This window comes from Streptomyces sp. NPDC006335 (assembly GCF_040612795.1).
In the GTDB taxonomy this organism is placed as follows: Bacteria; Actinomycetota; Actinomycetes; order Streptomycetales; family Streptomycetaceae; genus Streptomyces.
The window spans coordinates 227,599-340,013 of sequence record NZ_JBEXQX010000005.1 but is presented as its reverse complement, the minus strand read 5'-3'; the positions used below and the strand labels follow the sequence as shown (position 1 = coordinate 340,013).

The following is a 112,415-nucleotide window of genomic DNA, read 5'->3' as shown; positions in this document are numbered from 1 at the left end:
CCCGGCAACTCGCCGCCGACGCCACCGGACTGCGCAAGGCGTTCCCCACCCAGGACTTCGATCCCGGCGACCTGCCGCTGCGCGCCCACGAGATCCTGGAGAACACCCTCCAGTTCGAACTGACCGGCGACGCCGACCAGGGCAGCGGCACCGAGCTCGCCACCGCCGACGCCAACCTCACCGGCACCCGCGAACTCCTCACCGTCCTGCGGCCGTTGCTGACCAGCCGCGCTCCACGTCTGCTGCCCACCGTCGACACGGACATCGCCCGGTTCCAGAAGCTCCTCGACTCCGCGCACCACGGCGGGACCTGGACCCCGGTCGACCGACTCGACACGACCGCGCGGGCCCGGCTGGACGGGGCCACCGGACAGCTCCTGGAGGACCTCGCGCCGGTGCCGGACCTGCTGGAGATCAGGAAGTCCGCGTGAAGAGCGACGACCACGAGCACACGCACGAGCATTCCGGAGGGAACCACCCCATGCCGTCGACCGAAGCATCAGGCTGTCCCGCGGGCGCCGGCCGCCGCTCCTTCGTGCGAACGGCCCTCGGCGCCTCGGCCGCGGGCGCCGCACTGGCCGGCGGCGCCTTCGCCCTGAGCGCGAGCGGCGGCACGGCCGAGGCGCGGGCCGCGGACGCCTCCGGTGCCACGAAGGTGCCCTTCCACGGCGTCCACCAGGCGGGCATCCTCACCCCCGCGCCGGCCGCGGCCACCTTCGTCTCCTTCGATGTCATCGCCGACGACCGCGCGCAACTGGCGGAACTTCTGCGGACGTTGACCGCGCGCGCCCGGTTCCTCACCACCGGCGGCGTCCCCACCGACCTCGGCGTCGGCGCCCCGCCCTCCGACAACGGCATCCTCGGCCCGGACGTCCCCGCCGACGCCCTCACCGTCACCGTGGGCGTCGGAGCCTCGCTCTTCGACGACCGCTACGGCCTCGCGAAGGCGAAGCCGCGCCGGCTCACCCCGATGCGGACCTTCCCCAACGACAACCTGGACCCGGCCGCCTGCCACGGCGATCTGTCCCTCCAGCTCTGCGCCGCCCGTCAGGACACCGTGCTGCACGCGCTGCGTGACATCGCCAAGCACACCCGGGGCGCCCTGCAGATCAAGTGGCGGATCGACGGCTTCCAGAACGCCCCCCGCCCCAGCGGCGCCCAGCGCAACCTGCTCGGTTTCAAGGACGGCATCGCCAATCCGGACGTGACGTCGGCCCGGGAGATGAACCGGCTGGTGTGGGTGGGCGACGGCCAGGGCGAGCCGGGCTGGGCACACGGCGGCAGCTACCAGGTCATCCGCGTCATCCGGATGCTCGTCGAGTTCTGGGACCGGGTCTCGCTGTCCGAGCAGGAGCTGATGTTCGGCCGTCGCAAGGACACCGGCGCCCCGCTCGACGGCTCCAGGGAGACCGACGTCCCGCACTACGCCAAGGACCCGCACGGCACCGCCATCCCCCTCGACGCGCACATCCGCCTCGCCAATCCGCGCACCACCGCGACCGACAACTCCCGTATCCTGCGCCGGGGTTACAACTACGACCGCGGCATCGACGCCGTCGGCAACCTGGACATGGGCCTGGTCTTCTGCTGCTACCAGCAGGACGTGAAGCGGCAGTTCGAGGCCACCCAGACCCGTCTGATCGACGAGCCCCTGGTCGACTACATCTCCCCGACCGGCGGCGGCTACTTCTTCGCCCTGCCCGGAGTCCGCGACTCCACCGACTGGCTGGGCCGGGCCCTGCTCACGGCGTGACGGCCCTGCGGTACTCACCGCACCCGTCCTCGGTGCGGGGGCGAGCAAGATCGTGCGGGGAGACACGGATCGAGCTGTAGGACGAGACCGGAGCCCTGACGCCGCCACGAACGGACGCCTGCCCGTCCGCGAGGCACTGCGTGCACCGCGCCACCCTGCTCGTGCGCCCGGAGATCCCCAGGGGCCGCCCGGGAGCGGCTCCCGGCACGGTCGACGCGACCCTCGGACCGTCGACGCGCCACCTGCGGCTTCGGCGGTCCGAGGGCCGGGCACGCCCAGGTACCCCCCGCGCACGTGACCTTCACTGCCGCAAGGTCGATACTGCCGACAGGGGCGCTTCCGCTTCCGGCCGCCGCGGACCGCCAAGATCGCCTACTGGCCACACAAGGCCTGAACTGTTAGAACGCAGAGCACGAGCCCACCCGTCGTCCCACCCGGAGGTACCCATGAAGATGTTGATCAACGTTCCGGAAACCGTGGTCGCGGACGCCCTGCGCGGCATGGCGGCCGCCCATCCTGAATTGACCGTGGACGTCGAGAACCGGGTGATCGTACGGCGGGACGCCCCCGTCGCCGGGAAGGTCGCCCTGATCTCCGGCGGTGGCTCCGGGCACGAGCCGCTGCACGGCGGCTTCGTCGGACCCGGCATGCTCTCGGCGGCCTGCCCGGGCGAGGTGTTCACCTCCCCGGTGCCCGATCAGATGGTGCGGGCGGCGGCCGCCGTGGACAGCGGGGCCGGTGTGCTGTTCATCGTGAAGAACTACACCGGTGACGTGCTCAACTTCGACATGGCGGCCGAACTCGCCGAGGACGAGGGCATCCAGGTCGCGAAGGTCCTGGTCAACGATGACGTGGCGGTGACCGACAGCCTCTACACGGCCGGCCGGCGGGGCACCGGCGCCACGCTGTTCGTGGAGAAGATCGCGGGCGCCGCGGCGGAGGAGGGGCAGCCGCTGGAGCGGGTGGAGGCGATCGCCCGGCAGGTGAATGAGAACTCCCGGAGTTTCGGCGTCGCGCTGAGCGCGTGCAGCACGCCGGCCAAGGGCAGCCCGACCTTCGATCTGCCGGCCGGAGAGCTGGAACTGGGCGTCGGCATCCACGGCGAGCCCGGCCGGGAGCGGCGGGCGATGATGACCTCACGGGAGATCGCCGACTTCTCGGTGCACGCGATCCTGGACGACATGAGCCCGCGCAACCCCGTGCTCGTCCTGGTCAACGGCATGGGCGCCACCCCGCTGCTGGAGCTGTACGGCTTCAACGCCGAGGTGCACCGGGTGCTCGCCGACCGCGGGGTCGCCGTCGCCCGCACCCTGGTCGGCAACTACGTCACCTCGCTCGACATGGCCGGCGCCTCGGTCACCCTGTGCCAGGTGGACGAGGACCTGCTGCGCCTGTGGGACGCGCCGGTGCGGACGCCGGGGCTGCGCTGGGGAGTGTGAGCAAGCGATCAACGTACCGACCACGCAAGGAGATCCAGTGCTCGACGCCGACTTCTTCCGCCGTTGGATGACGGCGACCGCCGCCTTGGTCGACCGTGAGGCGGAACGCCTCACCGCCCTCGACTCCCCCATCGGGGACGCCGACCACGGCAGCAACCTCCAGCGCGGGTTCACCGCGGTGGCCGCGGCCCTGGAGAAGGAGGCCCCGGACAGCCCGGGAGCGGTCCTCGTCCTCGCCGGCCGCACGCTCATCTCGACGGTGGGCGGCGCTTCGGGGCCCCTGTACGGGACTCTGCTGCGGCGGACCGGCAAGGCGCTCGGGGACGCCGGCGAGGTCGGTGCCGAACAGCTCACCGAGGCGCTGCGGGCGGGCGTGGAGGCGGTGATGACGCTGGGCGGGGCCGCCCCGGGCGACAAGACCATGATCGACACCCTGGTGCCGGCCGTCGACGCGCTCGGTGCCGGCTTCGCCGCGGCCCGCACGGCAGCCGAGCAAGGGGCCCTGGCCACCACGCCGTTGCAGGCCCGCAAGGGCAGGGCGAGTTATCTCGGCGAGCGCAGCGTCGGGCACCAGGATCCGGGCGCGACCTCGGCCGCCCTGCTGATCGCCGCACTCGCGGAGGCCGCGGGTGAGTGACGGGAGGCTGGTCGGAATCGTGCTGGTGTCGCACAGCGCGGCGGTCGCCGCGTCCGTGGCGGAACTGGCGAAGGGGCTCGCGGGCGGTGGCACGGAAGTGCCCGTCGCCGCGGCCGGGGGCACGGAGGGCGGCGAGCTCGGTACGAGCGCGGAACTGATCGCCGGCGCGGCCGCCGCCGTGGACCGGGGCGCCGGGGTCGCCGTCCTGACCGACCTCGGCAGTGCGGTGCTCACCGTCAAGGCGCTGCTGGCGGAGGGCGACGAGCTCCCTGAGGGCACACGGCTGGTGGACGCCCCGTTCGTCGAGGGAGCGGTGGCCGCGGTCGTCACCGCCGCGACCGGGGCGGACCTCGCGGCGGTGGAGGCGGCGGCAGCGGAGGCGTACGACTACCGGAAGGTGTGACCCCGCCCGGCACGACGGCCGGGCTGCGGCGGGCTCATTTCCCCTGGACGAACAGTGCGGCCAGTCGCTCCCCCGTGGCGACGGCGGCGGCATGGTCCTCGATCGGCTGCACCTGCGTGTTCCTGAAGACGATGTAGGTGACGCCGGAGGGCGTGCCGCCCCCGCGCGGGTCGGGACGGATCCCGAGGGCCTTCGCGGTGGCGTAGGACGCCTCGCCGATGATGTGGCCCGGCCCCACGTCCCCGACCACGGCGTACTGCACCCGGTCCCCGTACACGACGGCCGCGACCGCGCCGCCGCGCACGCCGTGGGCGCGGTGGTCCCAGATCCGGCTCGGGGCCGGCACCACGATGTAGGGCAGGGTTTCGGCGCTCAGGTAGCGGCCGTCGGACTGCTGGAAGGCGGTGGCGTCGGAGAACAGCGGGTCGGTGCGGCGGTTGCAGCGGCTGCCCGGCCGGCCGTCGCAGTCGATGTCCATGTCGGCCTTCCAGAAGACGGCCTCCCGGGTGCCGCAGACCGGGATGGTCGCGGCCCTGCCGTCGTCACTGCGGTAGCGGCCGCGTGAGACGGACTCGCACTCGCGCACCCTGGCCAGCAGGTCGGCGGCCGCGACCCGCCCCTCGCGCCGCACCGCCGACTCCGTCCGGGCGACGGCGTGTTCAGTGGCGGGGGGCGCCGTGGGGGCGAGCAGAGCGGCGCTTGCCGCGGCCAGCGTCAGCGACTGGACACGCACGATGAGGGACCCTCTCCTCGGGGGCATTGACGGACACTCAGCCCAATCTGATGCCGCTTCAGCCGAGCGGCCACCGCAGAGGGCCGGACGGGGCAGGGGCCGGGGGCCCGAGCCCTCGACGAACCCCGGCCACCCGGCCACCCGTACGGCGCGGGGACAGCGACGACAGCGGTCCGCGCCACCGGCACGAACTCCGTTTCCCTCGTGGAGAGTTCGGCCGTGAGGGTCCTCAGCATACGTAACCCTCCCGGGCGCGCCCCACACGGTCCGCCCTCTTGCCGCGGGCAGGCGACCGGCGCCATATTGGTCCGGACCATTGCCGTGGCGTTGTCCCGGGAGGGGGAGACGTGCGAGGTGTGCCCGCGTCCCTGTGCCTCTGCGCCGCGCTCGTCCTCGTCGGTTCGTGCGGGTGGGCCGGGCCGGACGACACCGAGAGCGGCGGGCTGCCCGCCGCCCCGGTGGGCGTCACCGCCGCCGCGGGCAGCGCGACCAGTGTGCACGTCATGTGGAACGCCGTCGGCGCGGGGATCGAGCGCTACGAGGTATATCACGGCCCCACAAAGGTGCAGGACGTGCCGGGTTCACAGCACATGGTGGATGTCACCAGGCTCAAGCCCGCCACCCCGTATGTCTTCACCGTGCGGGCCCGGGACACCGAGGGGCGCCTCGGCCCGCCCAGCCGTGAGGTGCGGGCGACGACTCCGGCGGCCACGGCGGCGGACCGCTCGGCCCCGACCCGCCCCGGCGAACTGCGGGGCCGAGCGGTGGGCAGCCGGGCCGTCCAGTTGAGCTGGGCCGCCTCGACGGACGACCGGGACGTGGTGTCGTACGACATCCATCAAGGGAGCACGAAGATCCACAGTGTGGGTGGCGCACAGACGGCGGCCGTGGTCACCGGGCTGCGTCCGGGCACCCGTTACTCCTTCACCGTCCGGGCCCGGGACGCGGCCGACAACCTCTCGCCGGCCGGGAACGCCGTCCGCCTGACGACACCGGGCGGCGACGACGGCCGGGACACGGCACCGACGGAGTTCCGTGCGACCACCCGGCGGGAGGCCGACGGCACGTACCACCTCGACCTGTCCTGGATGCCGCCCCGGACGGACGGGGTCGTCACGGAGTACCAGGTCCACCTCGACGGCAGGGCTGCCACCTCGCTCGTGTTCGGCGGGACGCCTCCGCGCGGGAGGACGACGTACAGCTTCTATCTGGGACGCGAGGCCGGGGAGAGGCACCGGGTGCGGATCCGGGCGCGGCTGTCCGACGGCACCTGGGGTGGGCTGTCGGCGGAGCGGTCGGTGACGACGGGCGCCGCGGCTCGCCCCTGACGGCCGTTCGCGTCCGCACCGTCGGACGGGCAGTCAGTCACCTGTCCGGCGCAGCCCCGCGTGCGGGCCGGGCACGGGGCACGTTGGCTGTCCCTGAGGCAGCACGGGCTTCCCCCACCTCGGCGGTGCCACGGATGTACCGCCAACCGTGCCGCCGGAGGGCAGTCCATGCGCACTGAACAGCTACTTCTCCGCTCCGGCCTGACCGTCGCGGCCGTCGCCGCGCTGCCGCTCGCCCTGACCGCCGGGCCGGCCGCCGCGGGGCCCGGGATCTCCGTGAGCACCTCCGGATCCACGGTCTCCGTGACGACCACGGCCTGCTCCCGCACCGCCACCACCGGCGGTTGGGGCACCGCCTCGCTCCTGACCAGCAGTCAGGCGAACTTCAGCCAGGGCCGTCAGGTGGCCCTGTCGGGCACCACCTCGCTGCAGTCCGCGGCCTGGTCGAACGTGAGCCCCGGGACGTACACCGTCATCGTGATGTGCGCCTACAACAACAGCACGGCGGGCACCCAGTCGATCATCGTCTCGGGGTCCGCCACGCCCACCATCTCGGCGACGGCCACGGCTTCCCCGTCCCGCGGTGTCATGGGCGGCCTGGGTGGCGCCAGCGAGGACTACGGCACCCTGACACTGGTGGCCGGCGGCGGGCTGGTGGCGGTCGGCGCGGTGGCCGCGGCGTGGTTCCTGCGTCGCCGTTCGCGCCCGTACCGCCTCTGAAAGCCTTCAGCGGTCCGGGAGTTCGGCGAACTCCTCCAGCGCCTCCGTGAGCCACTGCGTCCAGAAGGTCTCCAGTTCGATGCCCGCGCGCAGGACCAGGTGCTGGAGCCGGGCCTGCGCGCTGTCGACGCCGGGTGGGAAGTCGCGCTTCTCGATCTCCTCGTACTCGGCCAACTGCCGCCGGTGCAGGTCGAGATGGCGGCGCAGGTCGGCTTCCAGGCCCGCCGTGCCGACGACGGCCGCCGCGCGCAGCCGCAGCAGGAGTGTGTCCCGGTGCGGCTTGGGGTCCTGCGCGGCGGCCGTCCAGCGTTCGAGTTCGGCGCGGCCCGCGGGCAGGACCTCGTAGCTCTTCTTCTGCCCGCGGGTCGGCTGGGCGGCCGGAATGGCCCGGATGTGGCCCTCGGCCTCCAGTTTTCCCAGCTCGCGATAGATCTGCTGGTGCGAGGCCGACCAGAAGTAGCCGATCGACTTGTCGAACCGGCGGGTCAGGTCCAGCCCCGCCGACGGCCTTTCGAGCAGTGCGGTGAGGATCGCGTGCGGGAGTGACATGTGGTCATCCTAGGGACGGCGCCTGTTCGTCTAGAGAGCCGCCGCGACCTCGGTGCCCTGCTTGATGGCGCGCTTGGCGTCCAGCTCGGCGGCCACGTCGGCTCCGCCGATCAGGTGCGCGCTGCGGCCCGCGGCGACGAGCTCCTCGTACAGGTCCCGGCGCGGTTCCTGCCCGGTGCACAGCACGACGGTGTCGACCTGAAGGACGGTGCTCTCCTCGCCGACGGTGATGTGCAGTCCGGCGTCGTCGACACGGTCGTAGCGCACGCCCGGGACCATGGTGACGCCCCGGTGCTTGAGCTCGGTGCGGTGGATCCAGCCGGTGGTCTTGCCGAGCCCGGCGCCGACCTTGCTGCTCTTGCGCTGGAGGAGGTGCACGGTGCGCGGCGGGGCGGGGCGTTCGGGGGCCGCGAGTCCGCCGGGGGCCATGTAGTCCATGTCGACGCCCCACTGGCGGAAGTACGTGGCCGGGTCCTCGCTCGCCTTGTCGCCGCCGTCGGTGAGGAACTCGGCGACGTCGAAGCCGATGCCCCCGGCGCCGAGGATCGCGACCCGGTCACCGACGGGGGCGCCGTCGCGCAGCACGTCGAGGTAGCCGACCACGCTCGGGTGGTCGACGCCGGGGATGTCGGGGGTGCGCGGGGTGACACCGGTGGCGACGACGACCTCGTCGTAGGCGTCCAAGTCGGCTGCGGACACAGGGGTGTTGAGCCGTACGTCCACGCCGTGGGCGTCGAGCTGGTGGCGGAAGTAGCGGATCGTCTCGTCGAACTCCTGCTTGCCGGGGACCCGGCGGGCGACGTTGAGCTGGCCGCCGATGTCGCTCGCGGCGTCGAACAGGGTGACGTCGTGGCCGCGTTCGGCGGCGGAGACCGCGCAGGCGAGACCCGCGGGACCGGCTCCGACGACCGCGACGCGCTTCTTCAGCCGGGTCGGGGAGAGCACCAGCTCGGTCTCGTGGCAGGCGCGCGGGTTGACCAGGCAGGAGGTGATCTTCCCGCTGAAGGTGTGGTCGAGGCAGGCCTGGTTGCAGCCGATGCAGGTGTTGATGGCCTCGGGACGCCCCTCGGCCGCCTTGTTCACGAACTCCGGGTCGGCGAGCATCGGGCGGGCCATCGACACCATGTCCGCGTACCCGTCGGCGAGCAACTCCTCGGCCAGTTCGGGGGTGTTGATGCGGTTGGTGGTCACGAGCGGGACCGACACCTGGCCCATGAGCCGCTTGGTCACCCAGGTGTAGGCGCCGCGCGGGACGGAGGTCGCGATGGTGGGGATGCGGGCCTCGTGCCAGCCGATGCCGGTGTTGATGATGGTGGCCCCGGCGGCCTCGACGGCTTTGGCGAGGGTGATCACCTCGTCGAGCGTGGAGCCGCCCGGGACGAGGTCCAGCATGGACAGCCGGTAGACGATGATGAAGTCCTCGCCGACGGCCTCGCGCACCCGGCGCACGATCTCCACGGGGAAGCGCGTGCGGTTCTCGTACGAGCCGCCCCAGCGGTCGGTGCGCCGGTTGGTCTGAGCGGCGATGAACTCGTTGATGAGGTAGCCCTCGGAGCCCATGATCTCGACGCCGTCGTAGCCGGCCTGCCGGGCGAGGCGGGCGGTGCGGGCGTAGTCGTCGATGGTCCGCTCGACCTCGGCGTCGGTGAGTTCGCGGGGCACGAAGGGGCTGATCGGCGCCTGGAGGGGGCTCGGGGCGACGAGGTCGCGGTGGTAGGCGTACCGGCCGAAGTGCAGGATCTGCATCGCGATCCGGCCGCCCTCGCGGTGCACGGCCTCGGTGATGGTCCGGTGCTGGTCGGCCTCCGCGTCGGTGGTGAGCTTGGCGCCGCCCTCATAGGGCCGCCCCTCGTCGTTGGGCGCGATGCCGCCGGTGACGATCAGGCCCACTCCCCCGCGCGCCCGCTCCGCGTAGAAGGCGGCCATGCGCTCGAAGCCGCGCTCGGCCTCTTCCAGGCCGACGTGCATGGATCCCATCAGCACGCGGTTGGGCAGGGTGGTGAAGCCCAGGTCGAGCGGGTTCAGCAGGTGCGGGTAACGGCTCATCGGGCCCCTCCGTCGCGGTCTCGTGCCTCTCTGTTGTAGAGGACCGCGACGCGTTTGTGCAACTAGTTGCACAACAGGGGAAGGGTGATCCGAGCCACGTCGGCGGCCCAGGTGATGGCCGACGTCAAGGTCGCCCAGACAGCGGTGGTGCCGGTGCGGCAGGGCTGATCACGCAGTGGTGGCCGGTCGCATCCCTCGGGGCGCGACCGGCCACCACGGCCTCGTAAGAACCCGGCAATCCGTCAGCGGCTCTCCAGCCGCACATGCAGCTCCCGCTCCTGATCCCCCGACGCGGACGAAAGGTCCCGCACCGTGAACATCGAGTCCAATGTCGTCCGCAGCTTCTCGATGGCCCAGTAACCGCCCTGCGCATCCGCCTCGACGGAGGAGGACAGCGGCGCGGGCGGCGGGCAGGAGCGCGCCTCGGTCACTTCGAACGTCCCCATCCACACCATCGGCCGCGTCTCGTGCAACTGCTGCGGCACGTCGTCCGCACCCCGGTCGGACTCGAAGCACGCGGACAGCGTGTCGAAGACGATCCGCGCGTCCTCCGCGCTGCATCCGCTGATCTCCAGGGAGACGGACTCCTCGTGTGCCTGCTCACGATCCATCGTGGTCGCTCCTCTCGTGGCGATGACCGGACCGCCGGGTTCCCCGCGAGCCGCGCCACACCCCCAGAAAAGCACCACCTTTCCCGGAGCACTACCGGCGGCGGTGTCAGCGCGGCGGGCGGTCCCGGTGCGGGTCGAACAGGGGGACGGCGATTCCGGCGAGCACCAGGCCCGCGGCCACGAGGATCCCCGCGGGCAGAGCCGTGCCCGCGGCCAGGAGGGACAGGGCGAGGGTGAGGGTCCCCCAGGCTCCGGTGCGCCGGTACTCGCGGGGCCGGGCGGGGCGGCCCGACCCCAGCGCGCGGACGAACCGTGGGTCGTCACGCTCCAGCCGTGCCGCGAGTTCGACCAGGTGTTCGTCGTCGGGCTGGCGCATGACTCCTCCTTCACACGGCCCCTACCGTTCGGCGTCCGCCCCCACGGCGACGGGGACCGGCGCCGGTGCGGTGTCGTCCTTCCGCTCCCGGGCACGACGTGAACCCAGCACCCGGGCCAGCAGATGGGCCCGCCCCGCGGCCACGGGGCCGAGAACGGCCAGGACAAGGACATACCCGGCGATGAACGGCGCCAGTCGCGCGTCGAGCCCCGCGCCGGCCGCCATCGCGCCGAGGATCAGGGCGAATTCGCCGCGGGCCACGAGGGTCGTGGCGATGTCGGCGGCGGGCTGGGCGCCGTAGCCGTAGAGGCGGGCGACGAGCAGGCCGGCGACGACGTTCATCACGACGGTCACGGCGGCCGCCGCGGCGACGGGTCCGGCGACGGACGTGACGACTCCGGGGTCGATGGACAGCCCGAAGGCGAAGAAGAAGATCGCGGCGAAGGCGTCGCGCAGCGGGTGCACCAGTCGGCGGATGCGGGGTCCTGAGGGTGTGCCGGCCAGGATCAGGCCCACCATGAACGCGCCGATGGCGTCCGCGACACCGAGCACCTCGGAGACTCCGGCGACGAGCACGGCGGCGCCGAGGAAGCTGATGACCAGGAGTTCGTCGTCCCGGACCTGGACCAGTCGGCCGATCCAGCGGGTCCCGTACCGGGCGGCGGCGGCCAGCACCAGCAGGAACCCGAAGGCCTTGCCCGCCTGGAGGAGCACCTCCAGCGGTCCGCTCGCGCCGCCGATGACCGGCTGGAGGGCCGCGAGGTAGAGCGCGAGGAAGATGTCCTCCACCACGATCACGCCGAGGATCAGCCGGGTCTCGGGACGGCCGATCCGCCCCAGGTCGATGAGGATCTTGGTGACGATCGCGGACGAGGAGATGCCGAGGACCCCGGCGAGCACCAGCGCCTCCCGGCTCCCCCAGCCCAGCGCGAACCCGAAGCCGAGTCCGGCGCCGACGTTCGCCGCGAGGTAGATGCCGCCCGCCGCGAGCAGGCGCCTGCCGCCGGTGCGCAGGTCGTCGACGTGGAACTCCAGGCCCAGGTAGAACAGCAGCAGCACCAGGCCGAGCGCGGAGAGCATCTCGAAGTCGTGCGGGTCCTCGACCAGGACCAGGCCGGGGGTGTGCGGACCGAGCAGGATGCCGGCGAGCATGAACAGCGGGATGGTCGGCAGTCCGATGCGGCCGCCGAGGCGGGCGAGGAACGCGGCCGCCAGGAAGGCGCCGCCCATGGCGAGCAGGGTGTCAGCGTGCCCCACGGGTCACCTCCCCCGGCGGCGCGGAAGGACGTGCGTGCTGTGTCTCAGGGGGTTGTGTCTCACGGGGATGGATGCGGGGTCTCCCTTGCTGTGGTGGGTGTTCGTGCCACCGTCGCATCCGGCCCCCGGGCCCCGCCATCGGTGCCGACCCCCATTTCTTCGGGGGCCGGCACCTGCCCGTCAGGGGCTCAACTCCTGGTGAAGCGGTAGGTCTTGCTGTCCGTCAGCACACAGAAGCCGGGGGAGACGACGATCACGCGCAGGGTCCCGGTACGGCGGTCGTAGTCGATGCCCTCCGCCTCGAACGAGCCGGAACAGGAGCTGCGCAGGGGCAGTTGGCGCAGTGCCGTGACATGCCCGGTGACGTTCGCCGAGCCGGTCGGGGCGGCGGACAGGCCGACCTGGAGAAGCGGCTTGGTGTAGCCGAAGAGCGTGCCCGCCGGGTCGTCGGAGGAGCACAGCAGCTGGGTGGCGCTCAGGAAGTCGCAGCCCTGTACGTCCCGGACGGCGTGGTCGAGGGTGACGGTGGCCGCCTGCGGGAGGTTCGCCGAGGGAGAGGTGCTCGTGTTGACGCCGGGCGTGGGGAAGACCAGGAAGCGGGTCATGGTGCCCCACTCACCGGAGAGCATCCACTGCCCGTCGGGCGAGACCGCGACCCAGGAGTTGTTGAGCGCCTCGCCCGGGCCGAGCGTGTGGACGTACTCGGACCAGGTCCCGTTCGGCGCCTGCACGCGGTACATCTTCGCGGTGCCGGAGTCGGCCTGGTAGGGCTCGATGTAGTGACCGTCGTAGGAGGCGTCGGGGTCGCCCACGTGGTTCCAGCCGCGGACGGAGACGCCGAACGGGATGGTGCCGATGCCGGTGTACCGGTTGGCGGATCCGGCCGGGACCTCGACCGAGGTGAGGCCCTGGCTCTCGGTGAGCGGGTCGGCGCGGTCGGAACCGGCCTCGGTCCAGGTGTCCGCGGCGGAGGCCGGCGCGGCGGCCAGGAGGGCCGTCGCGGTGAGGGTGACGAGGGCGGCGAGGAGCGCGTGACAACGCTGTCTGGCGCGCAGGGGCATGGATGACTCCTGAGGCTCCTGGAGCGGGGGTGAGATGGGTCGGCGCACAGTCTGGCGCCCCCACGGCAGTCATGTACAGGCCAATCGAATGAACAAGCGGCCTTCGTCACCCCGGCGCACTTCACCGGACGCGCCCCCTCGTGTTGAGGGATGGTGGAAGAACACGACCGCGTGGTCACGGAGACGGTTGAACGCGGTAGAACAAGGGGAGTCGGCACGGGGGTACGGCGTGCCGCGAGGACGGTCTAAGGCGGTTCGTGCAATGGGTGCAGCCGGAATACCCGCGTCCGAGGGCGGAGAGCCAGTGCGCGGGGCCGTACGGCCGAGCGGGCTGCTCGACGAGTTGGGCATGGCCTCGGTGGTGCTGGACGCCGGGGGACGCATCGTGCTGTGGAGCCCGCAGGCGGAGGAACTGTTCGGCTACAGCGCGCAGGAGGCGCTGGGGCAGTACGCCGCCCATCTGATGATCCACGAGCAGCACGCCGACCTGGTCGTCAAGCTGTTCGCGGACGTCATGGAGACCGGCCAGAGCTGGGCCGGCGCGTTCCCCGTCCGGCGCAAGGACGGCGGCACCAGGCTGGTGGAGTTCCGCAACATGCGGCTGCTGGACGACCACGGCGACGTCTACGCGCTCGGGCTGTGCGCGGACCAGTCGACCGTGCGCCGCCTGGAGCGGGACGTGGCACTGTCGACCCGGATGGTCTCCCAGTCCCCGATCGGGCTGGCGGTCCTGGACACCGAGCTGCGGTACGTCTCGGTGAACCCGGCGCTGGAGCTGCTGAACGGCGTGCCGGCCGAGGAACACGTCGGGCGGAAGATCGGCGAGGTGCTGCCGCATCTCGACGTGGCCGCCTTCGAGGCCGCCGCCCGGGAGGTGTTGCGGACCGGCAAGCCGCTGGTCGACCAGCACACGGTCGGCCGTACGCCCGCGGATCCCGACTCGGACCACGCCTGGTCGGTCTCGCTGTACCGCCTGGAGGACGCGCTGGGGACCGTCCTCGGGGTGGCGGGCTCGGTCCTGGACGTCACCGAGCAGCATCTGGCGACCGTGGAGGCCGAGACGGCCCGGCGCCGCCTCGCGCTCGTCGCCGACGCCTCCGCCCGTATCGGCACCACGCTCGATCTGGACCGCACCGCGCGTGAGCTGGCCGACGTGGCCGTGCCCGAGCTCGCGGACGTCGCGGCCGTGGACCTGCTGGAGGCGGTGGTCCAGGGCAGACCGAGCACCCTGCGGCCCACCGAGCCCGCCGTGATGCGCCCGCTGGCCGTCGACGCGGCCGGCGCCCCGGAAGCGCTGGGCGCCGCCGATCCGCCCGGGCAGGTCGCCCGGTACGCCCCCGAACGCCTGGTCACCGAGTGCGTGCGCACGGGCAGCCCGGTCCTGGTGGCGCAGGTCGGGCCGGAGGACCTCGCCCGCATCGCCCGCTCACCGGAGGCGGCCGCCCTGCTGGCCAGGGCCGGAGTGCACTCGTATCTGGCGGTGCCGCTGATCGCGCGCGGCGAGGTGCTCGGCGCCCTCGACCTCAAGCGCGTCCACAATCCGGAGCCGTTCGGCGAGGACGACCTGCTGCTGGCGCGGGAGCTGGCGGCCCGGGCGGCGGTGCAGATCGACAACGCCCGCTGGTACCAGGACGCCCGCAACACCGCCCTCACCCTCCAGCGCAGCCTGCTGCCCAGCCACCCCTCCGTGACCGGCGGCCTGGAGGTCGCCTCCCGCTACCAGCCCGCGGGCGCCACCGCGGAGGTCGGCGGCGACTGGTTCGACGTGATCCCGCTGGACGGGGGCAAGACCGCGCTGGTCGTGGGCGATGTGATGGGCAGCGGCATCAACGCCGCCGCGACCATGGGCCGGCTGCGCACCGCGACGAACACCCTGGCCTCCCTCGACCTCGACCCGGCCCGGCTCCTCGAACACCTCGACCGGATCACCGAGGACCTGGACCACTCCATCGCCACCTGCGTGTACGCCGTGCACGATCCGCGGCTCGGACAGTGCCGGATCGCCAACGCAGGCCATCTGCCCCCGGTACGGCTGCGCCCCGGCCGTCCGCCCGAACTGCTCGAACTGCCCACGGGGGCGCCGCTGGGCGTGGGCGGTGTCGCCTTCTCCACGACCACCGTCGACCTGGCACCCGGCGACCGGCTCGTGCTGTACACGGACGGTCTAGTCGAGACCCGACAGCATCCGCTCGACGAACGTCTGGACGCGCTCCTCGACCTCCTCGACAGCCCCGACGGACCGCTGGAGGAGGTCTGCGACCTGCTGCTGCGCACCCTGCACCAGCCGGACAACTCCGATGACGTGGCGCTGCTGATCGCACGGGTGCAGACACCGGTGACGTGAGGGACGTACGCCCTCGATTCAGCTGGGCCTAAGAGCTCGGTCCGGCAAGGAGGATCTCGACAGTGATCGCCGTCGCCAGCACGACATAGACGGTGCACGCGGCATAATTCAGCACGGCCGTCGCTTTCATGGAGCCGGTGAGTCGTGTCTGGAAAAACCCCGACAACACTCCGACACATCCGTAAAGAATCACCTCCATAAGGACGTTGATCAAACCGAGAACAGCCATCTGCAATTCGGGATTCCCGGCACTCCCCAGGAATTGGGGGAGCACTGCGAGGTAAAAGAGGATAATTTTCGGATTCGTCAGACTGACCAACACCCCCCGCAGATACCACCCACCTTTCACGATGGTTCCGTGCCCGTTGATCGCACGGCGCGCGTTTCGCATCGTCACGTACGCCAACCACAGCAGATAAACGGCACCCAGTATCCTCACCGCGTCAAGCACCGACGGGTGCGATCGGGCGACCTCCCCCATCCCGGCAACGACGGCGGCGGCATAGAAGCTCATGCCCGTCCCGATACCGAGGATGGCTTTCAGCGCGGACAGTCGACCACCTTCAAGACCCACCGCGAGCATGTAGGCCATATCAGGTCCGGGCGGAGCGAGAAAGAGCAGGATCACCGCGATGTAGCCCGGCAGTACCGCTAAATCCACCATCGTCAAACAACCTCCGGCTTTGGCGGGGCGCCCCAGGATCCCTCGCCACCCGACAGCGATCGATCCGCGCCGAGTAGCCCCGGTCGGCGGCCGGAAACCTGCTGCTGGAGGTCCGAGGGCAGCCGGAAATGGCGGCCGCGCTTCCTTCGGTGGGAAATGAACACGTGTGGTAAATCGCGAGAAGAAGGCACGCTTCCTCGCCCACGCGCAATGGCTGAGCTACCCCCTGGTGCCGGTGACGACGTGGGCGTACAGCTCCTCCGAGACCGCCAGGCGGGACGTCAGACCACTGCGGCTGAAGGCGTCGAGGGCGGCGGCGGCCTGGCGTTCGCTGGTCTCGACGAGGAGGCAGCCGCCGGGGGCGAGCCACCGAGGGGCCTCGGCGGCGACCCGGCGCAGGACGTCCAGGCCGTCCGTGCCGCCGTCGAGGGCGACGAGGGGTTCGTGATCGCGGGCCTCGGTGGGGAGGAGGGCGACCTCTTCGGTGGGGACGTAGGGGACGTTGGCCGCGAGGATGTCGACGCGGCCGCGCAGGTCGGCGGGGAGTGCCTCGAAGAGGTCGCCGGTGTGGACCCGGCCGCCCGCGTCGGCGGTGTTGCGGCGGGCGCAGTCCACCGCGGCCGGGTCGATGTCGGCGGCGTGCAGCTCGACCGGCCCCAGGGCGGCGGCGAGCGCGGCGCCGACCGCACCCGAGCCGCAGCACAGGTCCACGACGACGGAGGCGTCCGGCACCAGGGCGAGGGCCTGGTCGACGAGGAACTCGGTGCGGCGGCGCGGCACGAAGACGCCGGGGGCCACGGTGACCCGCAGTCCCCGGAACTCGGCCCAGCCGACGACGAGTTCGAGGGGGTGGCCGACGACCCTGCGGTCGACCATGTCGGCCAGTTCGTCCGGGGTACGGGCGGCGGCGAGGATCAGCCGGGCCTCGTCCTCGGCGAAGACACAGCCCGCGGCGCGCAGGGCGGCGACGACGGCGTCAGGGGAAGCGAAGCGGGGTGAGAGTGAGGGCATGGAAGCCGGGAGCCTTTCGAGAACCGAAGGGCGCTCCCGCGGTCACCTGGGCCTCAAAGGCGGTGATCCGCGCCGATACGGGGAGAGAGCACCCGATCCGACACAGCGTTGATGGGTCTCACCTCCTCGGTACCTCACGGCCGGGACCTCTCTCGGCCGGACGGCCACCCTACCCCAGGGCGCCCCGAGTTGTACTCTGCAACCAGTACGTGAGGGAGGTCCGATGGATACGGCAACGGCCGTGGAGACGATCCAGCGCGAGATGACGGTCTTCGCACGACGGGCCCGCGCCTCGGCGGGCCGCCTGCATCCCGAGCTGTCGCTGGTGTCGTACACGCTCCTCGGGCATCTGGAGGAGCGCGACGGCTGCCGCGCCACCGACCTGGCCGCCCACTACGCCCTGGACAAGTCCACGGTGAGCCGCCAGGTCGGCGCTCTGGAGCGGGCCGGTCTCATCGAGCGGCGCCAGGACCCGGAGGACCACCGGGTCCAGGTGCTGCATCTGACCGGGGCCGGCCGGCGCATCCTGGGCCAGGTCACCGTCAGCCGCCGTGCGGCCGTCGGCGAGCGGCTCGCTCAGTGGTCGCCGGAGGACCTGGAGCGGTTCGCCGGGTACCTCGTGCGCTACAACGCCTGGCCCGGTCCGGTCGACGGCGCCTAGGACACCGCCTCCGGCAGCCGCTCGGGAACCCGTGCGGCGAGGAACGCGGTGGTGCGCCGGAGCCGGAAGCCGAGGGACTCGTAGAGCCCGATGGCCCGGGTGTTGCCGGCACCGGTGTGCAGGAAGGGCGTCTCACCGCGCTGCCGTATGCCGTGCGCGACCGCGAGGATCAGCCGGGTCGCCAGGCCCTGGCCGCGGACGGCGGGGTCGGTGCAGACCGCGCTGATCTCGGTCCAGCCCGGTGGGTGCAGCCGCTCCCCCGCCATCGCGACGAGAGCGCCGTCCCGGCGTATGCCCAGGTAGGTGCCCATCTCGATGGTGCGGGGCAGGAAGGGTCCTGGCCGGGTGCGGGCGATCAGGTCGAGCATCTCGGGCACGTCGGCGGGGCCGAGCCGGACCGCCTCCGGGTCGGGTGCGGCGGCCAGACCGTCGTCCACGAACTGCACGCCCTCGATGTGGAAGGTGACGTCCCAGCCCTCGGGCACCCGGCCCGCGTATCCCGACAGCGGGACCTCCTCGCCGGCGCCGACCAGGGCCGCGAGGTCGGCCCAGTCGCCGGCGTCGGGCTCGTCGGGCAGGGCCAGCCACGGCGAGACGTCGACCGGGTAGCGCAGGACCCGGCCGCGTTTCTCCGCGAAGTGCGCGTGCGGGCCGGTCAGGGAGGCGAGGGCCGGATTGTCGAGGACGTGCGGTGCTCGGTCGGTCATCGGGCGACCTCGATGACCGTCTTGCCGCTCGCGTGGCCTGCCTCGACCGTGCGCAGCGCGTCGCCCGCCCTGTCGAAGGGAAACGTCCCGGTGATGTGCGGGTCCAGGTCGCCCTTGAGCACGAGCCGCGCGACCTCCTCCAGTACGGCCGCGTTGCGGCCCCGCCGCACACGCGCCCCGCCCAGCCGCCGCACGTCCTCCTCCGGGGCGCCGGCGGTGATCAGCTTCGTCCGGTCGGTGAGCAACTCGGCCGCCTCGGCGAGCACCTGACCCCCCACGAGGTCGTAGACGGCGTCCGGTGCCGTAGCCCGGGCCCGCTCCGCCCAGTCCGGTCCGGAGGGCACGTGGACGGCGCCGAGCGACTCGACGAAGTCCTTCTTGCCCTCGCTCGCCACGCCGACCACGCCCAGACCGAAGGCGCGGGCGATCTGTACGGCCGCCGCGCCGACTCCCCCGCCCGCGCCGGTCACCAGCAGCGTGGCGCCCGGGGGCAGGTCGAGCTGGCGGACGCCGTCGTAGGCGGTCGCGGCGGCGACGGGCAGGGTGGCGGCCACCGTGTGGGGCAGCTCCGCGGGCTTGTGCGCGGCGATGGCGGCGGGCACGAGCGTGTACTCGGTGTAGCCCCCGGCCACCGCGGTACCGAAGACCTCGTCGCCGACGGTGAATCCGGCCACGCCCTCCCCGACCTCCTCGACGACACCGGAGACCTCGTTGCCGAACACGACGGGGAAGACGCGCTCGTCGCTCTCTCCGGGGCGCCGGAAGCCCGCGCGCTGCTTCCAGTCCACGGGGTTCACGCCCGCCGCGCGGACGGCCACGACAAGGTGGCCCGGTGCGGGACTCGGCCGGTCCACGTCCACGAACGCCTCGGTCTCCGGTCCGCCGTACCGCGTGAAGACGTACGCCTTGGGCATCTGCTTCCTCGCTCTCCTCGCACTGTCACCGGGACACCGGCCCGGCACTCCAGCGCCAAGGAGCAGCACGGGACGGCTATTCCCGAACCGGCGCGGTGTTCATACGGCCGCAACGATCGGGGCACTGACCTGGGACGGGGCACGTGGGACGACAGCGTACGGTGGAAGCATGAAGGTCACCCGAGGCTTCACCGGACGCACCCGCGTCCCCAACGCCGGGCTGCCACCCGGCCAGTACGACGCGGGCGACGACTGGCCCGTCCTCTCCGCGGAGGTCACGCCGGACCTGTCGCCGGCCGACTGGACGTTCCGGGTGGACGGACTGGTCGAACAACCGCGCACCTGGGACTGGGACGAGGCGCACGCGCTGCCCCCGTCGGCCTACGAGGGTGACATCCACTGCGTGACGAGCTGGTCGAAGTTCGGGGTGCGCTTCGCGGGTGTGTCGCTGGACGCGTTCCTGGCTGTGGCGCGTCCCCAGGGGTCGGCCACCCATGCCGTCGCCCACTCGCACACCGGGTACACCACGAACCTGCCGCTCGCGGACCTGACCGGGGGCCGGGCCTGGATCGTGTGGGAGTACGACGGGAAGCCACTGCCCGCCGAACACGGCGGCCCGGCGCGGCTGTTGGTGCCGCACCTGTACTTCTGGAAGAGCGCCAAATGGGTCGCGGGGCTGACGCTGCTCGACCACGACGAGCCGGGTTTCTGGGAGCGGAACGGCTATCACGCGCGGGGGAACCCGTGGGAGGAACAGAGGTACTCCGGTGACTGAGGCGCTCTCCTCCCCCGCCTTCGCTCCTGCCACGCGGTTCGCGGTGCCGGGGCGTATCGCCGTCAGCAACCGCGTCGCCGCCGTGTGGCAGACCGCCACGCTGACCGAGATTCGCCGCGAGACGCCGTACGCCTCCACGTTCCGCTTCGCGGTGCCCGCCTGGCCGGGGCATCTGCCCGGCCAGCATCTGATGCTGCGGCTGACCGCCGGGGACGGCTACACCGCCCAGCGCCACTACTCGATCGCGTCGCCACCGGAGGACGTCGGACACGTCGAGCTGACCCTGGATCACGTCGAGGGCGGTGAGGTGTCGGGCTGGTTCCACCAGGTGGCCGAGATCGGTGACGAGGTCGAGGTGCGGGGGCCGCTGAGCGGTTTCTTCGCCTGGCCCGGCGACCGGCCCGCGCTGCTGATCGGGGCCGGGTCCGGGGTCGTACCGCTGATGTCGATGGTGCGCCACCACCGGGCGCGCGGGCTGTCCGTGCCGCTGCGGCTGCTGGTGTCGGCGCGTGGCCCCGAGGAGCTCATCTACGCGCGGGAGCTCGGCACCGAGACGACCACCGTGTTCACGCGGAGCGCCCCGGCCGGGGTGCCCGTGGGACGTATGTCGGCCGCACATGTGGCGCCGCTCCTGGCCGAGCAGCCCGAGGGTGGGTGGGAAGCCTATGTGTGCGGCTCCAACGCGTTCGCCGAGCACGCCTCTCGACTGCTGGTGCGGGCCGGTCAGCCGGTGGACCGTATCCGGATCGAACGCTTCGGCTGACGGTGGTGCTCCTGCGCACGGTGTGCGGATGTGCGCGCCCCCACACGTGAACGAGGCGGATGGAGGGGTACTACGTCTGTGTGACCACTCGCAGGGGTGCGCGGTGCGGAGGTCGACATGCGAACCCGGGTGCGCGGCTGGCGCTGGCGGCGCAATCCGCTCCGGCGGCGGTCGGACGTCGTCGAGGCGTGGACGGTGCTGGCCGTCGCCGTACTGGTGCTGCTCGGCGCCCCGCTGGTCGGCGCGGTCGTCGGCCGGTGGGCGCATGACGACGCCCGTGCGGTGGCGGCCGAGCAGCGCTCCGAACGCCACCGGGTCCGTGCGGAGGTCGTCGGCAGGGTCCCGGACTCGACGCCGACGGTCCAGGGCAGCCGGGAGCGCTCCTACCGGGTGACCGTGCGCTGGACGGAGGCCGGGGGCGCCGCCAGGACCGCCACGGCCCGGGTCCCGGCCGGGACCGACGAGGGCGAGAAGGTCGACGTGTGGTTCGACTCCCGGGGGCGCAGCGTGACCCCGCCGCCGGACGGGACCGCGATCTGGCAGCACACCCTGGTGATGGGCGCCTGCGGCGCGGGCGCCACGATGGCCGTGATCCTCCTCGGCCACTCGCTCGTCCGCGGGGTGGCGGCCCGGCACCGCCTCGCCGAGTGGGAGCGGGACTGGGCGCTCACCGAACCGCAGTGGACTCGCCGCCGGGCCTGACCACGTCTGCTCCCGGGGCGGCGGTGGTGACCCGACCATTCGCGACGGCCGGTCGGCCGACGACGATCTCCCGCCCGGCGTCCACGCCCGGCAGCCCCACGCCCTTGACCAGCAGGTCCACAACTGTCGAGGGGGCCGTGCCCGACCAGCCAGGTTCCGCAAATGCCTGGCGATTCGTCCGACCACACCCGTACGGTGTGATCATCCGGCATTTCCCATCGCTAAGGCGGTCCTACATGGCCCTGTTCGACCTCCCCATCGACGAGTTGCGCGACTACCGCAGCGAGTCCACCGAGCCCGAGGACTTCGACGCGTTCTGGTCCAAGACCCTCCAGGAGGCCCGCGAGCACGATCTGGACGCCCGCTTCGAGCTCGTCGACACGGGCCTGTCCACCGTGAAGGTGTACGACGTGACCTTCGCCGGCTTCGGTGGCCACCCGGTCAAGGGCTGGTTCACGATCCCGGCCGAGGTCTCCGCCCCGATACCGGTGGTCGTGGAGTTCATCGGATACGGCGGCGGGCGGGGCCTGCCGCACGAGCACCTGCTGTGGGCGTCGACGGGCCGCGCGCACTTCGTGATGGACACCCGCGGGCAGGGCAGCGCCTGGGGCGGCGGTGGTGGCACCGCCGACCCGGTGGCCGGCGCGCCCGCCTACCCGGGGTTCATGACCCGGGGCGTCGACGCTCCCGAGAACTACTACTACCGCCGGGTGTTCACCGACGCCGTGCGGGCGGTGGAGGCGGCCCGATCGCACCCGCTGACCGACCCGGCGCGCACGGTCGTCCTCGGCGGGAGCCAGGGCGGGGGCATCTCGATCGCGGTCGGCGGTCTGGTGCCGGACCTGGCGGCGGTCGCCCCCGACGTGCCGTTCCTGTGCGACTTCCCGCGCGCGGCGACCTTGACGGACCGTCACCCGTACCGGGAGATCGGCCTCTACCTCAAGACGCACCGCGGCCGCTCCGAGGACGTCCTCGGCACCCTCGCCTACTTCGACGGCGTGCACTTCGCGAGCCGCGGCCGCGCCCCGGCGCTCTTCTCGGCGGCCCTGGAGGACCAGACCTGCCCGCCCTCCACCGTCTTCGCGGCCTTCAACGCGTGGGGCCACGACGACAAGGCGATCGAGGTCTACGACTTCAACGACCACGAGGGCGGCGGCCCCTACCAGGAGGCGGCGAAGCTGCGCTGGCTGCGCTCGTACGCCTGAGTCCCGTCGGTAACCTTCCCTCCAGCCCGACCAGTCGGTATGTTCACGGGACCCGGATCGCGGTGTCGCGGTCCGGGTTTCCCGCGACGACGGAGGGCCCATGTCCGAGCACCGGCCGACTGTCCACGGCCACTGCGACGAGCGGTTCGCGGCCGTGCGGACGGCGTTCGAGGAGAACTTCCGGGACCGTGCCGAGCTGGGCGCCGCGGTGAGCGTCACGGTCGGCGGCGAGACCGTCGTGGACCTGTGGGGCGGCTGGGCCGACGCTGCCCGCACCCGCCCCTGGGAGCGCGACACGCTGGTCAACGTGTGGTCGACGACGAAGGGCCCGACAGCCCTGTGCGCCCACATCCTCGCCGACCGGGGTCTGCTCGACCTCGACGCCCCGGTGGCCGCGTACTGGCCGGAGTTCGCCGCGGCGGGCAAGGAGAAGGTGCTGGTACGGCACCTGCTGTCACACCGGGCCGGGCTCTCCGGGCTGCGCGAGCCCCACACCCTCGCCGAGCTCCTCGACTGGGAGCTGACGACACGGCGGCTCGCGGCGACGGAGCCCTGGTGGGAGCCGGGCACGGTGTCCGGGTATCACGCGTTCACGTACGGCTTCCTGGTCGGGGAGGTCGTCCGGCGGGTCTCGGGGCTGCTGCCGGGCGCCTTCCTGGAACGGGAGGTGACGGGGCCGCTCGGCATCGACTTCACGATCGGACTGCCGGAGAAGGAGGCCGGGCGGGCCGCCGAGCTGGTGCATCCGCCAGCCCCGTCGACGAGTGAACAGGCGGCGATCTTCGCCCAGATGACTCCCGCGGCGGTCGCCGCCGTGGCCAACCCCGCGGCGGGGGCCGCGGAGGCGAACACGCCCGAGTGGCGGGCCGCCGAGATCCCCGCCGCGAACGGCCACGGCACCGCGAGGGCCGTCACGGCGCTCTACGGGATCTTCGCCGGCCGCGGCTGCCTCCACGGGCACCGCGTCCTGTCCCCCGAGGCCGCCGAGCGGGTCCGCGAGAGCCAGGGCAGATGCCGTGACCTGGTGCTGGGCGCGGGGCTCGACAGCGAGACGGAGCTCGGGCTCGGCCTGTGGCTCAGCGGGCCGAACGGCTCGTACGGGCCCAATCCGCGAGCCTTCGGACACGACGGTTTCGGTGGGTCGTGCGGCCTGGCCGATCCGGAGGCGGGCATCGCACTGGGCTATGTGATGAACCGGATGGGGCCGCACATCGCCGACGATCCACGGAAGATGGCGCTGATCGAGGCCCTGTACGGCGCTCTGTGAGAGAGCACCCAGACGACCCGGCAGCCGGACGATCCGACTAGGCCGGGCGCCTCGCCACGACCATCCGGACCCGTGGGCTCCCGTCCCGGCGCACCCCGAACTCGGGCAGGGCGTGCAACTCCACGTCGAGGCCCGCCCCTTCCAGTTCCCGTCGCACGTCCCCGAGCCCGAAGGCTCGGTAGTACATGACGAACGGCGGTCGCCACAGGGCGTTGCGCACCCGCATCACGGCGTCGAAACCGTGGAGCATCCAGTAGGCGGGGGACGACGGACGGGGTGGGGCCACGATCGGGAAGGCGAAGCAGCCGCCCGGCCTCAGCACCTCACGGGCCTTGGCGAACAGGCCGGGCAGTTCGCGGGGCAGGAAGTGGCCGAAGGCCCCGAAGCTCACGACGAGGTCGAAGGAGGCCGGGGCGAACGGCAGGGCGCGCGCGTCTCCCCGCACCCAGGACAGGCGCGGCCCCCCGGACTCGGTCCGCTCGCGGGCCACTTGGAGCATTCCGGCGCTGAAGTCGACCCCGGTCACGCTCTCCCGGCAGACCCGCGTCAGCATCCGGGCCCCGGCGCCGGTGCCGCAGCACAGGTCGAGCCCCGCGTCGAAGGGGCCCGTCCGGTGCAGCGCGGACGCGACGGCGTCCAGCACCGAGTCGGGCGTACGGAAGGGGGTGTGGTCGAACTTGGGGGCGAGCAGGTCGTAGCCGCGCTCGACGGACGACAGCGCCTGGACGGCGAGTTCGCGGAGGCTGGGGCCTTCTGGGCTGAACATCCGCGTCAGCTTAGGGGAGCGCGGCGCTTCAGGACGGCAAGCGCCCGTTCGCACCAGCGGACGGTCTCCGCCTCCAGGGCGATTCCTCCCAGGAGCGTGAGGTACGGGCCGATCCGGTCCGCGTCCGCGAGGTACTCCTCCTCGGTTCGGCCGTCGAGGAACCGGTCGCGGACGCGCTCGTAGCGGGCGAGTTTCCCGCGCGCCCAGGACAGGCGCTCCTCGAACAGCGCCCGGGTGGCCTCGGGGTCGACGCCGTCCATGGCCTGGATCTTGATGAGGAACTCGTCGCGGAGTGCGGCCGGCCTGCGGGGCGGTTCGGCGGCGAACTCGGTGAGCTCGCGCCGGCCGGTCTCGGTGAGGGTGAACAGCCGCTTGTTGGGCCTGCGTTCCTGCTGCACCACCCGCGCCTCGATCAGCCCGTCCCGCGCGAGGCGCTCCAGCTCGCGGTAGAGCTGCTGAGGTGTGGCGGGCCAGAAGTTCGCCAGCGAGACGTCGAAGACCTTGGACAGTTCGTAGCCCGAGGCCTCGCCCTCCAGCAGGGCGGCCAGCACCGCGTACTTGAGCGACATGTGGACACGCTAACAGCAGACGATTACCCTACTCCACACCTACTCAACAAATTTACTATTGGGAGTCTCGATGCGAGCGTTCCGAGAAGCGGTCGAAGCGGGTGACCTCGGTGCTGTGGAGGCGTTGCTGGCCGAGAACGTGGTCTTCACGAGCCCGGTGGTCTTCAAGCCGTACACGGGCAAGGCCATCACGGCGGCGATACTCGGCGCGGTCGTCAAGGTCTTCGAGGACTTCCGCTACGTGAGCGAGCTGAGCAGCGAGGACGGCCGTGACCACGCTCTGGTGTTCGCGACCCGGGTCGGCGAACGGGCCCTGGACGGCTGCGACTTCATCCATCTCGACGAGGACGGCCTGATCGACCGGCTGATGGTGATGGTCCGTCCGCTGTCGGGCGCGCAGGCCCTCGCGACGGCGATGGGCGCGCGGTTCGAGGAGATCGCGAAGGAGGCGGAGGCCAGGACCGCGTCCGCCTCCTGAGGGGCTCGGAGGCGCCCCCGGTCAGCCGCCGAGGCGGAGGCCGGCCAGCCACGCGTCCGGTGTCGGGGCGGTACGGGAGCCGCGCAGCAGTGCGGCGAGGGCGCGACGGAGCCGGCCGACGGGGCGGGGGTGCGGGTGAGCGGTCATCAGTGCCTCCGGTGTCGTGGGGTTGCCTTCACCCCACCGACGTACGGCCGGGGAGCGGATCGACACTCCGCGAGGCGTTTTTCGAGGAAGTTCCGCTCGGCGCCGTTCTCCACCAGCTCCAGCGCCCGTGCGTACGCCCCGGCCGCCTCCGCCGTACGGCCGCTGCGGCGCAGCAGGTCGGCGCGCGTGGCCGGCAGCAGGTGGTAGCCGCTCAGCTCGCCCTCCCGCTCCAGTTCCGCGACGAGTGCGAGCCCCGCGTCGGGGCCCTCGGACATACCGACGGCGACCGCGCGGTTCAGCCGCACCACGGCGGAGGGCACGAACCGCGCCAACTCGCCGTAGAGGGCGGCGATGTCGGCCCAGTCGGTGTCCTCGGCGGTGGGCGCGGTGGTGTGGCAGGCGGCGATGGCGGCCTGGATCTGGTACGGCCCGGGTCGGCCCCGGCGCAGCGCCCTCTCCAGCAGGGCGGCGCCCTCGTCGACCTCGGCGTGGTCCCAGGCTGTGCGGTCCTGGTCCTCCAGGGTCACCAGCTCTCCGGCACCGTCCACGCGGGTCTCGCGGCGGGCGTCGTGCAGGAGCAGCAGCGCGAGCAGGCCGAGTGCCTCAGGCTCGTCGGGCATGAGCCCGGCCAGCACACGGGCCAGCCGGATCGCCTCCGCGCACAGGTTCCGCCGTACGAGGTCGGCGCCCGAGCCGGCCGCGTACCCCTCGTTGAACAGCAGGTAGAGCACGCCGAGCACGCCCGTGGTGCGCTCGGGCAGCAGATGCGCGGGCGGTACCCGGTAAGGGATGCCGGCGTTGCGGATCTTCTTCTTGGCGCGCACCAGGCGCTGCGCCATGGTCGCCTCGGGGACGAGGAAGGCGCGGGCGATCTCCGGTGTGGTCAGTCCGGCGACGGTGCGCAGGGTCAGGGCGACGCGGGCCTCGATGTGCAGCGCCGGGTGGCAGCACGTGAAGATCAGACGCAGCCGGTCGTCCTGGACACCGCTGTCGTCGTACGGCTCCCCGGGTGCCGTGAGCATGGCCGCCTCCCGTAGTTTCCGCTCTCCGACCGCCTGGCGCCGCAGTACGTCCATGGCCCGGTGGCGGGCGGTCGTGGTGAGCCAGGCGCCGGGGCGGTCCGGGACGCCGTCGCGCCGCCACCGGTCGAGGGCCTGGGCGAAGGCGTCCTGCGCGCACTCCTCGGCGAGGTCCCAGTCGCCGGTCACCCTGATCAGGGTGGCGACGACCTGGCCCCACTCGTCCCGGAAGGCGGCGGCGACGGCCTCCTCGGGAGTCACTCCCACACCGGCCGCACTTCCACCGAGCCGCCCCCGAGCGCCGCCGGATGCTGGGACGCCAGGGAGATCGCCTCGTCCAGGTCGGCGACCTCGATGATGTCGATGCCGGCGAGGTACTCCTTGGACTCGACGAACGGCCCGTCGGTGAGCAGGACCTCGTCGCCCCGGACGCGCACGGTGGTGGCGTCCGAGGCGGGGCGCAGCCGGGCTCCGCCCTTCATGAGGTCACGGCCGCGGACCTCCTCGACGTAGGAGGTGAAGCGGGGGTCGTCGGCGATCTCGGCGGGGCTGAGTTCCTCGCCGCCGACGGGGGTGCAGATCAGCAGGGCGTACTTCATGACGAGACCTCCGTGGCGTGCTCGTGGGCGATCAGCCAGCGCGGGCCGGTGTCGCGGTACCCGGTGGTGACGCGCAGCAGCCTGCCGTCGGTACGGACGAGGGCGTGTCCGAAGGCGACGCTCTCGTCGACGTGGATCCGGGACTCCAGCACCTCGCGGGTGACGGGCTCGACGGAGGTCTCGGCGAGGGCCTTGCGGAGCGCCTCGGCGCCCCTGTGGTGCCGGCCCCCGGCCACGACCTCCGCGTCCTGCGCGTAGCAGGCGATCCTCCGCTCCACGTCCCCCGTGCGCGCCGCCTCCGTCAGTTCGGCGTCGAGGCGGCGGATCTGCCCCTGGGCGTCCTCGTCCTCCCAGAACGGCCGTACCTCCATGGCGCCGATCGTCGCCACGGGATGCTTCGCGGCCGCCTCGACGGCCTCCTCCAGGGTGTCGCACTCCAGGATGTCGAAGCCGGCCACGTACTCCTTGGTCTCCGCGAACGGCCCGTCGGTGCGCAGCACCTCCCCGCCGCGCACCCGTACGGTGACCGCGTCGGCGGGCAGGGCGAGCCGGTGCCCGTGCCGTCGTACGCCACGGTCCCCGAGTTCCTCGACCCAGGGCTCGACGGGGGCCATGCCCGAGGCGTCGTTGGTGTCGTCGCCGCAGACGAGCAGCATGTACTTCATGGTTCCTCCCGGTCCTCATGAGCTTCCTACACCCGGCCGACGAACGGGGCCGGGCCGAATCGACACCCGCGCGAAAAAAGAGCGACCGGATCCCCGCCCCTGACGAAGGCGTGTTGGATGGCGTCATGACGTCCGACGAGAACGCGCGGCTGATGCGGGTCAACCAGGCCAACTGGGACGCCCGCACCCCCGTCCACCTCGCCAGCCGGTTCTACGGCCTCGACCAGGACCTCGATCCGGAGCGCTGGTTCGCCGCCTTCGAGTGGGAGGACCTCGGCGAACTCGTCGGCCGTGATGTGCTCCACCTCCAGTGCCACCTCGGCACGGAGACGATCGCGTTCGCCCGCCGTGGGGCCCGGGCGGTGGGCCTGGACTTCTCGGAGGCCTCCGTCGCGGCCGCTCAGGGGATCGCGGCGCGCGCGGGCGCGGACGTCGAGTACGTCCGGGCGAACGTGTACGACGCCGTCGAGGCGCTGGACGGGCGGCAGTTCGACGTCGTGTACACCGGGAAGGGCGCGCTGTGCTACCTGCCCGACCTGGCACGGTGGGCGGACGTGGTCGCGCAACTGCTGCGTCCTGGCGGCCGGTTGTACGTGGTGGAGTTCCATCCGCTGCTCAACTCGCTGGGCCCGAAGCCCGCTCCGGACGAGGGACCGGAGTTGCTGCTGCGCCACGACTACCTGGGCGGCGACGGCCCCGTGCGCCGGGACGCCACCCGCACCTACACCGACGGCCCGGCCGTCGAGGGCGCCACGGAGAGCTTCGAGTGGATGCACGGAATAGGCGAGGTCGTCAACGCGTTGACGGAGGCGGGGCTCGGGGTCCGGCGGCTGCGCGAGAGCGATGAGCTGCCCTGGCCCCGCTGGGCGCGGATGACCCGCACGGCGTCCGGCTGGTGGCGGCTTCCCGAGCCGCGGATCCCCCTGCTGTACGGAGTCCTCGCCACGCGCTGAGTCTCCGTGGTACCGTCCCGCTAGCACTTGTGTACGCCCGTTTCCGGGCGCCGGTGCCAGTTCTCTCTCCTCTCGCCGGTCTTTGTACCGGCTTCTGCCCAGTACCTCGCAGGTCTTGCGGGTGCTGTCTTCCGCCGCCCGAAGGCGTTGTCCGCCTCCCTGTCGCGGCTTCCCCCCTTCCTTCCGCACGTCTCATGCCTTCCGTCCTCGAAAGGACCGACCACATGACCATCACTCTCGAAACCCCTCCGGTGCAGCAGTCCCCGGTCCGCGCCGTCACCGGCGTCCTCGACATCGACGCCGCCGGGAAGGGTCACCTCCGCGCCGCGAGCCTGCTGCCCTCACCCGCGGACCTCCAGGTCTCCCCCGCCCTGATCCGCAGGTACGGCCTGCGCAAGGGGGACGTCGTCGACGGGGTGCGGGGCACCCAGCGCGCCCTCACCGAGATCGCCCGTGTCAACGGTCAGGGGCCCGGCCGCAACCGCCGGAACTTCCACGACCTCACGCCGCTGCACCCGCGCGAGCGGATCCGGCTCGAACACCCGGCGTCCGGCCTGACCGGGCGGGTCGCCGATCTGATCGCCCCCGTCGGCAAGGGGCAGCGCGGGCTGATCGTGGCCCCGCCCAAGACCGGCAAGACGGTCCTGCTCCAGCAGATCGCCGCGGCCGTCGCCGGCAACCACCCCGAGTCCCGGCTGATGGTGGTGCTGCTCGACGAACGCCCCGAGGAGGTCACCGACATGCGGCGCTCCGTGCGCGGCGAGGTGTACGCCTCCACCTTCGACCGCACGCCCAAGCAGCACATCGCGCTCGCCGAGCTGGTGATCGAGCGGGCCAAGCGGCTCGTCGAGGCCGGCGAGGACGTCGTGATCCTGCTCGACTCCCTGACCCGGCTGTGCCGGGCCCACAACAACGCGGCCCCCGGCAACGGCCGCACCCTCAGCGGCGGTGTCGACGCGACCGCGCTGGTCGGGCCGAAGAAGTTCTTCGGCGCCGCCCGGCTCGCCGAGGAGGGCGGCTCGCTCACCATCCTCGCCACCGCCCTGGTGGAGACCGGCTCACGCGCCGACGACTTCTACTTCGAGGAGCTCAAGAGCACCGGCAACATGGAGCTGCGCCTGGACCGCGAACTCGCCTCCCGCCGCGTCTTCCCGGCCGTCGCCGTGACCCCCTCCGGCACCCGCCGCGAGGAACTCCTGCTGACCCCGGCCGAGTTGACCGCCGTACGCGGACTGCGGCGGGCACTGCGGAGCGGAGACGGCCAGGGCAACCTGGAGACGCTCCTCCAGCGCATGCGGGAGACCCCGGACAACGCGACGTTCCTCCGGCGCGTCCAGCCGACCCTGCCCACCGGCTGACGGGCGCCATCCCCCGTCCGGGTGCTCACGCGCCCCGCACGGCCCGGGCAGCACGGTGTACGGCCGGTCCGTTCCTAGCTTTGCGGTATGACTATCGGATATCCCTCCCGGGTTGCCGTCTCGGCCTGCGCCCTGTGCCTGGCGGGACTGCTGGTGTCCGCCCCCGCGACGGCGGCCGCGCACACGGGCCCCGACCCCGGCGCGCCCGGCGGACCACCGGCCGCGGCCGCGTCGCCCGCCCTCCTGTACCGCTCCGGTGTCCAGGTCCGGCCGCACCGGGGCGTGCCCCGGGTCCCGGCCGTGTCCGCGCTGTCGTGGGTGGTGGCCGACGCCGACAGCGGTGAGGTCCTCGCGGCGCACGAGGCCCACCGCCGGCTGCCGCCCGCCAGCACGCTCAAGACCCTCTTCGCCCTCACCGTCCTGCCGGTGCTGCCCGGCGGTCTCAGACACACGGTCGGCGAGCGGGAACTCGCGGGCATCGGGGCCGGCAGCAGTCTCGTCGGGGTCGCCGAGGGACAGACCTACCGGGTGGCCGACCTGTGGCGCGGGGTCTTCCTCAACTCCGGCAACGACGCCGTGCACGTCCTGGCCGGGCTCAGCGGCGGCTGGCGTACGACGGCCGCCCGGATGCAGGCCAAGGCGCGCGCCCTGGGCGCCCTGGACACCCACGTCCGCTCCCCCGACGGCTACGACGCCCCGGGTCAGGTCTCCTCGGCGTACGACCTCGCGGTCTTCGGCCGGGCCGGGCTGCGCAACGCGGACTTCGCGCGGTACTGCGGGACGGCCGAGGCGACGTTCCCGAGCCGGGGCGGATGGCGGTACGGGATCCGCAACACCAACCGGCTGCTGACCGGTGCCGACGGCGTCGAGCCCTACGAGGGGCTGATCGGGATCAAGAACGGCTACACGAGCCACGCCGGCAACACGCTCGTCGCCGCCGCCCGCCGGGGCGACCGGACGCTGGTCGTGACCGTGATGAACCCGCGGTCGGGCGGCGGCTTCGCGGTCTACGAGGAGGCGCGCGCACTGCTCGACTGGGGGTTCGGCGCGGCAGGGCGGGTGGAGCCGGTGGGCTCGCTGGACGCGCTCCGGGCCAGGCCGCAGCCCGGGCCCGAGGCCGCGCCGGTCGCGGCGGCGGCAGCGCCGGCGGCGGCGGTGTCCCCGGAGCCCGCGGGGCCCGGCTGGCTGGAGACCTGGGCCGTCCTGGGCGCCGCCGGACTCGGCGCGGGCTCGATGGCGTTGGCGCTGCGGGCCCGGTTCGGGCGGGCGGCGCGCGGCTGAGCCACCGGCAGCCACAGCAGCAGTCCGAGCGTGATCCAGGTGTACGTGTTGCCGCCGAGGAAGCCGTCGACGCCGGACGCGTCGTCGAACCACAGCCACACCACGCTGGTGCACAGCACGGCGTACAGGGCGCCCGCGATCCGCGGGTGCCCTGTACGCACGAGCACGGCGAAGGAGGGCAGCAGCCACACCAGGTGGTGCACCCAGGTGATCGGGCTGACCAGGCAGGCGGTCAGCCCGGTCAGCGCGAACGCGGCCGCCCAGTCCCCCGCCGCCGCGGCCCGCCGGGCCCGTACGGCCCACACGCCCAGGGTCAGCAGCACGGCCACCGCCCACACCGCGCGGTCCGTCTCCCCGAGCCGGGCCAGGACGCCCTGCAACGACTGGTTCGACACGTAGTCCAGGCGGCCCACCCTGGTCGTGTCCCACATCGCGTCGGTCCAGTAGAAACGTGAGGCGTCCGGCGCCACGACGGCCGCGAAACCCGTCGCCGCCAGGGCCACCACCGTGGCGACCGCCGCGGCGCGCCCGCGCCGGGCGACCAGGAGCAGGCCGATGAAGAGGGCCGGCGTGAGCTTCACCGCGGCGGCCAGCCCGATCCCGGCACCGGCCCAGCGCTCCCGGCCCGTGGCGAGCAGCCACGCGTCGACCAGGACGAGGGCCAGCAGCAGGACGTTGACCTGCCCGAAGCTGAAGGTGTCGCGCAGCGGCTCGAACAGCGCGAGCGCGCAAGCACCCAGGACGCAGCCGTACCAGCCGTACCGCCGCCAGGTCCGGCCGGTGAGCAGGCGCACGACGACGGCCAGCGCCGCCAGGTTGAGGAGCAGGCCCACCGCGATCGCGGCACGCAGGTCGAGCAGGGCCATCGGCAGCATGGCGACGGCCGCGAACGGCGGATAGGTGAAGCCGTACGCCGTCCCCGGCACCCGGTAGTCGTAGAGCCGTCCGCCGTGGTGGACCCAGATGTCGACGGCTCCGTGGTAGACGCGCAGGTCGAACCAGTCGCGCAGGAGCGGCACGGTCGCCGTGAAGACGGTGACGGCGGTGACGGCGGTGACGGCGGCGAGGGCCGACAGCAGCCGGCCGCGGTCCGTGGCCGGCGCCCTCATGCCGTACGTCCCGTCACGGGGATCCGGGCCGACTGGTGCGCCTGGACGAGCACGACCAGGGCGAGCACTCCCCCGGAGACGGCGAGGACGAGTTGCCCGGCGTCGGCCGGGCCGCCGCTCGGGAGGGTGGCCAGCGCGAGCACTCCCGTCACCGCGGCCACCCGGTGCCGTACCGAGGCGCTGGGCGCGGCGGCCGCTATGAGGAACAGTCCCCACAGGGCGTACCAGGACCGGATCGCCGGGCCGAGGGCGGCGACGGTGGCCAGGCTCAGGCCGAGGGCGTAGACGGGTCGCGGGCGCAGCCGCAGCCATATGTGGCCGATGACGGCGAGGGCGGTCACGACCCCGAGGGCGTGCCAGACGGGGACGGCGAGCGGGGCCAGGTCGCTGCCGAGGTGTTCCAGCAGGGCTGCGGTGGCCCGGCCGAGGAGGCTGGTGAGGGCCCAGTTCCCGGACGACACGGGGGTGTTGAGGGCGCCGATCCAGCCGTAGCCGGTGCCCGTGACGGCTGTCGCGGTGACGGTGGTGACGGTGGCGGAGACGGCGGCCGTCAGGGTGGTCTTAGCCGGACGGTCTCCGGCCCGGACGCGGAGCACGACGATCGCGGCGAGGCCCAGGGCGGCGGGCGCCTTGACGAGGGCGGCGAGCGTCACGAGCACGGCGCCCAGGACGGGCCACCGTCCGAGGGCGGCGACCAGGCCGAGGCCGAGCAGCCCGAGCATGACGGCGTCGTTGTGGGCGCCCGCGACCAGGTGGAGCAGCACGAGCGGGTTGAGGGCGCCGAGCCAGAGCGCGGCGGCCGGGTCGGCGCCGCTGTGGCGGGCCAGGCGGGGCAGGGCGGCCGCCATCAGGGCCACGCCGAGCAGGGCGACGAGCCGCATCCCGAGCAGACCGGCGGGGAGTTCACCGCGGGACGCCTTGGCCAGGGCGGCGGCCACGCCGAGGAACACGGGGCCGTACGGGGCGGCCGTGTCGCGCCACATGGGGGCGACCTCGTCCGCGAGGGGGCCGCCGAGCAGGGCGGGGCCGTGGGCGTAGACGTCCACGTGTGCGTCGGCCATGGCGCCTTGGGCGAGGTAGCTGTAGACGTCCCGGCTGAACAGGGGCGGGGCGAGCAGCAGCGGGATCGACCAGATGACGAGGACGCCCATGAGCTCGCGCGTGCTGGGCCGCTCGCCGCAACCGCGCAGCAGGCGGCCGAGCAGGAGCCAGGCCGCGATCAGCAGGACGACGCCGAAGTAGGCGCCGACCAGGCCCAGTGCGGCCTGGGGCGAGGCGGGGGTGAGGAGTTCGCGGACGGGGAGGGCTCCCGCGGTCTCACCGCCCGCGGCGAGGAAGGCGGTGCCGACCAGACCGAGGATCTGGCAGCGACGGAGATCGACGGGGGCGTTGACCGACACGTCGGCAGCGTGGCAGTCGTGGGTGGCTGGAAGGCGACGCGGTGGCGACCGGGGTGTGACCGGTGCGTGGTCGGGCTCGGGACGCGCTCCCCGCCTCAGAACACGGAGAGCCCCGTGAGCGTCGTGAACCTGTCCAGCGCCGCCACTCCCGCCACCGAGTTGCCGCGTTCGTCCAGGCCCGGGCTCCAGACGCACAGGGTGCAGCGGCCCGGTACCACCGCGATGATCCCGCCGCCCACTCCGCTCTTGCCGGGCAGACCCACCCGGTAGGCGAAGTCACCGGCCGCGTCGTACGTGCCGCAGGTCAGCATGATCGCGTTGATCTGCTTGGCCTGGCTGAGGGTGAGCAGGCGGGTGCCGTCGGCGCGGATGCCGTGGCGGGCCAGGAAGGTGGTGGCCAGGGCCAGGTCGGCGCAGGACGCCCTGATCGAGCACTGACGGAAGTACTGGTCGAGCAGGACCGGGACGTCGTTGTCGATATTGTCGTAGGCGGCCATGAAGTGGGCCAAGGCGGCGTTGCGATCGCCGTGCGCGGACTCGGAGGCGGCGACCTCCTCGTCGAAGTCCAGGCCCGGATTGCCGCTCTCCTCGCGCAGGAACGACAACAGCTCGCCCGCCGCGTCGCCGGTACGGGTCTGGAGGCGGTCGGTGACGACCAGGGCGCCCGCGTTGATGAAGGGGTTGCGCGGGATGCCGTTCTCGTACTCCAGCTGCACCAGGGAGTTGAAGGGGTTGCCGGAGGGCTCACGGCCCACGTGCTCCCAGAGTGCGTCGCCCTCCAGGGCCAGGTCGAGGGCGAGGGTGAAGACCTTGGTGATCGACTGCGTGGAGAACGGCTCGCGCCAGTCCCCGACGCCGTACACCGTGCCGTCCAGCTCCGCGACGGCCATGCCGAAGCTGCGCGGGTCGCGGGAGGCGAGCGCGGGGATGTAGTCGGCGGGGCGGCCGCGGCCCGGGGTGCCGTCGATCTCCGAGAGGATGCGGTCGAGAACCGGCTGGAACTGCGAGGACATGATCGGCATCATGCCGCACGCCCGACGCACGGCTGCCCCCGGGCCACGGGTGCCCGAGGGCCCGCCGTGCCGTCCAATCAGGCATGTCTGGGGCCGAACTGCGCGTGCTGGCCCGTCGATCACGCACCCGCACGTCAGGGTGAGGGTTCGCGGCCCCCGTGAGGCGGGGCCCGTTCGGTCAGCGAGCAGACAGGAGCGATGTTGCGCCAGCGGAACGAACGCACCCAAGTCACCGACTCGGTGCGGCGAGACGACAGGAGCAGGGCCCGGGCGGTCGCCGGTCTGTGCGCCGCGGCGGTGCTGCTGGCCGGATGCGGCATGCCCACCCCCCACGTGCCCCTGCGCGAGAACGCGCGGGGCGGACGGGACTTCTACCTCAGCCCGCGGGGCGACGACAGCGACGACGGCCGGACCCCGCAGTCCGCGTGGCGCACCCTCCGCCGCGCCGACACCGTGCGGTTCAAGCCGGCCGACCGACTGCGGCTCCAGGGCGGCGCCCGGTTCGAGGGCACCCTGAGCATCGGCCAGGGAGACGCCGGCGACCCCCGCAAGCCGGTGGTGATCGAGTCCTACGGCAAGGGCCGCGCGGTCGTCCTGGCGAGCGGCACGCGCGGCATCGAGGTGCACAACACGAGCGGTGTCACCCTGCGTGACCTGGTCGTCGCGGGCGACGCGGAGGCTTACCGGACGCAGGACGGCATCGCCTTCGTCAACGATCTGCCCGGCGACCGAAAGCTGCCGTACGTGCGGGTCTCGGGCGTCGAGGTGAAGGGCTTCCGCAACGGCCTGCGGCTGCACGGCGGCCCGGAGGCGTCGGGCTTCAGGGACGTGCTGATCAGCGACAGCACGCTGCACACCAACCAGGACGCGGGGCTCGTGGCCGACGGCCCGGCCTTCGACGCGGCCGCGCCCGCCTACGCGCACGAGGACCTGACCGTGTCGGGGGTGACGGCGTACGACAACGTCGGCGATCCGCAGGCGGCCGACCACAACACGGGCAGCGGCATCGTCCTGGGCAGCGTCCGGCGCGGCCGGGTCGAGCGCTCCGTCGCCCACGGCAACGGGGAGCTCTCGTCGCCGGGCGCGTTGGAGGGCCCCGAGGGCATCTGGACGTACGACTCGACGCGGATGACGTTCCAGAAGAACGTCTCCTACGGCAATCACACCGGCTCCCGGGTGGACGGCGGCGGCTTCGGCCTGGACAACAACGTGTCCCACTCGGTGATGCAGTACAACCTGGCCTACGGCAACGACGGGGCCGGCTTCCTGGTCTATTCCGCCGCCCCGAACACCGCTCAGACGGGCAACACGGTCCGGTACAACATCAGTCACGACGACGGCCGCAAGCTCCAGGAGTACGGCGGGATCGTCGCGCTCGGATCGCGGGTGACGAACCTCGCGATCTACCACAACACGGTGCTGATGACGGCCAACGGCCTCGTCCGCGCACCCGCGCTGCGGCTCCAGCCCAGCCTGGGCTCCGTCACCGTACGCAACAACGTGTTCGTGACGGACGGCCCCCCGGTCGTGGCGTCCCGGAGCGCCTTCCTGTCGTCGGACGTGTTGTTGCAGGGGAACGACTACTACAGTCCACAAGGCCTGAACGTGCAGTGGGGGGACCGCTGGTTCGACGATCTCGCCGCCTGGCGCCGGGCGACGGGTCAGGAGACCCTGGGCCCGCGAGCCACCGGCACCGACGCCGACCCCTGCCTCACCCGGATCCCGCTGCCCGCGGCCGGTCCGGACCTGCACGGCACCGGTCCGACGCGCGGCGCGCTGGCCTCCCAGTGCGCCGCCACGCTGACCGGTGGAGCCGTGAACCTGCGGAGCCTGGGCGTGAACCCGGGGCCCGTGGACTACTTGGGGGCGCCGCTGACCGGGTCGCCCGGAGTGGGGGCCGTGCAGTGGGGGCCGGGGGCCTGAGGGATCGTCACCCGCAGGTCGTCGCCCGAGCCGGGCTGCGGTACGTGCGCGGGACGGCCCAGGGCACGCAGGTGCCAGCCGGCCGCCCGCCAGGTCGCCGGGTCCAGGGCGTTGCGCGCGTCGAGCAGGCGCGGCGCCCTCACCACCTCGGACAGCTTCGCCGGGTCGAGGTCGCGGTAGTGGCGCCATTCGGTCAGGTGCAGCACGATGTCGGCCTCCCGGCAGGCCTCCATGACGTCCGGGCAGTACGTCGGCCCGGCCAGGGCGGCCCGCGCGTTGTCGAGGCCCTCGGGATCGTGGACGAGGACGTCGGCGCCCTCGGCGACGATCTCCGCGGTGACCGCGAGCGCCGGTGAGTCGCGCACGTCGTCGCTGTCGGGCTTGAAGGTGGCGCCCAGCACCGCGACCCGTCGTCCGGCGAAGCAACCGCCCACGAGGTGACGGGCGAGGTCGACGGTCCGCCGTCGCTGGCGGTCGTTGACGCGGTCGACCTGGCGCAGGAAGGACACCGCCTCTCCGACCTGGAGTTCCTCGGCGCGGGCGAGGAAGGCGCGGATGTCCTTGGGCAGGCAGCCGCCGCCGAACCCGAGCCCCGCGGACAGGAACCGGCGCCCGATGCGCACGTCGTGGCCGAGGGCGTCGGCGAGTGTCACCACGTCGGCTCCGGAGGCGTCGCAGACCTCCGCCATGGCGTTGATGAAGGAGATCTTCGTCGCCAGGAAGGAGTTGGCGGCGACCTTCACGAGCTCCGCGGTGGCCGGATCGGTGCTGACGTAGGGGACACCGGCGCGCAGCATCGAGTCGTAGACACCGCGCAGCAGCTGGTCGGCGCGGGGCGAGGTGACACCCACGACGAGCCGGTCGGGGTGCAGGGTGTCCTCGACGGCGTAGCCCTCGCGCAGGAACTCGGGGTTCCAGGCGATCTCGGCGTCGACACCGGGGCGCAGTCGCGCCGCGACCCTGCGGCTCAGCGCGCGGGTGGTGCCCACCGGCACGGTCGACTTGCCGACGAGGAGGGTGTCGCGCGTCAGGAGGGGTGCCAGGCCGTCGACGACGGCCTCGACGTGGCGCAGGTCGGCGGCGAGGGAGTCGGGGCGCTGCGGGGTGCCGACGCACACGAAGTGCAGGTCGGCGAAGTCGGCCGCCTCCTGGAGGGAGGTGGTGAAGCGCAGCCGCCCGTCGCGGGTGTTCCTGGTGAGGATCTCGGGCAGGCCCGGTTCGTAGAAGGGCGCCCGGCCTGCCGCGAGTGCCTCGATCTTCCTGGTGTCGGTGTCCACACCGAGGACGTCGTGTCCGATGTCGGCCATGCACGCGGCGTGCACGGCCCCGAGGTAGCCCGTACCGATGACGGTCAACCGCATGAGCCTTCTCCTGTCCGAGGGTCGTCGGCGTCGACGGGATCAGTGGGCGTAGCCGTGGGGGTTGAGTTCCTGGAACCGCCAGGCGTCTCGGCACATGGCGGTGAGGTCGCGTGTGGTGGTCCAGTTCCAGGCGGCGGCCACCGCGCTCGCGTCGGCGACGAGTTCGGCGACGTCGCCGGGTCTGCGGTCGACGACCTGGTAGGGGATGTCCCGGCCGCTCGCCTCGGCGAACGCGGCGACCAGCGCGAGCACCGAGGTGCCGATGCCCGTGCCGAGGTTGAACACCCGCATGCCCGCCTCGTCGTCCAGGTGCTCGACGGCCACCCGGTGTCCCTCGGCGACGTCCATGACGTGGATGTAGTCCCGGATGCCGGTGCCGTCGGGCGTGGGGTAGTCGTCGCCGAAGACGCTGAGCCGCTCGCGTCGGCCGACGGCGACCTGGGCGACGTACGGCATGACGTTGTTCGGGACGCCCCGCGGGTCCTCGCCGAGGAGGCCGTCGGGGTGGGCTCCTACGGGGTTGAAGTAGCGCAGGGCGAGGACCTTCATGTCCGTCAGGTGGGCGCAGACGTCCGCGAGGATCCGTTCGCACATCAGCTTGGTGTGCGCGTAGGGATTGGTGGGTGCGACCGGGCTCAGCTCGGTCAGGGGCACGGTCCGCGCGTCGCCGTAGACGGAACAGGACGAGGAGAAGACCAGCCGGTGCACGCCGTGCTCGCGCATGACGGACAGCAGGGCGCAGGTGCCGCCGACGTTGGTGTCGTAGTACTCGACGGGCCGCGCCACCGACTCTCCGACCGCCTTGTGGGCCGCGAAGTGGATGACGGCGTCCACCTGGTGGGCGGCGAACACCTCGGTGAGGGCCTGCCGGTCGCGTACGTCCACCTGGTAGGCGGCGGTGAGCGTGCGTCCGGCGGTCTTGGCGATGCGGTCCAGGGCGTGGGGAGAGCTGTTGACGTGGTTGTCGACCACGACGACTTCGTAGCCGTGGGTGAGCAGTTCGACGCAGGTGTGGCTGCCGATGAAGCCGGCGCCACCGGTCACCAGGACGGTTTCGGGCATGAGGTGCCTCGTTCTTTCGTGCGGCCGGATACGCCGGTGAGGGTTCGGGGCCCGGTGGGGACGCGGCGTCAGCCCGCGAGGAACCCGCGTACGTAGGTGGGGAACAGCAGCAGGGCCCAGGCCAGCGGTACGAGGGCGACGAGGCCCGCGGCCAGCGGCAGGGCGGCGGTCCGCAGGGCCCGGTGCACGCGGACGCCCGCCGACTTCGCGGCCTCCCGGATGTGCAGGACGCCGATGGCGAGGGTGACCAGGGCGTAGGAGAGGGAGCCGAGCAGGCACAGGAACACATAGCCGATCGCGGGACCGGTGAGCTCGCCGACGAAGGCGGCGCCGGACAGCACGACGGTGATCAGGAGGTAGGGCAGCATCAGGCGCAGCGGCAGGGGCTCCATGCCGTCGCGGACCTTGGGCGTCACTTTGAAGACGACCTTCCTCGGCCGCACCCGCTGCACCAGTGCGGCGGCTGCTCCCCAGGCCACGTACGGCCAGCGGGTCAGTCCGAACAGCCAGCCCTCCCAGCTCAGCAGTGGCGCGTCGACGGGTCTCAGCAGGCCGCGTCGCCGCAGCATCCAGGTGAGCACGACCAGGAAGAAGGACATGGCCCAGAAGTGCAGCAGGAAGGCGACGTAGTCGACGTTGATCCAGGGGTGGCCGGTGACCGCTGCGATCGGGGGCAGCAGCAGGCCGGCGGTCGTGGTCAGCGCGAGCAGCGGATAGTAGGAGAGGGCGAACGCGAACCGGATCCGCAGTCTGCCGGGCATGCGGCGCAGGTGTCTGGGGAGCATGCCCAGCAGCATGGACACCAGGCTGCGTGACCACTGGAACTCCTGCGTCACCATGGCGGCGAAGGTGATCGGGCCGTCGCCGTGGGCCTCCGCGTCGATGGCGAACGCCCCCTGCCAGCCCGCCGAGTTCAGCAGGAACGTCGTCGAGAAGTCCTCGGCGAGTTCGGGCCCGAGGCCGCCGATGTCCTGGAGGGCCCGGGTCCGCACGGCCTAGTGGGATCCGATGCACAGCGGTGCCAGGCCGTCGGAGTGGCCGAGCTGCATGGGTCCGTGGAAGGTGGCCTCACGGTGCAGTCGTCCGCGTGCCGACCACGAGGTGCGGGCGTTGGCGTCGCACACGCTGGGGGCGGCGACGTAGCCGACGGCCGGGTCGGCGAACGGCCGGACCATCTCGCCGAGGTAGTGGGGGTGGGGCACGTGGTCGACGTCGAGCTGGGCGACCACGTCGTAGTCGCTATAGCCCCAGTGGTCGTAGAAGTGCGCGAGGTTGCCCTCCTTGCACCGGGTGCGCCGGGGCCAGGTGTCGCGGTGGTACGCCGGACTGCCGCGCCGACAGGAGACGCGTACCGCGTTGGTCGCGCACCAGTCCAGGATCTCCTGGGTGGGTTCCTCGTCGCACAGCCACACGTCGTAGGGGTGCAGGAAGTCCTGGCGCAGCATCGCCGTGAGCGTGGTGCGCGCGACGGCCCAGGGTTCGGACGGGGCCCGGGTCACCACGAAGGCGGTGCGCAGCCCGGGCACCTCGACGGCCGGGTCGAAGGTGCGCAGCCGCACCATCACGACGACGAAGTACAGCGGCAGCACCGACAGGTACAGCAGGAGCGCGCTGTTCACCACGAAGCCCGCCCAGCCGACCCGGTGTTCGGGGCGCAGCCACCACTCCCAGAAGACGACGAGGGCGGTCCACCAGCACACCGCGAGCGACGACACCATCATCTGGTCGAGGCGTCCCAGACGGGGGACCCAGGAGGTGGGGCGGGGCGTGCGCTCTTTGCGCGGCCTGCCGAAGACCGGTCCGTCGGCCGGGATGTCGACGACGTTGCCCGCCGAGAGGCTCCACAGGTGGGTCTTCAGCGTCGCCTCGTCGGCCCGCGGCGGCTGTCGGCCGGTGTCGAGGGCGATGTCGCGTCCGCGGCCGTGATCCGTCTGGGTCACGACGCGACGGGGGTCGCGCCGACCGGGCGGGGCTCGGCGGCGGTGACGACGCCGTCCTGTTGTCCACCCCGGATGGCGCGGAGCGCGGCGGCCACGTCGTCGGGACGGGCGGCGAACCACTCCACGGTGCGGCGCAGCCCGTCCTCGATGTCGACCTCGGGATTCCATCCCAGGCGTTCCGCGGCCCGGGTGATCACGGGCCGGCGGCGGGTGGGGTCGTCGACGGGCAGCGAGTGGAACTGCACCTCGGCTCGGGACCCCGTCAGGTCCAAAACCATTTCGGCCAGTTGCAGAACCGTCAGTTCCACGGGATTTCCGAGGTTCACCGGTCCGGGCTCGTCGTGGTCGAGCATGGCGACGATTCCACGCACCAGGTCGTCGACGTAGCAGAAACTGCGGGTCTGCTTTCCGTCGCCGTAGACGGTCAGTGGTTCTCCCGCGAGTGCCTGGACGACGAAACTGGAGACGACCCGGCCGTCGTGCGGACGCATACGGGGACCGTAGGTGTTGAAGATCCGCATGATTCCGGTGTTCGTTCCGCGGCTCGTCCGGTAGGCCTGGGTCAGTGACTCGGAGAACCTCTTCGCCTCGTCGTAGACGGAGCGCGGGCCGACGGGGTTCACATGGCCCCAGTAGGTCTCGTCCTGGGGGTGAACTTGGGGATCTCCGTACACCTCGCTGGTGGAGGCGAGGACGAAGCGGGCGTCGTGACGTGCCGCGAGGCGCAGCGCGTTCTCCGTGCCGCGACTGCCCACGGCCAGTGTTTCCAGTGGACGCGCGAGGTAGTCGGGGGGTGAGGCGGGGCTGGCCAGGTGGGCCACCGCGTCGACCGTGCCCGACACCTCGACCGACCGGCTGACGTCACCGCGGACGAGTTCGAAGGCGGGATTTCCCAGAAAGGGAGCGATGTTGGCGGGATCGCCGGTCGAGAAATCGTCGACGCAGACGACTTCGTCACCGCGCCGCAGAAGCGCTTCGCACAGATGCGAGCCGAGAAAACCGCCGCCACCTGTCACGGCCACACGCATGAATTCTCCTGTATTCACCGAGGATTCCATCGCTCCGCCCGGCGCAGGGGTGTAAGGGGAGACGTTCACCAGGACAGGAGACGGAGACGGTCTGTTACCGAGGACCGCGAATTCAGCATATGAGCGTTGATAGCATTTTTTGGAGAACGGCGAGGCGGCCTGCGCCGATCAGCCGGTACCCCCGGAGGGACACCGCAGCGCGCGATCCCGGGCTCGCTGGGGTCTGACGGCCGCGTCGCGCCGGTGAACGCTTCATCCCTGGGTGTGACGGCACCCCGCGTGTCGGCCCGGCGCGAGGCGTCGGATCACCTGATGACGCGGGGCGCCGCCGGTCAGACGGCCCGCGTCGGATCGCCCGCCTCGTGGCCGCCGCCCGCGAGTACCTCGGGACGCAGCAGGTCCGCGAGGCGCTCGGCGGGCAGCAGGCCCTTCTCCAGCACGAGTTCGGCCACGCCCCGGCCCGTGGCGAGGGCCTCCTTGGCGATGTCCGTGGCGGCCGTGTAGCCGATGTGCGGGTTGAGGGCGGTGATCAGGCCGATGGAGTTCTCGACGGTCAGGCGCAGTGCCTCGGTGTTGGCGGTGATGCCGTCCACGCAGCGCTCGGCCAGGGTCAGGCAGGCGGCGCGCAGGTGGGTGATCGACTCCGACAGGGAGTGCAGGATGACCGGCTCGAAGGCGTTGAGCTGGAGCTGTCCGGCCTCGGCGGCCATGGTGATGGTGACGTCGTTGCCGATCACCTCGAAGGCGACCTGGTTGACGACCTCGGGGATCACCGGGTTGACCTTGCCGGGCATGATCGACGAACCGGCCTGGACCGGCGGCAGGTTGATCTCCCCCAGACCCGCGCGCGGCCCCGATGACAGCAGCCGCAGGTCGTTGCAGCTCTTGCTGAGCTTGACGGCGATCCGCTTGAGCACGCCGGACATCTGGACGAAGGCACCGCAGTCCTGGGTCGCCTCGACCAGGTTCGCCGCGGTGACCAGCGGGAGCCCGGTGATCTCGGCGAGGTGGCGGCGGGCCGACTCGGCGTAACCGGCGGGAGCATTGAGTCCGGTACCGATGGCCGTGGCCCCCAGGTTGATCTCATGGATCAACTCGACGGCCTCGTCAAGACGGGACCGGTCCTCGCCCATCATGACCGCATACGCGGAGAACTCTTGACCGAGCGTCATGGGCACCGCGTCCTGCAACTGTGTACGGCCCATCTTGAGCACATCGCGGAACTCGACGGCCTTGCGGGCGAAGGAGTCCTGGAGTACAGCCATCGCGTCGAGCAGTCCACGTACCGCGAAGACCGTCGCCACCTTGACGGCGGTCGGGTAGACGTCGTTGGTCGACTGGCCCAGGTTGACGTCCTCGTTGGGGTGCAGGAACGAGTACTGCCCCTTCCGGTGCCCCAGCAGCTCCAACGCCCGGTTGGCGATGACCTCGTTGGCGTTCATGTTCGTGGAGGTGCCGGCCCCGCCCTGGATCACGTCGACCACGAACTGGTCGTGCAGCTTCCCGTCCCGGATCTCACGGCAGGCCTCGACGATCGCGGCGGCCTTCCTGGACTCCAGCAGCCCGAGCTCCTCGTTGGCGAGCGCGGCGGCCTCCTTGACGGCGGCCAGGGCGTCGATCAGGTGGGGGTAGGCGGAGATCCGGGTCCCGGTGATGGGGAAGTTCTCGGTGGCCCGCAGGGTGTGCACACCCCAGTAGGCGTCGACGGGTACGTCCCGGTCGCCCAGCAGGTCGTGCTCACGGCGGCTGACGGCGGCGGTCATGAGGGTATGGGTCCTTCTTCCGAGGAGGGTTCAGGTGAGCTTTTAAGGGCGCGGGGAACTGCGCGACCAGCCACGTACGGGCCGCGGCCGCCGGACGAGAGGAAGGGGCAGATTCTTAGGCACACGCCGCCTCGGCGATGGGCTCCAGCGAACGAACCGGCCGCACATGCCCGACTTCACGGCCGCCGCCCAGAAGCGCCTCACCCTGGAACTCCGTCAGCAGGTCCGGCGAAACCCCGGCACGGGCGAGCGCCGCCGCGGCGACCGGCACCCGCGCCCGGTTCGCCCCGTCGGAGATCTTCACGGCGACCGCCCGCCCGTCGGGAAGCGCGGCCACCTGAACTCCCTCGAAGCCGTCCTTGGTGAGCAGCCCGGGCACGGCCTTCATCAGCGCGGCCACATCGCGCCCCGCCCCGGAGGCCATCTCCGGATGCTCCCGCATGGCGTCGGCGACCCGGGCCTCCGGCGTACCGGGGGCGGCCGAGGTGATCCGTGCGGCGGCGCGGGCGAGGCCGTGCAGGGAGACGGAGAACAGGGGGGCACCGCAGCCGTCGACGGTCACGCGCGCGATCCGCTGTCCGGTCAGGTCCTCGACGATCTCGGCGATCGCCTGCTGGAGCGGATGCGCGGGGTCGAGGTAGCCCTCCAGCGGCCAGTCGTTGAGCACACACGTGTACAGCATCGCCGCGTGCTTGCCGGAGCAGTTCTGTGCGAGCCGGGACGGTCCGCGCCGGTCCCGGATCCAGGTGTCCCGTACGGCCGGGCCGAACGGCATGTCGGGGACATTGCGCAGGGCGTCCTCCGAAACGCCCGCCAGCTCCAGGATCCGCCGGGCCCCGGCGAGGTGGCGTTCCTCGCCGGAGTGGCTGGCGGCGGCGAGCGAGAGGAGCTCTCCGTCGAGGGGCAGCCCGGCCCGGACCATGGCGACGGCCTGGACCGGTTTGAGCGCGGACCGCGGATAGAACGCGGCCTCGATGTCGCCGAGTTGGAAGCGGACGTCTCCGTCGCCGTCGAGGACGACGACGGAACCGTAGTGGGTGCCCTCGATCAGCCCGCCGCGGATGAGGTGGGCGACGGGGGCGTGGAGGGGTTCACGGACCAGGGGTGCGGCCGCGACGGCACTGATGTACATCACTTCCTGCTTCTCCGGGAACGCCACGCGGATCACGCGTGCGTGCCGGTCGTTTCGGGTTCGGAAGGCGCGCGAGAGATCACGCGCCGGTGGATTCGGTCCCGGTGGCCGCGCGGGTCACCCGGCCGCGGACGGCGAACCATCCGGCGACCAGGGCTCCGGCGATCAGCGGGAGACACAGCACGGTGGTGCGGCCGGCGCCGCCGTCGGCGTACATGAGGACCAGGACGGAGGCGAGGAAGGCCAGCGTCACGAGTTCGGTCCAGGGGGAGCCCGGCAGTCGGTAGCCGGGGCGGGTCAGGTCGCCCCTCTCGGTCTTCTGCCAGAAGAGCAGGTGACAGACCATGATCATGCCCCAGGTGGCGAGGATGCCGATGGCGGCGAAGTTCAGCACGATCTCGAACGCGTCGGCGGGGACGACGTAGTTGAGGCCGACACCGAGGACGCAGACGCCGCTGGTGAGCAGGATGCCGCCATAGGGGACCTGGCTGCGGCTCATCACGCCGGTGAACCTGGGCGCCGAGCCGGACATGGCCATGGAGCGCAGGATGCGGCCGGTGGAGTACAGGCCGGAGTTGAGCGAGGACATGGCCGCGGTGAGGACGACGAGGTTCATCACGCCGCCGGCGGCCGGGATGCCGATGTTGGACAGGACGGTCACGAAGGGGCTCTCGCCGCCGGTGTACTTGTTCCAGGGCAGCAGCATCGACAGCAGGAGTACCGAGCCGACGTAGAAGAGGCCGACGCGCCACATGATCGAGTTGATCGCCTTGGGCATGATCTTCTCGGGGTTCTCGGTCTCGCCCGCGGCGACGCCGACGAGTTCGACGGAGGCGTAGGCGAAGACGACGCCCTGGATGATCAGCAGCATCGGCAGCAGGCCGTTGGGGAAGACACCGCCGTTGTCGGTGATCAGGGACGGGCCGGGGTGGTGGCCGTCGATCGGGTGCTGGGTGGCCAGCAGGAAGACTCCGATCAGCATGAACGCCACGAGCGCGCCCACCTTGATGATGGCGAACCAGAACTCCAGCTCACCGAACATCTTCACCGAGATGAGGTTGACGGTGAGGACGACCGCGAGCGCGACGAGGGCGATCACCCACTGCGGGATGTCGGAGAACATGCCCCAGTAGTGGGTGTAGAGCGCGACGGCGGTGATGTCGGCGATTCCGGTGGTGGCCCAGTTCAGGAAGTACATCCAACCGGCGACGTAGGCGCCCTTCTCGCCGAGGAACTCCCGGGCGTACGACACGAAGGCGCCGGAGGAGGGCCGGTACAGGACGAGTTCGCCGAGGGCGCGCACGACGAGGAAGGCGAACACGCCGCAGACCGCGTAGGCGATGAACAGGGAGGGTCCGGCGTCGGCGAGGCGGCCGCCGGCGCCGAGGAAGAGGCCGGTGCCGATGGCTCCGCCGATGGCGATCATGTTGACGTGCCGTGATTTGAGGGACTTGCTGTAGCCCTCGTCTCCGGCGTCGACATGGCCGGAACGTTTCTGCACGCCGTCGTGCAGGGACTGCTCGCTCACGCCTGGGGCTCGCCTTCCATGGGGGTGTCCGTGCTGTCCGTGCCCGTGTTCGGGGAACGCACGATGTCGGTGAGGGTGGTCTCGACGCGGTCGAGGTGGTGGGACATGGCCTCCACCGCGTCGTGCTCGGAACCGTCGATCAGCGCCTCGACGATCGCGCGGTGCTCGCGGTTGGACTGCTCCCGGCGGCCGCCCAGCTCGTTGAGGAAGGCCGACTGACGCGCCAGTGCGTCGCGGATCTCCTCGATGACCCGGCGGAAGACCGGGTTCTGGGCGGCCTCAGCCACGGCGAGGTGGAAGAGGGTGTCCATCGCGACCCAGGCCGTGGTGTCGGTCTCCCGTTCCATCCGGTCCAGGAGGTGGGCCAGGTGGTCCAGGTTCTCCGGGGTACGGCGCTGTGCCGCGTACCCCGCGACCGGGATCTCGACGTGGCGGCGGACTTCCAGCAGGTCGCTGGCCGCGTAGTCGCCGAAGGTGGGGTCCTCCACGGCGTTGGCCACGACGAAGGTGCCCTTGCCGGTCTTGGAGACGGTCAGGCCCATGGTCTGCAGGGCCCTGAGGGCCTCGCGCAGCACGGGCCGACTGATCTCCAGCGTGCGGCAGAGCTCCGCCTCGGAGGGGAGCTTGTCGCCGATGGCGTACTCCCCCCGCTCGATGGCGCCACGCAGATGCGCCAACACCGCCTCCATGGCGCTGACGCGCCGCGGAGGCTGACTGGCTGTCCGGCTGTCTGACAGGTTCACGGGAGCGATACTCCGGGCGGCGGGAGGGTGCTGTCAAGGGGGTGAGTGCGCGAAGGGTGAGGAGCGGGGGTCGCCTCACGAGCACGTGCTGGTCAGCGGGGTCGCGGGGCGATGAGGGGCGGGAGTGTCAATGGCGGTCGGGGGGCGCATCTCCGTGGCGGTCGGCGGAACCAGGCCTTGGCCTTGGTGTCAGTCCGCTGCCCCGAGCCGCCGGGTGCGCGAAGGCGAGAAGCGGGGGTCCTCTCATGTGCCGGTGCTGGTCAGCGGGCGTGCCTCCGTGTCGGTTGGAAGGGCGCATCTCCGTGGCGGTCAGCGGACCGGCGCCACGGTGGCAGTCCGCTGCCCCGGGCCGCCGAGTGCGCGAAGGCGAGAAGCGGGGGTCCTCTCATGTGCCCGTGCTGGTCAGCGGGCGTGCCACCGTGTCGACTGGAAGGGCGCACGCCCATGTCGGCCAGAGGGCGCACCACCGTGGCGGTCAGCGGACCGGCGCCCGGTGGCAGTCCGCTGCCCCGGACCGCCGAGTGCACGAAGGCGAGAAGCAGGGGTCCTCTCATGTGCCCGTGCTGGTCAGCGGGCGTGCCTCCATGTCGACTGGAAGGGCGCACGTCCATGTCGGCCAGAGGGCGCACCTCCGTGGCGGTCAACGGCCCGGCGCCCCGGTCGCAGCCCGCCGCCCTGGCCCGCCGGGTACGCGAAGGCGAGAAGCAGGGGCCCTCTCATGTGCCCGTGCTGGTCAGCGGGCGTGCCACCGTGTCGACTGGAAGGGCGCACTCGCAGCCCGCTGCCCAGGACCGCCGCTGCGGTCAGCGGCTCGAACCTCCGCGCACGTGGGCGCGGACTCGCACCCCCATGGCGGCCGGCCGCCCGCGCCCCCCGCACAGGTCAGCTCGACAGCGTCCCGCACAGGTCAGCTCGACAGTGTCCCCGTCGTCAGCAGGCCGAAGAGGAGCAGGCCGACGACGATCCGGTAGATCACGAAGGCGTTGAAGGAGTGCTTGGCGACGAACTTCAGCAGCCAGGCGATGGAGGCGTAGGCGACGACGAAGGAGACTGCCGTGCCCACGGCGAGCGGGGCCGCGCCCACGCCCGCCCCCAGGGCGTCCTTGAGCTCGTAGATGCCGGCGCCGGTGAGGGCGGGGATGCCGAGGAAGAAGGAGAGGCGGGTGGCGGCCACACGGTCGAGGTCCAGGATCAGCGCCGTGGACATGGTGGCGCCGGAGCGGGAGAAGCCGGGGAAGAGCAGGGCGAGGATCTGCGAGCAGCCGACCAGCATGGCGTCCTTGAAGGAGGTGTCGTCCTCACCGCGCTTGTGCCGGCCCATCTGGTCCGCCGCCCACATCACACCGCTGCCGACGATCAGGGAACCCGCGACCACCCACAGGGAGGCGAGCGGCCCCTCGATGAGCGGCTTGGCGGCGAGACCGACGACGACGATCGGGACGGTCGCGGCGATCACCCACCAGGCGAACTTGTAGTCGTGGTGGTGGCGCTCCTCCTTGTCGACCAGGCCCCTCCCCCACGCGGAGACGATCCGCACGATGTCCTTGAAGAAGTACACGAGCACGGCGGCGATCGCGCCGACCTGGATGACGGCCGAGAACCCGACGACGGCGTCGTCGTCGACGGGGATGTTCATCAGCCCCTCGACGATCTTCAGATGGCCGGTGGAGGACACGGGCAGGAACTCGGTCACCCCCTCGACGGCTCCGAGGACGACGGCCTGACCGACGCTGATGACGCTCATGGGATCCAGTTCTTCTCAGGGGAAGGCAGGTGCGGAGGGCACAGTCTTACTACACGCGGACAAGCGTCGAACGCCTACGCCCACACGGCCTGCGCCAGCTCCACTCCCGCGAAGGCCGCCCCGAGACCGGCCACCACACTCGCGACCACGTTGGCCACGGCGTAGAAGCGTGCCCCGGTCTCGGTGAGCCGGAGGGTCTCGTAGGAGAAGGTCGAGTACGTCGTCAGGGCCCCGCACAGGCCGGTGCCCAGGAGGAGCTGGAGGTGGGATCCGGCCGCCCCCGCGGCCACGGCGCCGGTGAGCAGGCCGAGGATCAGGCAGCCCGTGACGTTGACGGCGAACGTGCCCCAGGGGAAGACCGAGTCGTGCCGGGACTGCACCGCGCGGTCGGTGAGATAACGGAGCGGGGCGCCGACCATGGCACCCGTGACGACCAGCAGCCAGTTCACAACTACTTCTTACCCTTCACGCCCGCTATGTCCTGGTTCTCTTCGCGGCCGACGTACCGGATGACCTCGCACTCGTCGAGGGTCACCAGACCTTCGGTGACGAGTTCGTCGAGCTGCGGCAGGAACTCCCGCACCCGGGTCTCGGTGTCGACGATGACGACGGCCACCGGCAGGTCCTCGCTGAGGGACAGCAGCCGGGAGGTGTGGATCAGGGAGGAGGCGCCGAAGCCCTCGATACCGCGGAAGACGCTGGCCCCGGCGAGACCGGCGGCGTGGGCGCGGTGCACGATCTCGGCGTAGAGGGGCTTGTGGTGCCAGGTGTCGTTCTCGCCGATGTGGACGGTGAGGCGCAGGGCGTTGCCGGTCAGTCTCGTCATGGTTGCCTCCACTTCAGGACACGGCGGGCGGCCGCCGACGCGAGCCACACCGCGGTGAGGGCCGCGAGCAGGGTCGCGGCGAGGTAGGCCAGGCCCGTGCCGGGTCGGCCGTGGTCGACGAGTTTCTGGATGTCGACGGCGTAGGTCGAGAAAGTGGTGAAACCGCCGAGGACGCCGGTGCCGAAGAAGGGGCGGACCAGGCGGTGGGCGGCCCGGACGTCGGTGATGACGACCATGAACACGCCGATGACGGCACAGCCGATGACGTTGGTCCAGAAGGTCGCCCAGGGGAATCCGCCGGGCGGGGTGGGCCAGTGGAGGGAGAGCGCGTACCGTGCCGTCGCGCCCAGGGCGCCGCCGAGCGCGACCACCGCGACCACGGGTGCCTGGCCGTGCCGGAGGGACCGGCGTGCGGGTCCGGCGGGGGCACGCACGCTCTGGGGGGCTGTCATGGTCGTGTCTCTCCTACTCGCCGGGGCCCGGCACACGGGCGCGCTCCATCGCAAGTAGGGACCGTTGGCGGCGCCTTCGCCGCGGTTCGGGTACGGCGGGCCCCACCGCCGTACCGCGAGGGTGATCGCGACCGAGGACCAGGGTAACGCCGGGGCACCGCCGGGGTCACTTGGCGGCCGGCGGCCCGGACAGAACGATGCCGCGCTCCCTTGGGCCTGGGCGACGACCAGGTGGCCGACCGCCTCACCGACGCCGGCGCCGTACGGAAGCGGACCGGTGGTGGGCGAGGCCGGTAGGACGGAGGGGGCGTGTACGGCGACACGGGCGGCAGCTCGGAGGGTGCGGCCATCCGCGCGCACCGACCGCGGGCGTCGGTGACGATGCCCTCGGCGCCATGGCCGCCGATCGCGAGGTGCGGCAGGCGTCAGTTCGCTGGGACGGTCGGTCCAGTGGGCGCCCACCCTGCCGTGTCGCTACCAGCCCTTCTCGAACATGCGCGCCACCTCGGCGATGCGCATCTCGTCGCGACGGTAGTAGGTGCGCCACCGGATCCTCCTGGTGCGCACCAGGCCGATCTCCACGAGGAGACCGAGATGGGTCTCCGCGACCGAGCGGGGCACTCCGAGCTTGCCCGCGACCGCGTCTGCGGTGACTCCGTCCTGGGCGGGGTCGCCGTGCCGCTGCGGCGGGAAGTGCGCGGCCGGGTCCTTCAGCCACTCCAGGATGTCCAGGCGCCTCTGGTTGGCCGGAGTCCTCAGCATCTCGTCCCCTCCGCCCCTCCTTCTGCGTGTGTCCACTGTCCCGCAGTCGAAGCCGCCCTGTCCCGCAGTCGCCGAGCTTGTCCGAGATGGAACTCCTCTGTGGCACAGGGCCGTTCGGCGCGGAGGCGGCCGGTGAGGAAGGAGACGCCGACCCGACGGACCCCGCCCGACGGACCCCGCCGGACGCCGTGGGGCCCCTCCGCCCGCGGCTCGTGGTCGCGCGGGCGGAGGGGAGTCGGTTCAGCCGTCGAGCCGTACGACCCGGACGGCACCCGCAGGGACGGCGAGGCGGCCCACGGCGCGTTCGCCGGTCAGCAGTTCGGTGCCCGACGTGTCCAGGGGCACCTTCGCCTCCGACGCGGTGTGGTTGACCACGAAGACGTAGGAACCGGCCTCGCCGTCGCGCCGGACCACCTCGACGTCGTGGGGCAGATCGGCGCGCGAGGGGAGCTGGGCGTCCTCGGCGGCCCAGCCGAGCAGCGCGTCGAGGCCCTGGGCGGCCAGGCGGGTGGAGACATACCAGGCGGTGCCCGCGCCGTGCCGGTGCCGGGTGACGGCCGGGTGGTCGGCGGCCAGGCCGTCGGCGTACGTCCACACGGTCTCGGCACCGCGCGGCACCACGAACTCGGTCCACACGTCGCCGGTGAGCTCGGAGCCGTCGGGGCCGGTGATACGGACCGACTGGTCCGGCAGCAGCGGCGAGAACTCCTCGACGGTCAGGCCCAGGACGTCCCTGAGCGCGCCCGGGTACGCGCCCGCGTGGACGGCGTCGTGCTCGTCGACGATGCCGGAGAAGTACGACACGACGAGGGTGCCGCCGTTCTCGACGTACTCCGTGAGGTTGCGCCCCGCGGCCTCCGTCATCAGGTACAGGGCGGGGACGACGACAAGGGGATAAGCCGACAAGTCGGCTTCCGGGTGGGCGAAGTCGACCGTGAGGTGGCGGTCGTAGAGGGCCGCGTAGAAGGCGTCGGCGCGCTCGCGCGCGTCATGGTCCTCGCTGGGGCGCCAGTCGAGGTTCTGCGCCCACCAGGAGTGCCAGTCCCACAGCACCGCCACGTCCGCCCGGGTGCGGGTGCCGCGGATCTCGCTCAACGAGTCGAGAGCGGCGCCCAGTTCGACGACCTCGCGCCACACGCGCGTGTCGGTGCCGCCGTGCGGGACCATCGCCGAGTGGAACTTCTCGGCGCCGCGCCGGGACTGGCGCCACTGGAAGAACATGGCGCCCTCGGAGCCGCGGGCCACGTGCGCCAGGGAGTTGCGGGCCATCTGGCCGGGGGCCTTGGCGGGGTTGCGGGGCTGCCAGTTGATGCCCGAGGTGGAGTGCTCCAGCAGGATCCAGGGGGCGCCGCCCGCGACCGAGCGGGTGAGGTCGGCGGCCATCGCGAGGTTGACGTGGGTGCGGCGGCCGTCGGTGATGAGGTAGTGGTCGTTGGTGACGATGTCCACCTCGCGGCCCCAGGCCCAGTAGTCGACCGAGTCGCACTGGCTGAGCGCGGTCATGAAGTTGGTGGTGACCGGGACGCCCGGGGAGAGCCGGTGCAGGATGTCCCGCTCCATGACGAAGTTCTCGCGCATGGTGGCGTCGGCGAACCTCTTGTAGTCCAGCGCCTGGCCGGGGTTGCCCACGGTGGCCGCGGTGCGCGGCGGGTCGATCTGCTCGACGCTCGTGTAGTGCTGGCCCCAGAAGGCGGTTCCCCAGGCCTCGTTGACGCCGTCGACACCGCCGTACGTCGTGGTGAGCCAGCGCCGGAAGTGGGCGGCGCAGGAGTCGCAGTAGCAGGCGGAGACGGGGACGCCGTACTCGTTGTGCACGTGCCACATGGCGAGGGCCGGGTGGTCGGCGTAGCGCTCGGCGAGCCGGGTGGTGATGTTCGCCGCGGCCTCGCGGTAGGCGCCGTTGCTGTGGCAGATGGCGCCGCGGGAGCCGAACGCGAGCCGGGTGCCGTCTGCCGTCATGGGCAGGGCGTCGGGGTGGGCGCGGTAGAACCAGGCGGGCGGGACGACCGTGGGCGTGCCGAGGTCGACGCGGACGCCGTTCTCGTGCAGCAGGCCGATGATCCGGTCCAGCCAGCCGAAGTCGTACACGCCCGGTTCCGGCTCCAGGAGCGCCCAGGAGAAGATCCCCAGGCTGACCATGGTGACCCCGGCCTCGCGCATCAGCCGGACGTCCTCGTCCCAGACGCTCTCGGGCCACTGCTCCGGGTTGTAGTCCCCGCCGAAGGCAAGCCTCGTGAGGCCCCTGGGGGTGGTCTCCGGCATGGTCTCTCCCGTTTCGACTGGTTGGGAACGTGCACACACCGATCCAGATGCGTGCGGCCCAAGATAACCGTACAGAGGTGAGCCTTGCCAAGGTCTGACGGGAGACTTTTCTGTGCACGATCCCAGCCGACGCGCATCCCCCTGGTGCCGTCCCGCCGTTCGACCACCCCCTTCCCGCCCTCACGGGCCTTAGAGTCTTGACCATGAACAATGCGGGGGGCCGGCGCAGACCGCCGACGATCCACGACGTGGCCCGCGAGGCCGGGGTCTCGCGGGGCACCGTCTCGCGCGTGCTCAACGGCGGACACTACGTCAGCCCGCCCGCCCTGGAGGCGGTCAACGCCGCGATCCGCAAGACGGGGTACGTCGTCAACCGGCACGCCCGCTCCCTGATCACCGGCCGCTCCGACTCGGTCGGGTTCCTGCTCACGGAGCCCCAGGAGCGGTTCTTCGAGGACCCCAACTTCAACGTCCTGCTGCGCGGCTGCACGCAGGCGCTGGCCGCCCACGACATCCCGCTGCTGCTGATGCTGGCGGGGACCGAGGACGAGCGCCGCCGGATCAAGCGGTTCATCACGGCGGGCCACCTCGACGGCGTCCTGCTGGTGACCAGCCATTCCGCCGACCCGGTGGCCGAGGAGCTGCACAAGGCGGGCGTGCCCGTCGTGCAGTGCGGCAAGCCCATGCGGCCGGGCTCGAAGGTCAGTTACGTGGCCGCGGACGACCGCGATGGCGCCCGTGACATGGTGCGGCATCTGCTGTCGCTGGGCCGCCGCCGGATCGGCATCGTGACCGGCCCGCCGGACTCGCCCGGCGGGGTGGACCGCCTCGCGGGCTACAAGGAGGTGCTCACCGAGGCGGGCATCGAGATCGACGAGCGGCTCGTCGTCGCTGGCGACTACAGCCGGGCCGCCGGGCAGGCTGGCACCGAACGGCTGCTGGCCCAGGCCCCGGACCTGGACGCCGTGTTCGTCGCCTCCGACCTCATGGCGCTGGGCGCTCTGGCGGCGCTGCGCCAGGCGGGCCGCCGGATCCCCGAGGATGTGGCGGTGGGCGGCTTCGACGACTCCATCGCGGCGACGGAGGCCACCCCCGCCCTCACCACGATCCGCCAGCCCTACGACCGCATCAGCGCCGAGATGGTGCGGGTGCTGCTGGCTCAACTGGGCGGCGAGGATCCGGCGGCGGTCATCCTGCCGACGGAGCTGGTGCGGCGCGAATCGACCTGAGCCGGGTTCGGAGCGGCCCGGTGGCCGGCGGTCCATGGCCCGTGCGCGCGGCGACGGCCGCGCTGCTCAGGCCGCCGCGTTCCACGAGCCGACGCGACTGGCTCGCGAACTCCACCACGAACATCGGCGGCGGGTGGGCGGACAGTCGGCCCCACTCACCGTCGGCGCGTCCGGCGCGTCCGCGCGGCTCGGCCATCCGGTCGGCGGCGAGGCGCGGCAGGCGTGAAGCGACCACAGCGGGGCGCCACACGATCGACGGCCATCGCGCGGACAGCCCGCCCCACCCACCGTCAGCACGTTCACGCGACTCGGCCATCCGGTCAGCGGCGAGGCGCGGCAGGCCTGAAGCGACCACAGCGGGGCGCCACACGATCGACGGCCATCGCGCGGACAGCCGCCCCACCCACCGTCAGCACGTCCGCGCGACTCGGCCACCCGGTCAGCGGCGAGACGCAGCAGACGAGAAGCGACCACAGCGGGGCGCCACACGATCGACGGCCATCGCGCGGACAGCCGCCCCACCCACCGTCAGCGCGTTCACGCGACTCGGCCACCCGGTCGGCGGCGAGGCGCGGCAGACGAGAAGCGACCACAGCGGGGCGCCATGGGATCGGCGCGGGTGGACGTTCGCATGGGTCGGGCCGGGTCGATCGGTTCGCCGACCAGCGTGCACTCTTCCTGACGGTGACCTTCGGAGCACGCCCCTGCCGGTCCGCCGGCCCCGCACCGAGCCGGCGCGTCCGCTTCCGCGCAGGGCCTCGTTGCTCAGCTCGGATCGGGGCGGTGCCGTGCGGGGACCGATCAGGATCGGAGAAGCGCTCCTCCCCTCCCCCGGCCTAGCGTGAAACCACCGACACGGACCGTCGGGGACACCACACGAAGGAGCACACCATGACTGCCGGCCTCAAGACGATCATCTACCCCGTCAAGGACCTGGCGGCGGCGAAGGCCCTGTTCGGCGCGCTGCTGGGCGTGGAGCCGTACGCGGACGAGCCGTACTACGTCGGCTTCAAGGACGCCGGCCAGGACGTCGGCCTCGACCCGAACGGACACGCCCGCGGCATGACCGGCCCGGTGCCCTACTGGCACGTCGACGACATCCGCGCCACGCTCGCGGCGCTGGTGGCGGCCGGGGCTGAGACGCTCCAGGACGTCCAGGACGTCGGCGGCGGCAAACTGATCGCCTTCGTCAAGGACGCGGACGGCAACCTGGTGGGGATCACTCAGGATCCGCAGGCCTGAGTTTCTTGCACGCGCACTAGTTGCACAGACAACAATGGCTCGATCGGTGTTACCGTGCATGTATGGCGGTGAACACGGTCGGGACCGGCCTTGAGGAGCGGTGGCGGGACATCCTGTCGGTGCATGCGCGCACGATGTGCGAGATCGACCGCGTGCTGCATCCGCACGGGTTGGGCGCGAGCGATTTCGAGGTGCTCGACATCCTCGCCACCGAGTCGCCCCGGGAGGGCGACCAGTGCCGCGTGCAGAACCTCGTCGGCCGGGTGCATCTGAGCCAGAGCGCGCTGTCCCGCCTGATCGGCCGTCTGGAGAAGGACGGCTTGGTGGAGCGGTCCATGTGCGTGGAGGACCGGCGGGGCGTGTGGGTGTCCCTCACCCGCAAGGGCCGTGACCTGCACGCCGAAGCACTGCCGCTCCAGCGCGAGGTGCTGGCGAGGATGCTCGACGGCTAGGACCGACCGCGTGGCCCGGTTCGGTACCCGGTCGGTGCCCGGGACGCCGACCTGATGTCAGAGCCTGGTGTGAGGCTCTGCGCATGACGGAAGCGAACGACCCCGGCCTTCGCCAGGTCACCGACGTCCGCGAGACCACTCCCTGGCTCCGTCGAGACCACGCCCGAGCTCCGGCGCCGGCTGATCGACTGCTGGATCGCGGTCACCAACGCGGGGGGGTGCCGCCGATTTCCCCTTCCCACCCGTCCGGTACGACAAGGTCGCCCCGGTCACGGACAAGCTCCTCGGCCGCCTCCACCCGCAGGGCAGCCGGCTCGTCACCGCCTGGTTCGACGGTGTCCTGGCCGGGCGGGTGGTGCTGAACCGTGATCCCCAGTGGCTCGTCGGGCACCTGGGCCTCTCATGCGGGAGCTGCTGCGGCCGGCGGCCCGGGGAGGAGAGGGACTGAGGATCGGTGTTCACCGCGGCCCGGTGCGGGACAGCCTCCCCTCATGATCGGAGAGGCGGGCCCCGCGCATGCGTGAGGAAGAGATCGTGTCGGAGATCGTCGAGCACGAGGTGACGGATCCCTGGGAAGGGGCCCTGTTCGAGCCTGTCGCGGGCAGCGCCGCCGGGGTCGTGGTGCTGGCGGGGTCCAGCGGTCGTGTGGAGCGGCGGCGAGCGCGACTTCTGGCTCAGCAGGGTCTTGTCGCCCTCGCCATACGCTGGTTCGGGGGGCCGGACGGGCCCGCCGGGATCTGCGAGATCCCCCTGGAGACCTTCGTCGCCGCGGTGGACCTGCTGCGGTCCCGCGGAGTGGAGCGCGTCGGCGTCCTGGGGCTGTCCAAGGGCGCCGAAGCCGCACTGCTCACGGCGGTACGCGAACCGCGCGTGGACGTCGTGGTCGCCGTGTCGCCGACCGCGCTGGTCTGGTGCAACGTCGGGCCCGGCCTGGACGGCCGCCGGCATCCGTACCGTTCCTCCTGGACCTGGCGGGGGCGGCCGCTGCCCTTCATGCCCCTGGACGACTCCTGGCGACCGGCGGAGGAGGACGGCGGGCCGGTGTCCGTCCGCGGGTGGTACGACCTCAGCGAACGGACCTTCGCCGGCCACCTGGAGGCCGCCGCGATCCCGGTGGAACGGGCGCGGGCCGACGTGTTGCTCGTGGCCGGTGGTGACGACGCCATGTGGTCCTCCCTGCGGTACGCCGAGCAGCTGGCCGCACGACGTCGCGCAGCCGGAGCCCCGGTCCGACTGGTCACCCACGCCGAGGCGGGCCACCGTCCGCGGTTCCCCGGCGAGGATCCCGCCGAGTCCTCCGGGACGTTCCGCCACGGGGGCACACCGCAAGCCGACGCCCTGCTCGGGGAGTTGGCCTGGGAACCTGTCCTCGACGCGCTCCACCCCCCTCGGGGCGACCGGTCGGTGGCCGGTCAACAGTCACGGTGAAGCAGTGGGCGTCCCGTCGCCCTTCGCGTGAGCCCGGACCATCCACCACACCGGACCACCCGCCGCCGGCCCCGTGGTTCACCGGGCAACTCGGCCCCGCCGCGCCCCCCCCTTGCGGCACCACCCTGAGGAGATTGCCGACGCTGTGAAATCCGCGTCGGCCACCGCCCGGCATGACCGGCCGTCCGCGGGTCATGCTGAACAGCAGACGCCGAGCGGGGAAGGGGCTGACGCGCCTTGGCCGTGGAAGAGGAGCGGGTCGCCGATTTCAACAGCTACGCGACGAACTCGCTGGAGGAGGCGCACGACGCGATCGCGGCCCACTACTACGATCTGCGTCTCGAAGTCGCGGGCCAGGCAGCGGAGTTCGCGACCGCCCTCAACGTCGTCGATCTCGGCGCGCTCGTCGTGGGCGACATCCGCTTCGGCACCGAGATGCGGATGAGCTTCGGCGAACCGGGCGTGTACCACGTCGCCGTTCCCTTCGGCGGCTGCTTCAGCGTCCAGCAGGGGCACGGGAGCGTGGAGTTCGCGACCGAGCGGCGGGCGCTGGTCTTCGATCCGGCCCGGGACATCCACATCGACACCTGGTCCGCGGACTGCCAGGCGCTCACCGTCAAGATCGACAAGGCAGCCGTGCTGCGGCAGTTGGAGGTGCTGCTGGGCCGGTCGGTGCGGCGCCCCCCGTGCTTCGAGCCGTACATGGACGTCTCGCGGGGACCGGGTCTGAGCTGGATGCGCCTCGCGATGTGGAACCTGCTGGAGCGGGACGTGCCGCTCGGGCTGCTGAGCCATCCGATGATCCGCGGCCGTCTCGAGCAGACGCTCCTGGAGGGGATGCTGCTGGCCACCGACCACACGTTCCGCGCAGCGCTGGACGCCCCTCCCCCACCGATGCGTCCGGCGTCGGTGAAGCGGGTGATGGACGCCGTACAGGAGCTGCCCGCCGAGCCGTACGACGCGAACCGGCTCGCGGGCATCGCCCAGGTCAGTCTGCGCACCCTGCAGGAAGCTTTCCGCAGGCATGTCGGCATGTCGCCGATGGCGTACGTGCAGGAGGTGCGGCTCCAGCGGGTCCACCGGCAGCTGCGGGCGGCGGCCCCGGGGACGACCACGGTGACGGACGTGGCTCACGCGTGGGGGTTCGTCCATCTGGGCCGGTTCGCGCGGCGGTACCGGGAGCGCTTCGGGGAGTCGCCCTCGCAGACGCTGCGCGCCGCGTGAGCCGTCGCGACCGCCGATCCGCCGCGTTTTGCGGACATGCGCCACGTTTTCCGGAGCGACGGCCCGCCGGATCGGTCCTATGGTCGGGTCACGGCGATCGCACGGCGCGCCGGGGATGAGCAGGGTCGGCGCCGCTCATCCCTGTCTTCGCAGGCGAGAACCCGGGTGCGGCAGCGGGAGCAGGTCGCGCCCCTCTGCGGGCCCGGCCGCTCCCCCTCCGTCGCAATGTGGTGGCCGGGCCCCACCGCGTGAGGCCGGCGTACGGCTCAGCCCTGGGGGCGCGCCAGCAGCGTGCGCACTCCCTCGGACGTGAGCGTCAGCGGGTGCGTGGAGCTGGCGTCGATCGAGAGCGACAGGTCGCCGTCCGGCCACTGCGCGGCGAGCGCGCCCAGCGGCACCAGGCGGTAGCGGGAGACGAACGGCAGCAGTTCGGCCATCTCCGTCTCCGAGGTGAACACAGGCACCACGGGAGCGCCGTCCTGCTGCTCCAGCACGGGCAGCGCCACGGTCGTGTCCTCGTCCGCGGCGTCGTCGGGCACCGGAATGAGCACGTCACTGGTCGCGAGCGTGTCCAGCGCCGTCACGTCCTCGGTGTTCTGCGTCAGCGCGTCCAGCGCCCGCTGAGCCGGTGTGGCGTTGTGGTCGTTTGCGGGTGTGTCCATGGCAGATCCCCTGGTAGCGGCGGTCGTGCGGCCCGCCCGCGGGCATGATCGCCCGGGGCGCGGTCCTGCTCGCGTACCCGAGGGTGCCGAGAGCATGCGTTCGGGACGTCAGGGAATCAGCGCGATGTGCTCCGAGGGCAGACCGAGGGTGTCGCAGCCGACCCGGCGCACGAGCGGCTCGTACATGCCGGGTCCGACGTGGGTCCAGTACGTGGCCGCGTCGCGGAAGTAGCGCTGCATCCGTTCGCCGTCGCGCGCGTGGCGGGAGCCGCCCGTGCGGAACAGGATGCTCTGGAGGACGTCCCAGGCCATGCGTCCGGCGTTGAGGAAGGTCAGGGCGAGCCGGTTGTCCTCTGCCATGGTGAAGGGTGCCTCGCCGCTCACGTTGCGTCGGCAGGCTTCCATCCAGTCCTCGGCGGTCTGCCTGAGGCAGGCCTCGGCCATGTGGATCACGCCGAGGGCCTCGCCGAGGTGGCGTTGGTAGTCGGGCAGGTCGGCGCGGGTGCGGTCGGGCTCCAGGAGCAGCGGGCGGGCGGCGACGATCCGGGCGTACTCGTCGGCGGCGGCGTACGCGGTGCCGATCATGACGGCGGCGAGTTCGCCGTGGAAGAAGCTGGGCGCGCGGCCCGCGTACATCGGGTTGCCGTGCAGCTCGGAGCCGACGCTGCCACCTTCCACGGGCAGGTCCAGCAGGCTCGTCTCGCGGGTGAAGTACGCGGGGACGCGGGCCTGTTCCATGCGGATGCTGTTGGATCCGGTGCCGCGCAGGCCGAGGGCGCCGCGCCAGTCGTCGAGGACCGTCCACACCGAACGCGGGGCGACGAACAGGACGGGCGGGCCGGGCGGGTCGCCCGCGCGCAGGGTCTGGCCGACGTAGTGGGTGGAGTAGGGGGCGCCCGAGGAGTACGGCCAGGTGCCGTCGAGGACGACGTGGTCGGGGCCGTCGGGGCGCGCGACGCCGACGGGGGCGACCGTGGAGGCGGCTCTGAAGTCGCCGTCGCTGCAGAAGAGTTCGTCCTGGGCCTGCTCGTCGAAGACCGTGCAGACCTGGAGCACATGGGCGGCGGTGAGGCACAGGGCCCAGCCGGTGGAGGGGCAGCCGCGGGCGATCTCGACGACGACGCGGTAGAAGACGGGCAGGCCGAACTCGTGGCCGCCGTAGCGGCGCGGCTGGAGGATCCGGTAGAGACCGGCTTTCAGGAAGTCGTCGTGGGTGGCCTCGGGGTAGTGCGTGAGCCGCTCGGTCTCGGCCTGGCGGGCGAGCAGCGCGGGCCTGAGGGCCACGGCCCGTTCGATGATCTCCCGCTCGGTGGGGCCGGGTCGGGGAACGACTGTCACGGTGCCTCCTGACGTGTGGGGGCCGTCCTTCCGGGAAGCGCTACCGGCGATTCAACACGGCCGGGCGCCGCCCGGTACCGACCGGATATCGCCAAGTGGCCTCAGGATCCGATCAGTTGGTCCACGGTGACGATCCGGATCAGGGGCCCGTACGTCTCCATCACGTCCAGCGCCCTGGCGTGCGAGGTGTCGTCGGCCCCGGCGCAGGCGTCGGACACCACCAGGGTCTCCACGCCCGCGTCCGCTGCGGCGAGCGCGGTGGACAGGACGCAGCAGTCGGTGCTGACACCCGCCAGGACCAGGCGGCCCTCGGGGCGGACACGGGCGGCGAGTGCGTGGGTCCACTTGCCGAAGGTGGTCGCGTCCATGAGGTGCGGCGCCCGGTCGGCGAAGTCGTCGGTGAGGCGCCACAGCGGGGCGTCGGACGGCTGGAGGGCGAAGGGCCACCGCGCGTAGTAGGGCTGCCAGGCTCCGGTGGGCTGGCCGGGGGCGACGAAGCGGGTGAACGTGACCCGTTCGGCGAAGGCCGGCAGCAGCCGCCGTACGCCTGCCGCCGCCTCGGCGTAACGAGGGGCGGCCCAGGGGCTGTCGGGCTCGGCGAAGACACGCTGCATGTCGATGACGGCGAGCCACCCGGTCGTCATACGACGTCCTCCTGCGCGCGGACCCGTCGGCGGCCGAAGGCCAGGGTGCCGAGGAAACCGAGCGCGAGCGCGGCCAGCACGCCGAGGTTGGCGTACGCCCAGGAGCCGGACGGGCCGCCGAGGCCGAACGGGCCGAGGAGGTAGCCCTGCCAGTCCAGCCAGCTCGCGGCCGAGTTGGTGACCAGGCCCCAGCCGAGGGCGGTGGCGAGGACCGTGAGGATCAGCGGGGTGGGCGGTGCGTCACCGTAGCGGCCGCTCGGGCGGTAGAGGTCGGCCTCGGCGTAGTCACGGCGGCGCAGGAGGAGGTCGCCGAGCATGATGCCGCACCAGGCGGCGATGGGGACGCCGAGCGTGGTGAGGAAGCCCATGAACTGGCCGAGGAAGTCGTCGGCGAAGAACACGATGTAGACGGAGCCCGCGATCATCAGGACGCCGTCGACGAGCGCCGCCAGCGGGCGCGGGATCCTGACGCCCGCGGACAGCAGGGCGAGTCCCGAGGAGTAGATGTCGAGGACCGCGCCGCCGACCAGGCCGAGGACCGCGACGACGGCGAAGGGCACCAGGAACCAGGTGGGCAGGAGGGTGGTGAGCGCGCCGATCGGGTCGGCGGCGACGGCTGAGTTCAGGGTGGTGGACGAGCCCGCCAGCAGCAGTCCGAACACCAGCAGGAGCAGCGGGGCCACGCAGGCGCCGAAGGTGGTCCAGCCGACCACGCCCCGGCTCGACGAAGTCCGGGGCAGATAGCGGGAGTAGTCGGCGGCGGCGTTGACCCAGCCGAGGCCGAAGCCGGTCATCATGAAGACGGTCGCGCCGATGAACTCCTGGGCGGAGCCCGCCGGGAGGGCGCTGACGGCGCTCCAGTGGATGTGGTCGGCGACCAGCCCGACGTACACGACGGTCAGTACGCCCGTCACCACGGTGATCACGGTCTGAAGCCGCATGATCAGGTCGAAGCCCATCACCCCGCCGACGACGGTGAGCCCCGCGACCACGATCAGGGCGATGACCTGGGTCCCCGTGCCGCCGCCCCAGCCGAGCCGTCCGAAGACGGTCGCCGTGGCGAGGGTCGCGAGGGCGCACAGCACGGTCTCCCAGCCGACGGTGAGCATCCACGAGACGACCGACGGGAGGCGGTTGCCGCGCACCCCGTAGGCGGCGCGGCTGAGCACCATCGTCGGCGCGGAGCCCCGCTTTCCGGCGACCGCGACGAAGCCGCACAGCAGGAACGAGAAGACGATCCCGAGCACGCCGGCCACCAGCGCCTGCCGGAAGGAGATCCCGAAGCCGAGCACGAACGAGCCGTAACTCAGGCCGAGGACCGAGACGTTGGCGCCGAACCAGGGCCAGAACAGGGTGCGCGGGGTGCCCTTGCGTTCGGCGTCACCGATCACGTCCAGCCCGTGCGTCTCCACCTGGAGCTGCCGGGCGGTGGATCTGTTGCCGAGGGCTCTGGTGTCGGGGGATCCCGAGGTGTCTGTCATCGTCGGCCTGCCTGTTCAGACGTGTTGGGGCGACGGTAGGCAGGGGGCGCGGAGGCGTCAATCAGGCAACGTCCGCGTCACCCGGCATCCGACCGGCGGCGGTGGCGTCGGCAGGGGCGTCCTGACCGCCCCGGAGGTCACCGACCGGGTCCGGGCGGCCCTGCCGACCTGCGACGGGAGCTCCGCAACGATCAGCACCGGCCTGGGTGAACCCCCGGGCGAGCAGGGCAAGGATTCCGGCTCGCGTCCTTATGGACTCGTTGCTGCGGGTCGGCGCGTTCGTCCCGACGCTCACCCTGCTGACCGACCGCACAGGCGACGACGAGAGGGAGGTCGCCGCGGTGGCGGGCGACTTCCTCGCACACCGGACCGGCCGATTCCTCGGTGCCCGACTGCGCGCGGGACGCGTCGGCGGTCGCGCTCCGGGTGACGTCCGGGACCGGACCGGGGCGCTGATGGCACGTCACGGCGGACGGGCGGTCCTCCTGGCCCGCTTGCCGCCGGTGGTCGGCGCCCTCGCCCCGCACCTCGCGGACGCCACCCGCCTGCCCTTCCGACGCGTCGCTCCTCGCCAGCATCGTCGCGGCCTGCGTGTGGGCGACGGCGGAGGCGGGGCCGGGGTACGCCGCGTCGGCCTCTCTCCGACTCTTCTTCGCACTGGACCCCACGACAGGGCTGCCGGCGCTCGGGGTGGTTCGGGGATGATCTGCGGATGCGCCCGTTGAAGCACGGTTACACCAACCACATCCTGAGCGACGGTGCCGTCGTGAAGAAGACGTACGAGGGGCCCGACGCGGACCTCCGGCTCCGGCGCGAACACGAACTGCTCACCCGGCTCCGGGGCCGGCTGCCCGTGCCGCCGGTGGTGGCGGCGGACGACACCACCCTCACGCTCGGCTTCGTGCGGGGCACGCCCGGCCAGGAACTCCTCGACTCGGGCTGTGCGGAGGCGGTCCTGGTGTGCTGCGGGGAGGTGCTGCGCCGCCTCCACGAGACCGCGCCGAACGCGTTGGAGGCGGACGCGCATCAGGCGGACGCGCATCAGACGGACGCGCCCGAGGGGGCCGCGTTCGAGGCGGGCAAGGTGCTCGTGCACGGTGACTTCGGTCCCCACAACGTGCTGCTGGATCCCGCCACCCGCGCGGTCACAGCCGTCGTCGACTGGGAGTTCGCCCACGTCGGAGACCCGCTGGAGGACCTGGCCTGGTGCGAGTGGATCGTACGGATGCATCACCCCGCCGAGCGCGAGGCACTTCCGCACTTCTTCCGGGCCTACGGCGGCGAGGTGCCCCCATGGCCGGTCCGCAAGGGCGCCATGCTGGCCCGTTGCGAGGCGCTGAGGGAGTTCTGCCACCGCTGGGACCCGCACGGCTCGGGTGTGCGGCAGTGGCGGGAGCGTTCGGCCGCCACCGCCGCGTGGGCGGAGTAGCCCGGGAACCCGTCGTCAGGGCGGCCCGGCGTACGGGGTCAGCGGTGCTTGACGCCGGCCTGGGCGCCGGGCGCGAGAGTGGGTTCGGTGACGGGGACGTCGCCGAGGGCCTGGTCGACGGCGGTGAGCAGGTCGTCGGACAGTTCGACGCCGGATGCGGCGGCGTTGGCGTGGACCTGTTCGGGCCGGGAGGCGCCGGTGATGGCCGAGGCGACCTCGCCGCGGCGCAGGACCCAGGCGAGCGCGAGGGTGGGCATGCTGATGCCCGCCTCCTCGGCGATCGGAACGAGACGCTGGACCGCTTCCAGGATGGCGTCGCTGTAGACGAGGTCCTGCGAGACCGCCATGTCCGCGGACGCGAACCGGCTTCCTTCCGGCACGGGCTGCCCCGGCTTGTACTTGCCGGTGAGCACGCCCTGGGCCAGCGGCGACCACACGATCTGCGAGATGCCGTTGGCGGCGCACAGGCCGAACACCTCGGCCTCGGGGGCCTGCCAGAGCATGGAGTACTGCGGCTGGGAGGAGACGAACAGCTCGGGCCCGGCGAGGTCGATGGCCGCCTGGATCTGCTCCGGCGTCCACTCGCTGAAGCCGATGTAGCGGGCCTTGCCCTGTTCGACGACCTTCTGGAACGCCTCGACGGTGTCCTCGATCGGCACGGTCGTGTCGAAGCGGTGCGCCTGGTAGAGGTCGACGTGGTCGGTCCGCAGGCGGGTGAGGGAGGCGTCGATCTGCCGGCCGATGTGGGCCGGGGACAGCCCCCGGTCGGCCGGGTCGTCCGACATCGGGAAGTAGACCTTGGTGGCCAGGACGTAGGAGTCGCGGGGGTGGGCGGACAGGATCTCGCCCCAGGCGGTCTCGGCGGCACCCCGGCCGTAGGCGTTGGCGGTGTCGAAGAAGTTGATGCCCGCGTCGAAGGCCGCCTCGGTGCAGGCGCGGGTCGCGTCCGCCTCGACGCCGCCGGAGTAGGTGAGCCAGGATCCGAGCGAGATCTCCGAGACGTTCAGGTCCGAGCTGCCGAGTGTGCGGTACCGCATGGTTGTCGCTCCTTGTTTCGGGCCGTCCACCGGCTCCGGGGCGGGTGGGCGAGGCTGCTGTCCACGCTGCTGTCCACGGGATCGCCGACCATGCCCGTCGCACCGGCTCGGTCGGCTCCTCTCACTCGGCGTCGAGCTGGTGATCGGCCCACACGTAGCTCTCGGGCAGCAGGTCGGTGATGGTCACCGTCCGGGTACGGGCACCGGTGCCGACGATGACCTTGAGGTCGGGGAAGTAGTCCAGCAGGACCTGCCGGCAGCGGCCGCAGGGAGGAACGACCCCGCGGTCGCGGTCCCCCACGGCGACGATCGTGTCCAGGTCGTAGGCGCCCTGGGCGGCCGCCGTACCGATGAGGACCAGTTCGGCGCACGGGCCGCCCGTGAAGTGGTAGGCGTTCACGGCGGTGACGATCCGGCCGTCCCGGGCTCGGGCCGCGGCCGCCATGGTGTGGTTGTCGCCTCGGCACCGGGTGCGGGCGACCTGCGCCGCGGCCTGGACGAGTTCGTGGTCGACGGGGTGGCTCCGTGTGGTCAACTTCTCTGCCTTCGTCGTCGGTCGGGTGAGGTCGTCCCGCGTGCGGGCGCGGGCAAGCGAAGTATCCGAGGGTGGGTCGATTCCGGCGGCGGGGCGTGGCGCTGGGGCACCCAGACGGCCGGTGGCTTCCGGGGCCGTCGAGCGCGCTCCGGAGGGCCGGGGTTCTCAGCCTTCCCGCAGCGCCTTGTGGATCTCCCCCAGCGCACGGGTGAGCCGCGTGTAGTCGTCACCGGCCAGCGGTACGACGAAGTACCGCTCCACGACCTGCGAGTGCACGGCCACGGCCTGGAGGAACACGGTGCGACCGTGGTCGGTCGGCTCCACCAGGACGCTTCTGCGGTCCTCGGGCGAGGGGGCGCGGCCCACGAGGTCGGCCTCTTCCATGCGGTCGATCAGCCGGGTGATGCCGCTGCTGGTCAGCGTGAGGTCGTCGGCGAGTTCGCGCTGCGAGACCTCTTCTCCCGGCTGCCGGCAGAGCCGGATGAGGACCTCGAACATGGTGTGCCCGATACCGCACTCGCGCCGTAGGGCGGTGTCGATCCGCTGCTCCAGCCGGGTCGCGGCCTTGATCAGCAGCCCGAAGTCGTGCACACGGGGGCTGTTCGCCGCTCGGGCGGCCTCATCGCCCCGCCGGGTCGTGGCATCCACTGTCTGCGCCCTCTCGTGCCGTCGGCCGGACCGTCTGTCCGTCCGCAGTTTACTGCTTCCTCACCTACCGACGTCTCAATTACTGAGCAATCAATTGCTGAGTAGTCAACGAAGTCCTATGCTCGGCTTCCCGGCGGAGAGTCGTAGAAAGGGAAGTCCCATGGACCTGCAGCACTGGCTGGGCCGAGCCACCGAGGCGATACAGCAGTGGGCCGACGGCTTCGGCCCCTTCGAGCCGCACGCGGCACTCCATGTCGACGACGAGCGCTTCGCGGCCGCCTTCCAGGAGTTCACGGGGCGGCTGGGCGACAACTACCCCTTCTTCCACCCGCACTACGCGGGTCAGATGCTCAAGCCCCCGCATCCCGCGGCCGTCGTCGGCTATCTCACCGCCATGCTGATCAACCCCAACAACCACGCCCTGGACGGCGGTCCCGCCACCGCACGGATGGAGCGGGAGGTCGTGGCGCAGCTCGCCACGATGTTCGGGTACGACACCCACCTCGGCCATCTCACGACCAGCGGCACGATCGCCAACCTGGAGGCCCTGTTCGTCGCCCGGGAGCTGCATCCGGGCCAGGGGATCGCGTACAGCGCCGACGCCCACTACACCCACGGCCGGATGTGCCACGTCCTCGGCATGAAGGGCTACCCGGTGCCCACCGACGACCGCGGCCGGATGGACCTCGACGCCCTGGAGGACATCCTGCGCGGGGGCGAGGTCGGCACGGTGGTGCTCACCGCCGGCACCACCGGGCTCGGCGCCGTCGACCCCGTCCACCGGGCCCTGGACCTGCGGGAGCGCTACGGCGTCCGACTCCACGTCGACGCCGCGTACGGCGGCTTCTTCACCCTGCTCGCCGGCGCCGACGGCCCCGAGGGGCTTCCCGCCGAACCCTGGCGGGCCATCGCCCGGTGCGACTCCGTGGTCATCGACCCGCACAAGCACGGCCTCCAGCCCTACGGCTGCGGCGCCGTCCTCTTCCGCGACCCCGAGGTGGGCCGCTTCTACCTGCACGACTCGCCCTACACCTACTTCACCTCCAGCGAGCTCCACCTCGGCGAGATCAGCCTGGAGTGCTCCAGAGCTGGTGCCTCGGCAGCCGCCCTGTGGCTCACCTTCCAGCTCCTGCCACCCGCCCCCGCGGGCCTCGGCCGGGTCCTGGCCGCCGGCCGACGCGCCGCCCTGCGCTGGTCGGACCTGATCACCGCGTCCGACGTGCTGGAGCTGTACCAGCAGCCCGAGCTGGACATCGTCAGCTACTTCCCGCTGGTCGAACCGGCCACGCTGAGCGGGATCGACGGGGCCTCGGCCCGGGTCCTGGCGGACGGCATGGCCGGCGCCGATCCGGTGTTCCTGAGCACCCTCAGGGCCGACCGCGAGGCGTTCACGGCCCGCCATCCGAAGATCAGCGCGGATGCCGACGGGGCGCGCGTGCTGCGCAGCGTGCTGATGAAACCGGAGTCCGAGCATCACGTGGAGCACGTCCACGGCCGGGTCGAACAGCTCGTACGAGCCGTCCCCGGCGGCTCCCCGGTCGGCTCGTCGCCCGCTCCTGTACTGCGAGCGCAGTAGAGGCAAGTGTCTGCGGACGGCCAACGACGAGAGAGCGCGGGACTGCGAGCGTGAGGGTGGGCCGAGAATCGCCGGCCCGATCACGTGGTGCACCCCCTCGAAAGGCTCGTCGATGTCCCCTCTCGCCCGCTGGTGCCACCGGCACCGGCTCGCCGTCGTCCTGGCCTGGGTGGGCCTGTTGCTCGCCCTGGGAGCCGGGGTCGGCGCGGCCGGCAGCGCCTTCGGCAACAGCCCGACCTCGCAGGACACCGACTCGGCCAAAGCGACGGCCCTGCTCCAGCAGGCCTCCGACAGCGCGGCGGGCAAGAGCGGCAGGGTCGTCTGGCAGGCCGACGGCGGCAAGGTCACCGAGCCGGGCACCGAGCGGACGATGAACGGGGCCCTGGGGCGCATCTCCGCGGCCCCCGGTGTCGCCTCCGTGACCAGTCCCTACACCGCGGCCGGCGCGGCCCAGGTCAGCGAGGACGGCAGGACGGCCTACGCCACGGTCGCGTTCGACCAGGACGTGAGCGACGCCCAGATCGAGCACGTCAAGGAACTCGCGACCGCTCCCGGGTCGGACCGTCTGCACATCGCGCTGAACGGACAGGCGTTCACCGTCAATCCCGCGCCGAACGCGGTCGCCGACGCCATGGGCATCGCCCTCGCCTTCGTCGTGCTGCTGTTCGTCTTCCGCGCGGTCTGGGTGGCGGTGCTGCCGATCGTCACGGCCGTCGTCGGCGTCGGCACCTCCGCGGTCGCGGTGATGCTGCTCAGCCACCTCATCACCCTGTCCGACACCACGCTGACCCTCGGTTCGCTGATCGGCCTCGGGGTGGGCATCGACTACGCCCTGTTCATCGTCAACCGGCACCGCGCCAACCTGAAGGCGGGCATGGGCGTCCCCGAGTCCGTCGCCAAGGCGCTCAACACCTCCGGCCGGGCCGTGGTGTTCGCCGGGCTGACCGTCGTCGTCGCACTGCTCGGCATGCTCACCCTGAACGTCGGCATCATCAACGGCATGGCCATCGGCGCCGCCGTCACCGTCGTGCTGACCGTGCTGGCCGCCATCACCCTGCTGCCCGCGCTGCTCGGCATGATCGGACCCCGGGTCCTCAGCCGCGGCGAGCGCCGCGCACTCGCCGCGGGCGAGAGCGGCCCGGAGAGCGTGACCGGTCCGTGGGCCCGGTGGGCGCGGCGGGTGCAGGAGCGGCCCAAGGCCCTCGGGCTGCTCGCCCTGGCGGTGCTGGCGGCGCTCGCCTTCCCGACGCTGTCGCTGCGCCTGGGCGCGTCCGACGACGGCAATCTGCCCACGACATCCACGAACCGCCAGGCCTACGACATGATCGCGGACGGCTTCGGACCCGGTTTCAACGGCCCTCTCGTCCTTGCCGTGAAGGCCCCCACGGCGGCCGACCGGGCGGCCGAGGCGAAGCTCGTCACCACGCTCGGACAGGTCGACGGCGTCGCCAGTGCCACCGCCGCCCCGCTGCGGGAGGGCCGGACGGTCGGGGTGATCTCCGTCGTCCCCACGACCTCACCCCAGTCGGCGGCCACCTCCGAACTGATCGGCCACCTGCGCGAGGACGTCATCCCGCGGGCCGAGCAGGGCACCTCCCTGAAGGTCTACGTCGGCGGGACCACCGCGAGCAACGACGACTTCGCGTCCGTCCTGATGTCCAAGCTCCCGGTGTTCGTGCTGGTGATCGCGGCGCTCGGATTCCTGCTGCTGACCGTCGCCTTCCGCAGCCTGCTCATCCCCGCCGTGGGCGCCGTGCTGAACATCCTCAGCATCGGAGTGGCCTTCGGCGCGATCGTGGTCGTCTTCCAGTACGGCTTCGGCGCCTCGCTCCTCGGACTCGGCGCCGCCGGACCGATCGAGTCGTTCGTGCCGATCCTGGTCGTCGGCATCATGTTCGGCCTGTCCATGGACTACCAGGTCTTCCTGGTCAGCCGGATGCGCGAGGAGTGGGCCCACACCGGCGACAGCCACCGGGCGGTGCGGGTCGGCCAGGCCGAGACCGGCAAGGTGATCGCCGTCGCCGCCGCCATCATGTTCTGTGTCTTCGGCTCCTTCGTGTTCGGCGGGATGCGGGTGATCTCCGAGTTCGGCGTGAGCCTCGCCGTGGCCGTCGCCCTCGACGCGCTGCTGATCCGGATGGTCGTCGTCCCCGCGCTCATGCACCTGTGCGGGCGCGCGAACTGGTGGCTGCCGCGAGGGCTGGACAAGGCGCTCCCGAACGTGTCCGTGGAGGGGCCGTCGGACGAGCCGGCACCGGCGCGCCACCCGGCCCGGGAACCGCAGCCGGCCGGGCTGACCGACTGACACCGACCGTCACGTCGTAGCGACGACGCACACGCGGGCCGGCACGGGTCGGGCGGACCGGCCGCGCCGGCCCGCGCCCCTTCCCGTGCTCGCGCTCCTTACAGTGAGGAAATGCAGGTGACAGCGATGAGGCGGTGGGCGGCCCGTCATGAGCGGATCAGGGACGCGTTGCCCGCGGTGGCGCTGATGGTCGTCGCCGTGGGCGCGGCGGCCGCGGGGGATCACGGCTGGCACGCGCCCCGGGGGTCGGGGGTGGCCTGGACGGCGCTGTCCTGCGTGCCCCTCGTGTTCCGGAGCCGCTGGCCGCTGCCCGTCGTCGGGCTCACCCTGGCGGTCGATCTCACCGCCATGGCGGTGGTCCCCGACCGTGTGTCGACACCGGCGGCGGGCCTCGTGGCCCTCTACACCCTCGCCACCCGCAGCGATCGGCGTACCGCCTGGACCGTCGGCGCCCTCGCCGCCGTCGCCGTCACCGGTGTCTACGCGGCCACCCACGAGGAACCGCTCCTCGTGGGGACCAGTCTGCTGCGGCTCGACTTCGTGATCGTGGCCACCGCCCTGGGCGACGCCGTCCGCAGCCGTCGGCTGCATCTGGCGCGGGTCGAGGCGCGCGCGGAACGCGCCGAGCGCACCAGGGAGGCGGAGGCCCGGCGCCGCGTCACCGAGGAACGGGTCCGCATCGCGCGCGAGCTCCACGACGTGGTGGCCCACCACATCACTCTCGTCAACGCCCAGGCGGGAGTGGCCCATCACCTCATGCGCACCGACCCCGACCGGGCCTACGAGGCGCTGGCCCACATCAAGGAGACGAGCCGCGCCGCACTGGACGAACTGCGGGCCACCGTCGGCCTGTTGCGCCAGCCCGACGACGCACCCGACTCCCGGGCACCCCTTCCCGGGCTCGCGGACCTCGACGTCCTGATCGGCGGGATCCGGGCCGGCGGCCTGTCCGTGACGGTGACCCGCACCGGTCCGGTCCGGCCCGTCGCCCCGGCGACCGATCTGACGGCCTACCGCATCGTCCAGGAGTCCCTCACCAACACCCACAAGCACGCCCGCGCGGCGCACGCCGACGTGATCCTGGACTACGGTGCCTCGACGCTGCGCGTGACCGTCAGCGACGACGGCCGCACTGACGCCCCCCAGGGTCCCGGCACCGGTCACGGACTGATCGGCATGCGCGAGCGGGCCACCGCCATCGGCGGCTCCCTCACCGCAGGCCGGGACCCTGACGGCGGCTTCAAAGTCGTCGCCGAACTACCGCTGTCCCTTGCTCCCGCAACCACCTGACCAGCCATGAGGAAGCGCCGCCCATGACGATTCGCGTACTGCTCGCCGACGACCAGGCCCTGCTGCGCGGCACCTTCCGCCTGCTCATCGACGCCCAGCCGGACATGGAGGTGGTCGCGGAGGCCGCCAACGGCCGCGAGGCGGTGCGACTGGCCCGCTCCGAACGGGCCGACGTGGTGGTCATGGACATCCGCATGCCCGAGGTCGACGGCATCGAGGCCACCCGGCTGATCGACCAGGACGAGGACCTGGCCGGAGTGAAGGTCCTCGTCCTGACCACCTTCGAGGTGGACGAGTTCGTCATCGAGGCGCTCCGGGCGGGCGCCAGCGGCTTCCTCGGCAAAGGGGTGGAACCGGCCCAACTGCTCGACGCCATCCGCCTCGTCGAGGCCGACGAGGCGCTGCTGTCCCCCGCGGCCACCAAGAGCCTCATCGCCCGCGTCATGGCCCAGCCCGCGGCCGGCGACCTCGCCGACCCCGCCCGTCTGGCCACGCTCACCCCCCGGGAACGCGAGGTGATGTCCCTGGTCGCGACGGGCTTGTCCAACGACGAGATCGCCGAACGCCTCTTCGTCACCCCCGTCACCGTCAAGACCCACGCCAACCGGGCCATGGCCAAGCTCGGCGCCCGCGACCGCGCCCAACTCGTCGTCATCGCCTACGAGACGGGACTGGTCCGCGCCGGAGAGCGCCAGGAATAACAGCACCCGCGCATGCCGCGCGCGATCATCACGCCTTACTCTTCCCCTGTTCGACACAGGTGCGGCCATCGGGTCGAGGCGGGGGAACAAGAGACATGACATATCGGCGCGCGGTGATACCCGCCCTGGTCGGCGGCCTGCTGATCACGTTGCTGCTGTGGTGGGCGGGGGCGAGCGCGCAGGCACTCCAGCTGCGCGGCAGCACCAGCGTGTTCGACGTGGACTCCGTGAACGAACTCCGGCGGTGGCTCACGCCGTGGTCGTACGACTCCTCGGCGGCCCTGTCGCCCTACGGGTCCGCGGACACGGTCACGGGCGAAGACGCGCGCTACGCCGATCTGTACAGCACCGCGATGCAGGTCAGGTTCGTGGCCCTGTTCGCGTTCTTCCTGGCCGGCGCCCTGCTCCTGCTCCGCAGGATCCCGCCGACGCAGGGCCGTACGCCGGCCACGCTGCTCGCGCTGTGGGCCTGGTGCCCGGCGGCCGCGACCCTGGCCGTGACGGTCTCCGCTCCCTGGCTGATCGCGTCCGGGGGACGCGGCAGCTACCGGATCCTGCCGCGGCTCGCGGCGGTGATCGCGTCGAGCGGGCCGGTCGCGGTGTTGGCGGGGCTGGTGACCGCCCTGCTCACGGTGGTCGTGGCGCGGGTCGCCGGCAAGGACGCGGTCCCGCTGCCCCGCCGCGAGGTGCCGCCGCGTGCCGCCCGCCTGGCCGCGAGCGTCGGAACGGCGGTGGTCGCGCTGTCGCTGGTGGTCCTGTCCTACCAGTCGGTGGCGGCCTGGATCCAGACGTCGTTCAGCGGCGCGGGTCTGCTGTCCGAGCCCGGTGACCTGCTGCGCCAGTGGCTCCTGCTCGGCGCCTGGAGCGGTCCGTCGACCGCTTCTGTCGGCCAGTGGCTGCTGTACCGGGCGACCGACGTGCTCCTGCTGGCCGTGGTGTGGTGGTCGCTGCGCCTGCTGCCCGGCCTGCTCACCCGGCCCACCGCGCCGGCGATGGCGGTCGGCGCGGTCTGCGCGACCGTGCTCGGACTGCTCGCGAGCCAGATCCTGCACATGGCGATCGACGACACCGCGGACGTGTGGGGCCCGGTGCACCTGCTCTCCCCGCTCGGCACAGGCGTCCCGGCTGCCCTCACCCTCGGTGTCGCGTCCGGGCTCGCCGCCCTCGCGACCCTGCGACTGGCCGGGGACCGCGACCCCGTGCCGTCGCCTGTTGTCGCCGCCTGAGGCCGCTGGCAGCATGCCGAGATGCGTATCAACACCTCCTACGAGGGCGCCCTCGGCGACCACTTCGCCGACAACGCGACCGACGGCCCCTACAACGCCCACACCGACCGGCCCGCCATGCTCGCCCTGGCCGGTGACGTCACCGGGCTGCGGGTCCTGGACCTCGGCTGCGGTGCCGGGCACTACATCGCGGAACTGCGGGCGCGGGGCGCGGCCACGGTGGTCGGCGTCGAGGGCAGCGCGACGCTGCTGCGCCACGCCCGTGACCGCGTAGGCCCCGACGAGGCCGTCACTCTGCACCACCACGACCTGGAGGAACCCCTCGGCTTCCTGCCCGACGGCTCGTTCGACCTGGCGGTCATGGCCCTGGTGCACCATCACCTGGAGGAGCGCCGGCAACTGGTGGCCGAAGCGCACCGCGTCCTGCGTCCCGGCGGGACCCTGCTGGTCTCCACGGTCCACCCGACCGCCGACTGGGTCTGGCACGGCGGTTCCTACTTCGACGAGGACCGGGTCGAGACGCGGTTCGGCGACAGCGGCACCACCCACTCCTACCGCCGTATGACGATGCAGACCTTCCTCGGCGAACTCCTCGACGCCGGGTTCGCCCTGGAGCGGTTCGTGGAGCCACGGGCCACGGAGGCCGCCCGCCGCGTCGACGAGAGCCGTTACCTCAAGACCCACCGGACGCCGTTCTTCGTCGCCGTCCGCATGCGGAAGCAGTAGAGGCGTTCCGGAGAGGCCCGCGGGCCGCCGTCGCGGCCCCGGCTTGCGGCAAAGGTTCCGCCATCCCCCGGCGCTCGTCTCCTGATCAGGTGGTGTGCGTCCCCGGCCAGGCGGATCCCCCGCCCGCACCGACCTTCCCCGGGTCTTGACCCCGCTTCCTCGGCCACGTACAACTTTGCCGCAGTAGAAAACGTTTACTCGACGGAGAGGGCGCGCCCACCATGAGAACCGCAGAGGACCGGGAACAGCCCGCGCGGGACGGAGCCGGCACCCTAGGGGCGCTGTCGCGTCGGGGAGTGCTGAAGGGCACGGCCGCCACCGTCGGTCTGGCCGCGGCGGGGGCCGCGGCGCAGCCGGCCCACGCCGCCGACGGGACGGCCACGGCGGGGCTCCCGCTCCGCGCGACGGCCCGTATGGGCGCCAACGCCATCACCATGTCGGTGGTGGACGGGGCCCTCCGCTGGTCCGTGAGGCACCACGGCCGGACGGTCGTCGACACCTCCGTCCTCGGCCTCGGACTCGGCGACGGGACGGTCCTCGGCAGCGACGTGACGGTGACCCGGACCGGGTACCGGACGGCCCGCACCACCTGGAACCCGGTGTACGGGCGCAACGCCACCGTCACCGACCACTACCAGGAAATGCGCTGGCACCTGCGGGACAACGCCTCCGGGATCCGCTTCGGCGTCCAGATCCGGGCCTACCGGACCGGCGTCGCCCTGCGCTACCTCCTGCTCGACGACGGCACGGCCACCGTCGCCGACGAACTGACCACGTTCGCCTTCCCCGACGACACCACCGTCTACAGCGCCCGCGACGAGAACGCCTACCTCCCGGTGGCACCCGGCTCCATCCCGGTCACCGGCACTTCCAGCACGGACAACGGCCCGCTGACCGACCTGCCGCTCACCGCCACCCTCACGGACGGCCTCATCGCCTGCGTCTGCGAGTCGGCCCGGCTCGACTTCCCGCGCCTGATGCTCGGTTCGGTCGACGGCCGGCCGAACACCCTGTCCGCCCACCTGATGGAGCACACCGCCCGCGGTACCGGCCCGGTCGAGCCGACCAGCACCGTCACCACCCCCTTCGCCACCCCGTGGCGCGCGGTAGTAATCGGTTCCACCCACGCCGAACTGGTCGACAACGCCGAGCTGGTACTCAACCTGGCCCCGCCCAACGCCCTGGCCGACACCTCATGGATCAAGCCGGGCAAGGTCTTCCGCTGCGAGCTCAGCACCGCCGCCGGCCTCGCGGGCGTGGACTTCGCCGTGGCCCGGGGCTTGCAGTACATCGAGTACGACGCCGGCTGGTACGGCCCCGAGTTCACCACCACCGACGCGACGAAGCCGATCGCCGCCATCGACATGCCGTCCGTCATCGCGTACGCCACGAGCAAGGGCATCGGCGTCTTCCTCTACGTCAACCGGCTCGCGCTGACCGACGCGGACTCCCTCTTCGGCCTCTACAAGAGCTGGGGCGTGCAGGGCATCAAGCTCGGCTTCATCAACGACGGCACGCAGACGATGACCAACCAGATCACCGACTGGGCGAAGGCGGCCGCCGCGTACGAGCTGCTGATCGACATGCACGACGACGTGCGGCCGTTCGGCTACGAGCGGACGTACCCCAACTGGATCAGCCTGGAAGGCGTCCGGGGCAACGAGCAGTTCCCGACCGCCACGCACAACGTGACGCTCCCCTTCGCCCGCAACATCGGCGGCCCCATGGACTACACCATCTGCTACGGCCAGTCACGGGACAAGACGACCAACGCCCACCAGATGGCGATGGCCGCGGTGTACTACCAGCCCCTCAACTTCCTTTTCTGGTACGACAAGCCGTCCAAGTACGCCAACCCGGCGAACTGGCCGGGACTGCCGTGGTTCAACTCCGTCCCCACGACCTGGGACGAGAGTCGGACCCTCGCCGGATCGATCGGCGAGTACGTGGCGGTCGCCCGCCGCAGCGGGGACACCTGGTACCTGGGGGCGATGACCGACGAGACGTCCCGGACCCTGTCGGTACCGCTGTCGTTCCTGGGCGGCGGCACGTACACCGCGACCGTGTACGCCGACGGCACCCCCGGGGCCGCCCCGTACCAGACCCCGGTCGTGGTCAGCACCCGGTCCGTCACCGCGGAGAGCATATTGAGCGTGGCCATGGCCCCGGCGGGCGGCCAGGCGGTCGTCCTCAAGCCGAGCTGACCCCTGTGGGGCCGAAGGGCCACTTCACACGAATGCCCGTAAACGTTTACTGCACCAGCCATCAGTGAACGCGGGCGGCGGACCCGCCGACGCGGGCCGGTGCAGTAACGTCGGAGCCGTGACGGACCAGGAAGAGGGGCCATCCGGCGCCCAGGAGGCGAAGCGGGCGAAGCGGAAGAGGGGGCCGGCCGAGAGGCCCAGCACGATCCGCGATGTCGCCGCGAAGGCGGGGGTGTCCGTAGCAACCGTTTCCCGGACGCTGGCGGGCAACTACCCGGTCTCCGCGGAGACCAGGGAGCGGGTCATGGCGGCCGTGGAGTCGCTGCACTACGTCGTGAACGTCCACGCCAAGGCGCTCTCCGGCCGGGTCGCCGGGCCCGTCGCCCTCGTCCTGCGCGACATCACCGGCCCCTCCCTCGCCCATGTGGCGGCGGGCGTGGAGGAGGAGGCCGGCAGGCGGGGCCGCCTCAGCCTGGTCTGCTCGACGAAGGGGGACACCCAGCGGGAGGACGACCTGGTCCAGCTCATGCGGGAACAGCACGCGGCGGCGGTGGTCCTCGTCGGCGGGACCGTGGTGGACGACGCGTATCACCGCCGCATGGCGGGCTACGCCGAGGCGCTGGACTCCGCGGGGTCCCGGCTGGTGCTGTGCGGCCGGCCGCCCCTGCCCGCGGGTGTGCCGGTCACCGTCGTGGACTACGACAACCGCGGCGGCGCCTTCCAGGCCACCGCGCACCTGCTCGCCGCGGGCCACCGGCGGGTCCTGTTCCTCGGCGGTGTGCCGGGCTTCAGCAGCGCGGAGGAACGGCGCCTCGGCTACCGGGACGCGCTGCGCGCCCACGGCGCTCCGTTCGCCGAGGAGTTGGACACGAGCGGGGACTACACCCGCACGTCGGGTTACCTGCGCACCCGGGAGGCGCTGCGCACGGGGGTCGGGTTCACGGCGGTGTTCGCGGGCTCCGACGTGGTGGCTCTCGGCGCGCTGGCCGCCCTGCGCGAGGCCGGCCTGAGCGTCCCGCGCGAGGTGTCCGTGGTCGGCTTCGACGACGTCCCGTTCGCCGCCGACCTGACCCCGGCCCTGACGACGGTCCGGGTCCCGTACGAGGAACTGGGCCGGACCGCCGTACGCCTCGCTCTGGAACGCGAGGTGGGGTTCCCGTCCGACAGTCACGTGGTGCTGAGCACGCAGCTCGTGATCCGGGATTCGGTGCGTTCGACCGCAGGTTGAGGGAACGGGGGCGCTCCCCCTCGGGTCGGCGCGGTGTCTGTCCCCGCGAGCCGCCCGGCCCTCAGTGGGCCGCCGCTCCGTCCACGCGCCGCATCACCTCGCGGCAGAACGCTCCGACACCGTCCGGGTCGTCGACGAACTGGTTCGGTTTGACGCAGAACGTGGTGAAGCCCTGCTCCAGCTGCTCCGGTATCGAGGCCAGGGCCGCGCCGAGGTCGGCCGGGGAGCGGTCGTCGGGGAAGACGGCGGAGGTGCCGCCGATCATCTCCAGGTCTCCGGGGTCCCGTCCGGCCGCGGCCATCGCCTCCGTCAGCGCGCGCAGGTCCTCCGGGGCCGGGCGGCCGAGGGGATGGAAGCCGTGGCCGTGCTCGACGAGGCGGCGCAGGACGGGGCCGTGCAGCCGTTGCCCGCCGAACCACAGCCTCGGACCCTCGGGGCGGTAGGCCTTGGGCTCGAAGTACACGTCCCGGAAGGGGTAGTGCTCGCTCTCGTGGGAGATCGGCGACGGTCCCCAGGCCTTGGCCCAGACCCGCAGGTGCTCGTCGAGGAGCCGCCCGCGGCGGCCGAACGGCACGCCCAGCGCGTCGTACTCGTCCCTGCTCCAGCTCACCGTGGGCTGGACGACCAGCCGGCCCTCGCTGATCAGGTCGAGCGTGCCGAGTTCCCGGGCGAGCAGCAGGGGGTGTCGCAGCGGTGCGAGGACGGCCGCGGCGGCGAGGCGCAGCCGTGAGGTGACCGAGGCGATGGCGGCGAGCAGGAGCAGGGAGTGGGGCCAGGGGGTGAAGGGGTCCTGGTTGCCGGGCAGCGCGTAGTCGCGGGGGTTGCCCATGATGCCGGCGGCGGCCGCGTCGGGGCCGAGGACGACGTGTTCGCTGACCATGACCGCGTCGAAGCCGGCGTCCTCGGCCTCGCGGGCCCAGCGCACGGCCGTCGGCAGGTCGGCGCGGCCGCCGGTGAGGGTCCAGTTCTCACTGAGGACGAGCAGCATGCGGGGTGTGGTGTTGGCGGGGGCCAATTCTGGCTCCTTCTCTACGAGTTCGGCGTCAGCGTTCGTGGACGACGGCGCCGTCGAAGACCGTGAGGTCGACCTGGACGTCGGTGATCTCGTGCGGGTCGAGGTCGAGGAGCGGGCGGTCCAGGACGCACAGGTCGGCCGCCTTGCCGGGCTCGACGGTGCCCTTCCAGTCCTCGGCGAAGTCCTGCCATGCCGGGGTGGCGGTGTAGGCGCGCAGGGCCTCGGCGAGCGTCACGCGCTGCTCGGGGCCGCTCGTGCGGCCGCTGGCCTTGGACTCACGCAGCATCATCGCGGCGACGCCCTGCCGCCAGTCCGGCTCGGTGATCGGGGCGTCGGAGCTCGCGCACACCCGGACTCCGGCCTCCAGCGCGGTCCGTACCGGCCACTGGTAGGCGGAGCGTTCCGGGCCGACGACCTCGTCCATCAGGTCGGAGATGGTCCACTTGATGGCCGGGTTCATGTTGACGCCGTAGCCGTGCGCGGCCAGCTTCGCCAGGCTGCCGGCGCCGATGAAGTCGCCGTGGATGACGTAGTGCCGGGCGTCCGCGCGGGGTGCGGCGGCGTTCGCGGCGGCGAAGGCCTCCACCACCGTGTCGATGGCCCGGTCCCCCGTGACGTGCACACCGAGCTGGAACCCGGCCCGGTGCGCGACGGCGATCATCTCGCGCAGCTCCTCCACCTGGAGCGCGGGCGTGTCGCCGTGCACGCACAGGGCGCCGTGGCCGCCCTCCGGGTAGGGCTCGTTCATCCAGGCCGTACGGTTGGGCGGCACGCCGTCGGCGAAGATCTTGACGCCGATGGCGTTCAGTCGGCGCGGGTCCGCCGAGGCGGGGCGGCGCAGTTCGTCGAGGCCCTTGCGCACGTCGTCGGCGGATCCGCCCATGGGGGCGGGCAGCAGCAACACGCTGACCCGCGCGTGGAGTTCGCCTGCTGCGGCGAGGTCGGCGTACGCGGTCCAGTTGTCGGTGCTCAGGCCGCCGAAGAGGGTGCCGGTACCGCCGGGGCCGAGGCCGGGCTCGGTGTAGCTGGTGATGCCACGCGTGTGCAGTTCGCGGACCACGCCCTGGATGGCCTGGCGGCGCTGGGTGATCGTCGGGGCGGGCAGCGTGCCCTGGAGGAGCCCCTGGGCGGCCTCTCGCAGGATGCCGGTCGGTGCTCCGTCGGCGTCGCGGTCGATGACGCCGCCGGGCGGGGGTGCGCTGCCCGCGTCGATGCCGCAGCGGCGCAGGGCCTCGCTGTTGGCCCACACCATGTGCGAGGAGAAGTCCGTGAGGCACACCGGGTGGTGCGGGGCGACCGCGTCCAGGTCGCGGCGGTGCGGAAAGCGGCGTGGGTCGGCCAGGCATTCGGCGAGGTAGCCCGGGTCCCAGCCCAGGCCGATGATCCACTCCCCCGGGCGGGCCGCCTTCGCCGCCCCTTGCACGGCGGCAGCGATGCCGGCGATCGAGGCCACGGCGGGGTGTCCGACGTCGATGGCGAAGGGCGGCTTGGTCATGCCGTAGGCGGCGCCGTGCAGATGCGAGTCGTTGAGGCCGGGCAGGACGGTCCGGCCGCCGAGTTCGACGACCCGGGTGCCGGGTCCGACGAGGGCGCGCATCTCGGCGTCGGTACCTGTGGCGACGATGTCCCCACCTCGTACAGCGACCCCCTCGGTGACGGTGAAGTCACGGTCGACTGTGAGGATCTGACCACCGGTCAGGACGAGCGTGGGCGCGGATCCGCGCATGGGGGCCTCTTTCGGAATCGGAGTCGAATATCGGAGCCGGACGGAGATCGGGGACCGAGGATCGGGATCGGGATCGGGGAGGTTCAACGGGCGCCGCGAGGCGCGAAGTACGCCAGTGCCGCGCCCGCCACCAGGGCGGTTCCCTGGGCCATCTGCTGCCAGAAGGTGGGCACGTCCAGCAGTGTCAGGCCGTTCTGGAGGCAGCCCAGGAACAGCACGCCGAGCAGCACTCCGAGAATCGAGCCGGTGCCTCCGGTGAGCGCGACCCCGCCCACCAGTACGGCGGTGAGCACGGCCAGTTCGAACCCGCTCCCCGAGGTCCCGGCGACCACGCTGTCCAGCACCGACGCCTTGATCGCACCGGCCAGGGCCGCCGCGACGCCCGTGATCACGAACAGGACGAAGGGAGTGCGGCGGACGTCGATTCCGGACAGGTGGGCGGCCTCCCGGTTGACGCCGATGGCGAAGACGTGCCGCCCGGCGGGAGTGAGGGCGAGGAACAGCGCGCCGGCCACCAGGACGAGCGCGGCGACGGCGACCGGTGCGGCGACGCCCGCGATCCGCGCCCCGCCCAGCCAGGCGAAGCCGGTGCCGAAACCGCTCAGCGGCAACGGGAAGAGCTGCTGGGCCAGCCCTCGGACGGCGGTCAGCATGCCCAGTGTGACGATGAACGCCGACAGGCCGAAGTAGCAGCACAGGAGGCCGTTCACCGCGCCCACCGCCGCGCCGGCGGCCAGCGCGCCCAGGACGGCGACGACGGGCGACTGCCCCTGTCCGGCGAGCCATCCCCCGACCAGTCCGCCGAGGGCGAGGGTGGAGCCCACCGACAGGTCGAGGTATCCGCTGATGACCAGCAGCGCCGACGGCACCGCCACGATGGCCAGGGTGGCGGCGTCGGTGGCGATGCCGCGCAGGTTCCCCGGGTCGAGGAAACTGCCCGTGGAGAGCTGGAAGACCAGGACCATCCCCGCGAGCACGAGGATCAGCGGCTGCCGCCGCAGGGTGGTGAGCCCACCCGAGGCCAGCAGTCGGGGGCGGGTGAGGACGGAGTCGGCGGTGGTCATGCTGCTCCTTCGGCGGGGGCGGGGTCGGTACGTGGGTGGGTGTCCGGGACCGGGGCCGCCTCGTCGGGCTCGGCGTCCCGGTCCGTTCCCGGGTCGTGGATCGCCGACAGCAGGGCCTCCTCGGTGAGTTCGGCGCCGGACAGCTCCGCGACGATCCGGCCCTCGGCGACGATCAGGCAGCGGTCCGCGAGGGCGACGACCTCCTCGGGGTCGCTCGACGCGAACAGCACGGCCGTACCCCGGTCGGCCGCCAGGGCGGACACCACCTCGTAGATCTCCTGGCGGGCGCCCACGTCGACACCCTGGGTGGGCTCGTCCAGCAGCAGGACGTCCGTGTGCCGGGCTTCGTTGGTCCACCGGCCGAGGACGAGTTTCTGCTGGTTGCCGCCCGAGAACGCGGCGGCGGGCCATCGGGGCCCGGCCGGTCGCAGGCCCACCGCGTCGGCGAGCGCCCCGAACACCCGGCGTTCGGCGGCCAGTGCGCGGATCCCGGCCCGGGCGAGGGGTCGTACGGACGGCAGCAGCACGTTGTCCTGCGCGCCGAGCACCGGGAAGAGCCCCTGACGGCGCCGGTCGGCCGGCACGAGCGCGATTCCGGCGGCGAGCGCGTCGGCGGGCCGGGCCGGGTGGACGGTGCGATCGCCGACCCGGACCGTTCCGCCGACGGCACGGCGTGCGCCGTAGAGGCTCTCCAGGATCCGGGTGCGCCCGGAGCCGATGAGCCCGAACAGGCCGACGCGTTCGCCCGCTCCGACGGTGAGGCTCACCGGGCCGAAGCCGGGGCCGTGCAGAGCGTCGACGGTGAACCGGGGCGGGCCGGGGGGACGTGCGGACCGGCGTGGCCGCTGCGGGGTCTCCCGTGCGGGCCGGCCCGCGATCGCCTCGACCAACTGCCGCCGTGTCCGTCCCTCCCCCACCGAATGGTGGGCGACCCGGCCGTCCCGCAGCACGGTCACCGCGTCCGCGAGCCGCTCGACCTCCGACAACAGGTGGGTGACGTAGACGATGGCGAGCCCCTGGGTGCGCAGGTCCTCGACGCGTTCGGCCAGCGCGTCGCTCTCCGCGGTGGACAGGGCCGCGGTCGGCTCGTCCAGGACGAGGACGGCGGCGCTGCGGCTGAGCGCCTTGGCGATCTCCACCAACTGCCGTTGTCCCATGGGTAGTTCACCCACCCGGTCGCGTGGGGAGCAGGAGGCCGCGACCCGTTTCAGCAGTCCCGCGGCGACCTCCTCCTGCGCGCGCCGGTCGATACGGCCGTACCGCGTCCACTCCTGGCCCAGGAAGATGTTCTCCGTCACGGTGAGCGCGTCGACCACGCTCAGCGTCTGGAAGATGATCGCCACGCCGGCGTCGATGGATTCGCGCGGGCTCAGCCGGGTGTACGACGTCCCGCCGACCTCGATCGTGCCCGCGTCCGGGGGGAAGGCGCCGCCCAGGCACTTGATGAGGGTGGACTTGCCGGCGCCGTTGTGGCCGAGCAGGGCGTGGACCTGGCCCATCGGCACGGTCAGGTCCACGCCGTCCAGGGCCCGCACCCCGCCGAAGGACTTGCTCAGTCCGCGGATGCGCAGGTTCACCGGTGTCATGGCGGCCTCTCAGGAGTTCTGGGCGAGCAGGGCGTCGATCGCCGCGGTGTCGTCCGGGCCGACCAGGGAGATCGGCACCTGCGCGCTGGGATCGGCCTTGCCGGCGGCGACCGCGAGCGGCACGTCGACGACGGCGTTCGCGATGTCGTCCGGGGCCAGGGCGGCCGAGGCCCGGTAGAAGGTGCCCTGTCTGATGGCGAGCAGGGAGGGCACGGCGCCGTCCTGGCCGCCGACGAAGGTCTTCGCGTCGTCCTTCTTCCGGCCCGCCTGCTGGAGCGCCTTGAACCCGCCGTACGCGGCGGCGTCGGTGACGCCGAGGACGATGTTGAGGTCCGGGTGTTTGGCGAGGATCGCGTGGGCCTTGGCGAGTCCGGTGTCGGGGTCGATGGCCTGCTCCTGGGCGACGACGTCCACGCCGGGCGCGAGCTCGGTGAACGCGTCGATCATGCCCTTGGTGCGCTCGCGGCCCAGTTCGATGGTGTTGTCGGTGAGGAAGGCGACTTTGCCCTTACCGCCGAGCGCTTCCTCGGCCCACTTGGCCGCCGCCTCCCCGATCAGGGTGCCGCTCTTGCGGAAGCTGAACTGGATGTCGGCGCTCTGGTGCTCCAGGGTGCCGCCGTACGTCACCCAGATCAGTCCCGCGTCGAGGGCCGCCTTGGCGGTCGCCTCGGTGGCTTCGAAGACCATGGGGAACGACACGATCGCGGGCACCTTGCGGGCCACCCAGGTGGTGAGGTTGGTGGCCTGGGTGTCCGCGTTCGCCCCGTCGTTGGTGGTCAGCAGGGAGACGCCGTGCTTCTTCGCCGCGGTGGTGGAGAGCTTGACGAGCGTGGTGTACAGCGGGAGCTGGGTGAACGGGTAGTCCAGGCCGATCTTCGTCGGGCGGGCGCCCGCCGATCTCGTGCCGGAGGGGCCGGCCGAGGTCGACGCGGCCGGCGCCGAGCAGCCGGCCGCGGTGAGCGCGGTGGCCGCGACGGCGGCACCGGAGTAGGCGAGGAACTGTCTGCGTGAGGCCGTGGGGGTCGTGGCGGACCGGCGTGTCGTCATGGCGGGGCTCTCCGAGGGGCGGGCCCGCTCCCGGCGGGCGTCCGACTGTGCCGAACAGGAAAGCGCCGGGCCTGGCCACTCCACCATCCGTACAAATACCGACCTGCCGAGAGGGAGAGGCCGACGACGGCGAGAGGGAAGGGCCGACGACCCCGAAAGCGGTGCGCGCCCTGCCCGGCATCCAGGCACCGCACGTCTTGCCCCGAGCCGCCCCGATCCCTATCGTGGGCCGCATATCGTTGGGCCCCAAACGACCTCGTCCCCCGAGCCGCTCCCCGGAGGCTCGTATGCTCAGCCATCACCAGATCGCGGCGGCCGCCCGTATCGGCATGCTCACCCGTGAGCGTGACACCGCTTCCGCCTGTGACCAGGCGCTGCGTGAGCTCGCCCGTGCTCTGCCGCTGGACGCCGCGACCCTGCTCGCGATCGACCCGCTGAGCGGAGCCCACGTCCAGGTCGCGGGTATCGGCTACACCGCCGCGACCTCCGACGCCCTGGCCGCCGAGTTCGTCACGACGCCGTGGTATCGCAATGTCGTGGGGCGGGAACTGCCGCCGTCGATCTCCGAGGACGCCGAGGATCCGGAGGAGCTCGGCCCCCGGTTCCGTCAGGGCTGGTTCTACGCCGAGCGGGTCCGCCCGGCCGGTTTCCGGGACGGGATCACCGGAGCGCTGCGGCACCGCGACCGGCTCGTCGGCCTGGTCCACCTCAGCACGGAGAGCGCCGGCGCCTACGACATCGAGGCGCGCCACCTGCTCGCCTCCGTCATCCCCGCGCTCGGGGCGTTGGCCGACCCCGTGGCGCGCGCCGCTGACGCGCACGGTCTGCCCGAACAGGGCGCCGCCTGCCTCGTGACCGCCGACACGACGATCGGGCTGCCGGGCCGCGAGCGCGCCCGGACACCGGGGGACGCGGAGTTCCGCGGCCTGCTCCGTGCCTTCGCCGACACGAACGGCCACCGGTTGCGGCTCCTGTGGCCGGTCGACGGCGTCTGGCACCGCGTCACCCTCCACCGTCACCGGCCGGACGCGGCCCTCCCGGCGGACGCGGTGCTGGTGCACGAGGTGCCCACCGAACTGCCGTACGGGCTCAGTCCACGGGAGCTGGAGGTGCTCACCCGGGCGGCGACAGGGCAGACCAATCAGGCCATCGCGCAGGCCCTGTTCCTCTCCCCGCGGACGGTGCACAGCCACATCGAGCACCTGCTCCGCAAGACGGGCGCCGCCTCCCGGGCGCAGGCCACGACCCTCGCCGTCCGCGACGGCCTGCTGCGCCCGGCGCCGGACCACCTCGCGTTCTTCGTCGAACGGTGAGCCGGCGCGGCCGCACCGTCGTGGTCAGTCGGCCCCGGCCGGCTTGGTGGCGCGGACGACGGCGGAGTGCAGGCCGTCGGCGACCGGGTGGGTGGGCACGATCTCGATCCCGGTGAAGCCGGCCGCTTCCAGGCCCGCCCGGTACTCGGTGAAGGACAGGGCTCCCGCGACGCAACCGACGTGATTCCCGCGTTCCGCCCGCTGTTCGGCGGTGAGGGCGTCGTCGGCGACGACGTCGCAGACCCCGATGCGGCCGCCGGGCCTGAGGACTCGGAAGGTCTCCGCGAAGACGGCGGGCTTGTCGACCGACAGGTTGATCACGCAGTTGGAGATCACCACGTCGACCGTGTGCGCGGGCAGCGGGATCGCCTCGATGGTGCCCTTGAGGAACTCCACGTTGGTGGCGCCCGCCTGCGCCGCGTTGGCCAGGGCGAGGGCGAGCATCTCCTCGGTCATGTCCAGCCCGTACGCCTTGCCCGTCGGTCCGACGCGGCGGGCGGAGAGCAGCACGTCGATACCGCCGCCGGACCCCAGGTCGAGGACCCGTTCGCCCTCGCGCAGGTCGGCCACGGCGGTCGGGTTGCCGCAGCCGAGTGAGGCGGCGACGGCTTCCGCGGGCACTGTGCCGCGCTCGTCCGCGCCGTACCGGGTCGAGCCGAAGTTCTCGTCGGTCTCGACCGGCTCGGGCCCGCAACCGGCGGTGCCGCCCTCGGCGACCTGGACGGCCGCCGCCACGTACCGTCGGCGGACGGTCTCCCGCACTTCGAGGGACTGCTCACGCATGGCCTCTCCTCCCGCTCGTGCCTGGCGGACCGGGGCTCAGTCGCCGGACCGGGGCCCCTGAACATGGAAGTTGAAGTCACCGTGGCCGAACCTGCCGTACAGACGCAGCCAGATCGGCAGGAGCATCTCCGCGCCGCGGGCCGTGCTGATGTCGCCCAGGTCGATGACGCTCGCCCGGGGCCAGCCGAAGGAGCCCAGCAGCGCGGTGACGGCCTCCTTGGCGCCGGCGTCGTCGCCGCTGACGAACACGGTGTGCTCCCCGGCCACCCGGGCCGGCTCCACCATGACGAAGCAGTTCATGGTGTTGAGGGTCTTGACGACCTTGGCCTCGGGAAAGGCGCGCTGGATCCGTTCGCCGAGGCTGTCGGTGTTGACCGGGTCCAGCGTCGGCGGCATGCCGGTGGAGAAGTCCAGCGGGTTGGCGACGTCGATGAGGACCTTGCCGCTCAGGTTGGCCGCGCCCGCCGCCTGAAGGGCATCGAGGCTCTGCCCGCCGGCGGTGGTGTTGACGACCGTCTCACCGAAGGCCGCGGCCGCCGCGAAGGTCTCCAGACCCACCTGGCCGTGGTCGGCGTGCCACCGGGCGAACGGCGGATTGCCCATGCCGTCGGGTTCGGTACGGGCGAGGGTCGTCGCCGGATCACGGGTGCCGACGACGACGTCGTGGCCGAGGGAGGCGAGTCTGCCGGCGATCGTCCGGCCGACGATGCCGGTTCCGAGGACTGCGTAACGCATACGAGTGGGCCTTCCGGGACTCGGGCGATCGGCCGGGGAGCCGCGCCCACGACGGATCCGAACCAGGTCGTTCGCCACCCCCGTGACGACGGTAGCTGTCGAGGCGGCGGCCCGATCCCCTCTATCGTGGAAAATCACATCATGATGGCTCGTGTCGAGGCAGGCTGCACATGAGGAAACCGCAGATCGACTACGCGGCGGTGTTCCGGGCCCTGCCCGGCATGGTGGCGCTGCTGACGCCCGAACTGGTGTACGTCGACGTCAACGACGACTTCGTACGCCTCACCCGTCGCACCCGCGAGCAGCTCCTGGGCCGCTACATCTTCGACGTCTTCCCCGAGAACCCCCACGACTCGGCCGCGGCCGGGATGCGGGAGACACGGGAGTCCATGCTGCGCGCGGTGGCCACGGGCGAGCGCGACACCATGGCGGTCCTGCGCTACGACATCGAGGACCCCGAGCGGCCCGGCCACTGGCGGGAACACTTCTGGAGCCCGGTCAACGCCCCCGTCCTCGGCACCGACGGGAAGGTGACACTGCTCGTGCACCGGGTGGAGGAGGTCACCGAACTCATCCGCGCCCGCGGCGGACCCGGCGGCGACAGCCGGGCCCGGGTGCTGGAGGCCGAGCTGTACACCCGGGCCCGGGAACTCCAGGAGGTGAACGAACGCCTGCGCAAGGCCCACGCCCGTGAACGCGAGGTCGCCCTGGCCCTCCAGGAGGCGCTGCTGCCCGCCCCCAGACCCCTGGACGGTCATCAGGCGGCCGTCCGCTACCGGCCCGCCGTCGGCGCGCTCAACGTGTGCGGCGACTGGTACGACCTCGTCGACCTGCCGGGCGACCGTCTCGCCGTCGCCGTCGGTGACGTCGTGGGCCACGGTCTGGCGGCCGCCTGTGTGATGGGCCAGCTGCGCAGCGCGCTGAGCGCCGCCACCCGGGTCGCCGACGGCCCCGCCCGGGCTCTGGAGGCCCTCGGGCTGTACGCCCGTTCCGTGGACGGCGCCGAGTCGACCACGGCGGCGACGGCCTTCATCGACTGGGAGGAGCACACGCTCACCTACAGCAGCGCGGGCCACCTCCCGCCCGCCCTGCTGCACCCCGACGGCACGGTGTCCTTCCTGGACCGGGCCACCGACCCGCCGCTCGGCGCCAGCCTCGAGCACACGGTCCGTCCGGAGGCCACCTCGCCCTTCGACGCGGGCGCCACACTGGTCCTGTACACCGACGGGCTGATCGAGCGCCGCACCGAGGACATCGACACCGGCCTGGCCCGTCTCGCCGACGCGCTCACCCGCCACTGCCACGCCGGCCCCGACGATCTGGCCGACGCCCTCCTGGCCGAGCTGCTGCCCGCGACCGGCAACGCCGACGACACCGCTCTCGTCGTCATCCGCCTGTGAGGGGAGCCGTCGTGGCGCCGTGCGGGCGTCTCAGTCCTCCGCGGGCATGACCCGGGTCACCTTGCCCTTGGGGGTCGCCTCCAGGTAGCCGGACTGGCTGTACTCGTTGCTCAGGTAGACGGCCAGACCGAGGGGGGTGTCGAAGGTGTCGTTCGGCTCTCTCACCAGCACGTAACGGGTCTTCGGATCGTCGACGTTGAGCTTCTTGCGGGCCTCTTCGAGGAGTGTGGGCACCTTGTCCCAGTCGAAGCCGTCGAGGCGGAAGGGCCGGTCGCCGCCGGACAGGGTCCCCTTGATGATGGCCTTCTCGACGCCTCGCCCCACGCGGTAGGTGTAGGTGTCGTACTTGCTGTCGCTGCCGTCGACCATCAACTCGGCCGACGCGAAGTCGTCGTAGACGGTGAAGGCGCCGAACCTGTCCCGGCCGCTCTCCTCCTTCAGCGCCTTGATGGCGGTGCGGATGCCGTCGGGAGTGAGGAGGGTCGTGGTCGTCGTGTCCTTCGACTGGCGGGCCGCCGGGGCGGCGGTCGGGGAGCCGGTCGACTCCGGGGCCGTACTGACGGAGGACGAGGCACCGACACCCGCCGGGGCGCCCGAGGCGCCCGAGTCTCCTCCTACGGGCAGCAGCCACCACGTCAGCGCCAGGGCCCCGAGCGCGGCCCCCGAGACGCCGAGCACGACGGCCGGCCCGGACCGGTTCCTGCCGCCCGCTCGGACGGGCGAGGTGACCGGCTGACCGGGACCGGGGAGGAGGGGCGGCGGCCCGAATCCGGCGGGGGCACCGCCGACGGGGGCGGTGGGCGGGGCGTAGGCCCCCGGGTACGAGGGGGTCGTGGCGGCGGGCGGCGGGTTCAGCGGGTACGAGGGGGACCGGTGCCACGCCGTCTCCGGCCCGCCGCCCCCCGACTCGATCTCGGCCAGCCGCCGGTCCAGCACGGCGGACGACGGGCGCGCCGCCGGATCCCGGACCAGGGCGCTCATGAGGACGTCGCCCAGGGCGCCGGCCCGCACCGGCGGCGGCACGTCGTCGTTGAGGACGGCGGCGAGGGTGGCGAGGGTGTTGCCGCGGCGCAGCGGGTGGTGGCCCTCCACGGCGGTGTACAGCATCATCGCGAGCGACCACAGGTCCGAGGCGGATCCGCCCTCGTGGCCCGAGATCCGTTCCGGCGCCATGAAGTCGGGTGTGCCGATGATGGAGCCGGTCGCGGTGAGGCTGGTGGTCTCGCGGATCGCGGCGATGCCGAAGTCGGTGAGGACGGGACGCCCGTCGGACCGCAGCAGGACGTTGGCGGGCTTGACGTCCCGGTGCTGGATGCCGGCGTCGTGCGCGGCGGTCAGCGCGGCCAGTACGCCCCGGCCGAGCCGCGCCGCCTCGGCCGGTGGCATCGGCCCCTGGGCGAGCCGGTCGGCGAGCGAGCCGCCGCTGACCAGTTCCATGACGATCCACGGGTAGGTGCCCTCGCCGCCGTCGACGATGTGGTGGATGGTGACGACGTTCGGATGGTCGATCCGGGCCAGGGCCCGTGCCTCGCGCAGCACCCTCTCGCGCAGCGTGCGCGCGCCGTCGGGGTCGTACTCGGCGAGGTCCCGGTCGGGCGGCCGGACCTCCTTGACCGCGACCATCCTGTGCAGCGCCAGGTCCCTGGCCCGCCAGACCGTGCCCATCCCGCCGCCGCCGAGACGGGCCTCCAACTCGAAGCGCCCGTCGACGACTCGTCTGCCCGGGCCCTGTGCTGCCTCACTCATGGGCGGGAGCTTACGGCGACGCGGCCAAAGGCTCCCAGCGCAGGGGCCGAAGACCGGTACCGGCCCGCGGTGTTCGCCGTCGCCTCACCGAACCGGCCCGGCGTGCCGGGAGCTCAGTGGGCCGGGTTGCCCTCGGCCGTCCGGTGCGCCGCCGTCGGTTCCGCGGGCGCGGACCGGGCGACCTGCGGGGCGGGTTCGGCGGGGGCGGCGGTGCTCTGCGCGGTGCCGTCCTCCTTCATGGCCTTGGCCTCGCTCTTGAGGATGCGCATCGACTTGCCGAGCCCGCGGGCGGCCTCGGGCAGCTTCTTCGAGCCGAACAGCAGGATGATCATGATCGCCACGATCAGCAGGTGCCAGGGCTCCAGTCCGTTGCGCAGCATGCGGCACGTCCCTTCTCGACGCTCATTGTTGCCAGCTTGCGCAACTGTACAACCACGGGCGCGATCCACGCCTCACTCGTCGGAGTCCTTCTTGTCGGTCGCCTCCGCGTACGCCTGGGCCGGTGTCATCGGGACGCCGTTGAGAGAGACCGTCTTGTAGGGGCTGACCTCGGCGCACTTCTTGGCCTGGTCGGCGGTCTGCGCGTGGGTGTTGGAGACCGCTGCCTTGGTGTCGGCGGGGGCCGGCGAGGACGTGCCGCCGGGGAAGGTGGTGCCGCTCGTCCAGTCGCCGCCGATCACCAGGGTCAGGCCGGTGCCGGTGCCCTCGTCGAGGTGCGAGGCGGGCAGTCCGAGCGCCTTGGCTGCCGTCTGGGCCTCGGCCTTCTGGCCGGTGCCGTAGGTCAGGGTGGTGGTCGCGGCGGGGCTCGGCGCGTTGGCGGTGGTCGTGGCGGTGCTGAAGCCCTGGCCGGTGAGCGCGTTCGCGATCTCGGAGGCGCGGCCGGTGATCGCGGTGCCGTTCTCGACGGTCACGGCGATCTCGGAGGCGGGCACCGCCTTGGCCGAGGCCGTCGCGGAGGCCTTCGGGGACTTCTTGCCGGAGCCGGTGGTCAGCGGCTGGTCGTCGGCGATGCTGGAGAAGAGGGCCTTGGCACCCGCGCCCACCACGACCCGGTTGGCGTCGTCGGGGTCGGCGGCGGTCTGCATGGTGGTGAAGGTCATCCGCTGGGTGGGGACCTTGTTCACGTCGGCCGCGAGCCCGATCAGCTTCTTGACGCTGCCCAGCCCGTCGTCCACGGTGAGCGCCTTGGTGGCGGCGTCCGCGAGGTCGTAGACCGCGGTGGGGTCGGTGAGCGTGCCCGCGCTCTTGAACTTCCGGATCATCGCGCTGAGGAAGATGTGCTGGGAGACCGTACGGCCGAGGTCGCTGCCGTCCCCGAAGCCGTGCCGGGAACGGACGAACTCCAGGGCCGCCTCGCCCTTGAGGGTGTGGTCGCCCCTGGAGAGCTTCAGGTGCGAGTAGGTGTCGTACACGTTGTTGTTGACGCACACGGAGACACCGCCGACGGCGTCGGACATCTTGACCACGCCGGAGAAGTCGAGCTTGACGAAGTGGTCGATGGGGATGCCGGTGAGCTGGTGGATGGTGGCGACCTGGCAGGCGGGGCCGTACCGCAGCGCGCTGTTGACCTGCCCGTAGTAGCCGGGCGTGGACTGGCCGCTCTCGCTGTCCTTGCAGGCCGGGACGTCGACCATGGTGTCGCGCGGGATGCTCATGACGGTGGCGTTGGAGCGGTCCGCGGATATGTGGACCACCATCTGCACGTCCGCGTTGCCGTTCCCGCTCTGCACGCCGGTCTGGGAACAGCCGCCGCCCAGCTTGCAGTCCGCCTTGCTGGTCCGGCCGTCCGAGCCCATGACCAGGATGTTGATCGGGGTACGGCCGAACGCGTCGGCCTTCTCCGAACCGCCCTTGCCGTTCAGCGCGACGCTGTTGATGTTGCCGTTGAGGTGCTGGTAGAACCACCAGCCGACCCCGGCGGTGCCCAGGACGAGGAGCGCCAGACACATCCCGACGATCTTCAGGATCCGCCTGCCGCGCCGCACCGGACGGGCCCGTCGACGCGACCGCTTGCCGCCCTGCGAACGGGCCGCGGCCCGGGCGGCGGCCCGGCCGCCGGGCCGTGGTGCCCCACCGGCCTCGTCCTCCCGCTGTCCCGGCACCCGGCCGGTGCGACTGCGTGTGGCCTGACCGCCCGGGCTGTCCCACCGGTCGCTCATCTACCACTCCCACGAAACGGTCGGGCCCCTCAGGCCGGGCCATGGAGGGGGCGGCCGGGCGTGCGCGGCGGTGTACGGGCAGGCCGAGCGGGAACTCCGCCTAGGTTGCGTAGTTGCGCAATCTAACAAACCCCTGGCCGGGCCAGTACGAACCCCGTCGCATTTCACGGGTGAGAGATCTCATGGCGGAGCGCGGCAACCTCCTGGGCACTTCAGTCTTCGTCCACGGCCCGTTCCGCCTTGGCCCAGTTCGCACGCAGTTTGTCGAGGTAGGACCGGGCCTGGCTGCCCGGGGACACCCCCCGCGCGAAGGCGAGCATGTTGTCCGCGCCCGTGTTGTAGCCGAGGGCGAGCAGCTCGTCCTCGGTGTAGGGGGCGGACCAGGTGGCCGGGAGGTCGGCCGCCAGGTCGTGCAGGTACCAGGCCTCGGCCTCGATGGCGAGGTCCCGGTCGTCGGGCAGCTCCTCCCACCTGCGGTTCGCGAAGTCCCGGCCCTTCTTGACCTCGTCGAACGTGGCGCGGTGCATGTTGGCGACACCGAAGGCCGCGTCCGGCTTGTACTTCTGCCAGGCCCGCTCCAGGGACGGTACGTGGGGTTTGTACGCCTCGTTGTAGAGGATCGCCATCAGCAGCCGGGCACTGACGCCGGTCTGCCGGGCACGGCTGCGGACCTGGGAGGCGTAGTCGGCGGGATCGTACGGCGAGGGGATCACCTCTGAGCGGGAAGGGGCGGGGACCGAGGGCGAGGACGAACCGGCCGTCGGGGTGGGGGTGATCGTCGACGGCGACGCGGGGGCGGCCGTCGGGGGCGGAGTCGAGGCGCCCTGCGAGGTGTTCGCCGCGCGCGCGATGACGTACAACCCCAGGGCGAGGACCACCACGGGGATCCAGCGTCGGCGCCTCGGCGTGCGGGCATCGGACATGCCTCTCCCCCTCTCACGCACCTTCGTACCGGGGGCGGACTAAGAGCCGCGTGAGGCGGTGCTGTGCGCGGCGGCCGGGACCGTACGGGCGGTCAGCTGGCCGACCATGACGCGGACCACGGTCACGATGTCGGGGTCGTCGACGTAGTAGATCTGCCGGCGGCCGTCCCGACGGGAGCGCACCAGCCCGGCGAGTTTCAGTTTCGCGAGGTGCTGGCTGACGGCGGGCAGTGCGCCGCCGACCCGGTCGGCGAGGCGGGTGACGTCGCTCTCGCCCTGGGACAGCGCCCACATGATGTGCAGCCGGGCGGAGGAGGCGAGGAGTCCGAACACGGCGGCCGCCTCGGTCAGTACCTCGTCGGACGGGTCCTCGAAGCCACCGGCGAGTGTCGCCACGGTCTCCTCCTGTCCCGCCTCGTCACTGTCGACGCATGTGCGCTGTCTCAGTGTAAGGGGCGGAACACGGCCGACGAGAGCGCCTTCACTTCATTGGTTGCGCAATGTAATAAGTGTGTGAAAGAACGTCGACGACTTGTCATCAGCAATCGTCTGACGCCGTTTCTCCTCAACTCCGGTCCATAAGCTTGCGCAAGCAGGCAATCGACGTGCCGGGCCCGGCTCACTGCGCCGGGCCCGACCCGACTGGAGGACTACACGTGGGCATCATCGGCTGGATCATTCTGGGTCTGCTCGCCGGAGCCATCGCCAAGATCCTGCTGCCCGGCCGCGACCCGGGCGGCCTCATCGGCACCACGCTCATCGGGGTCGCGGGAGCGTTCGTCGGCGGCTGGCTCTCCGCGCGCTTCCTCGACCGCCCGGTGGAGAACCACTTCTTCGACCTCTACACCTGGGGCGCGGCGATCGGCGGTTCCCTGGTGCTGCTGATCGGCTACCGCCTGCTGTTCGGCAACTCGCGGAACTGACCAGCGAGTTCGCCCTCACCCCCGTCGCCGGCCGCCGCCCGGGAGAGGGCCCCCCGCCCCTCGGACTCCAGCAGCCGGTTGCGCAGGTACGGCAGCACGCCCCGCTCCAGAAGGGCGTGCCGCCACCGTTCACGGGCCCGCTCCGCCCTGTTGGCCCGGGATGTCCGGCGCAGGGCCGAACTCGCCAGCGCCCAGAGGCTGAAGCCCCCGGTCAGGACCGCGAGGACGGCGAGCGTCCACCCGGCCGTGGCCACCGAGGCACCCGGGTCCACGTCCGGGGCGGCCAGGCGCAGCCCGTACCCGATGAGCAGGAGTACGGCCGCCGCGGCAGCCGACACGAGCGGCGCGAGGACGGCGACGGCGGCCCGCACGGTGCCGTCGGCGGTGGCGGATCCCGCACCTCGCGCCCCTCCCGGAGACCTCGCTCCCGGATCCCCCGCGGCCTCCCGCGCGGCCAGGTAGGCCCGGTACTCGTCGTCCGCGGCGGCCGCTATCTCCTCGGCCGCCGAACGGGCGTGAACCTCCAGACGTGTCGCGGTCCTTCCGGTGCGGTCGCGGCGGAGGGCCGGGCGGATGTCGTCGTGATCGAGGGCCAGTCGCAACGCCCTCTCGAAATCCGCCCGGTCCTCCGGGTGCTGGCCGAACGTGCCGTACGCGCGGGCTTCTCGCACGGCGATCAGACGTTGACGCCGAAATCGGAGGCGATGCCCGCGAGGCCGGAGGCATAACCCTGGCCCACCGCGCGGAACTTCCACTCCGCGCCGTTGCGGTACAGCTCGCCGAAGACCATCGCGGTCTCGCTCGACGCGTCCTCCGACAGGTCGTAGCGGGCGAGTTCGGTGCCGCCGGCCTGGTTCACCACACGGATGAAGGCGTTGCGCACCTGGCCGAAACTCTGGCCGCGCGCGTCGGCGTCGTGGATCGACACCGGGAAGACGATCCGATCGACCTCGGCGGGTACGGCGGCGAGGTTCACCTTGACGCTCTCGTCGTCGCCCTCGCCTTCTCCGGTGAGGTTGTCACCGGTGTGCTCGACCGAACCGTCGGGGCTGGTGAGGTTGTTGTAGAAGACGAAGTGCCGATCGGAGACGACCTTGCCGGAGGTGTCCAACAGCAGGGCGGAGGCGTCGAGGTCGAAGTCGGCGCCGGTGGTGGTGCGGACGTCCCAGCCCAGGCCGACAAGGACGGCGGTCAGCCCCGGAGCCTCCTTGCTCAGCGAGACATTGCCACCCTTGGCCAGCGAGACACTCATGCTTCTCCCCTTCACACACGGTCGGTTGGGGTCCGTGGGTCGGACCCCTGAATAAAATCTACAACACTGTAGAAGTGACTGGCGGATGCGCCCGCGCCCAAAGCCCTGGCCAAAGCTGTGGAGTGTGCGCCCGTTCGGCGGGCACCCGTGCGTCACCAACTACGGATGGGGTGACACCGCATGGAGATCTCAGGCGTGATCAGCGCGATTGTCATCGGCATCGTGATCGGTGTCCTCGGGCGGCTCGTGATCCCGGGGCGCCAGCGCATCGGCGTGCTGTGGACGATCCTGATCGGCGTCGTCGCCGCCTTCATCGGCACCGGCATCGCGGCAGGCCTCGGTGTCGCCGACACCGACGGCGTCGACTGGGTCGAGTGGCTGATCCAGGTCGCCGTGGCCGCGCTCGGGGTGGCCGCGCTCAGCAAGGTGAAGGTGCGCCACTGACGGGCCACCGCGCCTTTACCGCTTGCTCGTCAACTCGGCTTCGCCTGCCGGGTCGTGTCGGTCGGCACGACCCGGCAGGCCACGGAGACCGCCCGGACTCGGCCTCGTGGGCGGTCCTCTCGCAACCGCTCACCCCCCGGCCGCGACCCCGGCCTTGAGTCGGCGTCTCTCGCGGAGCAGTACGGCGAGCGGTACGCGGATGCCGTAACCCACCGCCCGCCGTGTGACGGAGGTGCCGGTGCTCTCGACGCGGGACAACTGGTGCTCGGCCAGGTCCTGCAGGGCACGCTGCAACGGCCGGAAGCCCGCGGTGGTGGAGTCCACCAGCGCCCGCGAGTCGGCCAGCGACTTCCGCGTCCTACGACAGGTCTCGGCCACCAACTCCGCGACGGCCGGGGTGTCCTGGCCCCGTTCGAGGTCGGCGCGGGTGACGCCGAAGCGGTCCAGATCCTCCTGCGGCAGGTAGAGACGTCCTTCGGCCAGGTCGTCGGTGAGGTCGGTCAGGAAATCCAGGCGTTGCAGACCCTCGGCGAACGACCGGCAACGGGACCGGAAGACCGCGTCGCCGCCGCCCTCGTACTGAAGGTCCTCGATCAGCATCAGGGCCGGCAGGGCGAGGTTGTCGACGTAGCGCTGGAAGTCGGCCTCGGTGGCGTGACCGGTGAAGTGCAGCTCCTCCGTGGTGGCCTTGAGGTAGGTGCGCACCCAGTGGTGGGGCAGCCGCCGCGCCGCCACGGTGTGCAGGAAGGCCCGCAGGACGGGGTCGTCGGCGCGCCCGGACTCCAGCCCCGCCGTGACCTGTTCCGACCAGGCCTGCCAGCGGGGCAGGCGTTCACGCAGCGGCCCCTGGTCGGCGAGGTCGTCGGTACGGGCGAGGAAGGCGTAGGAGGCAACCACGTGCGGGTGCAGCGCCGGGGCCACCAGCAGGCGTACGGCGGCGTAATGGGCGAGGATTCTGCGGGCGAAGACCCGGGCGGCGACCGAGTAGTCCGCGCGCAGTCCACGGTCCCGCACCCCGGCCGCCGTCAGCCTGCGATCCCAACTCGGCACGTCGCACCGCCCTTTCCGCTCCGCCCCGGTCCGCCGGACCGCCACGGCCCCGCTCGGGTACGGCATCGGTAGGGCGGTCGTGGTGACCTTAGCCTTCTTCCAACTACGGGCGCACGGCGCCGACTTGCCGCTCAGACCGCAGCGAGCTCGACGAGGTGCCGGGCCGTGCCGACGGGATCGACGATCTGGTGGAGGTGTGCGCCCGGCAAGTGGGCCACGCGCCAGTCGCGTCGGCGCGCCTCGTCGGCGAGCTCCTCGTACGGCGGGCCGAACAGCAGGTAGGAACAAGGGTGGTCGTCCCAGGCCTCGGGGACCGGGATGTGCTGCTCGTAGTACGACAGAGGCAGGGTGGGCTGCTCGTCCACCACGGTCCGCCGCGTCTGCGGATCGGGGAACATGGGGGCGACGTCCGCCTCGTCCCACCAGTCGGTCCAGCGCGGCAGCCTGCCGTTCACGGCCATCGGGCGCAGGAGGTCCAACAACTCGGGCGGTGCCACGGGAGTCGGTCCGGACCGGGCCGGCAGTGCGGCGTCGACGAAGACCGAGCCGGTCACCGGACGGTCGAGACCCGAGCGGATCACCGGGAGGAACAGGCCCGCGTTGCTGTGCGCGACCAGCACGAGGGGGCTGTCGGCCGGGACCTGGCGAAGGTCGTCGCGTACGGCGTCGACGACACGGGGCCAGAAGGGGGGAGCCCCGGCGCCTACGCGCAGGAGGGACGGCACCCGTACCCGATGTCCCGCCGCCACCAGGTGTTCGGCGACGGGGTGCCAGATCGAGGGACCGGTGGACGGACTGTGCACGAGAACGAAGACCGGCTGCATGGGGCGATCCTCTCGCCCACGCCGCCGGCTCGGCGACCGACTCGGCCGACAGCAGAGCGCCCGCACGGACGACCACGGCACGACGTGCTGGCCGGCAGGGCCTGGTGCGGAACCAGCACCCGGAGAAAGCCCCCAGGACCGGCATGAACGGGGTGCCGTGCGCCCGCTGGCCGGGTGCGACGATCAAAGCCGGCCGGCGGCAGCGGCGGTCGGCGCTCTGTTGGAGTTCGATGGTGAACCCGCCGCGTGAGCGGGGTCGCTTCCACCGCCACCAAGGGCTCAGCGGCCCCAGCGCAGCGTGGCCGTCCGCACGGGTGCGTCCCACAGCCGCAGCATCTCCGCGTCGGTCCGGCCGAGTGTCACCGAGCAGCCCGCCATGTCCAGCGACGTGACGTAGTCGCCCACGAGCGCCCGCGCCACCGGCACCCTCCGGGCCTCCAGCAGCCGGGCCACCTCGGCGTGTGCCCGTACAGCTCCAGCAGCGGAGTCGCTCCCGTCCCGTTGACCAGGGCCGGCACCGGCCCGTCGGCCGGGGACGCCTCCCCAGTTCCTCGAGTACGGCGCCCACCGCGACCTCCGCGATCTCTCGGGCCCGGAAGCGGCGGTCGCAGTCGCAGCGAACATGCAGGGCAGCCCCGAGTGTCTCCTGCCGGCGGGCGGACTTCCGTCTCCCTTCTGGCCGGTCAGCGGGCGTTCTGTCGCCCGCGCGCGTATGGCTCTGGCCGGTCCTACACTGATTTCTTGAGGACTCGGGGCAGTCGACGGCCGACCCTTGGGCCGGCGGGAAGCGGGCACCCATGGCTGAGCGACTCAAGAGAGCAGGACTGGTCGGCGAGCTTTCAGCGGAATTCGCCGGCACGATGATCCTCATCCTCTTCGGTTGTGGCGTGGTGGCTCAGGTGGTCGCCGGCGGGGCCCTCACGAATCCCGCGGGCGGCCTGGGAAACCACGACAGCATCGCCTGGGCCTGGGGCCTCGGCGTCACACTGGGCGTGTACGTCGCGGCGAGGCTGAGCGGTGCTCACCTCAATCCCGCGGTGACCCTCGCGCTGGCGGCGTTCAAGGGCTTCCCGTGGAGCAAAGTGGCTCCCTACGCGCTGGCCCAGACTGCCGGCGCCTTCGTGGCGGCCCTGATCGTCCGGTGGAACTACACCGAGGCGCTGGCGAAGGCGGATCCCACCCACACGATCAAGACGCAGGGCGTCTTCTCCACGCTGCCCGCCAACGGCAACACGAACCTGCCGGTCAGCGACTGGGGCGCGTTCCGCGACCAGATCATCGGCACCGCGATCCTACTGCTGCTGATCCTGGCGGTCACGGACCTGCTCAACACGCCCCCCGGCGCCAACCTGGCGCCGTTCATCGTCGGTCTGATCGTCGTGGCCATCGGTATGGCCTGGGGCACCAACGCGGGATACGCGATCAACCCGGCACGCGACTTCGGTCCCCGGCTGGCCAGCTTCTTCACCGGGTACGGCGGAGCGTGGCGAGATCAGTACGGGCACCTCTACTTCTGGGTGCCGATCGTCGGTCCGCTGATCGGAGGTCTGCTGGGAGCGGGCCTGTACAAGGTCTTCATCGGCCGGTTCCTGCCGACCGCTGAGCCGGAGCCCCCCGGACGGGTCCCGGCCCCGGACGAAAGCTGACACGAGAGCTGACCGGCTCCCGGGGTTGCCGTGCTCCGGCTGCCCCGGGAGAGCCCAAGGAGAGGCGGCATCCCATGGCGGACTTCGTCGGCGCGGTGGACCAAGGAACCACCAGCACCCGTTTCATGATCTTCGACCATGCCGGCAACGAGGTGGCGAGGCACCAGCTGGAGCACTCACAGATCCTCCCGCGCTCGGGGTGGGTCGAACACGACCCGGTGGAGATCTGGGAGCGCACCAACTCGGTGATCCAGAACGCGCTCCGGCACGGAAACCTCTCGCCGGAGGACCTGGCGGCCATCGGTATCACCAACCAACGGGAGACGACCGTCGTCTGGGACCCGCGCAACGGTCGCCCCTACTACAACGCCATCGTCTGGCAGGACACCCGTACCGACTCCATCGCGGCAGCGTTGGACCGCTCGGGCCAGGGGGACGTCATCCGCCGCAAGGCCGGGCTCCCGCCGGCCACGTACTTCTCCGGCGGCAAGATCCAGTGGATCCTGGAGAACGTCGACGGAGTCCGCGAGGCGGCCGAGCAGGGCCATGCCCTCTTCGGCAACACCGACGCCTGGGTCCTGTGGAACCTCACCGGCGGCCCCGACGGCGGCGTCCACGCCACCGACGTGACCAATGCCAGCCGCACCATGCTCATGGACCTGGAGACCCTCGACTGGGACGACGAGCTGCTGGGCTTCTTCGGCGTCCCCCGGGCGATGTTGCCGACCATCAGCCCGTCCTCCCACCGGGAGGCGTTCGGACAGACCCGTACGTCCCGGCCGCTGCGGGCGGCCATCCCCATCACCGGTGTGCTCGGCGACCAGCAGGCAGCCACCGTCGGGCAGGTCTGCTACGCGCCCGGCGAAGCCAAGAACACGTACGGCACCGGCAACTTCCTGGTGCTCAACACCGGCACGGAACTGGTGCGGTCCCAGCACGGCCTCCTGACCACCGTGGCGTACCAGTTCGGCGACAGCCCGGCGATCTACGCCCTCGAAGGCTCCATCGCCGTCACCGGCTCCGCGGTGCAATGGCTGCGCGACCAGCTGAAGATCATCAACGATGCCGCCGAGAGCGAACGCCTGGCGCGTACCGTCGAGGACAATGGCGGGATCTACTTCGTCCCCGCCTTCTCCGGCCTGTTCGCCCCGTACTGGCGTTCCGACGCCCGCGGCGCGATCGTCGGCCTCGCCCGGTACAACGACGGCGGCCACCTGGCGCGGGCCGCCCTAGAAGCCATCTGCTACCAGAGCCGCGACGTGGTGGAAGCCATGGAGCAGGACTCCGGCGTCCACCTCGACGTGCTCAAGGTCGACGGCGGTGTGACGGCCAACGACCTGTGCATGCAGATCCAGGCCGACGTGCTCGGCGTCCCGGTCAGCCGCCCGGTGGTCGCCGAGACCACCGCGCTCGGCGCCGCCTACGCCGCGGGTCTGGCCACCGGTTTCTGGCGGGACACGGACGAACTGCGCACCCACTGGCAGGAGTCCAAGCGCTGGGAACCCCAGTGGTCCGAGGAACAGCGCGCGGAAGGGTACGCGGGCTGGAAGAAGGCAGTGGAGCGCACACTCGACTGGGCCAAGGTCGAGTAGGTCCCGGCCGGGAGCGACAGAAAGGGGCCGCCCGAGCCGCGTGCGCGGCCCCCACCCGCACCCGCTGCACGAGGAGGACACCATGGCGAACCCGGTGGCTCTCTCGCCCGGCGAGCGCGCGCAGGCCCTCGCCCGACTGGGAGAGGGCGAGCTCGACGTCCTCGTCGTCGGGGGCGGCGTAGTAGGCGCCGGCGCGGCCCTGGACGCCGCCACCCGGGGCCTGAGAGTCGGCCTCGTGGAAGCCCGGGACTGGGCCTCGGGCACGTCCAGCCGCTCCAGCAAGCTCATCCACGGCGGCCTGCGCTACCTGGAGATGCTGGACTTCCGGCTCGTCGCCGAGGCCCTGAAGGAACGCGGACTCCTGCTCCAGTTCCTGGCCCCACATCTGGTGCGTCCCGTGCCCTTCCTCTACCCCCTGCAACACCGGATCCGGGAGCGTCCCTACGTCGGCGCAGGCGTGCTGCTGTACGACACCATGGCCGCGGCCTCCGGTACCTCCACCGGCCTGCCCCACCACCGCCACCTGCTCAAGCGCCGGGCCCTGCGCGAGGCGCCCGCGCTGCGCTCCGACGCGCTGGTCGGCGCGATCCAGTACTGGGACGCCCAGGTCGACGACGCCCGGCACACCATGTTCCTCGCCCGCACGGCCGTCGCCTACGGAGCGCTGGCCGCCAACCGCACCCGTGTCAGCCGCTTCCTGCGGCAGGGCGAGCGGGTGGTGGGAGCCGTTGTCACGGATCTGGAAAGCGGCGACGAGACGGAGGTGCGAGCCAAGCAGGTCATCAACGCGACCGGTGTGTGGACCGACGACACCCAGGCCCTCGCCGGTACGCGCGGCCAGTTCCACGTCCGCGCCTCCAAGGGCGTACACCTGCTGGTCCCCCGTGACCGGATCAACTCCCGCACCGGGCTCATCCTCCGCACCGAGAAGAGCGTGCTGTTCGTCATCCCCTGGGGACGGCACTGGATCATCGGGACCACCGACACCGACTGGACACTCGACAAGGCCCATCCCGCCCTCAGCTCCAAGGACGTCACCTACCTGCTGGAACACGTCAACAGCGTCCTGACCACGCCTTTGGTGCCGGAGGATGTGGAAGGCGTCTACGCCGGTCTGCGTCCCCTCCTGTCCGGCGAGGCCGCGGAGACCAGCAAACTGTCACGGGAGCACCTGGTCGCCCACCCGGTACCCGGGCTCGTCGTGGTGGCGGGCGGCAAGTACACGACCTATCGGGTGATGGCCAAGGACGCGGTCGACGAGGCGGCCCGCGGCCTGGACGACAAAGTGCCCGACTGCGTCACGCAGCGCGTTCCGCTGCTCGGCGCCGACGGTTATCCGGCCCTCTGGAACTCCCGCCACAACCTCGCGGCGTACTCAGGGCTGCATGTCGCCCGCATCGAGCACCTGTTGAACCGCTACGGCTCCCTGGTGCACGAGCTGCTCGCCATGGTCGCGGCCGACCCCTCGCTCGGCGAGCCGTTGCCGAGCTCCGACGACTACCTGCGGGTCGAGGCCGTGTACGCGGTGACCCATGAGGGTGCCCGCCACCTGGAGGACGTGCTCGCCCGCCGTACCCGGATCTCCATCGAGTCCTGGGACCGTGGCGTGGACGCGGCGCAGACCGTCGCGGAACTGATGGCGCCTCACCTGGGGTGGGACCAGGCGCGCCAGGACCGTGAGGTCAACCACTACCGGAAGCGGGTGGCCGCCGAACGCGAGGCCCAGCAGCAGCCGGACGACCAGACCGCCGACGCGGTACGGCTCGGCGCCCCCGACATCATCCCGGTGCACTGAGGTCGGTGAACCACCGCAACACCGCCCGAGACGGCAAGGATCCGGCTCGGTGAGTACCAGAGCGAGCCCGGCCGCGGTGGCGGCCCGCACGCGCGTGACGACATCGGCGTTCTCGTCGGCGTAGTGCGGGTGGGGCGACTGGCCGTCGTGAGTGGACACGTACGGGCGGGCCGCCGCATCAGTCGGCAGCCGGTTTATGGCATCGACCTGTACTTGCCTGGTGGAGGCCGCGAACGCCTCCCACAGGCGCAGGTGCCAGGCCAGCAGTAGCTGGAGCCGGAAACCCCGGCCAGCAGCACGCGGAGGCGGCCGCAGGCGCAGCGCCGGTAGCGCACGGCGGTGAGTTGCCCGCACCACGCGAACCCCTCGCGGACCCTTGACGCTGAACCGTTTCATTGCTTCTCTCGAAAGGCTGCTCCTGGGAGCGCTCCCACACCAGCCGAAAGGGACCCCTGTGCAGACCACCCCCCACGCCACCCCCCATGTCACCTCCTTACGCCGGCTCGCCCGTGCCCTCGCCGCGCTCGTCACGGCCGTTCTCGTCGCCTGCCTGCTGTCCTGGACGGGGAGCTCCCCCGCCCAGGCCGCGCCGGGTGACGGCTCGGTCTCCGACCCCAACATCGTCTACGTCGGGCGCTGGGACACCAGCGCCGGCACGGCGGCGACGCCCTCCTGGACCGGCGCCTACCTTCAGACGGCCTTCACCGGCACCACGGTGAAGGTCAAGGCGAGAGACGCGGTCAACCTGTACGCCAGCATCGACGGCGGCCCCGACGTCTTCCACCCCGGCGTGCGCGGCACGGTGAACCTCACGCCCCGGCCGTTGTCCGCCGGCACCCACACCCTGCGCATTTCGTACCGCTCCGGCGACACCGTCTTCCAGGGCCTGGTGCTGGACCCCGGTGCGCGCACGGTCCCCCTTGACGCCCCGTCCCGGCTCGTCGAGTTCGTCGGTGACTCCATCACCGCCGGTGCTCTCACGGACCGGCTCGCACTGGACTCGTACGCCTGGAAGACCGGCGAGCGACTGGGGGCGCGGCACACCCAGATCGCCCGGTCCGGCTACTGTCTCGTCGCCCAGTCCGGATGCACGGGCCTGAGCACGCAGTTCTTCAGGACGGCGAGCACCGGCAGCCAGAACTGGGACTTCTCCCGCTACCGGGCGGACGCCGTCGTCATCAACCTGGGCACCAACGACATCGGCCACGGAGTGACCGGCGCCGCCTTCCGGTCGGCGTACACCAAGTTCCTCGCCGACCTGCGCGCCACCTACCCGAACGCGCAGCTCTTCGCCGTGCAGACGCTCAAGAAGCGCTACGTCGCCGAGACCAGGGCGGCCGTCACGGCCCGCACCGACGCCGGTGACAGCAGGGTGCACTACGTCGACACGACGGGCTGGCTGAACGAAGGCGCCGACTACGAGGACGGCAACGGGCATCCCAACGAGGCCGGCCACACCAAGTTCGCGAACCGCCTCGCCCCCGTCATCGCCGCCCGACTCGGCAGCCTCACATCCACCCTGGCGGCCGCTCCCGGCCAGCCCGGCGACCCGAACATCAAGTTCGTGGGCCGCTGGGACACCAGGACCTCCACCGCCTACACCCCGTACTGGGCCGGCGCCTACTACCGGGTCGGCTTCACCGGCCGGACCGTCAAGCTCAAGCAGCGCGGGACGATCGACTTCTGGGCGAGGATCGACAACGGCCCGGTGAAGTTCTACGACGACGTCAAGGGGACGGTGAACCTGACGCCCTCCCCGCTGCCCGCCGGCAACCACACCCTCCAGGTCAACTACCAGGTGGTCGCCGGTTCGTACCGGGGTGACGCCGTCTTCCAGGGGCTGGTCCTCGACAGTGGCGCCACCACGTTCGCCCCGCCGTCGCCCGGCAAGCTGATCGAGTTCGTCGGCGACTCGATCACGGTGGGGACGACGTCGTCGCAGAACGCCCGCACCGCGTACGGCTGGCTGATCGGGGAACGACTCGGCACCGAGCACACCCAGATCGCCCAGGGCGGCGCCTGTCTGGTCGCCGCGGCGGACGGATGCGTCGGCCTGGAGCGGCAGTTCACCAAGCTCAACCCGAACGCGGCCACTCCCGACTGGGACTTCTCCCGCTACCAGGCGAACGCGGTCGTCATCAACCTCGGCACCAACGACGTGGGCCACGGTGTCAGTTCCGCGCAGTTCCAGACGGCGTACACCAGCCTGCTGCGCAAGGTCCGCGCCGCGTACCCACAGGCGTGGATCTTCGCCTTGGAGACGTTCCGCGGCCGGTACGTCCCGCAGACCCAGGCGGCGGTCAAGGCGGCCGTCGACGGCGGCGACCCCCGGGTGTCCTTCGTCGACACCACCGGCTGGCTGGGTTCGGGCGACCTGACGGACTCGGTCCACCCCAACGACCAGGGGCACCGCGTCATCGCGGACCGGCTGGCGCCGGTCATCGCGGCGCGGATCGGTATGTGAGGGAGGGCCGGGGCCGCCGGACGGCGACGCGCAGGCGGGCACCTCCGCTGCCCTGCGCGGGCGCCATCCCCCGACCCCGGCTCGACGGCGAGATCGCCGCACTTGACTCCCTTCCTCTTATCCGCAGCCCAGTCGCCCACCGCGCCGACAGTCGCAGCCCTTTGCACATCCGAGTCTTCGGACGGGAGCCTCCGCCCGGCGGGACATGCTCAGGCAACCCTGACCTTGATCGTGTGCCGGCCGGTCGCCCCGTCGGGCAACGGTTCGTGCACCCGTCCTGTCTGCACCTGACCGGTGTTGTCGGTGGCGCGTACTTCCAGCCGATGCTCGCCGGGCGTCGCCTGCCATGGCCAGCTCCACTGCCGCCATGTGTCCACCGACGGCACCGCGGCGAGCTGGGCCTGCTGCCATGGTCCGTCGTCCACGCGGACCTCCACCGCGGACACCCCACGATGTTGCGCCCACGCCACCCCGGCCACCATCACCAGGCCTTGTTCCAGACGCCTGCCCGCGGCCGGTGTGTCGATCCGCGACTGTGTCTTCACCGGAGCCAGCGCCGCGTAATCCCGCCGTACCCAGTAGGCGCTGAAGTCCGAGAAACGACTCAGCTCCAGCTCCGTCAGCCACTTCGTCGCCGATACGTATCCGTACAGCCCGGGCACCACCATCCGGACCGGAAATCCGTGCTCGACCGGCAGTGGCTCCCCGTTCATCCCGACCGCCAGCAACGCGTCCCGCCCGTCCACCAACGCCGCCGTCGGTGTGCCGGCCGTATAGCCGTCCACGGAACGGCTCACCACCTGATCCGCGCTGTCATCCGGCTCGACTTCATCCAGCAGATCCTTGATCGGCACCCCCAGCCACCGCGCGTTGCCGAGCAACTCGCCGCCGACCTCGTTGGACACGCACGCCAGCGTGATGTAGCGCTCCACCATCGGCCGTGCCAGCAATTGCTCGTACGTCAGCGTCAGCGGCCGTTTCACCCGGCCATGAATCGTCACCCGCCAGTCCTTCGGTTCCATCTGCGGCACCGTCAAAGCGGTGTCGATCCGGTAGAAGTCCGCGGTACTGGTCACGAACGGCGCCACGCCGGGCACGCCGACGGAGACCTTGGCGGGCAAGGCTGCTGCCGGGCTCGACGGCGACGGGAGAACCACCGCGGCCCGGGCCGCGGCCACCCGCTGTGCCCAGAGCCGGCGTCCGCCCGGTACGGCCACCGCGGCCGAGCCGAGCGCCCCGACCGCCAGGGCGAGAAACCGTCGTCGGCCCGTCTGTCCCGCGCCGTCCAGCACCGAGTTGGCCGCATCCGACGACGGTGAACCGACTCCCCGCACGGGGGTGTGGGTTCCCTGTGCCGCCACGTCCGTATCCGGGCCGGTGTCGTCCCCCAGGCCCTGTGCCGGTACCGCGGCACGGCGCGGCAGGGTGCGTCGCAGCAGCACCAGAAGGCCGGCAGCGGCCAGGGCACCGGCCATTGTGGGCAGCGGGTACGCCCATGTGGCGCTGGGCCGGGTGGCTGCCGCGAGTACGCCGATCACCCCGAACACGGCGACGCCGGCCAGCCCGTACCGGAGCCGGCGCATGGCCAGTACACCGATGAACGCGGCGAACACCGCCAACACCAGCACGATTCCCGCCTGCAGCGCCAGCTTGTCGTACGTGTAGAACACCGCGACGGCGAACTCCTTGACCGGGGTCGGCGCGGCGTCCACGGCGACGCCCCCCACCGCCACCAGGGGCGCCGAGGGCCCACCCGTCCCGGCTGCCACCAACTCACCGAGGCCCAGGGCGAGTGCGGTGGCCGCGACGCCGGCGAGCTCGCCGTACCACTGCTTGGGCGGTCTCCCCGGTGCCGGCCGATCTGTCTGCCGCGTCTCCATGTCGATACCGGACATCTGATCGGCGCTTATCGGCTCACCCGGCGCAGCCGGGCGAAGCCGACACCCAGCACGACCAGACCGACGATCGCCACGACCGGCCCGACGACCGCCCAGAGCGTCACGCCGCTCATCGCCGAACCCTTCATGACATCGAGTCCCTGCAAGGTCCAGCCCACGCCGACAAAGGCAAGCAGTGCGCCGAGGCCGAGGACGAACCAGTTCTTCTTCATGGGGTATCTCCAGGTGGGGAGCCGAAGTGCTCGACATCGAGCGTGACGGTTCCGCGACCGCGGCGGCGACAACGTGTGGTTGGACCCCGTTGTCCACCGATCGACGTACCCACGGCTCCACTGGTGCGTGGACGCTCCTCGGCACCGAGTCGGGCACTGTGGATCCGGGCGCCCGTAAACTGGCGGCCCGATCTCGGCGGGCGAAGGTGGGCAGGGCGTGGCAGTGCGCAGCACCGTCGACTTCGGACACCGCTACCGCGTCGGATGGCATGTCCTCGTCGGCGCCGTCGCGATACCGCTCGCCGTCGCCATGGCGGCCGACGTCTCCGTGGCGCTGGGACAACGCCTGCTGGCCCTCGGTACGCTCGCTGTCATCGTCGCCTGCTACGCCCTGGTCGCTCCGCGAGCCATGGCAAATAGCGACGAGCGGTGGGGTGCGGCCTATTTCGCCGTCCTGGCGGTCGCGTTCCCGCTCCTTCTCGCCATCGCCCCGATCGCCGGCGCACTGCTGTTCGCGCTCTGCCCACAGCTGTTCGTGATGGTCACGAGGTGGCGGGTACGCCTACCGCTGTTGTTGGTCCTCTACGCCGAGCTCGCCTGGGCCATGGTGGCGCGGGCGGGAGTCAGCCGCTACACGCCGGCGATGGTCGGCGTGACCGTTCTGGTGCCCATGACCGTGACGATCCTCGTGGGCGCGTATCTGACCGGCATCCGCGAGCAGAACCGCAAGCGGGCCGCGCTGATCGAGGAACTGACCCGGACGCGGGCCGCACTGGAACGCGCGGGCCACGCGGCAGGCGTCCATGCCGAACGTGAACGCCTGGCCGCCGAGATCCACGACACCCTGGCACAGGGCTTCACCAGCATCCTCATGCTCGCCCAGGTCGCACGGACGACCCTGCTCCGTGATCCGACGGCCGCCGACGGCCAGCTCGACATCCTGGAGAAGACCGCCCGCGAGAACCTCGCAGAGGCACGCTCGCTGATCGCCGCATCGGCCCCGGTCGACCTGACCGGCCGCGGGCTCGCGGATGCGCTGGACCGGCTCGCCGCCCGGCATGCTCGCGACACGGGAACGCGCGTCGAGGTCTCGATCGTCGGCGAGCGGTCCGGCACATCCACCGGCACCGACATCGCCCTGCTGCGCACCGCGCAGGAGGCCCTGGCCAACGTCGCCAAGCACGCCGCAGCGACGGCGGTACGGATCGAGCTGCGCCAGGGTCCCGACCTCATGGCGCTGGCGGTGACCGATGACGGCCAGGGCTTCGACCCGGCCACCGTCCGGGGTGGATACGGCCTGCTCGGCATGCGCACCCGCGCCTCCAGCCTCGGCGGAACCTGCACGGTGCGATCGGTTCCCGGCCAGGGCAGCACGGTGCGGGTCGAGCTGCCGCCGCCCCCGGCCGAGCAGGCGGCGCGTAGCCTGCGGCCTGTGCTTGATCTCAGCTCCACACCCGACCACTGAGCGGGCGGAACCGTCTCGATGACCGTCCAGATCCTGATTGTCGATGACCATCCCGTCGTACGCTTCGGCCTCCGCGGCATGCTCGAGGCCTACGACGACCTGCGGGTCGTCGGCGAGGCCGGCTCCGGCGACGAGGCGATCGTCCTCGCCGCCGCGATGCGCCCGGACGTCGTCCTGATGGACCTGCGGATGCCGGGTACCGACGGCGCCACCGCGACGGCGCGCATCCGTCAGGAGCATCCCGGCATTCGCGTGCTCGTGCTCACCACCTACGAAGGTGACGCCGACATCCTGCCGGCCATCGAGGCCGGCGCCACCGGCTACCTCCTGAAGGACGCCCCGATCGGTACCCTGACCGACGCGATCCGGGCGGCGGCCCGCGGTGAGACCGTCCTCGCCCCGCCGGTGGCCGCCCGGCTGGTGACTCACCTTCAGGCTCCGGCCGGGGAGCAGCTGACCCCACGCGAGGTTCAGGTACTCGGCCTCGTCGCGCGGGGTCTGTCCAACGGCGAGATCGGTCGGCAGCTGTACATCGGCGAGGCGACGGTGAAGACGCACCTGCTGCGAACCTTCGTCAAGCTGGGTGTCAACGACCGCACCGCTGCCGTCACCGTCGCCCTGTCACGCGGCGTCCTCACCTCACCACAGTGACACCGGGTAGTCACCTGGCCGTGCCGATCAGGCCGCGCAGGTGTCCCGTTCGATGGTCTCGAGGCGGTTGTTGAGCCGTCGGCTGCTGCCATCGAGAGGTCTGGCCCCAGGGCCGGTGGCTCACCGTTCGAGACCGCGAGGACGCCGCCACGCCGGCACACGGCACCCGTGCCGACCGCCCTGCCTCGCCACCGAAGGGGCACCCGGAAGGGCTCACTGATGAACCGGTTGGTGACGCGCTGACAGCAGATGCAGTCGGGGCGTCGTTGCCGGCTGAAATACTCGGCGGGAGGCCATGGCGAGGGCCGTGAGCAGGCCGAAGACGATGTGATGGTGTGGCCGGCGGTCGATCAGCACGGGCAGCGACAACAGGACGAGACTGCCTGCAGGCAAAGCCCCACCCTCATTCCGGCGGACGGGACATCGTAGGCCGACCGGCTTCCATCATCTCGGCGACCCGGGCCGTCGTCTCCCGCAGCCACATGTGCGCCGCGTCGTGCATGTGGACCGGATGCCACCACAGGGCCTGCTGGATCGGCACGGCGTCATAGGGCGGTTCCATGATGCGGACGTGTGCGAGTCCGTCCAGCTCGTCGGCGAGCCGCCTTTGCAGGAGGGCTACCCGGCGGGTGCCGGCGACCAGGAGTGGCATCAGCTGGAAACTGTCGACGGAGACCGCCACGCGCGGCTCGATGCCGAGCGTGGCGATCTGGCGGGCGGCGGGGGCGTCGTAGGCTCGTTGGTACGTCACCCATGACAGTCGGGCCAGGTCGTCGAGGGTGAGCTGCTCGCCGACCTCGGGGTTGTCGTCAGCGACGAGGAAGACCCAGCTGTCCTGGTAGAGCTCGACCGTGGGAAAACCGCGGATGATTCCGTGGGGCAGCAGTAGCCCGTCCACGGTGCTGAGCAGCGACCCGGTGCTGTCGATGAATTCGTTCGGTACCTGTTTGAACCTGAGCCTGATGCCTGGTGCCTCGGCTTGGACGGTGCGGGCGAGCTCGGTGCCGAAGACGGCAACCGCGTAGTCCGAAGCGATCAGCGTGAACTCGTGTTCCTCGCGGGAGGGGTCGAATTCTGCCTGACTGGCGAAGACGCGCTCCAGCAGGGCGCAGGCGGTGGTGGTCCGGTCGAGGAGGGCCCGCCCGAGGGCGGTCAGTTCGTACCCTCCGCCCACCCGGGCGAGCAGGTCGTCGTCGAAGTGGCGGCGCAGCCGGGCCAGGGCCGCGCTCATCGCGGGTTGACTGAGCCCGATGCGCCGGCCGGCCCTGGTGACGTTGCGCTCCTGCAGGAGAGCGCGCAGGGCAACGACGAGGTTGAGGTCCAGGCTGGCCAAGTTCACGAAGCATCCCAATTCCGGAGCCGGCACCATTGGTATTCACCGGCTGGATTCACCTATATATGAAATCGATTTCCCTGATTGCGATCTACCGGGCCAGATTAGTGGCACCGCAATCGGGAGGAAATCTCCGTGACATCCGCAGCCATGTCGGCACCCTTCACCCCCTTCTCCGGGCCGTTCGCCATCGGCACCCTTTCGGCACCGGGCGAGACCAGGTTCCCGGGCCTCGTGACGCCGGACGGCCGAGCGCTCGACCTGCGCAGGGCACTGGACGCACCCGGGTTGACCACGCTCGCGCTCCTGGAGCGCTGGGACGAGGAGCTGCCGCGGCTGCACACCCTCGCCGGGGACCCGACGCGCCACTGGCGGCCGCTGGCGGAGATGGCGGTGCACGCGCCCGTCGAGCCCCGGCAGATCTTCCAGTCCGGCGCCAACTACCGGCAGCACGTGATCGACCTGGCGGTCGCACACCGCGCCCCGGACGCCCCGGGCACCGTCGAGGAGGCCCGCGCCGAGGTCGCGGCGGTCATGGACAGACGGGCCGCCGAGGACCTCCCGTACGTCTTCATCGGCCTGCCGACCACGATCAGCGGCCCTTACGACGACGTGGTACTGCCCGCCTGGGCCGAGAAGCCCGACTGGGAGCTGGAGGTGGCCGCGGTGATCTCCCGCCCCGCCTACCGGGTCACCGTGGACGAGGCGCTGGAGTACGTCGCCGGCTACACCATCGCCAACGACCTGACCGATCGCGCGAGCGTCTTCCGCCGGGACATGCCCCCGATCGGCACCGACTGGTTGCGGAGCAAGAACGCCCCCGGGTTCACCCCGCTGGGCCCGTGGATCGTCCCCGCCGACTTCATCGCCGACCCCTCCGACCTGCATGTCACCTTGAAACTCAACGGCGAGACCATGCAGGACGAGTCCACCAAGGACATGATCTTCGGCGTGG

Annotated in this window: 102 protein-coding genes and 3 pseudogenes (2 of these 105 only partly in view); 44 read left to right on the top strand and 61 right to left on the bottom strand. The window is 71.9% G+C overall.

Annotation, left to right across the window (positions count from 1 at the left end; all coding sequences use genetic code 11):
• The 5 genes from efeU to ABZ098_RS17740 all read left to right on the top strand — a co-directional run.
• A protein-coding gene (gene efeU / locus ABZ098_RS17760) for an iron uptake transporter permease EfeU (protein WP_356592013.1) crosses the window boundary here: on the top strand, nt 1-431 show its end. It extends 1,630 nt beyond the left edge of the window; the window shows 431 of its 2,061 coding nt (coding positions 1,631-2,061); the start codon falls outside the window, past its left edge; it ends in the stop codon at nt 429-431.
• 50 nt (nt 432-481) lie between these two features.
• A complete protein-coding gene (efeB, locus tag ABZ098_RS17755) occupies nt 482-1,753 on the top strand; it encodes an iron uptake transporter deferrochelatase/peroxidase subunit (protein ID WP_356592011.1) in 1,272 nt (423 codons plus the stop codon).
• 446 nt (nt 1,754-2,199) lie between these two features.
• The gene (gene dhaK, locus ABZ098_RS17750) at nt 2,200-3,192 is read left to right on the top strand and encodes a dihydroxyacetone kinase subunit DhaK (RefSeq protein ID WP_356592009.1); all 993 of its coding nucleotides are present in this window, start codon (nt 2,200-2,202) and stop codon (nt 3,190-3,192) included.
• Between the two features lie 37 nt (nt 3,193-3,229).
• Nucleotides 3,230-3,829 carry a dihydroxyacetone kinase subunit DhaL gene (dhaL, locus tag ABZ098_RS17745; RefSeq protein WP_356592007.1) on the top strand — a complete coding sequence of 200 codons (600 nt, stop codon included), beginning with the start codon at nt 3,230-3,232 and terminating at the stop codon, nt 3,827-3,829.
• Complete coding sequence (locus ABZ098_RS17740; RefSeq protein ID WP_356592005.1) at nt 3,822-4,232, top strand: PTS fructose transporter subunit IIA; 411 nt, start codon at nt 3,822-3,824, stop codon at nt 4,230-4,232. The genes dhaL and ABZ098_RS17740 overlap by 8 nt, the downstream gene beginning before the upstream one ends.
• Before the next feature lie 34 nt (nt 4,233-4,266).
• Here ABZ098_RS17740 and ABZ098_RS17735 read toward each other — a convergent pair whose 3' ends face one another.
• Nucleotides 4,267-4,965, bottom strand: a complete 699-nt coding sequence (locus ABZ098_RS17735; protein WP_356592003.1) for a glycoside hydrolase family 75 protein — start codon at nt 4,963-4,965, stop codon at nt 4,267-4,269.
• A gap of 347 nt (nt 4,966-5,312) precedes the next feature.
• On the opposite strand from ABZ098_RS17735, the gene ABZ098_RS17730 reads away from it, so the two are divergent.
• On the top strand, nt 5,313-6,293 hold the full coding sequence (locus ABZ098_RS17730) for a fibronectin type III domain-containing protein (protein ID WP_356592001.1): 981 nt from the start codon (nt 5,313-5,315) through the stop codon (nt 6,291-6,293).
• 168 nt (nt 6,294-6,461) lie between these two features.
• Complete coding sequence (locus tag ABZ098_RS17725) at nt 6,462-7,013, top strand: hypothetical protein (RefSeq protein WP_356591999.1); 552 nt, start codon at nt 6,462-6,464, stop codon at nt 7,011-7,013.
• Between the two features lie 6 nt (nt 7,014-7,019).
• On the opposite strand, the gene ABZ098_RS17720 is transcribed toward ABZ098_RS17725, so the two are convergent.
• The 6 genes from ABZ098_RS17720 to ABZ098_RS17695 form a co-directional block, all read right to left on the bottom strand.
• Complete coding sequence (locus ABZ098_RS17720; RefSeq protein WP_356591997.1) at nt 7,020-7,562, bottom strand: PadR family transcriptional regulator; 543 nt, start codon at nt 7,560-7,562, stop codon at nt 7,020-7,022.
• 30 nt (nt 7,563-7,592) lie between these two features.
• The gene (locus ABZ098_RS17715; RefSeq protein ID WP_356591995.1) at nt 7,593-9,608 is read right to left on the bottom strand and encodes an NADPH-dependent 2,4-dienoyl-CoA reductase; all 2,016 of its coding nucleotides are present in this window, start codon (nt 9,606-9,608) and stop codon (nt 7,593-7,595) included.
• A gap of 242 nt (nt 9,609-9,850) precedes the next feature.
• On the bottom strand, nt 9,851-10,219 hold the full coding sequence (locus ABZ098_RS17710) for a hypothetical protein (protein ID WP_356591993.1): 369 nt from the start codon (nt 10,217-10,219) through the stop codon (nt 9,851-9,853).
• A gap of 106 nt (nt 10,220-10,325) precedes the next feature.
• Nucleotides 10,326-10,595 carry a DUF3040 domain-containing protein gene (locus ABZ098_RS17705; protein ID WP_356591991.1) on the bottom strand — a complete coding sequence of 90 codons (270 nt, stop codon included), beginning with the start codon at nt 10,593-10,595 and terminating at the stop codon, nt 10,326-10,328.
• A gap of 21 nt (nt 10,596-10,616) precedes the next feature.
• Nucleotides 10,617-11,852, bottom strand: a complete 1,236-nt coding sequence (locus ABZ098_RS17700; RefSeq protein WP_356591989.1) for a cation:proton antiporter — start codon at nt 11,850-11,852, stop codon at nt 10,617-10,619.
• Nucleotides 11,853-12,040: 188 nt separating this feature from the next.
• Entirely contained in the window at nt 12,041-12,913 is an 873-nt protein-coding gene (locus ABZ098_RS17695; RefSeq protein ID WP_356591987.1) for a hypothetical protein, read from the bottom strand.
• Nucleotides 12,914-13,175: 262 nt separating this feature from the next.
• On the opposite strand from ABZ098_RS17695, the gene ABZ098_RS17690 reads away from it, so the two are divergent.
• Entirely contained in the window at nt 13,176-15,257 is a 2,082-nt protein-coding gene (locus tag ABZ098_RS17690; RefSeq protein ID WP_356591985.1) for a SpoIIE family protein phosphatase, read from the top strand.
• Nucleotides 15,258-15,285: 28 nt separating this feature from the next.
• On the opposite strand, the gene ABZ098_RS17685 is transcribed toward ABZ098_RS17690, so the two are convergent.
• Together ABZ098_RS17685 and ABZ098_RS17680 are read right to left on the bottom strand one after the other, a co-directional pair.
• Entirely contained in the window at nt 15,286-15,921 is a 636-nt protein-coding gene (locus ABZ098_RS17685; protein ID WP_356592343.1) for a LysE family translocator, read from the bottom strand.
• A 219-nt stretch (nt 15,922-16,140) separates the two neighbouring features.
• On the bottom strand, nt 16,141-16,932 hold the full coding sequence (locus ABZ098_RS17680) for a putative protein N(5)-glutamine methyltransferase (RefSeq protein WP_356591984.1): 792 nt from the start codon (nt 16,930-16,932) through the stop codon (nt 16,141-16,143).
• 223 nt (nt 16,933-17,155) lie between these two features.
• On the opposite strand from ABZ098_RS17680, the gene ABZ098_RS17675 reads away from it, so the two are divergent.
• Nucleotides 17,156-17,593: a MarR family winged helix-turn-helix transcriptional regulator gene (locus tag ABZ098_RS17675; RefSeq protein WP_356591982.1), complete on the top strand. Its 438-nt coding sequence runs from the start codon at nt 17,156-17,158 to the stop codon at nt 17,591-17,593.
• Here ABZ098_RS17675 and ABZ098_RS17670 read toward each other — a convergent pair.
• A complete protein-coding gene (locus tag ABZ098_RS17670; protein ID WP_356591980.1) occupies nt 17,590-18,300 on the bottom strand; it encodes a GNAT family N-acetyltransferase in 711 nt (236 codons plus the stop codon). The two genes, ABZ098_RS17675 and ABZ098_RS17670, sit on opposite strands and share 4 nt — an antisense overlap.
• On the bottom strand, nt 18,297-19,214 hold the full coding sequence (locus ABZ098_RS17665; RefSeq protein WP_356591978.1) for an NADP-dependent oxidoreductase: 918 nt from the start codon (nt 19,212-19,214) through the stop codon (nt 18,297-18,299). The genes ABZ098_RS17670 and ABZ098_RS17665 overlap by 4 nt, the downstream gene beginning before the upstream one ends.
• A gap of 169 nt (nt 19,215-19,383) precedes the next feature.
• Between ABZ098_RS17665 and ABZ098_RS17660 the strand changes: the two genes are divergently transcribed.
• The 5 genes from ABZ098_RS17660 (at nt 19,384) to ABZ098_RS17640 (ending at nt 23,926) form a co-directional block, all read left to right on the top strand.
• The gene (locus ABZ098_RS17660) at nt 19,384-19,989 is read left to right on the top strand and encodes a sulfite oxidase-like oxidoreductase (protein ID WP_356591976.1); all 606 of its coding nucleotides are present in this window, start codon (nt 19,384-19,386) and stop codon (nt 19,987-19,989) included.
• Complete coding sequence (locus ABZ098_RS17655; protein WP_356591974.1) at nt 19,982-20,752, top strand: ferredoxin reductase; 771 nt, start codon at nt 19,982-19,984, stop codon at nt 20,750-20,752. The genes ABZ098_RS17660 and ABZ098_RS17655 overlap by 8 nt, the downstream gene beginning before the upstream one ends.
• Nucleotides 20,753-20,869: 117 nt before the next feature.
• Nucleotides 20,870-21,454 carry a DUF3592 domain-containing protein gene (locus tag ABZ098_RS17650; RefSeq protein ID WP_356591972.1) on the top strand — a complete coding sequence of 195 codons (585 nt, stop codon included), beginning with the start codon at nt 20,870-20,872 and terminating at the stop codon, nt 21,452-21,454.
• A 236-nt stretch (nt 21,455-21,690) separates the two neighbouring features.
• Complete coding sequence (locus ABZ098_RS17645; protein WP_356591970.1) at nt 21,691-22,659, top strand: acetylxylan esterase; 969 nt, start codon at nt 21,691-21,693, stop codon at nt 22,657-22,659.
• Nucleotides 22,660-22,759: 100 nt separating this feature from the next.
• Entirely contained in the window at nt 22,760-23,926 is a 1,167-nt protein-coding gene (locus ABZ098_RS17640) for a serine hydrolase domain-containing protein (protein WP_356591968.1), read from the top strand.
• Between the two features lie 37 nt (nt 23,927-23,963).
• On the opposite strand, the gene ABZ098_RS17635 is transcribed toward ABZ098_RS17640, so the two are convergent.
• Complete coding sequence (locus ABZ098_RS17635; protein WP_356591966.1) at nt 23,964-24,692, bottom strand: class I SAM-dependent methyltransferase; 729 nt, start codon at nt 24,690-24,692, stop codon at nt 23,964-23,966.
• Nucleotides 24,693-24,697: 5 nt separating this feature from the next.
• A complete protein-coding gene (locus tag ABZ098_RS17630) occupies nt 24,698-25,261 on the bottom strand; it encodes a PadR family transcriptional regulator (protein ID WP_356591964.1) in 564 nt (187 codons plus the stop codon).
• 70 nt (nt 25,262-25,331) lie between these two features.
• On the opposite strand from ABZ098_RS17630, the gene ABZ098_RS17625 reads away from it, so the two are divergent.
• Complete coding sequence (locus ABZ098_RS17625) at nt 25,332-25,739, top strand: nuclear transport factor 2 family protein (protein ID WP_356591962.1); 408 nt, start codon at nt 25,332-25,334, stop codon at nt 25,737-25,739.
• Between the two features lie 21 nt (nt 25,740-25,760).
• Here ABZ098_RS17625 and ABZ098_RS17620 read toward each other — a convergent pair whose 3' ends face one another.
• The 4 genes from ABZ098_RS17620 to ABZ098_RS17605 are packed head-to-tail and all read right to left on the bottom strand — an operon-like array spanning nt 25,761 to nt 28,169.
• Nucleotides 25,761-25,886 (bottom strand): hypothetical protein, encoded by a 126-nt coding sequence (locus ABZ098_RS17620; RefSeq protein ID WP_356591960.1) that lies wholly within the window; start codon nt 25,884-25,886, stop codon nt 25,761-25,763.
• Nucleotides 25,886-27,166, bottom strand: coding sequence for an RNA polymerase sigma factor (locus ABZ098_RS17615; RefSeq protein WP_356592341.1), 1,281 nt, complete (start codon nt 27,164-27,166; stop codon nt 25,886-25,888). Before ABZ098_RS17615 ends, ABZ098_RS17620 begins: the two co-directional genes overlap by 1 nt.
• Complete coding sequence (locus tag ABZ098_RS17610; protein ID WP_356591958.1) at nt 27,163-27,504, bottom strand: YciI family protein; 342 nt, start codon at nt 27,502-27,504, stop codon at nt 27,163-27,165. The genes ABZ098_RS17615 and ABZ098_RS17610 overlap by 4 nt, the downstream gene beginning before the upstream one ends.
• Nucleotides 27,501-28,169, bottom strand: coding sequence for a YciI family protein (locus ABZ098_RS17605; RefSeq protein ID WP_356591956.1), 669 nt, complete (start codon nt 28,167-28,169; stop codon nt 27,501-27,503). The genes ABZ098_RS17610 and ABZ098_RS17605 overlap by 4 nt, the downstream gene beginning before the upstream one ends.
• A gap of 125 nt (nt 28,170-28,294) precedes the next feature.
• Here ABZ098_RS17605 and ABZ098_RS17600 point away from each other — a divergent pair, with 125 nt between their 5' ends.
• From ABZ098_RS17600 to ABZ098_RS17590, 3 genes and pseudogenes are all read left to right on the top strand, one after another.
• Nucleotides 28,295-29,122 carry a class I SAM-dependent methyltransferase gene (locus ABZ098_RS17600; RefSeq protein WP_356591954.1) on the top strand — a complete coding sequence of 276 codons (828 nt, stop codon included), beginning with the start codon at nt 28,295-28,297 and terminating at the stop codon, nt 29,120-29,122.
• A 224-nt stretch (nt 29,123-29,346) separates the two neighbouring features.
• Complete coding sequence (gene rho / locus ABZ098_RS17595; protein WP_356591952.1) at nt 29,347-30,480, top strand: transcription termination factor Rho; 1,134 nt, start codon at nt 29,347-29,349, stop codon at nt 30,478-30,480.
• 87 nt (nt 30,481-30,567) lie between these two features.
• Nucleotides 30,568-31,452, top strand: a pseudogene (locus tag ABZ098_RS17590) (D-alanyl-D-alanine carboxypeptidase); the annotation flags it as partial.
• Between the two features lie 35 nt (nt 31,453-31,487).
• Here the strand turns inward: ABZ098_RS17590 and ABZ098_RS17585 are convergent.
• The 3 genes from ABZ098_RS17585 to ABZ098_RS17575 form a co-directional block, all read right to left on the bottom strand.
• Nucleotides 31,488-32,870 (bottom strand): glycosyltransferase 87 family protein, encoded by a 1,383-nt coding sequence (locus ABZ098_RS17585; RefSeq protein ID WP_356591950.1) that lies wholly within the window; start codon nt 32,868-32,870, stop codon nt 31,488-31,490.
• On the bottom strand, nt 32,867-34,270 hold the full coding sequence (mptB, locus tag ABZ098_RS17580) for a polyprenol phosphomannose-dependent alpha 1,6 mannosyltransferase MptB (protein ID WP_356591948.1): 1,404 nt from the start codon (nt 34,268-34,270) through the stop codon (nt 32,867-32,869). Before mptB ends, ABZ098_RS17585 begins: the two co-directional genes overlap by 4 nt.
• 95 nt (nt 34,271-34,365) lie before the next feature.
• On the bottom strand, nt 34,366-35,295 hold the full coding sequence (locus tag ABZ098_RS17575; RefSeq protein ID WP_356591946.1) for a glutaminase: 930 nt from the start codon (nt 35,293-35,295) through the stop codon (nt 34,366-34,368).
• 186 nt (nt 35,296-35,481) lie between these two features.
• On the opposite strand from ABZ098_RS17575, the gene ABZ098_RS17570 reads away from it, so the two are divergent.
• Nucleotides 35,482-37,206, top strand: a complete 1,725-nt coding sequence (locus ABZ098_RS17570) for a right-handed parallel beta-helix repeat-containing protein (RefSeq protein ID WP_356591944.1) — start codon at nt 35,482-35,484, stop codon at nt 37,204-37,206.
• Here ABZ098_RS17570 and ABZ098_RS17565 read toward each other — a convergent pair.
• The 14 genes and pseudogenes from ABZ098_RS17565 to ABZ098_RS17500 all read right to left on the bottom strand — a co-directional run bounded on the left by ABZ098_RS17565 (nt 37,140) and on the right by ABZ098_RS17500 (nt 53,809).
• On the bottom strand, nt 37,140-38,567 hold the full coding sequence (locus tag ABZ098_RS17565; RefSeq protein ID WP_356591942.1) for a UDP-glucose/GDP-mannose dehydrogenase family protein: 1,428 nt from the start codon (nt 38,565-38,567) through the stop codon (nt 37,140-37,142). The two genes, ABZ098_RS17570 and ABZ098_RS17565, sit on opposite strands and share 67 nt — an antisense overlap.
• A 39-nt stretch (nt 38,568-38,606) precedes the next feature.
• Nucleotides 38,607-39,629 (bottom strand): UDP-glucose 4-epimerase GalE, encoded by a 1,023-nt coding sequence (gene galE / locus ABZ098_RS17560; protein ID WP_356591940.1) that lies wholly within the window; start codon nt 39,627-39,629, stop codon nt 38,607-38,609.
• 68 nt (nt 39,630-39,697) lie between these two features.
• Nucleotides 39,698-41,569: pseudogene (locus ABZ098_RS17555) on the bottom strand (glycosyltransferase).
• Nucleotides 41,566-42,597 (bottom strand): UDP-glucuronic acid decarboxylase family protein, encoded by a 1,032-nt coding sequence (locus tag ABZ098_RS17550; RefSeq protein ID WP_356591938.1) that lies wholly within the window; start codon nt 42,595-42,597, stop codon nt 41,566-41,568. Before ABZ098_RS17550 ends, ABZ098_RS17555 begins: the two are co-directional and overlap by 4 nt.
• Nucleotides 42,598-42,929: 332 nt before the next feature.
• The gene (gene aspA, locus ABZ098_RS17545; protein ID WP_356591936.1) at nt 42,930-44,360 is read right to left on the bottom strand and encodes an aspartate ammonia-lyase; all 1,431 of its coding nucleotides are present in this window, start codon (nt 44,358-44,360) and stop codon (nt 42,930-42,932) included.
• 115 nt (nt 44,361-44,475) lie between these two features.
• Nucleotides 44,476-45,492, bottom strand: coding sequence for an asparaginase (locus ABZ098_RS17540; protein WP_356592339.1), 1,017 nt, complete (start codon nt 45,490-45,492; stop codon nt 44,476-44,478).
• A gap of 79 nt (nt 45,493-45,571) precedes the next feature.
• The gene (locus ABZ098_RS17535; RefSeq protein WP_356591934.1) at nt 45,572-47,020 is read right to left on the bottom strand and encodes an amino acid permease; all 1,449 of its coding nucleotides are present in this window, start codon (nt 47,018-47,020) and stop codon (nt 45,572-45,574) included.
• A complete protein-coding gene (locus tag ABZ098_RS17530; protein ID WP_356592337.1) occupies nt 47,017-47,709 on the bottom strand; it encodes a FadR/GntR family transcriptional regulator in 693 nt (230 codons plus the stop codon). The genes ABZ098_RS17535 and ABZ098_RS17530 overlap by 4 nt, the downstream gene beginning before the upstream one ends.
• A 961-nt stretch (nt 47,710-48,670) precedes the next feature.
• Nucleotides 48,671-49,507 carry an undecaprenyl-diphosphate phosphatase gene (locus tag ABZ098_RS17525; RefSeq protein ID WP_356591932.1) on the bottom strand — a complete coding sequence of 279 codons (837 nt, stop codon included), beginning with the start codon at nt 49,505-49,507 and terminating at the stop codon, nt 48,671-48,673.
• 74 nt (nt 49,508-49,581) lie between these two features.
• Nucleotides 49,582-49,956, bottom strand: a complete 375-nt coding sequence (gene crcB, locus ABZ098_RS17520) for a fluoride efflux transporter CrcB (protein ID WP_356591930.1) — start codon at nt 49,954-49,956, stop codon at nt 49,582-49,584.
• Nucleotides 49,957-49,958: 2 nt separating this feature from the next.
• Nucleotides 49,959-50,333, bottom strand: coding sequence for a DUF190 domain-containing protein (locus ABZ098_RS17515; protein WP_356591928.1), 375 nt, complete (start codon nt 50,331-50,333; stop codon nt 49,959-49,961).
• Entirely contained in the window at nt 50,330-50,785 is a 456-nt protein-coding gene (gene crcB / locus ABZ098_RS17510) for a fluoride efflux transporter CrcB (RefSeq protein ID WP_356591926.1), read from the bottom strand. Before crcB (ABZ098_RS17510) ends, ABZ098_RS17515 begins: the two co-directional genes overlap by 4 nt.
• Before the next feature lie 474 nt (nt 50,786-51,259).
• Nucleotides 51,260-51,547, bottom strand: coding sequence for a winged helix-turn-helix domain-containing protein (locus ABZ098_RS17505; RefSeq protein WP_356591924.1), 288 nt, complete (start codon nt 51,545-51,547; stop codon nt 51,260-51,262).
• A 240-nt stretch (nt 51,548-51,787) separates the two neighbouring features.
• Nucleotides 51,788-53,809 carry a beta-galactosidase gene (locus ABZ098_RS17500; RefSeq protein ID WP_356591922.1) on the bottom strand — a complete coding sequence of 674 codons (2,022 nt, stop codon included), beginning with the start codon at nt 53,807-53,809 and terminating at the stop codon, nt 51,788-51,790.
• 197 nt (nt 53,810-54,006) lie between these two features.
• On the opposite strand from ABZ098_RS17500, the gene ABZ098_RS17495 reads away from it, so the two are divergent.
• The 5 genes from ABZ098_RS17495 (at nt 54,007) to ABZ098_RS17475 (ending at nt 59,384) form a co-directional block, all read left to right on the top strand.
• Complete coding sequence (locus ABZ098_RS17495) at nt 54,007-55,038, top strand: LacI family DNA-binding transcriptional regulator (protein ID WP_356591920.1); 1,032 nt, start codon at nt 54,007-54,009, stop codon at nt 55,036-55,038.
• Between the two features lie 891 nt (nt 55,039-55,929).
• Nucleotides 55,930-56,280 (top strand): VOC family protein, encoded by a 351-nt coding sequence (locus ABZ098_RS17490; protein ID WP_020138451.1) that lies wholly within the window; start codon nt 55,930-55,932, stop codon nt 56,278-56,280.
• Between the two features lie 62 nt (nt 56,281-56,342).
• Nucleotides 56,343-56,732 (top strand): MarR family transcriptional regulator, encoded by a 390-nt coding sequence (locus ABZ098_RS17485; protein ID WP_356591918.1) that lies wholly within the window; start codon nt 56,343-56,345, stop codon nt 56,730-56,732.
• A 516-nt stretch (nt 56,733-57,248) separates the two neighbouring features.
• Nucleotides 57,249-58,160, top strand: a complete 912-nt coding sequence (locus ABZ098_RS17480) for an acyl-CoA thioester hydrolase/BAAT C-terminal domain-containing protein (protein ID WP_356591916.1) — start codon at nt 57,249-57,251, stop codon at nt 58,158-58,160.
• A 243-nt stretch (nt 58,161-58,403) separates the two neighbouring features.
• Complete coding sequence (locus ABZ098_RS17475) at nt 58,404-59,384, top strand: AraC family transcriptional regulator (RefSeq protein WP_356592335.1); 981 nt, start codon at nt 58,404-58,406, stop codon at nt 59,382-59,384.
• A gap of 266 nt (nt 59,385-59,650) precedes the next feature.
• Here ABZ098_RS17475 and ABZ098_RS17470 read toward each other — a convergent pair whose 3' ends face one another.
• The 4 genes from ABZ098_RS17470 to ABZ098_RS17455 all read right to left on the bottom strand — a co-directional run bounded on the left by ABZ098_RS17470 (nt 59,651) and on the right by ABZ098_RS17455 (nt 63,509).
• Nucleotides 59,651-60,046, bottom strand: coding sequence for an SseB family protein (locus ABZ098_RS17470; protein WP_356591914.1), 396 nt, complete (start codon nt 60,044-60,046; stop codon nt 59,651-59,653).
• Nucleotides 60,047-60,154: 108 nt separating this feature from the next.
• Nucleotides 60,155-61,384: an acyl-CoA dehydrogenase family protein gene (locus ABZ098_RS17465; RefSeq protein ID WP_356591912.1), complete on the bottom strand. Its 1,230-nt coding sequence runs from the start codon at nt 61,382-61,384 to the stop codon at nt 60,155-60,157.
• A gap of 101 nt (nt 61,385-61,485) precedes the next feature.
• Nucleotides 61,486-62,028: a cysteine hydrolase gene (locus tag ABZ098_RS17460; protein WP_356591910.1), complete on the bottom strand. Its 543-nt coding sequence runs from the start codon at nt 62,026-62,028 to the stop codon at nt 61,486-61,488.
• Nucleotides 62,025-63,509 (bottom strand): cytosine permease, encoded by a 1,485-nt coding sequence (locus ABZ098_RS17455; RefSeq protein WP_356591908.1) that lies wholly within the window; start codon nt 63,507-63,509, stop codon nt 62,025-62,027. Before ABZ098_RS17455 ends, ABZ098_RS17460 begins: the two co-directional genes overlap by 4 nt.
• A gap of 712 nt (nt 63,510-64,221) precedes the next feature.
• Here ABZ098_RS17455 and ABZ098_RS17450 point away from each other — a divergent pair.
• Nucleotides 64,222-64,938 (top strand): phosphotransferase, encoded by a 717-nt coding sequence (locus ABZ098_RS17450; RefSeq protein ID WP_356591906.1) that lies wholly within the window; start codon nt 64,222-64,224, stop codon nt 64,936-64,938.
• Between the two features lie 38 nt (nt 64,939-64,976).
• Here ABZ098_RS17450 and ABZ098_RS17445 read toward each other — a convergent pair whose 3' ends face one another.
• From ABZ098_RS17445 to ABZ098_RS17435, 3 genes are all read right to left on the bottom strand, one after another.
• Nucleotides 64,977-65,975 carry an aldo/keto reductase family protein gene (locus ABZ098_RS17445; RefSeq protein ID WP_356591905.1) on the bottom strand — a complete coding sequence of 333 codons (999 nt, stop codon included), beginning with the start codon at nt 65,973-65,975 and terminating at the stop codon, nt 64,977-64,979.
• A gap of 121 nt (nt 65,976-66,096) precedes the next feature.
• Nucleotides 66,097-66,510, bottom strand: a complete 414-nt coding sequence (locus tag ABZ098_RS17440; RefSeq protein ID WP_356591903.1) for a cytidine deaminase — start codon at nt 66,508-66,510, stop codon at nt 66,097-66,099.
• 165 nt (nt 66,511-66,675) lie between these two features.
• On the bottom strand, nt 66,676-67,158 hold the full coding sequence (locus ABZ098_RS17435) for a MarR family transcriptional regulator (protein WP_356591901.1): 483 nt from the start codon (nt 67,156-67,158) through the stop codon (nt 66,676-66,678).
• Between the two features lie 160 nt (nt 67,159-67,318).
• On the opposite strand from ABZ098_RS17435, the gene ABZ098_RS17430 reads away from it, so the two are divergent.
• The 8 genes from ABZ098_RS17430 (at nt 67,319) to ABZ098_RS17395 (ending at nt 78,414) form a co-directional block, all read left to right on the top strand.
• A complete protein-coding gene (locus tag ABZ098_RS17430) occupies nt 67,319-68,734 on the top strand; it encodes an aminotransferase class I/II-fold pyridoxal phosphate-dependent enzyme (RefSeq protein ID WP_356591899.1) in 1,416 nt (471 codons plus the stop codon).
• Between the two features lie 112 nt (nt 68,735-68,846).
• Nucleotides 68,847-71,039, top strand: coding sequence for an MMPL family transporter (locus ABZ098_RS17425; RefSeq protein ID WP_356591897.1), 2,193 nt, complete (start codon nt 68,847-68,849; stop codon nt 71,037-71,039).
• A 111-nt stretch (nt 71,040-71,150) separates the two neighbouring features.
• Nucleotides 71,151-72,329, top strand: coding sequence for a sensor histidine kinase (locus tag ABZ098_RS17420; RefSeq protein WP_356591893.1), 1,179 nt, complete (start codon nt 71,151-71,153; stop codon nt 72,327-72,329).
• 23 nt (nt 72,330-72,352) lie between these two features.
• Nucleotides 72,353-73,030, top strand: coding sequence for a response regulator transcription factor (locus tag ABZ098_RS17415; RefSeq protein ID WP_356591891.1), 678 nt, complete (start codon nt 72,353-72,355; stop codon nt 73,028-73,030).
• Between the two features lie 95 nt (nt 73,031-73,125).
• Entirely contained in the window at nt 73,126-74,256 is a 1,131-nt protein-coding gene (locus ABZ098_RS17410) for a hypothetical protein (RefSeq protein ID WP_356591889.1), read from the top strand.
• Nucleotides 74,257-74,277: 21 nt separating this feature from the next.
• Entirely contained in the window at nt 74,278-74,982 is a 705-nt protein-coding gene (locus tag ABZ098_RS17405) for a class I SAM-dependent methyltransferase (protein WP_356591887.1), read from the top strand.
• Between the two features lie 221 nt (nt 74,983-75,203).
• Entirely contained in the window at nt 75,204-77,186 is a 1,983-nt protein-coding gene (locus ABZ098_RS17400; protein ID WP_356591885.1) for a glycoside hydrolase family 97 catalytic domain-containing protein, read from the top strand.
• Between the two features lie 205 nt (nt 77,187-77,391).
• Nucleotides 77,392-78,414, top strand: a complete 1,023-nt coding sequence (locus tag ABZ098_RS17395; protein ID WP_356592333.1) for a LacI family DNA-binding transcriptional regulator — start codon at nt 77,392-77,394, stop codon at nt 78,412-78,414.
• Between the two features lie 61 nt (nt 78,415-78,475).
• On the opposite strand, the gene ABZ098_RS17390 is transcribed toward ABZ098_RS17395, so the two are convergent.
• The 5 genes from ABZ098_RS17390 to ABZ098_RS17370 form a co-directional block, all read right to left on the bottom strand.
• Nucleotides 78,476-79,402 (bottom strand): TIGR03619 family F420-dependent LLM class oxidoreductase, encoded by a 927-nt coding sequence (locus ABZ098_RS17390; protein WP_356592331.1) that lies wholly within the window; start codon nt 79,400-79,402, stop codon nt 78,476-78,478.
• A 55-nt stretch (nt 79,403-79,457) separates the two neighbouring features.
• A complete protein-coding gene (locus ABZ098_RS17385; RefSeq protein WP_356591883.1) occupies nt 79,458-81,155 on the bottom strand; it encodes an amidohydrolase in 1,698 nt (565 codons plus the stop codon).
• Between the two features lie 83 nt (nt 81,156-81,238).
• Complete coding sequence (locus ABZ098_RS17380; protein WP_356591881.1) at nt 81,239-82,219, bottom strand: ABC transporter permease; 981 nt, start codon at nt 82,217-82,219, stop codon at nt 81,239-81,241.
• Nucleotides 82,216-83,805: a sugar ABC transporter ATP-binding protein gene (locus tag ABZ098_RS17375; RefSeq protein ID WP_356591879.1), complete on the bottom strand. Its 1,590-nt coding sequence runs from the start codon at nt 83,803-83,805 to the stop codon at nt 82,216-82,218. The genes ABZ098_RS17380 and ABZ098_RS17375 overlap by 4 nt, the downstream gene beginning before the upstream one ends.
• Nucleotides 83,806-83,814: 9 nt before the next feature.
• Nucleotides 83,815-84,852, bottom strand: a complete 1,038-nt coding sequence (locus ABZ098_RS17370; protein ID WP_356591877.1) for a substrate-binding domain-containing protein — start codon at nt 84,850-84,852, stop codon at nt 83,815-83,817.
• A 287-nt stretch (nt 84,853-85,139) separates the two neighbouring features.
• On the opposite strand from ABZ098_RS17370, the gene ABZ098_RS17365 reads away from it, so the two are divergent.
• Nucleotides 85,140-86,165, top strand: coding sequence for a LuxR C-terminal-related transcriptional regulator (locus ABZ098_RS17365; RefSeq protein ID WP_356591875.1), 1,026 nt, complete (start codon nt 85,140-85,142; stop codon nt 86,163-86,165).
• Nucleotides 86,166-86,189: 24 nt separating this feature from the next.
• Here ABZ098_RS17365 and arsM read toward each other — a convergent pair whose 3' ends face one another.
• Both arsM and ABZ098_RS17355 read right to left on the bottom strand, forming a co-directional pair.
• The gene (gene arsM, locus ABZ098_RS17360; RefSeq protein WP_356591873.1) at nt 86,190-86,948 is read right to left on the bottom strand and encodes an arsenite methyltransferase; all 759 of its coding nucleotides are present in this window, start codon (nt 86,946-86,948) and stop codon (nt 86,190-86,192) included.
• 36 nt (nt 86,949-86,984) lie between these two features.
• On the bottom strand, nt 86,985-87,683 hold the full coding sequence (locus tag ABZ098_RS17355; protein ID WP_356591871.1) for an NAD(P)-binding domain-containing protein: 699 nt from the start codon (nt 87,681-87,683) through the stop codon (nt 86,985-86,987).
• Nucleotides 87,684-87,853: 170 nt separating this feature from the next.
• Between ABZ098_RS17355 and ABZ098_RS17350 the strand changes: the two genes are divergently transcribed.
• Nucleotides 87,854-89,083 carry a SpoIIE family protein phosphatase gene (locus ABZ098_RS17350; protein WP_356591869.1) on the top strand — a complete coding sequence of 410 codons (1,230 nt, stop codon included), beginning with the start codon at nt 87,854-87,856 and terminating at the stop codon, nt 89,081-89,083.
• A 30-nt stretch (nt 89,084-89,113) separates the two neighbouring features.
• On the opposite strand, the gene ABZ098_RS17345 is transcribed toward ABZ098_RS17350, so the two are convergent.
• From ABZ098_RS17345 to ABZ098_RS17325, 5 genes are all read right to left on the bottom strand, one after another.
• Complete coding sequence (locus tag ABZ098_RS17345) at nt 89,114-90,829, bottom strand: protein kinase (protein ID WP_356591867.1); 1,716 nt, start codon at nt 90,827-90,829, stop codon at nt 89,114-89,116.
• A 113-nt stretch (nt 90,830-90,942) separates the two neighbouring features.
• Nucleotides 90,943-91,209: a Sec-independent protein translocase subunit TatA gene (gene tatA, locus ABZ098_RS17340; RefSeq protein WP_356591865.1), complete on the bottom strand. Its 267-nt coding sequence runs from the start codon at nt 91,207-91,209 to the stop codon at nt 90,943-90,945.
• 72 nt (nt 91,210-91,281) lie between these two features.
• Entirely contained in the window at nt 91,282-92,988 is a 1,707-nt protein-coding gene (locus ABZ098_RS17335) for an LCP family protein (protein ID WP_356591863.1), read from the bottom strand.
• A gap of 212 nt (nt 92,989-93,200) precedes the next feature.
• Nucleotides 93,201-93,911: a lytic transglycosylase domain-containing protein gene (locus ABZ098_RS17330; RefSeq protein WP_356591861.1), complete on the bottom strand. Its 711-nt coding sequence runs from the start codon at nt 93,909-93,911 to the stop codon at nt 93,201-93,203.
• Between the two features lie 39 nt (nt 93,912-93,950).
• Nucleotides 93,951-94,307 (bottom strand): metalloregulator ArsR/SmtB family transcription factor, encoded by a 357-nt coding sequence (locus ABZ098_RS17325; RefSeq protein WP_356591859.1) that lies wholly within the window; start codon nt 94,305-94,307, stop codon nt 93,951-93,953.
• Nucleotides 94,308-94,567: 260 nt separating this feature from the next.
• Between ABZ098_RS17325 and ABZ098_RS17320 the strand changes: the two genes are divergently transcribed.
• The gene (locus ABZ098_RS17320; RefSeq protein WP_356591857.1) at nt 94,568-94,834 is read left to right on the top strand and encodes a GlsB/YeaQ/YmgE family stress response membrane protein; all 267 of its coding nucleotides are present in this window, start codon (nt 94,568-94,570) and stop codon (nt 94,832-94,834) included.
• Here ABZ098_RS17320 and ABZ098_RS17315 read toward each other — a convergent pair.
• Nucleotides 94,801-95,505 carry a hypothetical protein gene (locus ABZ098_RS17315; protein ID WP_356591855.1) on the bottom strand — a complete coding sequence of 235 codons (705 nt, stop codon included), beginning with the start codon at nt 95,503-95,505 and terminating at the stop codon, nt 94,801-94,803. The genes ABZ098_RS17320 and ABZ098_RS17315 overlap by 34 nt on opposite strands.
• A 5-nt stretch (nt 95,506-95,510) precedes the next feature.
• On the bottom strand, nt 95,511-96,086 hold the full coding sequence (locus tag ABZ098_RS17310; protein ID WP_356591853.1) for a TerD family protein: 576 nt from the start codon (nt 96,084-96,086) through the stop codon (nt 95,511-95,513).
• Nucleotides 96,087-96,266: 180 nt separating this feature from the next.
• Between ABZ098_RS17310 and ABZ098_RS17305 the strand changes: the two genes are divergently transcribed.
• Entirely contained in the window at nt 96,267-96,530 is a 264-nt protein-coding gene (locus ABZ098_RS17305) for a GlsB/YeaQ/YmgE family stress response membrane protein (protein ID WP_356591851.1), read from the top strand.
• 129 nt (nt 96,531-96,659) lie between these two features.
• On the opposite strand, the gene ABZ098_RS17300 is transcribed toward ABZ098_RS17305, so the two are convergent.
• The 3 genes and pseudogenes from ABZ098_RS17300 to ABZ098_RS17290 form a co-directional block, all read right to left on the bottom strand.
• Nucleotides 96,660-97,580 carry a squalene/phytoene synthase family protein gene (locus tag ABZ098_RS17300; protein WP_356591849.1) on the bottom strand — a complete coding sequence of 307 codons (921 nt, stop codon included), beginning with the start codon at nt 97,578-97,580 and terminating at the stop codon, nt 96,660-96,662.
• 131 nt (nt 97,581-97,711) lie between these two features.
• A complete protein-coding gene (locus tag ABZ098_RS17295; protein ID WP_356591847.1) occupies nt 97,712-98,404 on the bottom strand; it encodes an alpha/beta hydrolase in 693 nt (230 codons plus the stop codon).
• Between the two features lie 279 nt (nt 98,405-98,683).
• Nucleotides 98,684-98,996, bottom strand: a pseudogene (locus tag ABZ098_RS17290) (dihydroxyacetone kinase subunit DhaK); the annotation flags it as partial.
• A 205-nt stretch (nt 98,997-99,201) separates the two neighbouring features.
• Between ABZ098_RS17290 and ABZ098_RS17285 the strand changes: the two are divergent.
• The 4 genes from ABZ098_RS17285 to ABZ098_RS17270 all read left to right on the top strand — a co-directional run bounded on the left by ABZ098_RS17285 (nt 99,202) and on the right by ABZ098_RS17270 (nt 105,901).
• On the top strand, nt 99,202-100,050 hold the full coding sequence (locus ABZ098_RS17285; protein ID WP_356591845.1) for an MIP/aquaporin family protein: 849 nt from the start codon (nt 99,202-99,204) through the stop codon (nt 100,048-100,050).
• Between the two features lie 74 nt (nt 100,051-100,124).
• Nucleotides 100,125-101,642 (top strand): glycerol kinase GlpK, encoded by a 1,518-nt coding sequence (gene glpK / locus ABZ098_RS17280; protein ID WP_356591843.1) that lies wholly within the window; start codon nt 100,125-100,127, stop codon nt 101,640-101,642.
• An 82-nt stretch (nt 101,643-101,724) separates the two neighbouring features.
• A complete protein-coding gene (locus tag ABZ098_RS17275) occupies nt 101,725-103,437 on the top strand; it encodes a glycerol-3-phosphate dehydrogenase/oxidase (protein ID WP_356591841.1) in 1,713 nt (570 codons plus the stop codon).
• 454 nt (nt 103,438-103,891) lie between these two features.
• The gene (locus tag ABZ098_RS17270; protein ID WP_356591839.1) at nt 103,892-105,901 is read left to right on the top strand and encodes a GDSL-type esterase/lipase family protein; all 2,010 of its coding nucleotides are present in this window, start codon (nt 103,892-103,894) and stop codon (nt 105,899-105,901) included.
• Between the two features lie 209 nt (nt 105,902-106,110).
• Here the strand turns inward: ABZ098_RS17270 and ABZ098_RS17265 are convergent, their stop codons facing one another.
• Entirely contained in the window at nt 106,111-107,613 is a 1,503-nt protein-coding gene (locus ABZ098_RS17265; RefSeq protein WP_356591837.1) for a molybdopterin-dependent oxidoreductase, read from the bottom strand.
• 194 nt (nt 107,614-107,807) lie between these two features.
• The gene (locus ABZ098_RS17260; RefSeq protein WP_037682106.1) at nt 107,808-108,011 is read right to left on the bottom strand and encodes a hypothetical protein; all 204 of its coding nucleotides are present in this window, start codon (nt 108,009-108,011) and stop codon (nt 107,808-107,810) included.
• Between the two features lie 217 nt (nt 108,012-108,228).
• Here ABZ098_RS17260 and ABZ098_RS17255 point away from each other — a divergent pair, with 217 nt between their 5' ends.
• Together ABZ098_RS17255 and ABZ098_RS17250 are read left to right on the top strand one after the other, a co-directional pair.
• The gene (locus ABZ098_RS17255) at nt 108,229-109,476 is read left to right on the top strand and encodes a sensor histidine kinase (RefSeq protein WP_356591835.1); all 1,248 of its coding nucleotides are present in this window, start codon (nt 108,229-108,231) and stop codon (nt 109,474-109,476) included.
• 18 nt (nt 109,477-109,494) lie between these two features.
• Complete coding sequence (locus ABZ098_RS17250; protein ID WP_356591833.1) at nt 109,495-110,127, top strand: response regulator transcription factor; 633 nt, start codon at nt 109,495-109,497, stop codon at nt 110,125-110,127.
• A gap of 403 nt (nt 110,128-110,530) precedes the next feature.
• Here ABZ098_RS17250 and ABZ098_RS17245 read toward each other — a convergent pair whose 3' ends face one another.
• On the bottom strand, nt 110,531-111,466 hold the full coding sequence (locus tag ABZ098_RS17245) for a LysR family transcriptional regulator (RefSeq protein WP_356591831.1): 936 nt from the start codon (nt 111,464-111,466) through the stop codon (nt 110,531-110,533).
• Between the two features lie 144 nt (nt 111,467-111,610).
• Here ABZ098_RS17245 and ABZ098_RS17240 point away from each other — a divergent pair, with 144 nt between their 5' ends.
• Nucleotides 111,611-112,415: the 5' portion of a fumarylacetoacetate hydrolase family protein gene (locus tag ABZ098_RS17240; protein WP_356592329.1), read on the top strand. It continues 185 nt past the right edge of the window; only the first 805 of its 990 coding nucleotides appear in the window; it begins with the start codon at nt 111,611-111,613; its stop codon lies off the right edge, out of view.

What these genes read in the sequence shown, in the direction of transcription:
- efeB (WP_356592011.1), top strand. Translation starts at nt 482, where the DNA reads ATGCCGTCGACCGAAGCATCAGGCTGTCCCGCGGGCGCCGGCCGCCGC.
- dhaK (WP_356592009.1), top strand. Translation starts at nt 2,200, where the DNA reads ATGAAGATGTTGATCAACGTTCCGGAAACCGTGGTCGCGGACGCCCTG.
- ABZ098_RS17725 (WP_356591999.1), top strand. Translation starts at nt 6,462, where the DNA reads ATGCGCACTGAACAGCTACTTCTCCGCTCCGGCCTGACCGTCGCGGCC.
- ABZ098_RS17720 (WP_356591997.1), bottom strand. Translation starts at nt 7,562, where the DNA reads ATGTCACTCCCGCACGCGATCCTCACCGCACTGCTCGAAAGGCCGTCG.
- ABZ098_RS17715 (WP_356591995.1), bottom strand. Translation starts at nt 9,608, where the DNA reads ATGAGCCGTTACCCGCACCTGCTGAACCCGCTCGACCTGGGCTTCACC.
- ABZ098_RS17710 (WP_356591993.1), bottom strand. Translation starts at nt 10,219, where the DNA reads ATGGATCGTGAGCAGGCACACGAGGAGTCCGTCTCCCTGGAGATCAGC.
- ABZ098_RS17705 (WP_356591991.1), bottom strand. Translation starts at nt 10,595, where the DNA reads ATGCGCCAGCCCGACGACGAACACCTGGTCGAACTCGCGGCACGGCTG.
- ABZ098_RS17695 (WP_356591987.1), bottom strand. Translation starts at nt 12,913, where the DNA reads ATGCCCCTGCGCGCCAGACAGCGTTGTCACGCGCTCCTCGCCGCCCTC.
- ABZ098_RS17690 (WP_356591985.1), top strand. Translation starts at nt 13,176, where the DNA reads ATGGGTGCAGCCGGAATACCCGCGTCCGAGGGCGGAGAGCCAGTGCGC.
- ABZ098_RS17685 (WP_356592343.1), bottom strand. Translation starts at nt 15,921, where the DNA reads ATGGTGGATTTAGCGGTACTGCCGGGCTACATCGCGGTGATCCTGCTC.
- ABZ098_RS17680 (WP_356591984.1), bottom strand. Translation starts at nt 16,932, where the DNA reads ATGCCCTCACTCTCACCCCGCTTCGCTTCCCCTGACGCCGTCGTCGCC.
- ABZ098_RS17675 (WP_356591982.1), top strand. Translation starts at nt 17,156, where the DNA reads ATGGATACGGCAACGGCCGTGGAGACGATCCAGCGCGAGATGACGGTC.
- ABZ098_RS17670 (WP_356591980.1), bottom strand. Translation starts at nt 18,300, where the DNA reads ATGACCGACCGAGCACCGCACGTCCTCGACAATCCGGCCCTCGCCTCC.
- ABZ098_RS17665 (WP_356591978.1), bottom strand. Translation starts at nt 19,214, where the DNA reads ATGCCCAAGGCGTACGTCTTCACGCGGTACGGCGGACCGGAGACCGAG.
- ABZ098_RS17660 (WP_356591976.1), top strand. Translation starts at nt 19,384, where the DNA reads ATGAAGGTCACCCGAGGCTTCACCGGACGCACCCGCGTCCCCAACGCC.
- ABZ098_RS17650 (WP_356591972.1), top strand. Translation starts at nt 20,870, where the DNA reads ATGCGAACCCGGGTGCGCGGCTGGCGCTGGCGGCGCAATCCGCTCCGG.
- ABZ098_RS17645 (WP_356591970.1), top strand. Translation starts at nt 21,691, where the DNA reads ATGGCCCTGTTCGACCTCCCCATCGACGAGTTGCGCGACTACCGCAGC.
- ABZ098_RS17640 (WP_356591968.1), top strand. Translation starts at nt 22,760, where the DNA reads ATGTCCGAGCACCGGCCGACTGTCCACGGCCACTGCGACGAGCGGTTC.
- ABZ098_RS17635 (WP_356591966.1), bottom strand. Translation starts at nt 24,692, where the DNA reads ATGTTCAGCCCAGAAGGCCCCAGCCTCCGCGAACTCGCCGTCCAGGCG.
- ABZ098_RS17630 (WP_356591964.1), bottom strand. Translation starts at nt 25,261, where the DNA reads ATGTCGCTCAAGTACGCGGTGCTGGCCGCCCTGCTGGAGGGCGAGGCC.
- ABZ098_RS17625 (WP_356591962.1), top strand. Translation starts at nt 25,332, where the DNA reads ATGCGAGCGTTCCGAGAAGCGGTCGAAGCGGGTGACCTCGGTGCTGTG.
- ABZ098_RS17620 (WP_356591960.1), bottom strand. Translation starts at nt 25,886, where the DNA reads ATGACCGCTCACCCGCACCCCCGCCCCGTCGGCCGGCTCCGTCGCGCC.
- ABZ098_RS17610 (WP_356591958.1), bottom strand. Translation starts at nt 27,504, where the DNA reads ATGAAGTACGCCCTGCTGATCTGCACCCCCGTCGGCGGCGAGGAACTC.
- ABZ098_RS17605 (WP_356591956.1), bottom strand. Translation starts at nt 28,169, where the DNA reads ATGAAGTACATGCTGCTCGTCTGCGGCGACGACACCAACGACGCCTCG.
- ABZ098_RS17600 (WP_356591954.1), top strand. Translation starts at nt 28,295, where the DNA reads ATGACGTCCGACGAGAACGCGCGGCTGATGCGGGTCAACCAGGCCAAC.
- rho (WP_356591952.1), top strand. Translation starts at nt 29,347, where the DNA reads ATGACCATCACTCTCGAAACCCCTCCGGTGCAGCAGTCCCCGGTCCGC.
- ABZ098_RS17585 (WP_356591950.1), bottom strand. Translation starts at nt 32,870, where the DNA reads ATGAGGGCGCCGGCCACGGACCGCGGCCGGCTGCTGTCGGCCCTCGCC.
- ABZ098_RS17575 (WP_356591946.1), bottom strand. Translation starts at nt 35,295, where the DNA reads ATGATGCCGATCATGTCCTCGCAGTTCCAGCCGGTTCTCGACCGCATC.
- ABZ098_RS17570 (WP_356591944.1), top strand. Translation starts at nt 35,482, where the DNA reads ATGTTGCGCCAGCGGAACGAACGCACCCAAGTCACCGACTCGGTGCGG.
- ABZ098_RS17565 (WP_356591942.1), bottom strand. Translation starts at nt 38,567, where the DNA reads ATGCGGTTGACCGTCATCGGTACGGGCTACCTCGGGGCCGTGCACGCC.
- galE (WP_356591940.1), bottom strand. Translation starts at nt 39,629, where the DNA reads ATGCCCGAAACCGTCCTGGTGACCGGTGGCGCCGGCTTCATCGGCAGC.
- ABZ098_RS17550 (WP_356591938.1), bottom strand. Translation starts at nt 42,597, where the DNA reads ATGCGTGTGGCCGTGACAGGTGGCGGCGGTTTTCTCGGCTCGCATCTG.
- aspA (WP_356591936.1), bottom strand. Translation starts at nt 44,360, where the DNA reads ATGACCGCCGCCGTCAGCCGCCGTGAGCACGACCTGCTGGGCGACCGG.
- ABZ098_RS17540 (WP_356592339.1), bottom strand. Translation starts at nt 45,492, where the DNA reads ATGTACATCAGTGCCGTCGCGGCCGCACCCCTGGTCCGTGAACCCCTC.
- ABZ098_RS17530 (WP_356592337.1), bottom strand. Translation starts at nt 47,709, where the DNA reads ATGGAGGCGGTGTTGGCGCATCTGCGTGGCGCCATCGAGCGGGGGGAG.
- ABZ098_RS17525 (WP_356591932.1), bottom strand. Translation starts at nt 49,507, where the DNA reads ATGAGCGTCATCAGCGTCGGTCAGGCCGTCGTCCTCGGAGCCGTCGAG.
- ABZ098_RS17515 (WP_356591928.1), bottom strand. Translation starts at nt 50,333, where the DNA reads ATGACGAGACTGACCGGCAACGCCCTGCGCCTCACCGTCCACATCGGC.
- crcB (WP_356591926.1), bottom strand. Translation starts at nt 50,785, where the DNA reads ATGACAGCCCCCCAGAGCGTGCGTGCCCCCGCCGGACCCGCACGCCGG.
- ABZ098_RS17505 (WP_356591924.1), bottom strand. Translation starts at nt 51,547, where the DNA reads ATGCTGAGGACTCCGGCCAACCAGAGGCGCCTGGACATCCTGGAGTGG.
- ABZ098_RS17500 (WP_356591922.1), bottom strand. Translation starts at nt 53,809, where the DNA reads ATGCCGGAGACCACCCCCAGGGGCCTCACGAGGCTTGCCTTCGGCGGG.
- ABZ098_RS17490 (WP_020138451.1), top strand. Translation starts at nt 55,930, where the DNA reads ATGACTGCCGGCCTCAAGACGATCATCTACCCCGTCAAGGACCTGGCG.
- ABZ098_RS17485 (WP_356591918.1), top strand. Translation starts at nt 56,343, where the DNA reads ATGGCGGTGAACACGGTCGGGACCGGCCTTGAGGAGCGGTGGCGGGAC.
- ABZ098_RS17480 (WP_356591916.1), top strand. Translation starts at nt 57,249, where the DNA reads ATGCGTGAGGAAGAGATCGTGTCGGAGATCGTCGAGCACGAGGTGACG.
- ABZ098_RS17470 (WP_356591914.1), bottom strand. Translation starts at nt 60,046, where the DNA reads ATGGACACACCCGCAAACGACCACAACGCCACACCGGCTCAGCGGGCG.
- ABZ098_RS17460 (WP_356591910.1), bottom strand. Translation starts at nt 62,028, where the DNA reads ATGACGACCGGGTGGCTCGCCGTCATCGACATGCAGCGTGTCTTCGCC.
- ABZ098_RS17455 (WP_356591908.1), bottom strand. Translation starts at nt 63,509, where the DNA reads ATGACAGACACCTCGGGATCCCCCGACACCAGAGCCCTCGGCAACAGA.
- ABZ098_RS17450 (WP_356591906.1), top strand. Translation starts at nt 64,222, where the DNA reads ATGCGCCCGTTGAAGCACGGTTACACCAACCACATCCTGAGCGACGGT.
- ABZ098_RS17445 (WP_356591905.1), bottom strand. Translation starts at nt 65,975, where the DNA reads ATGCGGTACCGCACACTCGGCAGCTCGGACCTGAACGTCTCGGAGATC.
- ABZ098_RS17430 (WP_356591899.1), top strand. Translation starts at nt 67,319, where the DNA reads ATGGACCTGCAGCACTGGCTGGGCCGAGCCACCGAGGCGATACAGCAG.
- ABZ098_RS17425 (WP_356591897.1), top strand. Translation starts at nt 68,847, where the DNA reads ATGTCCCCTCTCGCCCGCTGGTGCCACCGGCACCGGCTCGCCGTCGTC.
- ABZ098_RS17420 (WP_356591893.1), top strand. Translation starts at nt 71,151, where the DNA reads ATGCAGGTGACAGCGATGAGGCGGTGGGCGGCCCGTCATGAGCGGATC.
- ABZ098_RS17415 (WP_356591891.1), top strand. Translation starts at nt 72,353, where the DNA reads ATGACGATTCGCGTACTGCTCGCCGACGACCAGGCCCTGCTGCGCGGC.
- ABZ098_RS17410 (WP_356591889.1), top strand. Translation starts at nt 73,126, where the DNA reads ATGACATATCGGCGCGCGGTGATACCCGCCCTGGTCGGCGGCCTGCTG.
- ABZ098_RS17405 (WP_356591887.1), top strand. Translation starts at nt 74,278, where the DNA reads ATGCGTATCAACACCTCCTACGAGGGCGCCCTCGGCGACCACTTCGCC.
- ABZ098_RS17400 (WP_356591885.1), top strand. Translation starts at nt 75,204, where the DNA reads ATGAGAACCGCAGAGGACCGGGAACAGCCCGCGCGGGACGGAGCCGGC.
- ABZ098_RS17390 (WP_356592331.1), bottom strand. Translation starts at nt 79,402, where the DNA reads ATGCTGCTCGTCCTCAGTGAGAACTGGACCCTCACCGGCGGCCGCGCC.
- ABZ098_RS17385 (WP_356591883.1), bottom strand. Translation starts at nt 81,155, where the DNA reads ATGCGCGGATCCGCGCCCACGCTCGTCCTGACCGGTGGTCAGATCCTC.
- ABZ098_RS17380 (WP_356591881.1), bottom strand. Translation starts at nt 82,219, where the DNA reads ATGACCACCGCCGACTCCGTCCTCACCCGCCCCCGACTGCTGGCCTCG.
- ABZ098_RS17375 (WP_356591879.1), bottom strand. Translation starts at nt 83,805, where the DNA reads ATGACACCGGTGAACCTGCGCATCCGCGGACTGAGCAAGTCCTTCGGC.
- ABZ098_RS17370 (WP_356591877.1), bottom strand. Translation starts at nt 84,852, where the DNA reads ATGACGACACGCCGGTCCGCCACGACCCCCACGGCCTCACGCAGACAG.
- ABZ098_RS17365 (WP_356591875.1), top strand. Translation starts at nt 85,140, where the DNA reads ATGCTCAGCCATCACCAGATCGCGGCGGCCGCCCGTATCGGCATGCTC.
- arsM (WP_356591873.1), bottom strand. Translation starts at nt 86,948, where the DNA reads ATGCGTGAGCAGTCCCTCGAAGTGCGGGAGACCGTCCGCCGACGGTAC.
- ABZ098_RS17355 (WP_356591871.1), bottom strand. Translation starts at nt 87,683, where the DNA reads ATGCGTTACGCAGTCCTCGGAACCGGCATCGTCGGCCGGACGATCGCC.
- ABZ098_RS17350 (WP_356591869.1), top strand. Translation starts at nt 87,854, where the DNA reads ATGAGGAAACCGCAGATCGACTACGCGGCGGTGTTCCGGGCCCTGCCC.
- ABZ098_RS17345 (WP_356591867.1), bottom strand. Translation starts at nt 90,829, where the DNA reads ATGAGTGAGGCAGCACAGGGCCCGGGCAGACGAGTCGTCGACGGGCGC.
- tatA (WP_356591865.1), bottom strand. Translation starts at nt 91,209, where the DNA reads ATGCTGCGCAACGGACTGGAGCCCTGGCACCTGCTGATCGTGGCGATC.
- ABZ098_RS17335 (WP_356591863.1), bottom strand. Translation starts at nt 92,988, where the DNA reads ATGAGCGACCGGTGGGACAGCCCGGGCGGTCAGGCCACACGCAGTCGC.
- ABZ098_RS17330 (WP_356591861.1), bottom strand. Translation starts at nt 93,911, where the DNA reads ATGTCCGATGCCCGCACGCCGAGGCGCCGACGCTGGATCCCCGTGGTG.
- ABZ098_RS17310 (WP_356591853.1), bottom strand. Translation starts at nt 96,086, where the DNA reads ATGAGTGTCTCGCTGGCCAAGGGTGGCAATGTCTCGCTGAGCAAGGAG.
- ABZ098_RS17305 (WP_356591851.1), top strand. Translation starts at nt 96,267, where the DNA reads ATGGAGATCTCAGGCGTGATCAGCGCGATTGTCATCGGCATCGTGATC.
- ABZ098_RS17295 (WP_356591847.1), bottom strand. Translation starts at nt 98,404, where the DNA reads ATGCAGCCGGTCTTCGTTCTCGTGCACAGTCCGTCCACCGGTCCCTCG.
- ABZ098_RS17285 (WP_356591845.1), top strand. Translation starts at nt 99,202, where the DNA reads ATGGCTGAGCGACTCAAGAGAGCAGGACTGGTCGGCGAGCTTTCAGCG.
- glpK (WP_356591843.1), top strand. Translation starts at nt 100,125, where the DNA reads ATGGCGGACTTCGTCGGCGCGGTGGACCAAGGAACCACCAGCACCCGT.
- ABZ098_RS17275 (WP_356591841.1), top strand. Translation starts at nt 101,725, where the DNA reads ATGGCGAACCCGGTGGCTCTCTCGCCCGGCGAGCGCGCGCAGGCCCTC.
- ABZ098_RS17260 (WP_037682106.1), bottom strand. Translation starts at nt 108,011, where the DNA reads ATGAAGAAGAACTGGTTCGTCCTCGGCCTCGGCGCACTGCTTGCCTTT.
- ABZ098_RS17250 (WP_356591833.1), top strand. Translation starts at nt 109,495, where the DNA reads ATGACCGTCCAGATCCTGATTGTCGATGACCATCCCGTCGTACGCTTC.